The following is an 83,348-nucleotide window of genomic DNA, read 5'->3' on the forward strand; positions in this document are numbered from 1 at the left end:
AACGTGCCGTTGCCGTTGTTCAGCGACACCCACACCCCGGCATCACCGAACCCCACGATGTCCGCCCGCCCGTCTCCGGTCAGATCCGCCAGGAAACGGGGGTGCTTCTCGACCCGCCACCCGCCGGCCGAATAGGCGAAGTTGTCCACGACCTTGGTCGGCGCCCTGAACGTCCCGTCCCCGTTGTTCAGGGCCACCCAGGTGCCATCCCCATGGAATCCGATGATGTCCGCCGTGCCGTCGCCGGTCAGATCCGCCAGGAAGCGGGGGTGCCTTTCGACCCGCCATGTCCCACCGACGTAACCGAAACTGTTCAGTACGGTCTGCGGGGGGTGGAAGGTCCCGTCGCCCTTGTTGAGCGCCACACGGACGCCGGATTCACCGAACCCCACGATGTCCGCCCGCTTGTCGCCGGTCAGGTCCGCCAGGAAACGGGGGTGCCTTCCCACCCGCCATCCTCCTGCGCTGGCGGTGTACGCAAAGGACCCATCGAGTACCTTCTGCGTGGAGTGGAATGTGCCGGCCCCCTTGTTCAATGCTCCCCAGACGGCGGACTCACCGAAGCCGGCGATGTCCGCCCGCCCATCGCCGGTCAGATCGGTGGAATAGGTGATGTAAGCCCATGGAAAAGGTCTGGGCTCGAGCTTGGGATACATCGCGTGGACGGCGGCGATGTCTCCGTCGCTCAATCCTGACCGCTGGCCGAAGGGCTCGCCGTTGACAGCCGTTATCGTCACCTGACCGCTGATGCCGAAGGCAGTGGGGCCGTAGTGCATGATCGACTCGAAGTCGTAGGGGCCGATGTCGTCTCCGTCGGCGATGTGCTGGTTGAAGTTGTGCTCCTTGCCGGCCTCGATCCGTTCCCAGTGGATACGGATGAAGCGGGCCCGGTCTTCCCGGCTCTGCTCGTGCTACAACCCGACAGCATGCCCGATCTCGTGCACTGCAGCCCCGAACCCGCACCCTCCGGCCAGTGAGATGACTTGCTCGCCGCCACGCATGCCGACACCGGACCAACAGCCGTCCCGGACTTGGAACGACACCCAGTTCGGCCATGAACCGGCATTCTGCGCAGTCCGCTCGACGAAACGAATCCAGGTATGAGCCTCCCAGTGCTCGATCGCGGCACTGACCCGATCCCGTAGTTCGGGAACCGTGACATAGGGGACGACGCCGTTCGGCCAGCGAAACCTCTGACCTGTGATCCCAATTCCTTCGGCGAAGTCCAGTGGCTCCTCGGCGTGGCCGCTGATAGAAAGTGGTCCCGTCGTGATCCCTTCGAATTCGGCACGCAACGCCTCGAGCTCGTCGACTGTTCCGAGCCGGATGTCGCCCTCGAAGAAGCCGACTCCGTCGATCGCGGCGTACTGAACCGGTTTCACCTGGAAGGCCTGGATGCCGAATACGAAGGATGTGCGGACGTCCTCGGAAGACCTGAACATCAACTCCTCACATTCAGAGCGTGCCGCGCCCCCGCCCTCCGGGGCAGGTCCCGTGTTCTCGTTCATGGTGTCTCCCAGATAGAAGGATGCGCTTGCAGTGATGCAGCGCAGGCTAGCGAAATGGGCGTTACCAACCCATTACCGGATGTCGTCCTTTGTGGCGGCAGCCCAGCCGCACGGCCGTAGGAGTAGTCCAGGGGTCGTCTGGCGCGCTTGCTTCATGAGCGCGTCGTGGAAGCATTTCAACCGGGTTCAAGCCTCGCCGGCGGGTGGCTGGCGTCCATCGGGGCGGCGGTCGGGTACGGGCTCCGGAGGCAAGCCGGACTCCCGAACCTCGTACGACTACAGGAACGGCGACAGCTCCGTCATCGGATAGCGTCCCGCGCCGCAACGCTGCACGCCGGTACGTGGGAGTGATGGTGACGCACCAGTACCCTCTGTGGAGGAAGCGGCCGTGGTGAGGGCGTCACCTTTTCGTTCCTCGATAACATAAAGTGCCTGTTGATTGACATGCCCCGGCAAGCTGAGGATGCTTGCTTTTGCATGAGGCATCGGCTAGATGAACTGAAACCAGGTTCCCATGGGCTACGACGACTATGGTGAATTGAAACTCGAACTGCTCCGGGCGTGGCAGCTTTACCGGCACGGCGTTGTCGTACACGTTGCAACACGTCAGCAGCGCCTCATTGCAGCGCTTGCGGTCAAGGGTCCTTGCCTCAGAAGCTATCTTGTCGGCCTGCTGTGGCCGGAGTACCCCGATCCCCGGGCACTGGAGAGTTTGCGGGTCAGCGTGCACCTGATTTCACGTCAGGTACCCGGGCTGCTCGTCAATCACGGCGCGTTGTTGGCCTTGAACGACCGCGTCGAGGTGGATCTGTACCGCGTTCGGACCCAGACGCAGAGACTGAGCACGGTTGCTTCTGAGGAGGACTGGGCTCCTGTGCTGTACGAATTGCGTGACGCGGACCTGCTACCCGGCTGGTACGAGGACTGGGTTGTCTTCGAACAGAGCCGGCTGCAGCAGGACCGGCTCCGCGCTTTCACCATCCTTGCAGGGCATTCACTGGACCAGGGCTACTGTGACAGGGCAGAGGCGGCCGCCGAGGCGGCACTGGAGTTGGAGCCGCTGTATGAGGCTGCGGTCCGGATCCTCGTTGCTGCCGAGTTGCAGCACGGCAATCCGGCCGCTGCGCTTCGCGACTACGAACGGTATCGGGAAAGACTCGAGGAGGACATGGGGCTGAAGCCTTCCGAAGCTCTCCGCAGGCTCATTACTGATGCCATCGAGGGTCGAGTCCGAGCGAGTGAAAAGCACCTAGTTGTTCCTGCCGGTGACCCCTTGTTGAGCGGCTATCCACTTCTCCACCACCTGTAGGACCTCCGCATGATCAGCGACACATGCAGTGCGCTGTTCGTTTCCCGGTGATCGTCCGTACGTTATCCGTGCACGAAAACTCTGGGTGTGACCCGCCTCGAACCATGTGCGAATGATCATGGTTTCCATTGCTGGGGCCTCCGGACCTGCTCCGGAACCACCAGTAGATCGTGGCCAATGGCGGCCTGTCACCATGGTGTCCACCTACTCCCGGTCGTCGCCGCTGTCGTAGTCGCCGCCGACGCCGACGACGACGAGACGAAGGCCTCCTAGCGGATGATGGCGCTCAGCCCTAGTGCAACAAAGCCCCCGTTACGGCGGCGTTACGGGCGGCCGGGTCGGGCGGCCACGATGGCTCACTTCGCCGGCGAGAGACGCCTGCCTGGATCTCCGGTCCACGGGAGATGGGTGCCGAGCTGGGAATGAGCCTGGTCCAGAACCACTGACCGAGACGGCGTCATCCGAGCCCGGTGGCTGTAACGCAGTAGTAACGGGGTGGGAGGTCTACTCCACTCGCAGCACCAAGGGGCCCGACCCTTCCCGGTGCTCCACGATCTCGGTTCTGGGCAATGAAGAGAAGTATGTGATGACACAGGACGAAACCCACGCGTTCCCCGATATCCGTTCAGGAGCGGAGTCCTCATGACTCAGTTCCTGCCGATCATCTATGTCCGGGGGTTCGCCGGTGGCACTCGGGGAATCGACAAAGCGGTGGACGATCCCTTCTACGGCTTCAATGAAGGTTCCACTCACGTACGTGTCGGCGCCCATGGGAATGCACTGTTCTACCAGTTCGAATCGCCCCTGCTTCGACTGATGATGGACTACGGCTACGAGCTGAAGGTGCGCGGTGATCAGCAACGCCTGCTGAACGAGGCCGGAAGTGACTCGATGCCACCTCGGACGATCTGGGTGTACCGTTTCTACGACCCGAGCGCCTCCACCTTCAATCACCCGCCATTGCCCTACCGGATAGAAGACGCCGCCAGAGGACTGGCGGACTACATCCACAAGGTCCTGGACAAGACGAAGGACGCGGACCAGGTGTATCTTGTGGCGCATTCCATGGGGGGCCTTGTGTGCCGGTCGGCCATCCAGCGCTTCATGTACACGCCGAACCAGGCGTTGGGCCCCGAGGAAGTCGCCGCGGGGGAAGGTTTCGCCCCGGATCCTGCTCATCAGGAGCACGTGAACCTGTCCGGGAAGGTGACACCGCCGTTCCCTGTCTCAAAAGTCGTCACGTATGGAACCCCCCACGGAGGGATCGACATCGATCTCGGCGGATCGATCGGAGACTGGTTCGTAGAGACGTTCGGGCCCAACGGCTCAGATATCTTCAAGGAACCCCGCATGAGGGACTATCTGTCCCCCGAGGGGCAGGAGGACTTTCATCCTCCCGGAGGCTGGGACCCCCGTGTTCCATACTTCAGCGCGCTTCCGGCTGAGCGGTACCTGTCACTGGTGGGCACCAACCCGGGAGACTACGACGTCGCCCTGGGGTGGTCCTCGCGCGCGGTGGGCGTCAAGAGCGACGGACTCGTGCAGATCCGCAATGCCTACGTGAAGGGCTCCAACCGGGCCTACATCCACCGCTCCCATTCCGGGCGCTACGGGTTGGTCAATTCGGAGGAGGGCTATCAGAACCTTCAGCGTTTCCTTTTCGGCAACCTCAAGATTGCGATCAGCCTGTCGGATCTGGACCTGGATCTGACGGATGGAGCAGTCTGGCAGGCAGACGTGGGACTCGCGATCCGTGGAGTCCCAGTGCTGATGCACTACCAGTCCGCGACCGCCCACTGTCCGGTTGTTCTCAGCGAGGAGAACCGGGATACGCCGCTGAACCCGGTGCCGCTGGTGACAGCCTTCCTGCTGCCGAAGGAGGACCCCGCAGAGCCGCGTCGATATGCCCTGGATCTGCGTGTGTACTGCCTTCGGGAGGACAGGGGCTTCCTGTCCTTCGGTTCCCACCTCGAGCAAGTAGCCGACTGGCAGGACGCCCTGCTGGTCGACGTCTCCACCCAGGCCGACGGAACGATCGGGAGTGCGCGCTACCAGTGGAACTCCACCCTCGCGGGAGCGATAGCGAAGGCCGGCACGTTGGACAAAGAGCTCATGTGGCGTCGGGCCCCGGACGACACCGCCGCTTCGCCGAGTTTTGTCGCACGAGTCGACATACCTCCTGTGGCCGAAAGCGTCCTGGGACCGAACGCGCACCTCAGCGTCGGCATCGGACACTGGGAATAGGGATACATCTAGCTGCCCAGAGCCGTTTCGGCGAGGCGTTCCGCGCCCTCGGCGAGTGCGACGGACAATTCCCCTTCGCCCAGGCGGGAGGCGTAGGACGCAAAGACGACTGCACCCACGACGCGTGCGGTGTCCATCTGCCATGGTTCCGGCCGGGGTCCTTCCTCCTGACGCGGGCCGGGCCAGGGCCATGGCCACTTGCGCGGCCATGGAGTGGCGCACCAGTCATCGACGAGTTCGCTGAGAATTCGCGCTGGAGATTCCCCCCGGACATCGGCCTCGACCGCCAGCCGAGTGGCCTCCGTGGCCATGAGGCCAGCATCGATGAGGAATCCATCCGGCTGCAGCCTGGGCGGTAACGGCTGGGGGTTCAGGGCTACCGCGGAATAGCGTCCCCGGACAAGTGGCCCCTGCAGATCGATCAGGTCCCAGACGGCAGGATGGATGCGGGCAATCAGGGACAGCAATGCGTAGTGATTCATGGTTGCTCCTTGGTCTCATCTTCTTGGCCGGCTCGGTGCCGGCATCACGTCTTCGGAGCCCGCCGCCAACGGAACAAGAAGGTGGCTCGACACCCACTCGATTGTTTCCCTGATCACGCACGGTGACGCCGACCTGCTGCTGAGGACGTACCCAGCAGCCGGCGATGACGCGTTCGTCCCCCAGGAACACGCGCCTTTTCAGCGTGCTTTCCTGCCATGGCTTCTCCCTGACGAAGAAGACCCTTTCTTGACCGATCAGCAGCGGCGGTGCTTCGGTTGCCCCACCATTCTGCGAGCGGGGCGTTACTGGAGTGTTATCAACACTGAATTCCCGACGCCGAGCACGACATGACGGTGGAGGTAAGGCCGGATCGAGCGCTGACCAGCAGTTCCTGGCGGCGCAGCTGGCGCGCAAACGTGGGCTTCAGTCTCTGATACGACTGCATCAATCCCGACTGGCGCGACCGGGCGTGCCGGAAGTGAGGCTTCCCGGGACTTCGCGGGGGGGGGGGGCTAGCGCCGGGTGTCCGCGAGGTCCGACGTCGACGGTCCTTCGAGCAGCTTCCCGTCGGCCGTGAAGCGGGACCCGTGCAGCGGGCAGTCCCAGGACCGTTCCGCGTCGTTCCAGTTGAGGATCCCGCGCAGGTGCGGGCACACGGCCGAGACGCGGTGCTGCACGCCGTCGACCGTGCAGATGCCGATGGGGCGCGCACCCTCCCGGACGACGCGGCCCTCGCCCTCGCCAGGAGCCGTCTCCCCGGTCTTCGCGAGACCGGACAGCCAGCCCGTCACCATGTCCATGCCGACCACGGCATTCGCCTGCACGGTCTGGAGCGCGTCGGACGGGCTGACCTTCGTCCGGTACAGGGTCTCGGCCCAGGGCATGTTGCCGCCCAGGATCTCACCGGACAGGGCCATGGATGCCGCGACGGCGTTGGTCATGCCCCACTTGTTGTAGCCCGTCGCCGCGTAGATGTGCCCGCCGCCGGCGGGCACCTTGCCGACGTACGGGACGGCGGCGGCAGGGGTGTAGTCCTGGGCGGACCAGGCGTAGGCGGGCCGTGCCGTCGGGAAGTACTCCTGAGCCCAGCGCGTGAGGTCGTCCACCTTGGCCTGCGTGTTCGAGCTGTGGCCCACCTTGTGGCCGTTGCCGCCGACGATCAGGTACTTCGTGCCGTCCACGGTGGCGGTCCGCAGGGAGCGGGTGGGCGAATCGGCGCTGAGGAACATGTCCTCCGGGACGTCGTCGTCCACGGTCAGCGCCACGCAGTAGGAACGCATCGGCTGCAGCACGGCGAAGTAGCCGCCGCGGTCGAGGATGGGGATGCCGGTGGCGAGGACCACGTTCGACGCCGTCACGGCGCCCGCGCTGGTCTTCAGTTCGACACCATCGGCGCCCGTCTTCGCGACTCCTTCGACACGGACGCCCTCGATCAGCGCACCACCGTGCCGCCGGAACTCCGACGCCAGCCCCGCCAGGACCTCCAGTGGGTGGAACTGCGCCTGGTCCTTCAGCCGCAGCGTCCTCCGCACGGGGAAGGGGAGGGTGGCCGCGGTGCCCAGCTCGGTAGCGAGCCCTGACTCGGTGCACGCCTCGTGCTCGGAGACCAGCTTCCGTGCCCCGGTATCGGTGGTCGCGTAGTTCACGGCGTCCCGCGTCTCGTAGCCGATGCCGTGATCATCGCAGAACCGCAGCAGCCAGCTCTGGCCCTCACGGTTCCCGACGACATAGGCGCGTGCCAGCTCGGCGTCGTGGTGCTTCAGGATCGTCGACATACTGGTGCCCTGCAGGAGCGAGAGCTTCGCCGTGGTGTTCCCCGTGGTCACTGCCCCTGCCGTCCTGGACTCGAGGATCGCCACCCGGTGACCCGCACGCGCCAGGAGGAGCGCCGTCGTCATGCCCGTCAATCCGGCTCCCACCACCACCGAGTCGAAGGAGGCGCCGTTCGGCAGGGTGTCGGAGGGGATGTGCGGCGCGGTGTCGAGCCAGAGTGATCTCATGGTGGTCCCTTCGAATCGATGTCCCCCACGCAACCACTAAGCATGCTTACAGTCAAGCATCGCAAGGCCTGTCGGCGGCACGCGCTAGGGTTGCGCCCGTCGACCGTCTCCTCCCAGGAAGGCACTCTCCGTGCACGTCCGGCTCGTCCTGCCCCACCAGCTGTTCGAGGAGCACCTCGAGGCGTCCCCGGACACGCATTTCGTGTTCCTCGAGGACGACCTCCTCTTCCGCAGCCTCCGGTTCCACCAGCAGAAACTCGTCCTGCACCGTGCTGCCATGACGCTCCTCGCCCGCCGGGTCGAGGGCGTGGGCTATGCGGTGCACTACGTGGAGACGTCCGCGGACGCCACCAGTCAGGAGCGGCTGTACGCGCTGCTCCTCGAATGCGGTGCCACGGTGGTGAGCTACTACGACGTCGTCGACGACTGGCTCGAGGGGCGGCTCAGTCGCACGCTGGCCGATGCCGGCGTCGAGGGGCGCGTGCTCGGGACTCCGCAGTTCCTCACCCCGCGCGACACGATCGCCGGCTATTTCTCCTCCGCGAACTGGCGCATGCAGACCTTCTACGAATGGCAGCGCAAGCGGCTGGGCATCCTGGTGGAGCGCGACGGCTCGCCGACGGGCGGGAAGTGGAGCTTCGACGCCGAGAACCGCAAGAAGCTCCCCAGGAGGATCACCGTGCCGGACCTCCCGCAGTTCGAACGGCTGCCGGAGGTGGAGGACGCCATCGCCTGGGTGCGGACCGCCTTCCCGGACAACCCCGGCAACGCCGAGTCCTTCAACTGGCCCGTCACCCACCGGCAGGCGTTCGACGCCCTCGAAGCCTTCCTCACGGAGCGCTTCGAGCTCTTCGGACCGTACGAGGACGCGATCGCCGAGGGCCGGACGTACCTCTTCCACTCGGCCCTGAGCTCGAGCATGAACACCGGCCTGCTCAGCCCTGCCGAGGTGGTGGAGCTCGCCCTCGACTTCGCGGAACGGCACGGGACGCCCATCGCCAGCGTCGAGGGCTTCCTCCGCCAGATCATCGGGTGGCGCGAATACATCCGGGCGTCGTACGTCCTGCGCGGCCGCGAGATGCGGACCGGCAACACCCTGCGGCTCACCGCGGACCTCGGCGAGGGCTGGTGGACCGGGGATACGGGACTGGCGCCGGTGGACTCCGTCATCACGCGCATCCTCGACACGGCCTACGCACACCACATCGAGCGCCTCATGGTGCTCGGCAACGCGGCCCTGCTGATGCGCGCCAGGCCGGACGCCGTCTACGAGTGGTTCATGGAGATGTTCATCGACGCCTACGACTGGGTGATGGTGCCCAACGTCTACGCCATGAGCCAGTACGCGGCCGGCAGCATGATCACCACCAAGCCCTACGTGAGCGGCAGCAACTACATCAGGAAGATGAGCGACTTCAGGGACGGCCCCTGGCGGTTCAGCTGGGACGCGCTGTACTGGGAGTTCATCAGGGACTACCGGGACCTGTTCGCCCGCAACCCGCGGTCGAACATGGTGGTGGCACTCCTCGACCGCATGGACAGCGAGCGGCAGAGGGACCTGCGGCACGAGGCTGCCCGCTGGATCCCCGGCAAGGGGTCGACGGCGGTGGACGAGGACCGCCCCGCCCGCACGGCGGAGCGCACGCGGACGCAGGCGCGCGCTCCGCTGGAGGAACGCCGGACACCGGAGGAGCACCCGACGCCGGTAGTTCCGGCGGCGGCGCCGACGCTCCCCGGCCTATAGTCGGAACCATGGAACAACGAACCCTTGGAAGAACCGGCCGTCCCGTCTCCGTCGTCGGCCTCGGCACCTGGCAGCTCGGCGCCGACTGGGGCGAGGTGGAGGACAAGGACGCCGTGGCCGTCCTCGATGCGGCCGTCGAAGCCGGCGTCACCTTCTTCGACACCGCCGACGTGTACGGCGACGGGCGGAGCGAGACGACGATCGGCTCCTACCTCGCCGACAACCCGGACCTCGACATCCTCGTGGGCACCAAGATGGGCCGCCGCGTCGACCAGACCCCCGAGAACTACTCCCTGTCCAACTTCCGCCAGTGGATCGACCGCTCGCGCACCAACCTCGGCGTCGACGCCCTCGATCTGGTGCAGCTGCACTGCCCGCCCACCGCCGTGTACAGCTCCGACGAGGTCTACGACGCCCTCGACACCCTCGTCGACGACGGCGTCATCAGGAACTACGGCGTCAGCGTGGAGCGCACCGACGAGGCGCTCGCGGCGATCGCACGCGGCACCACCGCCAGCGTGCAGATCATCCTGAACGCCTTCCGCCTCAAGCCGCTCGACGAGGTGCTGCCCGCGGCGAAGTCCGCCGGCGTCGGCATCATCGCACGCGTGCCCCTGGCCTCGGGCCTGCTGTCCGGGAAGTACACGAAGGACACCGCGTTCGCCGAGAACGACCACCGGAACTACAACCGCAACGGCGCCGCCTTCGACGTCGGCGAGACCTTCTCCGGCGTCGACTACGAGACCGGGCTGCAGGCCGCCCGTGAATTCGCGGAGCTCGTCCCCGAGGGCGTCACGACCGCCCAGGCCGCACTGGCGTGGATCATCGCGCAGGACGGCGTCAGCACGGTCATCCCCGGAGCCCGCACCCCGGACCAGGCCAGGGCGAATGCGGCGGCCGCCGGCCACGCGGACCTCGGTCGGGAGATCGGCGCCGCCGTCGCCGCCATCTACGACCGCCACTTCCGGGCCACCGTGCACCCGAAGTGGTGACCGCCGACCGGGACCCGTCCGCCGCGGACGGGTTCCGGTAGCCGCGGGCCTCGGCTAAGGTGGCCAGTACCTAAGTCAGACGGGTTAGAGGACGTCTGTCATTGTTGAATCACCCACGAAGGAATCGACATGACTGAGAACACCTCGACCGCCGGCGAATCCCACACCATCCGCGACTGGACCGACCTCGCGGAGGAGATGTGGTCCTACCTGACCGGCAGGGGCGCGGCGATCAACTACACGCTGCAGGACATGACCATCGAGGTCCCGCGCGACATCGGCCCGGATGCTCCCCGCGCCACCTGGAAGTTCAACGGCACCCTGCGCATCACCACGAGTGACAACGCCGCCGGCGGATCAGATCCCTACGCGGGCTGACGCGTCACCAGCGACATGGCCACACTCAGGCTCGACATCGACATCGATTTCTCGCTCGGGGAACCGGCTGCGGACGGCAAGCCGGAAACAGGGCTGAGCGGCACCGTGAAGGCCGCAGGGACCGCGGTGGAGATCTTCCTCGACGATCCGGCGTCCTTCCGGGGCACCAACCTCCCCAGCGTCGGGCAGGTCCGTGCTGCCGCGAAGCAGCTGGCGGCCCGCGGCCTCTCGGTGTCCGTCAGCAGCCCGAAGGGCCTCCTGGTCAGCATCGGCGCGGTGCGGACCTCCATGGCCCAGCGGCTCGTGACGCGCTCGCCGCACATCCGGCTCGGTTCCCCGGGGACCCTTGCGCCCCTGCTCGGCGTCGGCCGCCGCGCACTCGACAAGAGCGATGCGCCGTCGCTCCTTCCGCCGTCCACTCCGTTCCCGCTCGTCCCGACCGTGAACCGCCGCATCCGCCGGACCATCACGACGACGCACTACGAGCACGGCGGCGGCCGGCCACGACTGATCTTCGTGCAGAACTCCGACGCGTGGAACGGACAGGTGCCGCGGGAGTTCGCCCTCGTCGAGGAGCGCACCACCATCGGCAGCGGAGCCGGGGCGATGCTCAACCTGAGCGGCCTCGACGACCTGCATGCCGAGATCCGCCACACGGACGACGACGAGTACGTGCTGGTGCCGCACGGCGCCATCACGGGGAGCGTCAACGGGAGGGAGGAGTCCGTCCTCCGGACGGGTGCCCGCATCCGGCTCGGCGACTGGGCGCTGGCGTTCTTCCGGGAGGAGTACGCGGACCACGGCCGGCCCTTCGGCGGACGGAACGGCGGGGAGCTCGCCTACCAGCGGCCGCAGCGCAACCCGCGCACGGGCGCCACCGAAGTGGACGGCTCCGAGGGCGTCGGCGACTTCCGGCGACCGCCGCGCTGACCGCGGTGCCCTTCCGGGATCCGCAGCCGGTCCCGGCAGGGGGGAGCGACCGCCATGGCCGATAGCGTCGAACTCCTGCTGGACCCGGCGTCGGACCTCTTCCTGCTCGAGGACTGGGCGGCACTGGAGGCAGGGGACCTGCCCAACCAGTCCCGCCACCCGTCGTCGAGCAACAGCCCGCACATCACGCTCGCGGCCGCCTCGCGGATCGACGGCCGGTACGACGACGACCTCGCCGCCGTCGCGGATGGGGACGCGCTCGGACTCACGACGGCGGGACTGCTGGTCTTCCCCACCCGGCGGAAGTACGTGCTCGCCCGGCACGTCGTCGCGGACGACGCCCTGGCCGCCCTGCACCGGCGCGTGTGGTCCGTGCTCGACGGCGTCGCCGATGCCGTGCCCACGACGGTACCGGGCGCATGGACGCCGCACATCACGCTGGCGCACGGGCTCACCGCCGAGCAACTGGCCGCTGCCCTCGGCGTCCTGCGGAACCGTCCGCCGGCACGTCTCTCCACCGGGCCCGTACGTCGCTGGGATGCCCAGGAGAAGCGGCTCCTCCTGCTCGGCGGAGGGGGAGTCGAGTGGCGCCCGGCCTCAGGAGACCTCGGCGCGCAGTGAGGCCGGGTGGACCAGGACGCCCTGCGGCTCGCGGATCCACCACAGACCCGTCGCACGCTTCTCGGCCCGCGTGGAGAAGCGGTAGAGAAAGATCCGTGCCCGCACGTAGCGGGGGCGCGCGCCGTCGAACGGGTCCTTGCGCAGCAGCTTCAGGATCAGCGGATCCGCCTGCAGGAGCTTGACGAGGAACGGGGTGAACCAGCCGCGCTCCGAGCCGAGCGCGAGGAACCACATCATCCAGTCCAGGCGCAGGTGGTAGGGCGCGAACTGCCGTGGCATGCGTGACGGGTCCCCGGGCTTGCCCTTGAACTCGTACTCGAGCCACTGTGCCTCCGGTCCCACCTCGTCGACCGTCCCCTCCACGATCACCTCGTAGCGCACCTTCGTGACGCTCCCGAACGCCCCGTACGTGTTGCCGAGGTGCCACCTGTTGAAGCTGGCGTTCATGAGCTGGTTCCGGGCGAACAGGTTCGCGAGGGCCTGCCGGCTCAGATAGGCGAGCAGGAGCATGGCGAGTACGACGACGATCGTGAACCAGAGCGGAGTCGGCTGGTAGGAGCCGGCGGGATCGACGGCGGGGATCACCGCCGCGTAGAAGGAATCGGGCACGGCCGCGAACGCCAGGATGATGGTCAGGGTGTTGAGCCAGGCGAAGTTGCCCGAGACCACGAGCCAGCCCTGCGTGAGGATCATGACGAGTGCGGCGAATCCCGCGACGGGCTGCGGGGCGAAGAGGAGGAACGGTACCGCGAGCTGGGTGACGTGGTTCCCCGCCACCTCGATGCGGTGCAGCGGCTTCGGCAGGAGGTGGAAGAACCGGCTGGCCGGGTTCGGCATGGGCTGGGTCTCGTGGTGGTAGTACAGCGCCGTGAGGTCGCGCCACGAACGGTCGCCGCGCATCTTGATCATGCCCGCGCCGAACTCGAGGCGGAACACGAGGTAGCGGATCATCAGCAGCACGAGGAAGGGCGGAGCCACCTCGTCCGATCCGAGGAACGCGACGAGGAAACCTGCCTCGAGCAGGAGGCTCTCCCACCCGAAGCCGTAGAACGTCTGGCCCACGTTCACGATCGAGGTGTAGAGCCACCAGATCACGAGGAACGCCACCAGGGGCACCCACGGCGGACCGGCCTGCGGGAGTCCGACCACGAGCAGGGCCGAGACGGCGGCGCCGGCCCAGGCGACGGCGAGCAGCAGGCGGTCGGAGTAGCGCCGGTGGAAGAGCGAGGGGCCGGCGCGTTCGAGGAACGCCGGCACGGGCAGGAGGCCCTTCTCGCCGAGGAGCGCGGGGAACTGCGCCACCGCGGACAGGAACGCCACGAGGTATACCGCCGCGACCCCGCGCTGCACGATCTGCCGGCCCACCTCGTAGTCCTCGGCGGTCAGGACGTCGGTCCACCACTCCATCCCATCAGCGTCCTGTTCCCGGGGAGGAGGCGTCAAGGACACGACGGGCCGCCGTGGGAGGTGCCGGCGTGCTAGAGGATCGCGGCGGTGGAGGAGACGGTCGGCGTCCGGCGGCGGGGTATGTCCACGAGGGCCTGGACGGGCAGATGGTCGCTGGCGAACGTGCCGTCCAGCGTCGACGTGTTGACGGCGGCCTGGCGCACCAGCACGTCCGGCGTCGTCAGGATCCAGTCGACGCGGCGGCCGCCCTCCACCGGGTGCCCGTAGCGCGGGACCGTCCCGTACGCGGGGGTGAGGTGCTCGTCCGCCAGGACCCAGGCGTCGCCCAGGACACCGGACTGGAGGAAGCTCCGGTACGCGGGGGACGAGCCGGCGTCGGAATTGAAGTCCCCCAGCACGATGGTGGGCAGCCGTGGGCGGAAGAAGGTCACGAGGTCCAGCACGGCGGCGGCGCTGCGCACCCGCGCGGAGTCGGACTCGTGGTCGAAGTGCGTGTTGACCAGGAGGACCTCGCGGTCCGCCACGGCATCATGGAACCGCCCCCAGGTGACGATGCGCGTGACACCGTTTCCCCACGTGCACGAGCCGATCAGCCGCGGGGTGTCGGAGAGCCAGAACTGGTCCCACTCGATGAGCTGCAGCCGCGAGGCGTCGTAGAAGATCGCCGAGTACTCCCCGCGGCTACCGCCCTCGCGGCCCACGCCGATCCGGCGGTAGTGCGGAGGCAGGGCGGCCTCGATGACCACCAGCTGGTGGTGGAGGGCTTCCTGCACCCCGAGGACCGACGGGACCTCCCGGCGCAGCAGGTCCTGCAGCGGGGCGATCCTGTCCGGCCAGTAGTCCACCTCGCCCGGCTCGGACGCGGGGCGGTCGTACCGGATGTTGAAGCTCATGACATGGAGCAGTGTCCGGTCGGCCCGGATCAGTGGTGCTGGTGTGCTTGGCATGGAGCCTTCCCGGTGGGGCGCGTGGATCGGAACTGCTGCCCGGCTCCTGCGCCGGCGTCGGTCAGCCCAGATGGTCCACGAGGTCGGAGGCGATGCCGGTGTAGAGGGCGGGGGAGAGCTCCAGGAGCCGCTGCTCGGCGTCCTCGCTCAGTCCGAGGCCGCTGACGAATTCCCGCATGCGCCCGGCGTCCACCCGGTGCCCGCGGGTGAGCTCCTTGAGCCGCTCGTACGGATCGTCGAGCCCCTGGACACCCGCGATCGCCTCTGCCCGCATGACCATCTGCACGGCCTCGCCGAGGACTTCCCAGTTCCCGTCGAGGTCCGCCGCGAGGACGTCCTCGGCCACATCGAGGCGGGCGAGGCCCTTGGCGACGTTCGAGATGGCGAGCAGGGAGTGTCCGAGCGCCACGCCGATGTTGCGCTGGCTCGAGGAATCCGTGAGGTCCCGCTGCCACCGCGAGGTCACGAGGGTCGACGCCAGGACGTCGAGCAGGGCCGAGGAAATCTCCAGGTTGGCTTCGGCGTTCTCGAAGCGGATCGGGTTGACCTTGTGGGGCATGGTCGAGGAGCCCGTCGCTCCGGCCACCGGGACCTGGGCGAAGTAGCCGATGGAGATGTAGCTCCAGACGTCGGTGCAGAAGTTGTGCAGGATCCGGTTGAAGCGCGCGACGTCCGAGTAGAGCTCCGCCTGCCAGTCGTGGGACTCGATCTGCGTGGTCAGGGGGTTCCAGTCGAGTCCGAGTCCCTCCACGAAGGACCGGGAGACGTCCTGCCAGTCCGCCTGGGGGACGGAGGCGTAGTGCGCCGCGTAGGTGCCGGTGGCACCGTTGATCTTGCCGAGGAACTCCGTCGCGGCGATGCGGTCGAGCTGGCGGGTCAACCGGTGCGCGACGACGGCCATCTCCTTGCCCAGGGTGGTGGGCGTGGCGGGCTGGCCGTGCGTCCGGGAGAGCATCGGGGTGTCCCTCGAGGTCCGCGCCAGGTCCGCGACGGACGCGACGAGGCTCCGTGCGGCGGGAAGCCAGATGTCGAGGACCGCGCCCTTGATGCCGAGGGCGTACGAGAGGTTGTTGATGTCCTCGGAGGTGCAGCCGAAGTGGACGAGGGGCTTCAGGTGCCCGATGCCGATCCCTTCGAGCCGCCGCCCGATGAAGTACTCCACGGCCTTGACGTCGTGGACGGTGACGGCCTCGATCTCGCCGAGTTCGGCGACCGAGTCGGCGTCGAAGGACGTGACGATGGCCCGGAGCCGGGCCTCCTGCTCCTCGCCCAGCGGCTCGGTCCCGGGCAGCACGGACCGGCGGGTCAGGTGGATCAGCCATTCGACCTCGACGTGGACCCGGTCGCGGTTGAGTGCCGCCTCCGAGAGGAAGTCGATCAGGGGAGCGACCGCCTCGCGGTACCGGCCGTCGAGTGGGCCGAGGGTCAGGGACGTCCCCTCCCCTCGGGACAGTGCAGCGAATTCAACCCGGGAGAGCGCGGAGTCAGCCATTGCGCCATTCTTTCACGGAGCGGGCCGCGGTCCTCACCCCGCTGTCCACATACCGGAACGGCGCTCCGATGCCGCCACGGCGCGCTCCTAGCGTTGGGCGTACCGCAGGGGCACGGTGACGGGAGGGGACTCCGATGGACGGTCGGCCGGAGGCGGGCACGCGAGGCGGACCGGTGACAGCCGGCTCGGACATTCCCGCGATGGAGGGCGCCCTGCGGCGGCACGCGGCAGACCTGGGAGAGATCCGTCGGCATGCGCTGGCCGTCAGCCTGTTGTCCTGGGAATCCCCGGCGGGGAGGAATTTCAGGTCCTACCTGTCCGAGCGCTGCCTTGAGCTGTCCCGCACGATCGACCTGCTCGAGTCTGCAGCCGCTGACCTCCGTGAGTGCGGGCGGCTGGTCCGCGACGCAGAGATGCTCCGCCATCAGGCGGGGCAGTGACCGGCGCGCTCCGTCCCGTCGAGGGTAACGACGGCCCGCTGACCGTCCGGGGCGGTGTCGGCGGGATCCGGTTCCAGTGGGAGGAGCTCGAGGAGGCTGCGCGGATCCTGTCGCTGCTCGCCACGGATACAGGGGACGTGGCCATGGCTCTCGGCTACCTCCGGTGGGATGTCAGCGAGCTCCCCCGGTCGGTCCTGCACCTCCAGCCTCTCGGAAGCCTGGCGGGCCACCACTACGGGAACGCGCTCGCCTCCCTCGACGCAGCGTGGACCGCCGCGACGGACAACGGCCGCGCCCTGGCCTCGACCGAGGAACGGCTCCGGGCGAGCCTGACCGCCTATGCCGTCGCGGACCGAGCTGCCGTCGCGGCCCTCGAAGCCGTCCGGGTCGGGAGCGGGGCAGCGGCACGGGCTGCGGCACGCTCGGCCATCGACGCGGACCTGCTGGAGGTCGGCCCCATCTCGCTGCGCGCCGGGGCGGTCGGCGACACCGTCCCCTTCGACGGGACCGTGGAAGGAATCATCGACCGGATGGCAGCCGTCGAGGCCGAGCAACCCGGGACGTTCGAGGTGCTCCGTGCCGGCACGGAGGACCGGCCGGTGTACGTCGTCGTCCTGCCGGGAACACAGGTGGGAACGGCCGAAGGTGCCGCCGGCAGCAATCCCTTCGATGAAGGAGGCATCGCGGAAGCCCTGGCAGAGGACAGCCGCTTCACCGAGGCGGCCGTCCTGGAAGCGCTCGACCGGGCGGGCGCGGCGTCGGGCGATGCCCTGATCATCGCGGGCTACAGCCAGGGCGGGCTCCACGCCGTGAACCTGGCCGGGCCGGGGGCGGTGGACCGACGCTACGACGTCCAGCTCGTCCTGACGGCGGGCTCTCCCACGGGATGGCATGCATCCGGCGACAGCGAGTACCTCCACCTCGAGCACCGCGCGGATGCCGTGCCCGAGCTCGACATGACGGCGAACGAGGAGGGCCGCCACCGCACCACCGTGACGCTCGGCAATCCGGTGCCGGCCCTGACCCGTCGGGACGACGGCTCCTCCGAACCCTGGGGCCTCGGCCCGGCGCACAAACTGGAGAACTACGCGGCGGGGGCGCGGTTCGTGGATTCGAGTGACGCACCCTCCCTGGTCCCCGCCGCGGCCCTGCTCGCCACCGCCGGCGCCGCAGGGACGGCCGGCCGGTCGTCCTTCACGGCGGCCCGGCGTCCCGGACCGGCGAAGCCTCCCAGGTCCCGCGCGGGGCGCAGGCACCCGGTCTAGGCTGTCTCCATGACGTCGATCGATGACCTGCCGGCAACGCCCTCCGATGACCTGTCCGCTGCGGACCGCGCGCCGGCCGCCGTCCATCCCCGAAGCGTCCTCGGACAGCTTCCCCGCTACGCGGCCGGGAAACCCCCCGTCGTCGTCGAGGGGATGGAGAGCTTCAAGCTCTCGTCGAACGAGAACCCGCTGCCGCCCCTGCCCGCCGTGCTCGAGGCGATCGCCTCCGAGACCGCGATCAACCGCTACCCGGATCCGCTGACCACGGCCCTCCGGACCGAGCTGGCCGGCTATCTGGGCGTTCCCGCCACCGACATCGTGACCGGGGCGGGCAGCCTGGGCGCCCTCAACCAGATCCTCGCGACCTTCGCCGGCCAGAACGACTTCGACGCCCCCGACGAGGTGGTGTACGCCTGGCGTTCCTTCGAGGCCTATCCCATCAGCGTGGGGCTCGCCGGAGCAGCCGGCGTCCAGGTGCCGGTCCGGGCGGACGGCACGCACGACCTCGACGCGATGGCTGCCGCCGTCACGGACCGCACCCGCGTCATCCTGCTGTGCACGCCGAACAACCCCACCGGGCCCATCCTGACGCGCCAGGACGTGGTCGATTTCCTGGGGAAGGTCCCCGCGCACATCGTGGTCGTCATCGACGAGGCGTACCAGGAGTTCGTGCGGCGCCCGGACGCGGTCGACGGGATCGCCCTCTACCGGGACCACCCGAACGTCATCGTGCTCCGGACGTTCTCCAAGGCACACGGCCTGGCAGGCCTGCGGGTCGGCTACTCCGTCTCGCAGCAGGCGCTCACCGAGCACCTGAGGGTCAGCGCCGTCCCGTTCGCCGTCTCCCAGATCGCCGAGCACGCCGCCGTGACCTCGCTGCGCCACATCGACGAGGTCGAGGCGCGCGTGCAGTCCATCGTGGACGAACGCGACCGCGTGGTCGACGGGCTCCGCGGGCTGGGGTGGAGCATCCCCGAGGCCGAGGGCAATTTCGTGTGGCTGGCGCTCGGCGAGCACGCGCAGGATTTCGCCGCGAAGGCCGGCGAGCAGGCATTGTCGGTGCGTGCCTTCGGCTCGGAGGGAGTGCGGGTGTCCATCGGCGAGGAGGCCGCGAACACGCGGTTCCTGGAACTGTGCAGAGGCTACACGCATCGACCCGCTGCCGGTTGAGGTCGTCTTAAATAGGCCCGAGGGCACGTGCTGACTAGTCTTGGTCAGTATGTCGTCGGAAGATATGTTCTCCGATGTATGACTTGCTACATACATTCTCATTGAGGAATGTACAGCGTCGGGTAAGGAGCAGTATGAACGGCAACCGATTGCCGACAGCGGAGTTCGAGGTCGAGGAAGTCGTGCGGGCTGCGCATCCCGCGGAGGCGGACAGCCGGCGGGAGCCGGGCATCGACATGCTCCAGGTCCTCGCGGCCGACGGCACCATGGCGGCAGGACTGAGCGCAGAGGTCGCCGGCCGTCCGGTCGACTTCTCCCCCTACCTCTCGACGTTCGACCCCGACCACCTGCGGTCCCTGTACCGCGACATGTTCCTGATCCGGCGCTTCGACCAGGAGTCGACGGCGCTGCAGCGCCAGGGCCAGTTGGCCCTCTGGGTGCCGCTCACAGGCCAGGAAGCCGCACAGATCGGCTCCGGCCGTGCCCTCGAGCCGCAGGACTACGCCTTCCCCACCTACCGGGAGCACGGCGTCGCCCTCACCCGCGGCGTCGAACTCGCCGAGATCCTCCGCCTGTTCCGGGGGGTGACCAACGGCGGCTGGGACCCCCGGGAGCGGAACTTCCACCTCTACACGCTGGTGCTGGCGGCGCAGTCCCTGCACGCCGTCGGCTACGCGATGGGGATGCAGCGCGACCAGCTGGCCGACCCCTCCCTCCCGCCCGCGGCCTCGATCGCCTACTTCGGCGACGGCGCGAGCTCCGAGGGAGATATCCACGAATCCATGGTGTTCGCCGCGTCCTTCGACGCGCCCGTGGTGTTCTTCTGCCAGAACAACCAGTGGGCCATCTCCGTCCCCTCGACGGTCCAGACCCGGGTGCCCCTCGCGCAGCGGGCCGAGGGCTACGGGTTCCCGGGCATCCGGGTCGACGGCAACGACGTCGTCGCCGTCGAAGCGGTCACGCGGTGGGCGCTCGAGCACGCGCGGTCCGGCAGGGGGCCGGTGCTGATCGAGGCGTACACCTACCGCATGAGCGCGCACACCACGGCGGACGACCCCACGAAGTACCGGTTGTCGCACGACGAGCAGGAATGGCAGCCCCGGGACCCCCTGGTCCGTCTCGAGGCCTACCTCCGCTCGACCGGCATGGCCGACGACGCGTTCTTCGAGGACCTCGGCGCCGAGGCCCGCACCATGGCCACCGGACTGCGCGAGGCGGTGCTGTCCATGACGGCTCCGGATCTCGCCGACCGCTTCGCCGCGGTGTACGCGGAACCGCATCCGCTGATCCAGGAGGAGCTGCTCTTCTTCGAGCAGTACGAAGCCGGATTCGCCGATGAAGGGAAGCACGCCTGATGGCGACGATGACCATCGCGAAGGCGATCAACGAGGGCCTGCGCGCGTCGCTCGCGAACGACCCGAAGACCCTGCTCATGGGCGAGGACATCGGGGAGCTCGGCGGGGTGTACCGCGTCACCGACGGCCTCAAGAAGGACTTCGGGGCCCTGCGCGTCGTCGACTCGCCGCTGGCGGAATCGGGCATCATCGGGACCGCGATCGGGCTGGCGCTGCGCGGCTACCGCCCCATCTGCGAGATCCAGTTCGACGGATTCGTCTTCCCCGGCTTCAACCAGATCACCACGCAGCTCGCGAAGCTCCGCACCCGCAGCGACGGCATGCTCAGCGCGCCCGTGGTCATCCGGATCCCCTACGGCGGGGGCATCGGCAGCGTCGAGCACCACTCCGAGTCGCCCGAGGCGCTCTTCGCCCACACCGCCGGGCTGCGGATCATCACGCCGTCCAACGCACAGGACGCCTACTGGATGATCCAGCAGGCCGTCACCTGCGAGGACCCCGTGATCGTCTTCGAGCCGAAGCGGCGCTACTGGCTCAAGGGCGAGGTGGACACCGCGGCTCCCACCGCGGACCCGTTCTCCGCCCAGGTCCTGCGCCGCGGAACGGACGCGACCGTCGTCGCCTACGGGCCGCTGGTGCCCGTGGCCCTCGCGGCGGCCGCCGCTGCCGAGGAGGACGGCCGGAGCATCGAGGTCATCGACCTCCGCTCCATCTCGCCGATCGACTTCGACACCGTCACGGAGTCGGTGACGCGGACGGGCCGGCTGGTCGTCGCGCACGAGGCCCCCACGTTCGGCGGCATCGGCGGGGAGATCGCCGCACGGATCTCCGAGCGGGCGTTCCTCTCCCTCGAAGCACCCGTCATCCGCGTGGGCGGCTTCCACATGCCCTATCCCGTGGCCCGCGTGGAGGAGCAGTACCTGCCGGACATCGACCGCATCCTCGAGGCACTCGACCGTGCCTTCGCATACTGAAGGACCATCATGACGCTCAATACGTTCAACCTGCCCGACGTCGGTGAGGGCCTCACCGAGGCAGAGATCGTGCAGTGGAAGGTGGCCCCCGGCGCCACGGTGTCCGTCAACGACATCATCTGCGAGATCGAGACCGCGAAGTCCCTCGTCGAACTCTCCTCGCCCTACGCGGGAACGGTGTCCGAGCTGCTCGTGGCCGAGGGCGAGACCATCGAGGTGGGCACGCCGATCATCTCGGTCGAGGACGCGTCCTCCGGCCCGGGCGTCGGGAGCGACGGCGGAGAGCGCACCGGTGCGCCGCAGCGCGACGGTGCCGGCGCGGGTACGGACGCGGCAGGGCGCGACGGCGACCAGCAATCGGCAGCCGGGGACGACGTGCCGGTACCCGGCATGCCGGGGGAGCTCGGAGGGCTCGAACAGGGCCACCCGTCGCGCCCGGGCGCCGACGCGGACCGACCGGGAGCCGCGGCACCGGAGGCGGCACCGGGTCCCCTCGTGGGCACCGGCCCGAAGGCCGACGCTGTGAAGCGCAGGCCGCGGAAAGCACAGGCGCCCGCTGCGGGCCTTCCGGTGCCGACCAGCCCCGCGCAGGCCCCCGCACGACCGGGACCCGTCCCGCAGGCGCCGCCGGAGCCTCCGGCCGGCAGCCCGGATCGGCCGGAAGCCGAGCCGGCTGCTCGGACGAATCCGCTCAACCAGCTGATCAACCGCGTGCTGGCGAAGCCTCCGGTCCGCAAGGCCGCGCGCGACCTCGGCATCAACCTCGCCGACGTCCCGGCCACGGGTTCGGCGGGCGAGGTCACCAAGCAGGACCTCATGAGCTACCAGTCCCAGCGCGACGCCGAACAGGACGGCGCCCCGTCCTTCTGGGCCGACCGCAAGCTCCTGGGCGGAGGGCGCATCGAGCGCATCCCGGTGAAGGGCGTCCGCAAGGCCACGGCGAGGGCGATGGTGCAGAGCGCCTTCACGGCTCCGCACGTGAGTATCTTCGTGGACGTCGATGCGTCCCGCACCATGGAGTTCGTCAAGCGGCTGAAGGCGTCGCGTGACTTCGAGGGCATCAAGGTCTCGCCGCTGCTGATCCTCGCGAAGGCTGTCATCTGGGCCGCGGCACGCAATCCCTCCGTCAACGCGACCTGGACCGATGACGAGATCCTCGTCAAGCACTTCATGAACCTCGGGATCGCGGCCGCCACGCCCCGTGGCCTCATGGTGCCGAACATCAAGGACGCGCAGGACCTCTCGCTCAAGGAGCTGGCGCTGGCGCTGAACGACCTGGCGACGACGGCGCGCGCCGGCAGGACACAGCCGGCCCAGATGCAGGGCGGCACGCTGACGATCACCAACATCGGTGCCCTCGGCATCGACACGGGAACGCCGATCATCAACCCGGGGGAGGTGGCGATCGTCGCGTTCGGCACCATCAAGCAGAAGCCCTGGGTCCTCGACGGCGAGGTCATCCCCCGCTGGATCACCACGCTCGGAGGGTCCTTCGACCACCGCGTGGTCGACGGCGACCTGAGCGCACGGTTCATGGCCGACGTCGCCTCCATCCTCGAGGAGCCGGCACTGCTGCTCGACTAGGGTGGGCTCATGAACCAGCAGCTACCCGGTGAGGGGCCCGGCCGCCGGCCCCGCGCGCGCTATCCGCTGAGCCGGCTCCTGCTCGTCGTCGCACTCGGGTTCCTCGCGTCGACCGTCCTGCAGCTGGCCTTCCCGGGTCTCGGCACCGTGGCGCGGCTGTCCATCCTCGTGATCGGAGCCGCCCTCATCTCGATCGCGGTGACGCTGCGCCAGCAGAAGCGCCCGCCCCGCTGACGGTCCCGCATCGGGAGGGCCGGCCGCGTGCGTACCGGCGGCGGTCGAAGGACCGGACGCCGGCGCTACCGCATCAGCGTCGGTTGTCCTCGATCGCCTCGCGCAGGATCGGCGCGAGGCGCCGTACGCCCTCGACGATGTCCTCCGGCGCCACGGCGCTGAAGGCGAGGCGGAGCTTGTTGGAGGGATCGTCCGACGGCGTGAATGCGGCTCCGGGGATGAACACGACGCCGGCGTCGATCGCCTGGTACAGCAGGGGATAGGTGTCGATACCCTCCGGCAGGGTGACCCAGACGAAGAACCCGCCGTCGGGGTTGGTCCAGTGGACCCCCTCCGGGAGTTCCTCGGCGAGCGCGCCCAGCATGGCGTCGCACCGCTCGCGGTAGAGGCTGCGCATGGTGCGCAGGTGTCCCTGCCAGTCGTACTCGGTGAGGTAGGCGGTCACGAGCATCTGCGTGAGCGGGGACGGGCACAGCACCACGGCTTCGCAGGCGAGGTAGAACCGGCGGTAGAGGTGCTTCGGCACCAGTGCCCAGCCGAGCCGCACCCCGGGCGCGAAGATCTTCGAGAAGGAGCCGAGGTAGATCACGTCGTCGGGGTTGTCGGCGCGCATGGGCTTCAGGGGTTCGCCGTCGAACCGGAGCATGCCGTAGGGGTTGTCCTCGAGCACGAGGATGGTGTGGGCGCGGCAGATGTCGACGACGCGCTGGCGACGCTCGGCAGCCAGTGTGATGCCGCTCGGGTTGTTGAAGCTGGGGATGGTGTAGAGCAGTTTGATGGCGCGGCCCTGCGCCTCGAGCTCGGTGATGACGCGCTCGAGCTCGTCCGGGATCAGGCCGGCGTCGTCCATGGGGATGGTGACGACGTCGACCTCGTAGGCCTCGAACGTGTTCAGGGCGCCCACGTAGGTGGGGTCCTCGCACAGGATCACGTCGCCGGGATTGCAGAAGACCTTCGCGGCGACGTCCTGCGCCGACTGCGAGCCCGTGGTGATCACGACGTCGTCGGGGTGGGCGCCTTCGATGCCCTCTGCGGCCATGACGTCGCAGACCAGTTCGCGCAGCTCGGTCATCCCCTGCCCGCCGCCGTACTGCAGGGCTTCGAGGCCGTGCTCGGCGATGATCTTCTGGGCGGTGCGCCCGAGGTCCTCGAGCGGCAGGGACTTCAGGTAGGGACTCCCTCCCGCAAGGGAGACGAGGCCCGGGCGGATCGAGATGTCGAAGACATCGCGCACCGCGGACTGCTTGATGTTGGCCGCCCGCAGCGAGAAGAGCTGATCGTGGCGGTTGGCGGAATCGACTGCTCGTTCGAGGGCGGCTTCGGTCTCGGCGGGCAGGAGGTCGGCGGAGGCTTCGCTGGAGGACGTCACGCCCAGAGTCTAGGCCCGGGTTCACCGTCAGGCAACAGCTGTTGACCGATGGTGCGTTCCCCGCCGATGCTGCCGATGCCGGTGCCGATCAGACCCAGCCGGCCTCACGCGCCTTGAGCGCAGCCTGGAACCGGCTGTCGGCCCGGAGGGTCTCGAGCATCCACGCGATGTGTCGTCGGCAGGTCCTCACGTTGATGTCCAGGCGGCGGGCGATCGACTCGTCGGACAGGCCGTTGGCCAGGCCCTGGATGATCGAGCGCTGCATGCTGCTGAGCGGTGACTCGACCTGCTGGGGAGCGAGGAAGGACTCGCTGACCTCCCAGGCGATGTCGAACAGGTGCGTGAAGATGTTGATGAGGCTGTGGTCCCGGATGACCAGGGCGGCCTTGTCGTCGCGGGTCAGCTGGCGGCCCACGAGGGCGAGCTTGTCGTCGAAGATCAGCATGCGCAGGGGGATGAAGGGCAGGACGCCGAATTCGCCGCCGCCGGCCGCGATGGCCTCGACGGCCTTGCGGGTGGGCACGTGGTCACGCGTGCTCGTGTCGTAGAGCGTCCGCCGCCGCACCCCGTTCTCCAGCAGCTCCAGGTCCTTGCGCACGCTCTCCTCGTGGACGTCCGCCGTCGAACCCTGCCCTGGCTGGGCGATGTAGACCTTCTCCGTGACATCACGACCGTAGTCGATGAGGACCCGATGGATGAGGTGGGGGTCCTCGAGAGTCTCGACGGAGGTGCTGGCGAGGACACTCTTCCGTGCTTCGAGGAACGTGGGGAGGAGGCTCGAGAGTTCACGGCGCCGGCCGCTGATCCGGGCCCTCAGGTCCTGCAGGGCGCGCTCGTCGGCGTCGACGAGATCGGCCAGGGCGACGTCGGGCGACACGGCCACGAATCCCTCCCCGTTGCCCGCCTGCGGGCTGAGGAGCCGCCGCCCGGACAGTTCACCGATGGCCGTGTCGATGCGGCGCAGGGTCAGGCCCAGCGCTTCGGACGCATCGGCGCGCGTCCAGCCGGGATGCCCGACGGCGTACCGGTAGACCTCGAGCGACGTCGCATCCAGCATGAGCAGTCCTCGTCCCCGGCCACCGGGCGGCCGGCAGCATCACGATGTCGTGAAAAACATGACATGTCCAGTTAATGACAGTTCGGTGCGGCTGGCAATTCCGCCGTGCCGTAGGAGGACAATTCCATCGTCTTTCCGCGGAATCCCGGCGCGAAACCGCACCGGCCGACCGCCCGGTCCGGGCGCCCGAGTCCGCTTCGCGTCATGTCCACAAACGGCCACCCGTACTGCTGGACACCACCTGCCGCCGGCGGACATTCTGGTTGAGCCGGTTCACAGGGAAGCCCGACGGCTCCCCGAAGGAAACGGGTACTGCGGAGTCGCAGTGCCGGACAGCTCGACCTCCCGGACAGCGGGCAAGGAAGGATCGCCATGAAGAAGGTACTCGGCGCAACGGCAGGCCTGTTGATCCTGGTGGGGGCTGTTGTGCCGGCAGGCCAGTCCGTCGGCGCAGCCAGCTGGGATTGGCCGAAGAGCCAGCCGACGGCGAGCAGCTGGGACTGGCCCAAGTAACAGGGAGCCCCGGACTAGAGCCCGGCGGCCCCACCCGGAACCCGCCCCAGCGGGGGTGACCACAGACCCTGAAGGAGAGAGCCATGAGTCAGGTGACAGCCGTTCGAACCGCCTCACGAACGACAGTCAGCACTCAATGGTGGCATCTCTCCCTCTCGACGGGTGGCTTCGATGTAGCGGACGGCATCATCGAAGAGCTGGTCACCCCGCTGGTGGCGCAGGCACAGGCACTCGGCGCGAAGCGCTGGTACTTCATCCGGTGCGAGGATGCATCCACCGGCGTCGTCAGCCAGGTCAGGCTCAGCATCCATGCCCATCCCCGGGTCCTCGAGCGGCTCCGCGCCTTCCAGCGCGCGCTCCAGGTCCGCAGTGCACGGACCCTTCCGCTGCTGGCGGTCCGGCAGCAGTTCACGTCCCCTGCGGGCAACACCTACTATTCCGGCGGCCAGGAGATGGCGGATCCGCAACTGGAGGCGAATCTCGTCAAGTACGGCGGCGTGGAGGGCCTCGACCTGGCGGAGGAGGTCTTCGAGCTCAGCTCCGAACTCGCTGTCTGGGCCAACCAGCGCTTCCCGCGCATCCACGGCCGCTCGGCGCTCGGCGCGCTCGTCCTGTTCGATGCCGCCCAGAGCATGATGCGCGGTCCCCGTTCGGCGGGCTGGCCCGACCGGCGGCGGCTTTCGTGGGACTTCTACTGGGACAGCCACCTGCGCACCTGCACTGCCGACGTGGGCCCCCGTGCCGCCGGTGTTCGTGAGGCGATGACCGCCCAGGTCGCCTCCAAGGCATCGGGATTCCACGCCCTGATGGCCGCGACCGCCGCCGAATCAGCGGTGCTCAACTGGCGGCGACGCTGGTACCGGGCGCTCGATACCTACCTCTACCGCGCCGACAAGGTGCGGGTGAGCCGCAGTGCCCAGCACCTCACGGTCTACCAGGCGCACATGGCCCTCAATCGTCTCGGTTTCGTGGCCCGCGAAGAGGCCGCACTGGGACTGTACGCACGGACCTGGAAGCCGCAGGTCGTCATGATGAACGGGACGCGCAACCCCCAGTAGGGTCCGTCCCGCCACGACCCATCGAGCGAAGGACTGCACCATGAATGCAAGGAACACCATCGTGCTAGCCGTTGACGATGCCGATCTCTCGGAGGCCCTCGGGTGCTCCTCGGAGGCGGTCGAGTCGATGCAGAACGACGGCGTCCTCGAGTCGCAGGGCCAGCTCTGGGAGATCGGTCCGGCCCGGGACTACCTCCGTGATGCCGCGTGGGCGGACAACCTCTGGCACTGACGGGACGGATCAGCGGCAGGAATGACGAAAGACGCCGGCGCAGTGCGCCGGCGTCTTTCGCGTCGTACGGGAGTCAGGCTGCCACAGGTGTGGTGGCACCGGCCAGGGCGGCGAGGATCTCGCTCACCTGACCGGCTACTTCGCTGTCGTCCTTCGGGTGCAGCTCGGCGAAACGGGTGATCGAGCCGCCGATGGACAGCTTGGCGTCGTCGACCACGGAGGCTCCGGCCACCCCGAGGGCGCGGCGGGCCTCATCGTGGGCCCAGACTCCGCCGTACTGGCCGAAGGCGGATCCGATGACGGCGGCGGGCTTGCTCGAGATGGCACCGGCACCGTAGGGACGGGACAGCCAGTCGATCGCGTTCTTGAGCACGGCGGGCATGGTGCCGTTGTACTCGGGGGAGACGAGCAGCAGGGCGTCGGCGTCCGCGGCGGCGGCGCGGAGGTCGTCCGCGGCCTTCGGGCGGTCGACGTCGTTGTCGATGTCCTCGTTGTAGAAGGGGACCTCGCTCAGGGCGTCGAAGGTGACGACGTCGACGGAATCGGGAGCGTGCTCCACGGCGGCTTCGGCGAGCTGGCGGTTGATGGAGCCTTCGCGAAGGCTGCCGACCAGGGTCAGGATCGTGGTGGACATCGGTTCTCCCAGGGGTGTGAGGTCGAGACGAAAGAGGAGCGCGTACTGCGTCTGTCCTGTTCAAGCGGACCGTGGTCCGTTTTATTCCGCCGCTATAGTTGCGGGATGCAGGGCGAGGGATTGCTCCGGGTTCCGGGAGACGACGGAGAACGGACCGATGCCGCGCGCAACCGGAGGCTCCTCCTCGATGCCGCGGCCGAGATCGTGGCGTCCTGCGGTCCGGACAAGCTGACCACGGACGCCGTGGCGCGGCGGGCGGGCGTAGGCAAGGGGACGGTCTTCCGCCGGTTCGGGAACAGGGCGGGCCTGATGCACGCCCTCGCCGACCATGCGGGCCGTTCGTTCCAGCAGGCCTTCATGGCGGGGCCGCCACCGCTGGGCCCGGGGGCCCTCCCCCTCGATCGGCTGGTGGCCTTCGGGGAGGCGAGCATCGAGAGGATGCGCTTCGACGGACAGATCCTGCGGGCCGCCGAGCAGCAGGGCGGTGCGGACCTGGAGCATCCGACGCAGCAGCTCGTCCGGCTGCACCTGTCCATGCTGCTGCGCCAGATCGGAGCGCCGGATCCGGAGCTCGGCGCCTACCAGCTGGCCGCGTTCCTCAATGCGGGCCTCCTGCTCCATCTGCAGGAGTCCAGGGGCATGTCCACGGCCCGGCTCCAGGCCTCCTGGCGGGTGCTGGTCACGTCGCTGGCGTCAGGACCGCACGGGCAGCCCCCGGCCGGAGCCCACGTACACTGAACACCGCCGGCCACGAGTCCGGTGGCGAGAAGAGGACGGTGGTCGCGTGGTGCAGGGAGCTCGCGGAGCTATCAGCACCGTGCTGGTCGGGTTCGGCCACGGTGGCAGGGTCTTCCACGCCCCGCTGATCGCCCACGATCCCCGCTTCGAGCTCGCCGCCGTCGTGGTCCGCAGCGCGGACCGCAGGCGGGCCGCCCGCACCGCCTACCCCGACGCCGCCGTCATCGGCAGCCTCGACGAGGCACTCGCGGCGGTGCCGGACCTGGACCTGGCCGTGATCAGCACGCCCAACGCGACCCACGCCGCCCTGGCCGCCGCGGCCCTCGGCAGGGGGCTGCACGTGGTGCTCGACAAGCCCTTCGTGGTGCACGCGGACGACGGCGAGCGCCTGATCGAGGCGGCGCAGGCGGCCGGGCGCCTGCTCGTACCCTTCTCCAACCGTCGGTGGGACGGCGATTACCTCACCGTGCTGTCCACGGTGGAGTCGGGGGCGCTGGGCCGGATCCGGACCTTCGAGTCCGCGATGGAGTCCTGGAAGCCGTCCATCTCCAAGCCGTGGAAGCGGGATGCCGGGCCCGGTGCCGGCGGGGGAATCCTCTACGACCTCGGCCCGCATCTCATCGATCAGGCGCTCATCCTGTTCGGCCCCGCCGTCCCGGCGTTCGCGGACCTGCGGATCGACCGGGCGGGCGGAACGGCGGACGACACGGTCTTCCTCGTGCTCCAGCACCTCGGTGGTGTGACGAGTACCCTGCACGCCGGGACGCTCGCGCCGCAGGTCCGCTCCCGCTTCCGCGTGACCGGGGACGACGCGGGCCTCACCGTCCTCGGGACGGATCCGCAGGAGGGCCTGCTCGCGGCGGGGATGCCCCCTGGCACCGTGACCGGTGTGCAGGCCGGCGCGCACGGGCTGCTCGGACGCGACGGGCACCTCGAACCGGTCCCGATCGACCCCGGCGCCTATCCGTCCTTCTACGAGGGCGTCGCAGCGGCGATCGAGGGCGGGCCGGTACCGGTTGCGGCCGAGGACGCGCTCGCCGTCGTGCGGATCATCGAGCAGGTCCACGCGTCGTTCCCCGCCCGGCGCCGGTAGCTCCCGCCGGCTTCCGGGTGGTCCCGGACGAGCCGGGTGGACCGGCGCTGCGGAACCCTGTCGTGGAGACTAGACCAGCCGGCTCCAGTCCTCGGCCAGCTCCAGGCCGTGTGCCTGGGACACCGAGTGGTGGGCCACCCTGCCGGCGGCGACGTTCAGCCCGCGGGCGAGTGCGGCGTCGGCCTCGAAGGCCCCCCGGACCCCCCTGTCCGCGAGCGCGACGGCGTAGCGGAGGGTCACGTTGGTCAGGGCGTAGGTCGAGGTGTTCGGCACGGCGCCCGGCATGTTGCCGACGCAGTAGAAGAGCGAGCCGTGGACGGTGAACGTGGGGTCCTCGTGCGTGGTGACCCGGGAGTCCTCGAAGCACCCGCCCTGGTCCACGGCGATGTCGACGAGGACGCTGCCCGGCTTCATGCGGGCCACGAGCGCATTGGTCACGAGCTTCGGCGCCCGGGCTCCCGGGATGAGGACGGAGCCGATGACGAGGTCGGCCTCGAGGACCGACTTCTCGATCTCGAGGGAGTTCGATGCCACGGTCCGGACGCGTCCGGCGTACAGGGCGTCGAGCTCGCGCAGACGTGCGATGTCGATGTCGAGGATGGTGACATCCGCCCCTGTGCCCACGGCCATCGCCGTCGCGTTGGTCCCGGCGACTCCGGCTCCGAGGACCACCACCTTGGCAGCGCGGACGCCCGCGACGCCGCCGAGCAGCAGACCGGGACCGCCGGCGGGGGCGGTCATCACCTGGGCTCCCACCTGCACGGACAGGCGTCCGGCCACCTCGGACATCGGTGCGAGCAGGGGGAGGGCCCGACCGTCCTGGACGGTCTCGTAGGCGATGGCCGTCACGCCTGCGTCGAGGAGTGCCCGGGTCAGTTCCGGTTCCGCCGCGAGGTGGAGGTAGGTGAAGAGGATGAGCCCCTTCCGGAAGCGGTGGTACTCGGCGGCGACGGGTTCCTTGACCTTCATCACCATGTCGGCACGTGCCCAGACGTCGTCGGCCGCCTCCACGAGTTCCGCGCCGGCGGCCTCGTATTCCGCGTCGGTGATGCTCGAGCCGATCCCGGCGCCGCGTTCCACGAGCACGACGTGCCCGCGGGCCCGGAACTCGTGCACGCCGGATGCAGTGATGGCTACACGGAACTCGTTGTTCTTCACTTCTTTGGGGACGCCGATGATCATTTGGGTTCTCCACGGGTGCGATCGGGCGGACGGGGGTAGGTCCAGAATAGGGACCGCGCCGGGGCCCGTGGGCGGGTTCCGGGGTCCCCGGCCGACGGCTCGGAGCGGAGGGGCCAGGACGGAACCGGCGTCGAGCCCGGGATCCCGGGCAGTGACGCATTGTGAGCTGGGCCACTAGCAGACGGAGGCGAGAGAATGCCATCGACAGATGTCGAGTCCCGGGGCGGCAGATGTCGCTTCGGGTGACGCTTCCGCCTAGTGTTGGCCTGTGCAGAACCAGGCCATCGAGGATGTCGTCGAGTCCATCGCTCAGAAGCTCGGCCGCGGCCTCTCCCTCGAGGATCCCGACGGCGTGCTCCTCGCCTACAGCAGCCACCAGACCTCGGCGGACCGGGTCCGCGTGAACTTCCTGCTGAGCAAGAAGGTCCCCGCCGACGTCAGCGAGTGGCAGCTCCGCCACGGCATCGCGCAGGCCGTGCGTGCCGTCGCCGTCCCCGCCAACGACGATCTCGGCATGCTGGGACGCGTCTGCGTCCCGTTGCTCGTGCGGGGCTTCCGGGTGGGCTACCTCTGGGTGCAGCAGCAGTCCACCGACGATCCCGCCGCCGAGATCCTCGCCGTCCTCCCCTCGGTCCGGCCGACCATCGACCGGCTCGCGGAGTTGCTCCTCGAGACCGATACGGCATCCTCGGCGCGGCGTACGCAGCGGGAGGCGACCTTCCTCGCGGCGTGCCGGGGGGTCGCGGGCGCCGTCGACGAGCTGCGGGGGTGGCGCGAACTCGGCGGGCACGGTCCCTGGCGCCTCGCGGTGGTGCACGAGCTGTCCGACGGCGTCGGCGACGACCCCCACGAGGCAGCCCTCCTCCACCGCACGCTCGCACTCCAGGCGACCGTCGGCGTCGCGCCCGTCCTCTTCAGTGCAGGAGCGGCCGCCTTCTCCGTCCTGCTCTGCGCGCCGGAGGTCGGACGCAGCGTGCTGGAGCACGTCCTGGACGGCTACCGGGCAGAGGTGGCCAAGCGGGCGGGCCGGCCCGCGGGCCGGATGGTGCTCGGCCTGAGCGAACCGGCCGCCGATCCACGCAGCCTCGAAGAGGCTTTCCAGCAGGCGCAGCATGCCGTGCAGGCGGGCGCGGTGGATCCCAACCTCGCCAGGGTCTGCCCGTACTCCGACATCGGCGTCTACCAGTTCCTCGGCGCCGTGGGCTGGCAGGCCCCCGCCCTCGGCAGCGTGCATTTCGCCGAGTTGAGCGAGGCCGACCGCCTGGACGAGCTCCTGCCGGTGCTCGAGCTGCTCTATGACAAGAACGGCTCGGTGCAGGACGTGGCCGCCCAGCTGCACCTGCATCGCAGCAGCGTCTACAACCGGCTGAGCAGGATCCGTTCGGTCATCGGCGTCGACCCGCTCGCCGGGATGGTGCGGCTGGAGCTGCACCTGGCGCTGAAGGCGCGGAGGTGGAGGTCCCGCCCCCGGTTCGAGCAGTCCTGACCGGCCGGAGACGGATCCGGCCGGCGTCCCGTCAGGCGGGCAGGTCCTCGGGCTCGGCCACGGATTCTCGCGTGGCATCCCCTGCTGCCGGTGGAGCGGTCGACGCGGCGGAGGCTTCCCTGCGGCGCAACTGGCTGCGGAGCCAGTCCTCGACGTCGGACCTGCGGATGCGGCGGTGGGACCCGCGGTACTCCACCGCGAGGGTTCCCGCGTCGGTGAGTTTGCGGAGGTAGCTGTGCGAGATGCCGGCGAGTTCTGCGGCCTGCGAGGTGGTCAGCAGCTCGGCGACCGACGTCACCTGGACCGCGTCGCCGTCGGACAGGCGCGCGAGCAGGTCGACGACGGCTGCCTGGGCCTCGTCCGGCAACCGGTGGGCCGTACCGTCGACGAAGACGGTGACGTCCCCGCTTGCTGCGAGGGCGCGCCGCAGGGGGGCCGCCTTCTCGGGGGACAATGCCGCTGCGGAGCGCGGGGACCTGGCCGTCATAGGGCCATTGTGCCAGCCGGCGGGCATCCACGAGCTCCTCGCCAGCACGTATTCCGTGCTTCCGGAACGCGTAGCCGGCGTCTATATTTTAGCTATAAGTACCCTTACTACTTGCACCCAGCGCCGGTTGCAAGACCGAAACGGTGAATCCTATGACAACAATCGATCACGGGCGGAGCCTGCGCACGAGCAGTTCGCCCTTCTCACCCCTCGAGATGGGCGAAGCACCCTCCTGCCCCCGATGCCGCACCGACGACTACCTGATCTTCGAGGAGTTCGTCCCCGCGCGCCAGGCGGAACACTCCACCGATCTCATCCCCGCGAGCACCAGCTACACCTGCTCCGAGTGCGGCACGTTCAACGCCCATGCGGTGCCGGCGTCATGGCGCCCGCCGCAGTGGTTCTGGTACAGCTGATCCGCGCAGCGGGACAGGGATAGCAGGAGCCCGACCCCGGGAGGTGGGCCGGCCGTCCGCGCGTGGGCACACGAACTGTCCGGGCCGCCCTTGACCTTGACGCAGCGTCAACTCCTACCGTTGTTCCCACGGGCGCCCGATGGGCCCGGGGGAGGACGGGAACAGGTGGACTATCCGATCACGACCGTCGCGCGCCTGACGGGGACGACGAGCAGGACCCTGCGCCACTACGGCGACGTCGGGCTGCTCGAACCGTCCCGTGTGGGGGCCAACGGCTACCGGTACTACGACGCGGACACCCTCGTGCGGCTCCAGCGCATCCTGCTGCTGCGGTCCCTGGGGCTGCCGCTGCCGGTCATCCGCGACGTGCTCGACGACGGATCCGCGGACGCACCGGCAGTCGCCCTGCGCCGCCACCTCGACCACCTCCGCGGCGAGCAGCAACGGCTCGACCGGCAGATCACTGCGGTCCTCACCACGGTGGAGGCCCTCGAACAGGGAGAAGAACCGATGCCGGAGAAGATGTTCAACGGATTCGACCACACGCAGTACAGGGACGAGGTCGAGCAGCGATGGGGGCGCGACGCGTACGAGCAGGGTGACTCCTGGTGGCGCGGCAAGAGCGACGACGAGAAGGCCGCATTCGGTGACGTCGTCGCGGCGCTCAACGCGGGATGGACCGATGCCGCCGCGCGCGGTGTCTCCCCGGCGGGGGATGAGGCACAGGCCCTCGCCCGGCGCCACGTCGCCTGGCTCTCCAGCGTGCCCGGCCTGCCGACCGGGGACGACGGGTCCCTGTCGGCGGAGTACATCCGTGGGCTGGGGGAGATGTACGTGTCCGATCCGCGCTTCGCCGCCAACTACGGCGGCACTCGCGGGGCGGAACTCGTGCGGGCAGCGCTCGGTGAGTGGCTCTCCCGGCAGTCCTGAAGCGACTACCAGGGGCCCTCGGCGCGGTTCCGGCCGGCCCGCTTGGCACGGTAGAGGTGGCGGTCCGCCTCGCGCAGGAGGGCTGCCACCGGCCCCTGCTCGCACCCCGCGAAGCCGATGCTCGCCGTGAGGCGCAGTTCGGGATCGACGTGCGGCCAGCGCAGGGCGCGGACGGCGGACAGGACGTCCCGGGCCACCTGCTCCTGGTCGGCGTGCTGCTGCAGGACCAGCAGGAACTCCTCGCCGCCAATGCGCGCGACATCACGGACGCCCCGGCACTCCTGCAGACACCCCGCGACGGCGACCAGGACGTCGTCGCCCGCGTGGTGCCCGAAACGGTCGTTGACCTGCTTGAAGTGGTCCAGGTCCAGGATGGCCAGGGACCCCGTCCACGGGCCGCCGGTCTGCCAGGCGCGGACGACGTCGGGCAGGGAGTCCTCGACCCACCGCCGGTTCCGTACCTTGGTGAGCGGGTCGATGGCGACCGCGGCCTCTGCCTGCTCGGCCCGCTCCAGCGCCGCGATGACGTTCTGCTCCGCGAAGAGGTGGTCCACCTGCGAGCGCCGCGTCTCGATCCAGCGGGTCCGTGCGGCCTGGTGGAACGTGCGGTGGAGTTCGTAGGCGAGCTGGTGGTTCCCGCTGGACGCGGCAACGGAGGCGCGCTCCTCGAGGACCATGGACGCGACCTCCTCGAGTGCATGGTGCACGGTGATCCGGTCGGCCTCGTCCAGCGCGTCGATCGCTGCGGGAAGGTTCCCCAGCCCGTGGTGGGCCTGCGCGAGCAGGAGCATCCGGCCTGCCCGGGTCTCGGGCTGGGCATCGGCCGGACCGATGTCACCGGACCGCTCCAGGACGGCGAGGGCCTCCACCGGGCGGCCGGCGGCGAGGTGCCCGCGCGCGAGGACGTCGCTCAGTTCCGCCTCCAGGTCCGGCGATGCGGCGATGACTCCCTCGAGCCGCTGCAGCCAGAAGCGGGCCTCATCCGGCATGAGCTCGTCGAGCGCCGAATGGAAGGCATTGGAGGCGAGCCGGGAGAGCAGCTCCTGGTCGTCCAGCTGTTCGGCCAGGGCGAGGGCCCGCCGGGAGACGTCGAAACCCTGCTCCAGCAGTCCCGCGGCGAGGAGTCCGAGGGCCTGGCGGGTCAGCATCTTCGCCAGCAGGCGCGGCTGCTCGGTGCCGTCGAGGAGAGTGACCGCGATGGTGGCGTGTTCGGCCCCCGCACCCGAGTAGCCGGCGATCAGGTTCATCATCGCGAGGAGCGCATGGCACCGGCTGGCCAGGCGGGCATCGCCCTGCAGCGTCGCCCAGTCGAGGATGATCTTGCCCCGGCTCATCGCGTCGGGAGAACCCTTCGAGCGGGCCAGCGCGTCGAGTGCCGTGACTTCGGCCCAGAAGGCGACGTCGGACCTCCCCAGCGACTCCGCGACGGCCTTGACCTGGGTGGCTTCCGCGATCGCGCCGGCGAGGTCGATGCTGATCTCGACCTCCTCGAGGACGGTGATCAGGTCACGCTCCTGCGCGAGGCGCAGCGAGCCGCCCTCTGTCACGACGTCGTCGTTCAACATGCTTGCTCCAAGTCGTCGAGGCAGCGCTGTCGACTGACCGAGGAGTTGTTGAGAGACCATCGTGCGCGCTGTCGTGCCGGGTGGGACTGGCTTGTCCAGTGTGCCGCCTCGGGGGCCCCGCCTCAAGGGCGCCGCGCCCGTACATCCCGCCGGGTCACGGCCGAGGCACACCGGGTACCGCCGATCGCCCGCCCGGTCCGTTCTCCTATGCTTGGAGCAACCATCACGGCTGGCCTCCCGCAGGGCGGCATGACAGCGCGAGCACGGAAGGACGGAGCTGTGACGACGGACCGTCGCGCCGAGGGGCGGGGACGCACCGCCCGGGCGGCCGACGCGGTCGAGCAGGTGTCCGACACGCGTGCGCTCGACGTCGCGGCACGACTCGGCTTCGCGGCACTCGCCGTGGTGCACATCCTGATCGGCGTCATCGCACTGCGCCTCGCCTTCGGCGGCAACGGCGAGGCCGAGCCGACCGGCGCGCTCGAGGAGGTCGCCGAGGGACCACTCGGTACGCCGATCATGTGGATCTGCGCGGTCGGTTGTGCCGGCCTCGCGCTGTGGCAGCTCAGCGAGGCCACCCTGCGCGCGCGGCACCTGCCGACGGGCGAGCGGATCGGGAAGCACATCTCGTCGGGTGCTCTCGTGGTCATCTACGGGTCCATGGCGGGGACCTTCGCGCGGTTCGGACTCGGCGACGGCCCGGACTCCTCCGAGTCGACGGTCGACTTCACGCGGTCCCTCCTGTCCTCGGGCCCCGGTGTGGTGCTCGTGTTCGTGGCCGCAGCGGTCGTCCTGGGCATCGGCGCGCACTTCGTCGTCAAGGGGATCCGACGCGGCTTCCGGCCGGAGCTGCGCACTTTCGAGGACACCACCCGCGGACGGCTGATCGACCTCCTCGGCGTCGTGGGGCACGTGGCCAAGGGACTCGCTCTGCTCCTCGTCGGAGGGCTCTTCGTCATTGCGGGGCTGAACCGCGATCCGCAGGAATCGACCGGACTGGATGGCAGCCTGAAGGCGCTCCAGTACCACCCGTTCGGTGTCCACGTCCTGACGGTGATCGCGATCGGACTCGTCTGCTACGGCGTGTTCGCCATCATCCGTTCCGTCTTCGGCCGGATGTGAGGTTCCCGCCGCCGTCCGGCTACCCCGCCGGGGACAGCGCCGCGAGGTCCGCGGGCTCGTAGCGCACCGTGCGGGCCGCGGCGCGCGCCGCCTCCCTGATCCCGGCGAGTCCCGGGCCGGCGGCGACCAGACCGGCTGCCCGCGCCTGGACGAGGACATTGCCGAGCGCCGTCGCCTCCACGGGACCTGCGAGGACCGGCAGCCCGGTCCGGTCCGCGGTCAGTTGGCACAGCAGGGCGTTCTGCGACCCACCACCCACCACGTGGATGACGTCGATGGCATGTCCGGACAGCCGGACGGCGTCCCGGAGCGTGCGGGCGTAGGCCTCCGCGAGACTGTCCAGGATGCACCGCACCACGGCCGCCCGGGACGACGGCGCAGCATGGCCGGCGGCCTCCGCGGCCCGCCGGATGCGAGCCGGCATCCGGTCCGGCGCGAGGAAGTCGTTGCTGTCGGCGTCGATCACGGGCCCGCCCGCGGGCAGCTCCCCTGCGGCGGCGAGCAGTCCGAGGAGGTCCGGCTCCGGCCCCTCGACGCTCCACTCGCGCAGGCACTCCTGCAGGAGCCAGAGGCCGCCGGTGTTGCGCAGGTACCGGATGGTGCCGTCCACACCACGCTCGTTGGTGAAGTTCGCCGCACGGCTCCCGTCACCGAGGATGGGCGTGTCGAGCTCGACGCCGACGAGCGACCAGGTCCCGGAGGAGATGTAGGCGAAACGGGTCGACCCGGCCGGCACCGCGGCCACCGCCGACGCGGTGTCGTGGGACCCGACGGCGACGACGGCGGTGGTCTCCGGCAGCCCTGTTCCCGCAGCGATGGCGGGCAGCAGGTGCCCGACCACGCTCCCGGGCTCCACGAGCGGCGGGAAGAGGTCGGCCGGCAGTCCGAGCGCTTCGAGGAGGTCCTGGGCCCACGTGCCCGTCGCGGCGTCGAGCAGGCCGGTGGTGGAGGCGTTCGTGGCCTCGGTGCGGCGCTCGCCGGTGAGCCGGTAGGCCAGCAGGTCCGGGATCAGCAGGGCCTGGACCCCGGACAGGGACCGCTCCGCAGCCAGCTGGTAGAGGGTGTTGAACGGCAGGAACTGCAGTCCTGTGCGGGCGTAGAGCCGCTCCGGCGGCAGCGCCGCGTGCACGACGCCGATGGTCGCCTCGGTGCGTCCGTCGCGGTAGCTGAACGGCAGGTGCCGGAGCGCTCCGGTGTCGTCCACGAGCCCGTAGTCCACGGCCCAGGTGTCGATCCCGATGCTGGTCACCGTGGTCCCGGCCGCTGCCGCGGCAGCCGCCGCGGCAGTGAGGCCGGTCAGGACCTCGGCGAACAGTGCCTCGACGTCCCAGCGCAGCGCGCCCCCGAGGAACTGCACCCCGTTGGGGAAGCGGTGCACCGTGACGAGTTCGGGTCCCGCGTCCGTCATGGTGCCGAGGATCACGCGCCCGGAGGACGCCCCGATGTCGACGGCGGCGAACGCCTGCGCCGAGGTCCCGCTCCGACTCCCGGCCATGTCAGCGCAGGAACGCGGCGGCGACGCCCGCGTCCACGGGGATGTGCAGGCCCGTGGTGTGCGAGAGTTCGGCCGAGGTCAGGACGGCGACCGCGTTGGCGACGTTCTCCGGCAGCACCTCGCGCTTGAGCAGGGTGCGCTGGGCGTAGTACTCGCCCAGCTTGTCCTCCTCGACGCCGTAGACCGCGGCGCGCTTGGCACCCCAGCCGCCGGCGAAGATCCCGGAGCCGCGGACCACTCCGTCGGGGTTGATGCCGTTGACGCGGACGCCGTATTCGCCGAGTTCGGCGGCGAGGAGGCGAACCTGGTGCGCCTGGTCCGCCTTCGTGGCGCTGTAGGCGATGTTGTTGGGGCCGGCGAACACGGAGTTCTTGGAGGAGATGTAGATGATGTCCCCGCCCATGTCCTGCTCGATCAGCACCTTCGCGGCGGCCTGCGACATGAGGAAGGAGCCCTTCGCCATGACGTTGTGCTGCAGGTCCCAGTCCTTCTCGGTGGTCTCGAGCAGCGGCTTGGAGATGGACAGTCCGGCGTTGTTGACCACGAGGTCCAGTCCGCCGAAGGCCAGCACGGCGGCCTGCACGGCCTGGAGCACCTGGGCGGGGTCGGTGACGTCGGCCTGGACGCCGATGGCGACGTCGGGGCCGCCGAGTTCCTCGGCCACCGCGCCCGCGCTGTCGATGTTCAGGTCCGCGATCACAACGCACGCACCCTCGGCGGCCAGGCGCGTGGCGATGGCCTTGCCGATGCCCGACGCCGCTCCCGTCACCAGGGCGATGCGTCCCGCATGGGACTTGGGCTTGGGCATCCGCGCGAGCTTGGCCTCCTCGAGGGCCCAGTACTCGATGCGGAACTTCTCGCTCTCCTCGATGGGGGAGTAGGTGGAGATGGCTTCGGCGCCGCGCATCACGTTGATGGCGTTGAGGTAGAACTCCCCGGCGACGCGGGCGGTCTGCTTGTTGGCGCCGAACGAGAACATGCCCACGCCGGGCACCAGCACGATTGCGGGGTCCGCGCCGCGCATCGCGGGGGATTCCGGCGTCGCGTGCCGGTCGTAGTACGCGGCGTAGTCCGACCGGTACTCGGTGTGCAGTTCGCGCAGGCGCAGCAGGCAGCTCTCCACGTCGGCGCCGGCCGGGAGGTCGAGCACGAGCGGCTTGACCTTGGTGCGCAGGAAGTGGTCCGGGCAGCTCGTGCCGAGTGCGCCGAGGCGCGGGTGCCCGCTGGAGGCGAGGAATTCCAGCACACGGGGGTCGTCGGTGAAGTGTCCCACTTGGGCCTTGTCGGTGGAGGCGAGTCCGCGGATGGTCGGTGCGAGGGCGGCGGCCTTGGCCCGGCGCTCCTCGTCCGGCAGCGGGGCGTAGCCCTCGAGGGCGGGCCCGAAGGGCTCGGCCGCGCCGTGCTCGGCGATGTAGCGCTCGGCGGTCTCGATGATCCAGAGCGAGTTCGCCTCCGCCTCGGCCGAGGTCTCGCCCCAGGCCGTGATGCCGTGCCCGCCGAGGATCGTGCCGATGGCCTCGGGGTTGGCGTCCTTGATGGCGGCGATGTCGAGTCCGAGCTGGAAACCGGGCCGGCGCCAGGGCACCCAGACGACCTTCGGCCCGAAGATCGTGGTGGTCAGTGCCTCGCCGTCGGCCGCGGTGGCGATGGCGATGCCCGAGTCCGGGTGCAGATGGTCCACGTGCGCGGCGTCGACGAGGCCGTGCATCGCGGTGTCGATCGACGGTGCGGCACCGCCCTTGCCGTGCAGCGTGTAGTCGAAGGCCGCGACCATCTCGTCCTCACGCTCCACGCCGGGGTAGACGCTGCGCAGCGCCCGCATGCGGTCCAGGCGCAGGACGGCGAGACCGGATTCCTTCAGGGTGCCCAGGTCGCCGCCGGACCCCTTGACCCAGAGCAGTTCCACGTCCTCGCCGGTGGCGGGGTCGAAGCCCAGTCCCTTCGCGGAGGTGTTGCCGCCGGCGTAGTTCGTGGTGCGCTTGTCCGAGCCCAGGCGGTTGGAGCGCTCGATGAGGTCCTGCACGGTCTGATTGACCGTGGGGTTCGTGGTGGCGCCGGTCGCGGGCCCTGTCGTCGTCGTCACTGTCATGCTCCCCATCCGGCCTGCTGGCCGCCCTGTCGCTCGCTGTTGATCCGGTCCTGGTAGCCGCTGGCGCGGTAGGCGTCCATCGGGTCGGCCGGGAGGCCGTTCGATTCACGCCAGGAGGCCAGGCCCGGGCGGACGTCGGTGTAGAAGGCGTCCATCAGGATCGCGTTGGCGGCCAGCACGTCGCCGGATTCCTGCGCGGCGGTCAGCGCGGCACGGTCGACGAGCAGGGCCCGCGCCGTCATCTCCTGCACGTTGAGCACGGAGCGGATCTGGCCGGGGATCTTCTCCTCCAGGTTGTGGCACTGGTCGAGCATGAGGGCGATCCCGCTCTCGGGCGAGAGGCCGCCACCGCGGACCACCTCGGCCATGATGCGGAACAGCTGGAACGGATCCGCGGCTCCCACGATCAGGTCGTCGTCCGCGTAGAAGCGCGAGTTGAAGTCGAAGGACCCGAGCTTCCCGAGGCGGATCAACTGGGCGACGATGAATTCGATGTTGGTCCCGGGAGCGTGGTGGCCGGTGTCGAGGCAGACGAGGGCCTTCTCGCCGAGCTGCAGGCAGTGTGCGTAGGAGGTGCCCCAGTCGGGGACGTCCGTGTGGTAGAACGCCGGCTCGAAGAACTTGTACTCCAGCACCAGGCGCTGGTCCTCTCCGAGGCGGTCGTAGACCTTCCGCAGCGAGTCCTGCAGCCAGTCCTGGCGGGAGCGCATGTCGGCTTGGCCGGGGTAGTTGGAGCCGTCCGCGAGCCAGATCTTCAGGTCTCGGGAACCGGTGACGTCCATGACCTCGATGCACTCGTACATGTGGTCGATCGCCTTGTTCCGTACCGTCGCGTCGCTGTGCGTGAGGCTGCCGAACTTGTAGTCGTCGTCCTGGAACGTGTTGCTGTTGATGGTTCCCAGCTTCACGCCGTGCTCCGCAGCGTGCTCGGCGAGGATCCCGTAGTCATCCACCGTGTCCCACGGGATGTGCAGGGCCACGCTCGGGGCCAGGCCCGTCAGCTTGTTGACCATGCCCGCGTCCGCGATCTTCTCCTGCACCGTACGCGGCGTGCCCGGGGTGGCGAACACCTTGAACCGGGTTCCGGAATTGCCGTAGGCCCAGGAGGGCACCTCGATGGCGAGCTGCTCCAGCTCCGCCGAAATGTCGTCGATGACAGTCATGTACTCTCTCCAGCGTGATGGCGACCGGGTGCTCCATCACACCTCGGGCGGCGATTTCTTCGGGATCTTCCTCCACCCCGGACGGGTCGGGAGAGGTAACCAGAATTGCCGTGCCTTTGAATCGTTTCATTAGCACGTTTCAAAGTTATCCTTGCCCTAGACCGAGTGTCAACAGTCCTGCCGGCACCGCAGTCCGGACCGGACCCGAGCTTCGAGGATTCCATGGACAGTCGACCAGTCAGCATCAAGGACGTTGCCGACCGGGCGGGTGTGGCGATCGGCACGGTCTCCAACGTGCTGAACCACCCCGCACGAGTCTCCGCCGCCACGCGCGAGCGCGTCCAGGGGGCGATCGACGACCTCGGGTTCGTGCGCAACGACGCCGCCCGGCAGTTGAGGGCGGGCCAGAGCCGCACCATCGGCCTGATCGTGCTCGACGTCGGCAACCCCTTCTTCTCGTCCCTGGCGCGTGCCGCCGAGGATTGCGCCGCCGAGAACGGCAGCACGGTGGTGCTGGGGGACAGCGGCCAGGACGCCGGACGTGAGGCGAGGTACATCGACGTCTTCGAGCAGCAGCGCGTCCAGGGGATGCTCATCTCCCCGGTCGGCGACGTGGGTCCCCGCGTCGAGGCGCTGCGCAAGCGCGGCATGCCCGTGGTGCTCGTGGACCGCGTCGATCCGCAGCGCCGCTGCAGTTCGGTGTCGGTGGACGACGTCGCCGGCGGGTACATGGCGGTGCGGCACCTGCTGGCGGCAGGGCGGCGGCGGATCGTCTTCGTGGGCACCAGGGCGGACTACCGCCAGGTGGCCGACCGGTTGACGGGGGCACGCCAGGCCGTGGAGGAGCACGACGGGGCGGTGCTGGAGGTCGTCGAGGCGGATGCCATGACGGTCCTCGCGGGCCGCGACGTCGGGGAGGCGATCGCGCAGCGCCGGGCGGGGGAGCTGCCCGACGGGATCTTCTGCGCCAACGATCTCCTCGCCATCGGCGTCATGCAGGCGGTCCTGCTGATCCGCGGCCTCCGGATCCCCGAGGACCTGGCGCTCATCGGGTACGACGACATCGACTTCTCCGCCTCCGCCGTCGTCCCCCTCACGAGCGTCCGCAAGCCCACGGAACTCATGGGGCGCACGGCCGTCGAGCTCCTGCTCGAGGAGATCGAGCGGCCGGCCTCGCGGCGGCGGCAGGTGATCTTCGACCCCGAGCTCGTGGAACGCGGGAGCACCACCGCGCTCGCTCCGGCCGCAGGATCGCCGGCACCGGCCGTGAGGTGAAATCGCCGTTCGATCCGGGCTGTTGACGGTGATCTGGGTCACGCCTACTATTCGGTATGAACCGTTGCTCTGAAACGATTCATTTTTCCCGAGGAGATTGCAGTGACGCATCCTGATGGCCACGGCGGGGACACCCCTGACCCCGCCGCACCGGCACGCACGCCCGTGCTGACGCTCCGAGGGGCACTGAAGACGTTCGGTCCGGTCGTCGCCCTGGCGGACGGGACGATCGACCTCGCCGCCGGCGAGATCCACGCACTGGTGGGTGAGAACGGCGCCGGGAAGTCGACGCTCGTGAAGATCCTCGCCGGCGTCCACCAGCCCGATGCCGGGGAGTTCCTCGTCGGGGGACAGCCCGTGAGCTTCCGCAACGTCGCGGACAGCAAGGCGGCCGGCATCTCCGTCATCTACCAGGAGCCCACGCTCTTCCCCGACCTCACGGTCGCCGAGAACATCTTCATCGGCCGTCAGCCGAAGGGGCGCCTGGGCCTCATCCGCCGCACGGAGATGCGCCGCCGCGCGAAGGACCTCTTCGACCAGCTCGGCGTCCCGATCGATCCGGACCGCGTGGCGGAGGGACTCTCGATCGCGGACCAGCAGATCATCGAGATCGCGAAGGCCATCTCCCTCGATGCGCGCATCCTGGTCATGGACGAGCCGACCGCCGCATTGAGCGGGGTCGAGGTGGACCGCCTCTTCGCCGTCGCCCGCCGCCTGCGCGATGCAGGCAGCGGCATCCTCTTCATCTCGCACCGCTTCGAGGAGGTCTTCGGGCTGTGCGACCGCATCACCGTCATGCGGGACGGCACCTACATCGCCACCCACGCGACGGAGGCGACGTCGGTCCAGGCGATCGTCCGCGAGATGGTGGGCCGCGACATCGACGCGCTGTTCCCCAAGACCGAGACCGAGACCGGCGACGTCGTCCTGCGCGTGAGCGGGCTGACACGCCCCGGTGTCTTCCACGACATCGACTTCGAGGTGCGGGCCGGCGAGATCGTCGCCCTGTCCGGGCTGGTGGGGGCGGGGCGCACGGAGGTGGCACGGGCCGTGTTCGGCATCGACCGGTACGAGTCGGGCACCGTCGAGATGTCCGGTCGCCCGCTGCGCCGCAAGGACCCCCGGGCCGCGATCGACGCCGGGATCGGCTTCGTCCCCGAGGACCGCAGGAAGCAGGGCCTGGTCATGGAACTGTCCGTCGAGCGGAATGCGGCCCTCACGCTCCGCCACTCGCTCGCCAGGTTCGGCATCATCAGTGGACGGGCTGAGCGCGAGGCCGCCCAGACCTGGGGCAAGCGGCTCCAGGTCAAGGCCGGCTCGCCCGAGCACGCCGTCTCCACCCTGTCCGGCGGCAACCAGCAGAAGGTCGTGCTCGCCAAGTGGCTCGCCACGGATCCCAAGCTCCTCGTCATCGACGAGCCCACGCGGGGGATCGACGTCGGGACCAAGAGCGAGGTGCACCGCCTCATCTCCGAGCTCGCGGGCCGGGGGATCGCGATCCTCATGATCTCGTCGGAACTCCCCGAGGTGCTCGGCATGGCCGACCGCGTCCTGGTGATGCGGGAAGGCCGGATCACCGGCCGCCTCGACCGCGCCGAAGCCACCGCCGAGACCGTCATGCACGCCGCCACCGCATCCCTGGAGGCCTCACGATGAGCGTCGACGGCGCGGTAGGCGCGGCTCCCGCGCACTCCACCCCGGGGCGCGGGCGGCCCTCGGCGTTCGCATCCTTCCTCCGGCTCCGCGAGCTCCCGGTGATCCTCGCCCTCGTGGTGCTCGTCGCAGTGACCGCGGCCATCAATCCGCTCTTCCTCAGCGAGCAGGGCATCAAGGACCTGCTCCTGAACGCCACCATCCTGATGATCCTCGCCGTCGGACAGACACTCGTGATCATCACCCGGAACATCGACCTGTCCGTCGGGTCCATCCTCGGGCTCGTGGCGTTCGGGACGGGGAGCATCTTCGTTGCAGCACCGGACCTGCCGATCATCGCGGTGTTCGTCCTCGGCATGCTCTTCGGCGCGGTGCTCGGTGCGCTCAACGGCCTGCTGATCACCATCGCGAAGGTCCCGGCACTCGTCATCACGCTCGGGACGCTCTACATCTTCCGCGGGATCAACAACGCCTGGGCCGGCGGTACACAGTACTTCGCGGGCGACCGTCCCGAGGCCTTCGGCAACCTCTCGGTGGACACGGTCCTCGGGTTCCCCGTGATCACCCTGATCGCGGTGGTCGTCGTCGCGATCGTGGCCGTCTACATGCTCGGCACCAGGCCGGGCCGCGACCTCTACGCCATCGGGTCCGAGCCCGACGCCGCACGGCTCTTCGGCATCCCCGTGACGCGCCGGGTGTTGCTCGCCTTCGTCGTCAACGGCCTGCTCGCGGGCCTGGCCGGCGTGCTGTACGCGAGCCGCTTCAACTCGGTGGGTGCGACGACGGGGTCGGGCCTCGAGCTCGACGTCGTCGCCGCCGCGGTGGTGGGCGGTGTCGCGATCTTCGGTGGCAGCGGCACCGTCGTGGGGGCCGCCATCGGCGCCCTGCTGCTGACCACCATCACGAGCGCCCTGACCGCGCTGCGCGTGGACAAGTTCTGGCAGCAGGCCATCGTGGGCATCCTGATCCTCGCCGCCGTCGTCATCGACCGGATCGCCGGCGTGCGGTCGGCGCGCAAGCTCCGGATCGCGGAGGCCCGCAATGTCTGATCCCTCAGGTGCACCGACCGCCGTCCAGCCCGAAGCGCACGAGCCGGAGACCGGCTCTCCAACGAAAGGCAGGCGCATGGCCGCAACATCCGGAAGCACCAGGCCGCGGGCGGAGAAGCGCCAGAAGCCGGGGCGGGCCGCAGCCGACACCTCCACGGTGCTGGCGGTCCCCAAGGGGCGCACCGGTGCCGCCCGGATCCTGCTCGGACGGGACGCCGTCATGATCTACGTGCTGCTCGTCGTCGTGATCTACGCGAGCCTCGTGATCCCGCGGTTCGCCTCACCGGTCACCGTGGGCTTCCTGCTCCTCGACGTCATCCCGACCCTGCTCATCGCCCTGCCGATGACGCTCGTCATCATCTCGGGGGAGATCGACCTCTCGGTCGCGAGCATCGCCGGCCTCACCAGCGCCCTCATGGGAGTCCTCTGGCAGGGCGGCATGCCGATCGCGCTCGTCCTGGTGATCTGCGTGCTGGCAGGCCTCGTCGCGGGCGCCTTCAACGGGGTGCTCATCGCGTATCTCGGCCTACCGTCCCTCGCCGTCACCATCGGCACGCTCGCCCTGTTCCGGGGCCTGGCGCTCGTGGTGATCGGCGACAACGCCGTGGCGAACTTCCCTCCCGGCCTCACCGCCTTCTTCACCTCGAAGATCGGCGGGACGGGCATCCCCACCGTCATGGTCGGCGTCGTCCTGCTCATCATCGCCTTCGCCGTCGTCCTGCACTTCACGCCCTTCGGCCGCGGGCTCTTCGCCCTCGGCTACAGCAAGGAAGCGGCGACGTTCGTCGGGATCGACGTCGCACGCTCCAAGTTCCTGCTGTACCTGGCCACCGGCACCGTGTCGGCGCTCGCGGGCATCTACTGGACCCTGCGGTACTCCAGCGCCCGCAGCGACAACGCGAGCGGCCTCGAACTCGCCGTCATCGCGGCGGTACTGCTCGGCGGCGTGTCGATCTTCGGCGGCAAGGGCTCCATCCCGGGTGTGCTCGCCGGCGTGCTGCTGATCGGCACCATCAACTACGCCCTGAAGCTGGACCGCGTCTCCGAGGTGGTCCTCATCATCGTGACGGGCTCCTTGCTCATCATCTCGGTGGTGGCGCCGAACATCGCGTCCGCCATCAAGGGGGCCCGCCATGCCAGGCGTGTCCGCACTGCTCCACTTCCCTAGGCCGTCCCCCTGGGGTTGCACCCGGCGTCTGGTTCCCAGCGCCCATCGAAAGGAAGAAACAATGAGGTTCATCCATTCCGGATCCACCGGACGCCGGGCGGCTCTCGCGGCCCTGGCAACGAGCGCCGCGCTGGTCCTCAGCGCCTGCGGCGGCGGCGCTGCCTCCGAGGGCGGCGGCAGCGAGGGTGGCAGCGGGTCGGACGGCGAGCAGACGATCACGTTCATCCCCAAGCAGCTCAACAACCCCTACACCGACGTGGTCCTGGGCGGCGGCGAGGACGGCGCGACGGAGGCAGGGTTCGCCTCCTCCGAGGTGGTCGGTCCGTTGGACGCCAGTGCGTCGAGCCAGGTGTCCTTCATCAACGCCGAGACCCAGCGCGGCACCAATGTGATCGTGATCGCCGCGAACGATCCCGATGCCGTCGGACCGGCCCTCGAGGAAGCCCGCACCGCGGGTTCGAAGATCGTCGCGTTCGACTCCGACACCAATCCCGACTACCGGGACCTCTTCGTCAGCCAGGTCGACGCGAAGGACGTGGCCCTGATCCAGCTCGAACTGATCTCCGAGCAGATCGGCGGGGAAGGCGAGATCGCCATCCTGTCGGCCACGGCCAATGCCACCAACCAGAACGAGTGGATCAAGTTCATGGAGGAGGAGCTGGCGTCCAACCCCGACTACGCGAACATCGAACTGGTCGCCAAGGTCTACGGCGACGACGACGACACCAAGTCCTTCCAGGAGGCGCAGGGCCTCCTGCAGGCGTACCCGGACCTGAAGGGCATCATCTCGCCCACCACGGTCGGCATCGCGGCGACCGCCCGGTACCTCTCCACCTCGGAGTACAAGGGCAAGGTCGCGCTCACCGGCCTCGGCCTGCCGAACGAGATGCGCCCGTTCGTCAAGGACGGGACCGTCACCGAGTTCGCCCTCTGGGACCCGGCACAGCTCGGCTACGTGGCGGCCTTCGCGGGCAAGGCGCTGGCCGACGGCGACATCACCGGGAAGACCGGTGACACCTTCGAGGCCGGCGAGCTCGGCGAGCGTGAGATCGGCGAGGGCGGAGTGGTCCTCGTCGGACCGCCCACGCAGTTCAACGCGGAGAACATCGACGACTACGACTTCTAGTCGTCCGTCGGGCGGGGTGCCTTCGCGGGCGCCCCGCCCATTCCCGTCCCGTCCTCTCCACGTCCCGTCGTCGCACCCGCCGACCTTCCGGTTGTCCCACCCGTCGTCCCACCCGTCGTCCTACCCGTCGTCCCAGGAGCACCATGACCACCGATCCCGCGGTCGGGCCCACCCCCCCACTGGCCCTCTCGGGGCTGCTCGAGCCGGTCCGTCGTCGTCCGACCCGCCTCGGTCTCGTCTCGGGTGGCCTCGGCGCGTACTGGCCGCAGTTCCCCGACCTGCTGCCGCAGCTGCAGGAGTCGGCGCGCTACGTCACCGCCCGGTTCGGCGAGCTCGACGCCGAGGTGACCGACGTCGGCTTCGTCTCCGATGCACGCGAGGCGGCGCTCGCCGCGGAGCAGCTGCGACGCGCGGACTGCGATCTGATCGTCATCTTCCTGACCACGTACCTGACGTCCTCGATGGTGCTCCCGATCGCCCAACGGTCCGGGACGCCGGTCCTCGTGATCGACCTGCAGCCCACCGAGGCCATGGACCATGCGAACTTCGACACCGGGAAGTGGCTCGCCTACTGCGGCCAGTGCCCCGTGCCCGAGGTCGCCAACGTCTTCCGGCGGGCCGGCATCCCCTTCCGCTCCGTCTCCGGACACCTGAAGCAGGAATCGGCGTGGCAGCGCATCGACCAGTGGGTCCACGCGGCCGGGGTCCGTGGCCGGCTGCGGCACGCCCGCCACGGGCTCATGGGCCATGTCTACCCGGGGATGCTCGACGTCTCCACCGACCTCACCACGGTGTCGACGACGTTCGGCTCGCACGTCGAGGTCGTCGAGTTCGACGACCTCCGCGAGTTCGTCGGCGAGGTGACCGATGAGCAGGTGCGCGAGCGCGTAGCCCTGGCCCGGAGCCTGTTCACCGTGGACGGGTCCGTCCTCGACGAGGACTTCGCCTGGGGCGCGAAGGTCTCCGTGGGCCTCGACCGACTCGTCACCGAGTTCGACCTCGACTCCCTGGCGTACTACCACCGCGGCCTCGCCGGCGAGCAGCACGAGCGCCTCGGCGCGGGGATGATCCTCGGCGCCTCCATCCTCACCGCCCGCGGTGTCCCGATGGCGGGCGAGTACGAGCTGAGGACGTCGATCGCCATGCTCGCGGCGCAGGCCATGGGGGCCGGTGGGTCCTTCACCGAGATCCAGGCGCTGAACTTCTTCGACAATGTGGTGGAGATGGGCCACGACGGGCCGGCCCATCTCGCCGTCAGCGCCGCCGAGCCACTGCTGCGCGGGCTCGGGGTCTACCACGGCAAGCGCGGGTGGGGCGTCTCGGTGGAGTTCGACGTGCGGCACGGGCCGGTCACGACCTTCGGCATCGGACAGGATCCCGACGGCTCGTACGTCTTCATCACCTCGGAAGGTACCGTGGTGCCCGGCCCACTGCTGGCCATCGGCAACACGACGTCGCGCGTGGACTTCGGGGGAGACCCCGGGCTCTGGGTCGACGAGTGGAGCCAGACCGGCATCGGCCACCACTGGGCTTTGTGCGTGGGCCACCGGGCCGCCGACGTGAAGGCCGCGGCGTCCCTCCTCGGCGTCGAACACCGCCACGTCTCTCTCTGAACCACATCGACCACCAGCAAAGGAACAGATATCGATGGAACGCGTGTGCTTCCAGTTGCAGGTCCGGCCCGAGCGCATCCCCGAGTACCGGCAGCGCCACGCGGCGATCTGGCCCGACATGGCGCGGGCGCTCAAGGACACCGGATGGAACAACTACTCCCTGTTCCTGCGCCCGGACGGGCTCCTGATCGGGTACGTGGAGTGCGAGGACTTCGCGGCTTCCCAGGCGGCGATGGCCGACACCGAGGTCAATGCGCGGTGGCAGCAGGAGATGGGCCCATTCTTCGTGGCGCTCGAGGGGCGTCCCGACGAGGGATTCCTCCGACTCGAGGAGGTCTTCCACCTGGAGGACCAGCTCTGATCAGGAGGGCACCGTGCGGGCCGTCGCGTGCGCTCCTCGCGTAGGACGCCTCAGTCGTCGAAGACGGACCAGCAGATGCTGGTGCGGCGGACCTGGTCCTCGAGGACAAGGGCACGGAGGTGCTCGGGGATCTGCCGGCGCTGCCAGTCGCGCTCGGCCCGCGCAGCTTCGATCGCGTCCCGAGGCCGGCTGTCCCCGCGGTTCGATTCCTCGAACAGGGCCAGGACATGCTCAGCGCAGGTAGCCGCCCACAGTGCCAGGAGCTGGTGATCGATCTCGGTGAGGGTTCCTCCGCGCCGGACGGACACGAGGCGAACATCGCGAACAGCCGGAAGGATCATGGGACCGGTTCCTGTTCCTCGGGATCCTTCCGTCTGCCGCGGCGGGTCATGGACGGAGCGACCGGTGCCGGCCAGACGACGATCAGCGCCGTCGCGATCGGTCCCACCAGCAGTGAGATGAGGAACCACGCCCACCGGGAGCGATTCTTCTGCTCGGCGAGACCGGCGTTGATGAGGGCGAAGGTGAACCAGAAGAAGCCTGAACCTACGTAGTCATCCACCCGTCCACCCAATCACAGCCAGGAGCACCGAACTGCCTCATGGCAGGCCGTTCCCGGATCAGTGCGTCGACCGGCTCCCGTCAGCCCCGACAGTGTCCGTCCACCCGGCGTCCGGGGACAACGCGGCACTCGGGGCCTTCCTCACCGACCGCCGACCAGCAGCCCGATGCCACGCCGGCGCACAACGAGTACGCCCGCCGCTGGCGTGAGATGCCGAAAGTGGTGTTCTCCTCGACGATCAGCACGGTCAGCACGATCAGCACGGTCGACCGGAACACCGGCCTGGTCGCCGGCGACGCGGTCACCGAGATCACCCGGCTCGCTCGGGGACCGCTCGATCCGGCTCATCCTCGGGACGGCCGGCGTACCACTCGTGGAACTCGGAGCACCGTCCAGAGCTGTCGAACCGCAGGAACCAGATGTTGTCGTACGCCGTGACGACGCGATCACTCTCCGGCTCGTAGAACACCGTCCGGCCATGGGCTACGACCCGGTCACCCTCGATGGCGACCGGATGGTACCGGGCGTCGAAGGACTCGCCGATGAATGCCTCGCGCTCGCTCATCCACTCTGCGACGATCTCCCGACGTCCGGATGCCCGCAGCTGGAAGGGGTAGTGCCACACGGCAGCTTCGGACCAAAGATCCGCGATCGCCTGCTCGTCGTACGTCTTCCAGGCCGTCACGTACGCATCGAGCCACTCCTGCGCCGATGCCCTCGTGATCCGCTCCGACGGCACCGGGGTGTTGTGCCACTCAGGCTGGTCCAGGAAGCTCGTCATTCCCAGATCGTAGCCAGGACCGGACGGCGGTGGGAGCCCGGGTGGCATCGAGCCAGGTGCCGGGCGTCCAGGTGCCGGGGTGGATGCGCCGGGGCCGGGAGGCCTGCCCTGTCCCCGGATCCACGGAACGGGCCTCGGTGCGTCATGAGCGAGAATGGCGACATGACCCTGGGTGATGAGCTCGACCTGATCCTCGAGCGTCGAGACCGCGGCACCATGCAGCCGACCATCGATGCCCTGCTGCCCTACTACGCTGCCCATCCGGAGAACGCGCGGGTGCTCTACGAGGTCGGCGGGGCCTACGACACGGCGGGACAGGAAGACATCGCGCGAGGGTTCTACGAGAAGGCTCTTGCTGCAGGGCTCGAAGGTGATCTGCTGCGCCGGTGCTATGTCCAGTACGGGTCGACGCTCAGGAACCTCGGCGAGTACGAGGCGTCGCTCGAGGTCTTCAGGGCAGCTCGCGCTGTGTTTCCCGGCTCCCCGGCGCTAGGAGCCTTCGAGGCCATCACCCTCCATGCGGCGGGCCGATCGGATGAATCTGTCGCCTCGTTGCTCGATCTGGTGGTGACCTTCGTTCACGCTCCCGACATCGAGCGGTACAAGGAAGCCATCAGCGGCAACGCGGCCTACATCCGTGCGCTCGACGACGAGAACTCCTAGTGGACCGTACCGATCCTCGACCGGTCCGCCTGCGATGATCAGCGGTGAGGTTCCCGAGCGAAGGAGGCACACCAGTGACGGACTTCTCTCCGTCCGCTTTCGCGCGACAGGCAGGATGAGCCGCAGCCGTTAGGATCGCACCGTGAAGCTCCTTCTCACCTCGGCCGGGGTCACCAATCCGACGATCCTCGGCGCTCTCGAAGCGCTTCTCGGGAAGCCGATCACCGCGTCCACCGCGCTGTGCATCCCCACCGCCCAGTACGGTCACCCCTGGCTCGGCCCCGGCATCGAGGCGTGGAGATTCATCAGTGGCATATCCGAGAACCCCATGGTGGACCTGGGATGGAAATCCGTCGGGGTGCTGGAGCTGACCGCGCTGCCGAGCATCGATGAGGAGCGGTGGAAGCCGCTCGTGCGCGAGACCGACGTGTTGCTGGCGGCAGGCGGTGACGCCCTCTACCTCGACCATTGGATACGGCAGTCGGGACTGGCCGACCTGTTCCCGTCGCTGGCACGCACCGTGTGGGTCGGGATGAGCGCGGGCAGCATGGTGATGACTCCGCAGATCGGTCGGGAGTTCGTCGGCTGGAACTCGCCGACGGGCGATGACAGCGCACTGGGAATGGTCCACTTCTCGATCTGCCCGCACCTCGCGCCCGACGGTGCACCCGGTAACTCGCTGGCTGCAGCAGAGAGATGGGCCGCCGGTATACCTCACCCGTCCTACGCCATCGACGACCAGACGGCCATCAGCGTGACCGATGATGCGGTGGACGTCATCACGGAGGGCCTCTGGCGGTACTTCCCTGGACAGGCAGCCGCCGACGTCACGGCCGGGAAGCCCTGACAGCCCGGGCGACCTGAACGGATCCGTACGATCCACCCCGGCGACCAGGCGTTTGTGACCTCGAGGGGTAATCAGTAGTCTGTGGATGTGGTCCAGAAACAGGCCTCTTCTTCTCAGCAAGAAAACTGGAGTGCGGGCTCATGCTCACATCACCCACGGCCAGAATGGGCATTCTCACGGGCGACATGGCGAACCTTCCCACAAGGGCGCTGCACCGGATGATCGATCGCCTCTACGAGGACCTCGACACCGATGAACCCGTCGAGGGAGTCGCTTGCCGGTACGCGGAGCTCCGCGACGAACTCGACCACCGGGGCGCCGGCAGAAGGATCCCCCTCGCGGGCAGAACCGGTCCGTCGCGCCGCGGAGCGGTCCGCACTGCGCTCATCCGGAAGCGCCTGGTCTCACGCCCCTACGTCTAGCCCTGCCGGCGCGGCACGCGCGCGTGCTGCCCTGCACAGTATGGCGATCAGCCGAAGACCGACCCGGGCCACTCGGGACGCTCTTCTTCACCCCGCCGGCCCGACGGCTGTTCGCCGATCGATCGCTGACACCGGTTCCGATGATGATGGAAGAGCATGCTGCCTGCACTCGATGAAGCCGTCTTTGCAACCTTTGCCCAGGACCTCAGGTCCTACCCCGAAGCACTTCGATTCCTTGCGGACTTCGACGCGATGCTGACCCGCCGGATATCCAGGATCGGTGATGCCCTGGAATGCGGGGAGGGTGAGGAAACGACGACGGCCTTGCTCAGCCTTCATGCCAGCGCGGCCATGGCTGGTGCGTGCGCACTGCAGCACAGCACCGCCAAAGCTCTGACGACCATTCGTTGCTCGGGTGTATCTCGCGGTTTCGCGAACGAACTCGTCCTGCAGCTCACAGACCAGGCACAACACTTCACACGGTCGTACCGTGCGTTCCGTCGCGGAGCCCTGTAGGGTCCCGGGCCCCTCACCGGCGCCTGCGCGGCCGCGAGTACCGGCTGACAAGATCATTGAGCGCCAGAGTGGTGACGATGATGGAAACGGCCCCCGCTGCGAGACCGACGTAGAGGCCGCTGAGCATCGCCAGGGGGGAGTCGGCGTCGGTCAGGTAGGCGTGGGCGGTGGCAGCACCGACCACCCAGGAGGCGGCGACGACGACCAGCGCGAGGATGGACGGCAGGGCGCCGAGATGGTTCTTGATCCATCGGGCCGGCCGTGCTGTTTCGATCCCCAGGAGTGCCATGCTCCAAGTCTCCGGCGGTAAGGTCACGGTGCAGTCGACGGTACGTCTCGACATGGCCACAGTTCGCGCCAGGACGGCCTTCCGGGTATTTCCTCTCCTCGGTCAGCCGATAACGTCCGAGGTGGGGGATGAAGCAGTGCAGGTTCTTGCCAGGCGATCCCTCGTCGTCCAATCAACCTCTGCATCAGGAGCGCCACGCCATGGTCAAGCCGCCCTCTGTCCTCGCCCTCGTGGCCGCCGCTGCACTCCTCGCAGGTTGCGCAGGCTCGCCCGCCGACCAGCCCGCGGCCCAGCCCGCCTCGACCGCCTCGGCCACGGCCTCCCCGACGCCGTCTCCGGTTGCGTCTGTCACCGCATCGAGCGAGGCAGGGCCGGCGCCGACGCAGGAGGACGCCGCGCCAGTAGAGACACCGCCCGCGGTCATCGGGACGCCGGTCGAACCACCGGCCCCCGAGCCCGTCGTCGAAGCACCAGCCCCCGCGCCGATCGTCGTCGGGACTGCTACAACCTGGGAAGCCGCGCCCCGGATCACCGTCACCCAGGGCTCGACGTTCGTCCTCACGGGGACCGGTTACCAGCCCGGCCAGAACATCTCCATGTTCATGGGGATCTACCAGACCGACATGACAGAGATCGATGAGCAATCCATGATCGCCGACGCCTCGGGTAGCTTCAGCTTCACGATCACGCTCGCCCCGGACGTCACGCCGACGACCTACGGGGTCTCCACCCTGGTCCGGGACGGCATGCGGCCCGAGGACATCGAGGCAAGCAAGCAGCACGCACTCGTCGACGTCGTCCCCGCCTAGGCGAGAGGGCGCGGCTCCCGATCGGCGACACGATGATCCATCCCATCCTCTCGCGCCGGCTTCTTGCCAGTCCCTACCGCGACCCTGTTCACGACGGTGCTGCCGACCCGGTCCTCGTGTCCGATCCAGTGACAGGGGGCTGGTCCATGTTCTACACGCAGCGCCGTGCGGCGGAGATCGGGCTCGACGGCGTGGCCTGGGTGCACGAGTCCGAGATCGGTGTCGCCCGGTCGAACGACGGAGGGTCGACGTGGACGTACCAGGGCGTCGTCGAGGGACTCGACGCACCGGGCCTGGCGCAGCCCGTCACCCGGTGGGCGCCCGACGTCGTCCGGATCGGTGACCGATGGGTCATGTTCCTGACAGTGCTCGGAGGTAGGAGGACGGATTGGACCGGTCCGGCGAGGATCGCCCAGTACACCAGCGCCGATCTCCACGTGTGGGACTTCCAGGGCTATCTCGACCTCGGTTCCGAACGGGTCATCGACGCTGCCGTGGCCCGGTGCGGTGATGGCCTGTACCGCCTCTGGTACAAGGACGAGGCGCGGGGATCACGCACCTACGCCGCGGTGACAGCCACCCCACTCCTGGCGTCCACCTGGCGTGTCGAAGGTCTGGTGATCGGCGGCAGGCCGCACGAGGGTCCCAAGGTCTTCGCGCTCGGCCGGTGGTACTGGATGGTCACCGACGAGTGGCGGGGCCTGGCCGTCCACCGGTCGAGGGATGGTGCAGGCGGATGGGAACGGCAGAAGCGCGATGACGGGCTGATCCTCACCGCACCGGAGACCTTCGAGGGTCGCCCTGTCGCGGCCCGGCATGCCGACGTGGTCATCCAGGAGAACCGCGCTGCCATCGTGTACTTCACCCATCCGCAGTGGCCCGGTACGGACCTGGGAGACATGGAAGGCGAGGGTGCCGGCACGGCACATCGCAGGAGTCATGTCCGGGCCGCCTGGTTCGAGGTCGACCTCGCCGGCGACCTCGTACCCAGCAGCGCGGGTCGCTGATCACCGACCCTCCAGACGACGGAGTGTCACATCGTGGAGCCGGTCCCGTTGGCGGCTCGACCGCCGCGTGACGCCACCTGCAGCGCTACCGCGACCGCTCGTCCTTCGTCGATGCGCTCCTGGAGGCGGACCACCTTCTTCACCGGCAGCACGTAGCCGCCGCCGCGGGGGAGCAGTGAGGTCTCCCACCCGGTTCCTCCGATGCGCACCGATACCGGAATCACTCCCCAGCCGTAGGTCGCCCGCCCGGCCTCGATGCGAACGTACTCGCACACCTCCTCGGGCACCGTGAGCCAGTAGAACGGGGCCGGGCCACGCCACTCGAACAATTCCGCGGTGAAGGTCTGCTCCATACGGGCCAGAGTCCCGGGCCCGCGCCGAAGCGTCAACCCTCGTTCCTACCCGATTCTCCAGCCGACCCCTGGCCTTCCATGCGGAATGAGAACTTGCGGCGCGCCCACGGCGTATGTGGTTATGGTGGAAGTAATCGGTGAGGGGGAATCAGGCATGGCCTGCGATGGGTGCACGACTTCTTCGAAGCTCGACTTCGATTTCAGCATGGCCTTCCAGCCCATCTATGACGCGATCGACGACCGCGTCTGGGGCTACGAAGCGCTGGTCAGGGGACTGTCGGGCGAGGGCGCCCCTGAGGTCCTGTCGAAGATCTCGCCGGAGCAGATGTACCGGTTCGACCAGGACTGCCGCGTCAAAGCCATCGAGTTGGCCTCGCGCCTCTTTCCTGCCGGCGAGGACCTGAAGCTGTCGATCAACTTCATGCCCAACGCGGTCTACGAGCCGGCCGCATGCCTCCGGGCGACGCTCCGGGCTGCCCGGCAATTCGATTTCCCGACGTCGGCCATCATGTTCGAATTCACGGAGAACGAGGAAGTGTCGGACACGGCCCATCTCACGAACATCATCACCGAATATCGCAAGCACGACTTCACCACCGCCATCGATGACTTCGGTGCCGGTCATGCGGGTCTGGGGCTCCTCGTCGAGTTCCAGCCGGACCTCGTCAAGATCGATATGAAGCTCATCCGGGGAATCGACACCAGCCCGGCTCGCCGGGCCGTCGTCGCCGGCATCGTGAGCATCAGCGAGGCTCTCGGCATCACGCTCCTCGCGGAAGGCATCGAGACCGAGGCGGAGTTCCTGGTCCTGAAAGCGGCCGGCATCCGCCTGTTCCAGGGGTATTGGTTCGCGAGGCCAGCCTTCGAGGAACTCCCGCAGATCCATCGCTGGTCCGCTCCTGGCGTTCCCGCTGTCGCGTAACTCCATGGAACGGGTTCAAGGCATCGGAGGGCTTTTCTTCCGCTCTGAGGATCCAGGGGCGCTGTCCCGCTGGTACGCCGAGCATCTGGGCATCGATCCACCGCCGGCGTCCTATGACACCTCGTCATGGCGGCAGAACGGGGGAGCGACGGTCTTCTCCGGTCTGTCGGCGGACTCCGGGCACATCCCGGCCGGGAAATCGTGGGCTGTCACGTTCCGCGTTGCCGACCTCGCCGCCATGGTCCGGCAGCTCGAAGCAGCAGGAATCACCGTGGACCGTGACGATGAGGCCTACCCCAACGGACTGTTCGCTTCGCTCCTGGACCCCGAAGGGAACAGTATCCAGCTGTGGCAACCAGCAGGAGCAGACTCCTGAGCCCACCCGGCCCGCCGGAACCCGTCGGGCGTGCCGGCATCAAAGCAGGGTGATCGTGGCACGGACATCCTCAACCCGGCACTCATCGAGCACACACGAGGTTGCGGCACGCCTCCTCGTGTTCCCGGCAGGGCCCGTCGTCGTGTTCTCCGGGGTCGGGGCTCAGCCGGCCTTCGACGCAGGATAGACGACGACGTCCACCGAGTCCCCGCGGTGGTGGAACCGGATGATACTCCCGTCCGGGAGGCTTGCGCCGGTGTCGTCCCGCGACAGGTGCAGAGTGCCGATGTCCGCGAAGAGACCGACCCCGGGCGGGACGCAGTTGGCGCCGTCGACCATGGGACCCGAGCGGTCGATGATCATGAAGCACTGCAGACCTTGCCTGTCCACGGCGAACCACGGTTCGACTCCTCGATACGGTTCATAGCCGCGGATGCTCGAACGGTCGACGTCGGCTCCCAGGAAGTCCAGCATCGAGAACACCACCTCGTCTCCTCCGCCGGCGCTTTGATGCAGGACGGCATCGGGGCGGGGCCCGAGGAACCACCCCACGATGTACGCGAGGGCGAAGAGGACCGCCAGGGTGCCGGCTACGAACCAACTGCGGCGGGCCCGTGTGGCGGTGGCTCGATGCCAGCGGTGCTGCCATCGCGACCGTGGCGGGCATTCGGCGGGCTCCACCCCGGGCGACCTACCGGCGGCTTCGTCCGACTCCTCGGCTTCGGGGGCGGCCGGGGGCGGGTCGGCCACCGGCGCACCATCGGTGGTGGCGCCGGATGCGGGGGTCGGAGTGCGGGCCCTGCCGGACCGGCTCGCGGTGCGTGCCGCTTCGAGTTCCGTCAGCCGTGCCAGTGCAGCGGGATCGGCCTGGATATCGGGATGCGGACCGTAGGCCCTCCTGCGCAGCGCGTCCAGTTCGGCTGCAGGATCCGACACGGGCGAGGATCCGTCCATCAGCCGGCCTCCGGCATGAGGTGGACGTAGGCATCCACTGCGTCGCCGTGAAGAATGAACCGGATGATGCCGACGCCGGGCAGCCCTTCGAATCCTTCGAACCCGTCGCCGGACGACGAGACGTCCATGACGAGGTCTGCCGGAGACGGAGCGCAGCGCGCTTCCGACATGCTGCCACTGGCTTCGTGCATGGCCACGAGACAGGGCGAGTCGTACGCGTTCACGCCGGACCAGATCGTGAGACCGCGGAAGGAACCGTGCGCGCGGAGGGTCGTGGTGTCGATCGCGAACATGGGTCCCTCCATCGCCACCAGCGTGCGGACCCGGTCGCCGGCTGCGGCTCCGGTGGGGAGCAGGGTGGCATCGGGGCGCGGCGCTTGTCCGAGGAGTGTTGTCGCGACGGCTCCGCCCGCCACGACCAGCGCGCCGGCTGTCCACGCGAGGCGACTGCGCCGCGTTGTCATCATGCGGTGCACGAACGACCGCGGCAGGTCGTCCCTCCCTGCCGGCCGGGACGACGCGACCCCTTCCGGACCGTTCGACTGCCGAGCCACCTGTCGTCCAGCTGAGGCAGTGGAGGCGGGAGCAGCCGTCGGCTCACCAGCCGCGCCGGTCACGCTTCCCGTCGTGGTGGCGACACGTCGACGCTCGAGGTCAGCGCGGTGCGCAGCCTCGAGTTCATGCAACCTCGCGAGGGCCGGCGGGTCGATCCCGATGTCGGGGTCCGGCCCGTACGCCCTCGTACGCAGTTCATCGAACTCGCGGTCGGCGTCCGAAGGATGCGCGATGCCTTCCACAGCTGAAAGGTACACCTGGAGGTCGAGGCGAGTCCACGGGTGCTTCCACGTGGGTCGACGTCATGGCCGGTCCGCGTGCGGGGGGAGGTTCCGGGCGATGCGCAGGAGCGCGACGGTAAGGGCTCCCGCAACAGGGGTCCAGAGCAGCCGCTCGATCACGGACCGCGAGGCGAGATTCATCAGGGTGCCGACCCCCATCAGGCACGCAGCGCCCGTGAGGATCCGGCGCTTCGTCGTCGTGCCGGGTCCTCGGTCCGTCGTGACCAGGGCGAGCCCGAGGTAGGCCAGGGACGAGACCGCGCTGGCCACCCGGAACCTGGCAGGCAAGGTGCCCGGGGTGTAACCGCCGTAGGCGGCCGCGCCCCATGGCGCTCCGGCGGCCAGGGCGGCCTGGAATGCCGCGACGACGGCGAGGAGGGCGGTCGCGAGCCCGACGGGCCCGTGGTGCGCAGCCGACGGGGGAGGCGTTCGGAGGCTCATGCTCGGAGCCTAGCGCGGATTGAAGGGCTCCACCCGGGATGCGGTCGGGTACATCGCGGGCCGGCTGCGCCAGGGGGGAAGCGCCTGCCGGGATGATCACCACTGCTGGCCGGAAGATCCTGCTACTCCCTCTTGCTATGTACTGGTAGTCAGTGTTACTTTGTACCGGTATCAAGTAACACTGAGTAGCGAGAGGAGAGTCATGGGCAGGCAGGCGACAGAGATGCTCAAGGGCACCCTCGAGGGCATCGTCCTCGCACTGCTCGCCGGAAGGGCTGCGTACGGGTACGAGATCACGACGTGGCTGCGTGAGCAGGGCTTCTCGGACATCGCGGAGGGCACCATCTACGCGCTTCTCGTGCGGGTGGAGCAACGGGGGCTCGTGGACGTGGAGAAGGTCCCGTCCGAGAAGGGCCCCCCGCGCAAGGTGTACTCGCTCAACGCGCAGGGGCAGGAATACCTCAACGAGTTCTGGAGGACATGGAGCTTCCTCTCGGAACGGCTCGAACAGCTCCGACAAGGAGGGGTGTGACCATGTGGATCGAGAAGATCGTCGGGGATCTCGGCGACAAGAAGAGGTACAGGGAGTACAAGGAGCGCATCCGGCAGTTGCCGGAGGGCTACCGCCAGGCCGCTGCGGCGCTCGAGCGGTACCTCATGAACCTCGGCCCGAGTGACGACGGCAAGAGCCTCATCGCCATGCTCAACGATCTCGCCGACCTGCTCGAGCAGAGCGTCGCCGCAGGAACGCCCATCCGGGACGTCGTCGGTGCGGACCCTGCCGAGTTCGCCGAGGAGTTCATGCAGAACTATGGCGGTGGAAGCTGGATCCGCAAGGAGCGCAACCGCCTCGCCTCCGCGATCGACGACGCCGAAAGGGACGAGCGGCGATGAGCGCCGTGGCGTCCCCCATCCGGGTGTCGGGACTGGAGAAGTCCTACAAGGATCTCCACGTGCTCCGCGGCATCGACTTCGACGTCGCCGGCGGCAGCATCTTCGCGTTGCTGGGGTCCAACGGTGCCGGCAAGACGACTGTCGTGAAGATCCTCTCGACCCTGCTCTCCGCGGATGCCGGCACGGCGTCGGTCAGCGGGTTCGACGTCGCTGCGCAGCCGGCGCAGGTGCGTGGATCGATCAGCCTCACGGGTCAGTTCGCGGCTGTCGACGAGGTGCTCAGTGGACGCGAGAACCTTGTGCTCATCGCACGGCTGCGGCACCTCAGCGACCCGGGCGGCATCGCCGATGACCTGCTGCGCCGCTTCTCGCTGACGGACGCGGGAGGGCGGAAGGTCTCGACCTACTCGGGTGGGATGCGCCGTCGCCTCGACATCGCGATGAGCCTGATCGGGCACCCGCCCGTCATCTTCCTCGACGAGCCGACCACAGGGCTCGACCCCGAGGCGCGCATCGAGGTGTGGCAGGCGGTGAAGGAACTCGCTATGCAGGGCACCACGATCTTGCTCACCACCCAGTACCTCGAGGAGGCCGAGCACCTCGCCGACCGCATCGCCGTCCTCCATCAGGGCCATATCATCGCGAACGGCACCCTGGCGGAACTCAAGCAGCTCCTTCCACCCGCCCAGGTCGAGTACGTCGAGAAGCAACCGACCCTCGAGGACGTCTTCCTCGCGATCATCGGCGTCGACACCGCGACGGACACCCCGTCCGGACCCACCCGGAAGGACTCCCGGTGACCACCCACCTCCTCGGCGACACCGCCGTGCTGACAGGGCGATCCCTGCGCCACATCACGCGCAGTGTGGACACGATCGTCACGACGGCGGTCATGCCCGTCGCCATCATGCTTCTCTTCGTCTTCGTGCTCGGTGGTGCGATCGATACCGGCTCGTCCTCCTACGTGAACTACCTGCTGCCCGGCGTCCTGCTCATCACGGTCGCCTCGGGCGTCGCGTACACCTCCTACCGGCTCTTCCTCGACCTGCAGAGCGGTATCTTCGAGCGCTTCCAGTCCATGCCCGTCGCCCGGTCCAGCATGCTCTGGGCGCATGTCCTGACATCACTGGTCGCCAATCTGGTCTCCCTCGTGATCGTCGTCCTCGCCGCCGTCGCCATGGGTTTCCGCTCGGGCGCAGGGGTTGCGGCCTGGCTCGCCGTCGCCGGCATGCTGGTGCTGTTCACACTCGCCCTGACCTGGATAGCGGTGATCGCCGGACTCTCGGCGAAGTCGGTGGAGGGCGCCGCAGCGTTCTCCTATCCGCTGATCTTCCTGCCGTTCATCAGCTCCGCCTTCGCGCCCACCGAGTCCATGCCGGGTCCGGTGCGCTGGTTCGCGGAGCACCAGCCCGTCACCTCCATCGTCGAGACGATCCGGAACCTGTTCGCGCAGCAGCCGGTCGGCAGCGGCATCTGGACAGCCCTCGCCTGGTGCGTCGGGGGCCTGGTGGCTGCCTACGCCGTCGCCATCATGACCTATCGGCGCAGGACCGGCTAGGCAGGGCCGTGAGCGCGTGGTCCGGCAGGAGGGAAGCCCCCGCGGGTGGGGCCCCCGTCAGACCCACATCTCGATCTGTACCTGCCCGGCCAGCCGCCTGAGTACCTGCACGTCGTCATCGGTGAAGACCCGCGGCTGGTCATCCATCAGGCACAGGGTGCCGATACGCCAGCCGTCCACGGTGCAGACGGGGTGACCGGCGTAGAAGCGGACTCCGGGCGCGCCGGTGACGAGGGGGTGATCGCGCCACTCCGGATGCACGCGTGCATCCGCGATGACCAACGTGCGGTCCTGTTCGATGGTCGTCGCACAGAGCGAGAGGTCCCGCGGAAGATCCTGGCCCAACGGTCCGACGACGGATTTGATGATCTGCGAATCGCCGGTGATCAGGGCGATGGAGGCCGAGCTGACACCGAAATGGTCCCGCGCCTGCCGGGTGATCCGATCGAAGCGGTCCTCCGCACCACCCTCCAGCAAGCCGGACTCGTGCAAGGCCTGCAGGCGTCGGAACTCGGTCTCGTCGGCATCGGATCCACCTCCGATGCCACCTGCAGCAGCCACTGCATCGAACGAGGAACCGCTGCCGAAGGTAGCGCTGGTGCTGTGATCCCCGGCGGGTGGGGCGTTGAAGTCGTACCCGTCGGGGGAGAGGTCGAGGGGGCGGAGGTAGTCGCCGTAGCCGGAGAAGGAGGCGGCCTCCTCGTTGCTGTAGTGCGCACCATCGGCCGTGGATCCCTCGCTGTCCAGGCATTCGTTGACGGCCTGGGCGAGCAGGTCGCGCTGCTCCACCTCGAGCATCACCAGACCGGAGAGGTAGCCCCGGACCTCGAGCTGGTCGGAGTCCCCGGCCAGGTCGACATACGTCCGGAAGACGTCAGGGAGGTTCAGGCCGGCGGCCCGCACCGTCTGGATGGCGCTCCACTGCTGAAGGTACCCATCCAGCATGCCCGTCCTCCGTCCACTGATCCGTTCGACCATCGCAGGTCGACCCCGGACGGATCGACCTCGCCCACCAAGACTATGCTCATCGGCGTCGCCCGCGCCTGTACTCGACAGCCGATGGCAGAGTGCCGCCGACCAGGACTAGGGTGCAAGCCTGACATCCTCGCCCCGGAGGCTCGCGCGGAAGCCGTCGGTCTGGACGGTGACCCCCTCCAGCACGAGGCCGGCGGGCAGGCCGTCGATATCGTGCTCGATGGTCACGAACCGCCTGACGACGGCGGCGGTGGCATCGGAGAGGAAATCCGGGCCACCGATGTCGATCGAGCGCGGCTCCAGCACGAGCCTGCCGGCCTGGACGTCGACGGTGCCGGTCGCCGTGACGCGCACCTCGCGCCCCAGGGCGTTCACGGTGCGGACCACCGTGGCCTGGCCGCCTCCGGCAGCGCGGACCACGGAGTCGTCGCCGAGCTCGTCGGCCACGACTTCGAACGGCACGGTCGCGTCCACGACCAGCCGCGCGGCCACCGACCGGTCCGGCCCCACGACCACGTCCTGCCCGACCGCCCGGACATCGCGGAGCGTCGAGTCCGGGGTCACGACCGTCCCGGCCTCCAGCACGAGGTCGGCGAACCACGTCTCGTCCTCGAGCAGGGTGGCGGGGGGTGCTGCCGTCGTCGATGGGTCCTCAGCTCCCGCCGACGCCGTCTGCGCAGGTCCCGGCCCGCCTGCGTCCGCCGGTTCGCTCAGCCCCCACCAGAGGATCACGAGCGCGACCCCCAGGACGAGTGCCATTCCCGTAGCGCCGATCAGCCAATCCCTTGCACGCGTCCAGTCCATAGGGACAGTCTGATGGCTGGTGGGCCCGGAAGGGGGGGGGCGATCCTGTCACCCTGCATCCTGCGGCGGACCCAGCACTCGAGACGGGACGGGCAAATTCCGCGAGGAACACGAACGGTGGTGATTAGATGAACAGTGTCGAGGGGCCAGGATCCCGGGCGGGAGGAGGAACAGCCGTGGAACGAAGCGTCGTCGTCGCCAATCCGCGCGGCGTACATGCCATGCTCGCAGTCCGTATCGCCGCCATCGCCGACAGCTTCAGCGGGAGGGTGTTCCTCCGTCTCGCGTCCGACCCGGACTACTCGGTCGATGCATCGCAGGTCACGTCGGTCCTCAGCCTCGGTGCCGGTACCGAGGAAGTCGTGACCATCAGCTGCGAGGGGCCGGGTGCCGAGAAGACAGTGGCCGCCCTGGTCGCCGTACTCACGGATGTCGACTGACGGCATCGGGACGGAGTGCCCGCGAGGACCGGCCAGGGTGTGCAGGTGGGTGGTTCTCCGGTCGTCGTGAGTTCGAGCGCGACGTCGCGGGCGAGGTCGGTGCGGTGACGGTGCCGTGCAGGCACAATGGGGGATACAACCGGACACCCGGGGCGACGGCGGATCGAGAGATCGGATCCGACGGCGCGGCCGTGTCCACCGACCGAGGTTCAAGAAGGACTGTGTGCAGATGTCAGCAGAGGATCGTCATCAACTCGCCGTCGCAGCGGCGGACAAGGAAGCAGCCGCGTTCGAACTGGACCATGCTGAGCTGAACCTCAAGGAGGCCATCGTCGTCGCCCTCGAGCACGGCGAGGACCCGGAGGTCATCGCGGAGGTGGTGGACCTCGATCCGGAGGAGATTCTCGAGCTGAAGGAATCCGTCGACCAGCCGCCCCTGCTCAGCCTCGACGACATCACGCCGGCGGTTCCGCCGGCAAGCGTCCCGAGCGCCGGCTGACAGCTCCCGGTCCGGCGGGTCCTGCTGCGACGTCCCGGCAGGACGTGCTGGACCTGTCGCGCAGCGCCAGGAGGGGGGTCAGGGGTTCGGGGCGGTGTTCCCGGTGTGCGGGACCACCGGGGCCGGGTTCGACGCCCGTCCGAGGATGAGTTGGGCCAGGGTGTGGACCTTGACGTTCTGATTGTTCGAGGAGCTCCGCAGGATCCGGAATGCCTCCTCCTGGCTGCAGCGGTTCTGGGCCATGATGATTCCCACAGCGACATCGATGGCCGAACGGGTCTCCGTGGCTGCGACCATGTGCGCGGTCTGGTCCCTGGCGTCGTCGACCTTCACGATCAGGCTCAATGCGGCACCGGCCGAGGTCGCGAAGGCTTCGGCGGCCCGCTGCCGCTCGGGCGTGAACACCGCGCGTTCGGCGCCGTAGAAGTTGATGCTCGCCGCACCCTCACTCCTGCCGTCGTCCGTGCCGTCGTTCCTGGCACGCAGGGGAAGAGGCATCCCCATCATCGAGAGATAGCCGTGATCGGCGACCGCTCGCAGGTATCCGCGCCACCGCTGGTCGGCATCGGTGTCATCCACGACGGTGGTGGTTCCGGTGTTCAGGGCGGTGAGGCAGGGCCCGTCGCCGGCGTCGTACTGCAGTTCGTCCAGGACGCCGACCTCGGGGATGCTGCTCACCAGCGTCACCATGCGCCGGCGGTTCCGGTAGGTGATGCCCGAGACCACGTCGGCAGGAGCCATGATCGTGGCCGAGAGCCGGACCACGGCGTCGAGGAACTCCTGCACACTCTGGTGCGCGAGCATCAGGTCGTAGATGTCGCTGGTGTAGTCCTGAGGGTCGGTGGTCCCGGCCATGCGTGTCGAACTCCTGTGAGAACAGTGCCGGCCCTGCGGTAGGGCGCGGCATTACCGATGGGTCGATGTCCGCCGAGGCAGGCATCCTGACCGAGGAGGAGAATGCCACCTCCGCACGAGCATCCCTGTATCCACGGCATGGAGACGGACGTCTCCGGGTCTTCCTGCTGCGTTCCCCCAGTCTCATGGACCACCCTCGCCACAACCCGGAACGAATCCTCAGTTTTCGATCAAGTCGGGGTCCGCACGCTCGTCCGCGGTGAGGGCTCCAGGGCTACGAGCGCCCTGCAGTACGGGGCAGCAGTGCGGCATAGGAAGGATTGTCCCGCACGGACGCGCACGACCCGGCTGCCGGGAGGAGAAGGAGGGGAGCGGAGTCCGGGGCCGATCAGGGGGGTGTGCTGCGGGTGCCGGGCAGGACGGGGTTTCGGGTGGTCGAGATGATGTCCTCGGCGATCCGGCCCGCGGGGACCTGACGTGCGCACGCCGCGCTGAGCAGCAGGGCATGGGCCTGGTGCACGGTGCAGTGCTGGTTGCCCATGATGATGCCCGTCGCGATCTGCACGGGTCGGGGAAGGGGCAGAGCCTGCTCGGGGCACAGGGTGGCGTGGATCAGCCGGGCCCAGTCATCGACCAGATGCCTCGCGCGTGCTGCAGGTGCGTCGTCGGATCCGGAATCCGGAGCGGTGCGGTGGGGGATCTGGTGGTGCGGTTCTACGTCGTCGTTCATGCTGCACTGCCCCTATCGGGGATCGTGCTCTGCCATGGATGCGGTTGCTACGGCACCGTCAAGAAGAAACCAGGAGTACGGCCTATGTCTGGACCGCGTACCCCTCACACTACGCTCCGCCGTCAAGACGGCCGTGGCGCCGACGGGTCCGGAGGCGCTCAATAGCTGGACGGGGAGTCGTCCTCCAGGGCCGGAAGATAGGCGGTGGCGAGGGCTTCGGAGCCGCGGGCGAGGAGGGAGACGTCGGCGCCGACGAGGACGAAGGATGCCCCGGATTCCAGGTAGTGCCGGGCGGTGGTCGGGGTGAACGCGTTGACGCCGGCCGGTTTCCCGGCCAGCGCTGCAGCGTGCAGGCAGTTCCCGACGGCGGTGCGGACCTGCGCGTGTTCCTGCTGGCCGAGCAGTCCCATGGACGCGGCGAGATCGGAGGGCCCGAGGAAGATGGCGTCGACGCCGTCGACGGCGAGGATGTCCTCCACCGCCTCGACGGCGGCCGTGGATTCGATCTGGACCGTGACGCTGACGGTTCCGCCGGCCGTGGCCAGGTAGTCGGGGATCCTGTTCCAGCGGGCGGCGCGGGCCAGTGCGGAGCCGACGCCGCGGACGCCCTCGGGCGGGTAGCGGGTGGCGGCGACGGCGGCCCGCGCGTCTGCCACGGTGTTCACCATGGGGATCAGCAGATTCTGCACGCCGAGGTCGAGGTACTGCTTGATGAGCACGGTGTCGTTGACCGGAGGACGGACGAGTACCTGCACCGGGTACCCGGAGACGGCCTGCAGCTGGGCGAGGATCGACTCGAGGCCGTTCGGGCTGTGCTCGGCGTCGACGAGCAGCCAGTCGAGCCCGGACCCGGCACAGATCTCGGCGACCAAGGGGCTGCCCGAACACACCCACATCCCGGCCAGCGGGCGATCTGCAGCAACCAGTGCCTCGGCGAAGGTGGGTCCTAGACGAAGCGGCATGTCACGGCTCCCAGCGCTCCGTAGTCGGCGTGGACGGTGTCCCCCCGGTCCACCCACATGGGTCGGGTGAAGGATCCGGCCAGGATGATGTCGCCGGCCTTGAGCCCGTCGCCGTGGGCGGCGATCTTGTTGGCGAGCCAGTGCACGCCGGCGGCCGGATGGTCCAGGACCCCGGCGGCGACCCCGGTCTCCTCGACGACCTGGTTCTTGTAGAGGATGGCGGACACCCAGCGCAGGTCGACGGCGTCGGGCCGCACCGGCCGTCCGCCGACGACCATGGCGCCCATCGCCGCGTTGTCGGAGATGGTGTCCACGATGGTCCGGCCCTCCATCTCGATCCTCGAGTCGAGGATCTCCAGCGCAGGCACCACATGGTCGGTCGCATTCAGGACGTCGAAGATGGTGCAGCCCGGTCCGCTGAGGTCGTCCTTGAGCACGAAGGCCAGCTCGACCTCGACCCGGGGGTGTGTGTACCGGTCCCACTCCACGGAGCACCCCGTCTCGAGGACCATGTCGTCGAAGATCGCCCCGTAGTCGGGCTCGGTGATGCCCGTCGCGGCCTGCATGGCCCTGCTCGTGAGCCCGATCTTCCGGCCCACGAGCGTACGTCCGGCGTCCTCGTTGCGCTGCCGCCACAACCGCTGCACGGCGTAGGAGTCCTCCACCGTCATCCCCGGGTAGCGCGCCGTCAGCAGCGGGACGGGAACCCGGCTCCGGCCGGCCTCCAGCAGCTCATCGGCGATGGCCTCGATCGTCGCGTCGTCCAGCATGGCTACAGCTGGGCGCCGAGTTTGAAGCCCTCGGCCTCGGCGCCGTCCTTGCGGGTGTAGGAGAAGCCGTCGGCGCCGACGGTGACCGCCATCTCGCTGCGTTCGTCGCGCTCGGTGACGGGCTGCGGGTTTCCGTCGAGGTCCAGGACGAGGGACGCCTCCGAGTACCAGGACGGCACGACGGCGTTGCCCCACCAGTCGCGGCGCTGGTTGTCGTGCACGTCCCAGGTGATCGTCGGGTTGTCCGGGTCCCCGGTGTAGTAGTCCTGGCAGTAGATCTCGATGCGGTGATCGTCCGGGTCGAGGATGTAGAGGTAGAAGGCGTTGGAGACGCCGTGCCGTCCGGGGCCGCGCTCGATGCGGTCGCTGATCCGCAGGGCGCCCATCTTGTCGCAGATCTGGATGATGTTGTGCTTCTCGTGGGTGGCGAACGCGACGTGGTGCATGCGCGGTCCGTTGCCGCCGGTCAGCGCGGTGTCGTGCACCGTCTGCTTGCGGTGCATCCACACCGCGTAGGTCACGCCGTCGGAGTCCTGGATGTCTTCCGAGACGCGGAAGCCGAGGTCCTCGAGGTACGCCCGGCCGCGTGGCACGTCGGGGGTGACCTGGTTGAAGTGGTCCAAACGGACCAGTTCGCCCGCCGAGTAGAGGTCGTAGCGCTGGGTGAGGCGCTCGACGTGCTCGACGTCGTAGAAGAACTCGTAGGGGAAGCCCAGCGGGTCCTCGACCCGGACGGAGTCCCCGACGCCCTTGGTGAAGCCGTCCGCACGGCGTTCGGTGCGGCAGCCCAGTTCCCTGTAGTAGGCCTCGGCGGCGTCGACCTCGGCCGGTGACTTCACGCGGTAGGCGAACGCGGCGACGGCGGCGACCGGTCCCTTCCTCAGGACGAGGTTGTGGTGGATGAACTCCTCGAGGGACCGCAGGTAGATGGCCTCGTCGTCCTCCTCGGTGACGTGCAGGCCGAGGACGTCGACATAGAATGCGCGGGAGCGTGCGAGGTCGGTGACCACGATCTCCATGTAGGCGCAGCGCACGATGTCCGGAGCGGGAACCGAGGGCGTGGGTACGGGATTCGTCATGGGATTCTCTCTTCGTCGAGCGAACGGGGTGGGGGCTCAGCCTTCGGCGGCGGCGGCGGCGTCGATGCTGCCGAACCTGGGGGTGTGGACGGTGCCGAGGGTGATGTGGACGGCCTGCTGGTCGGTGTAGAAGTCGATGGAGCGGTAGCCGCCCTCGTGCCCGAGACCCGAGGCCTTGACGCCGCCGAACGGGGTGCGGAGGTCGCGGACGTTGTGGCTGTTGAGCCACACCATGCCCGCTTCGACGTTCGAGGAGAAGGTGTGGGCGCGGGTGAGGTCCCTCGTCCAGATGTAGGCGGCGAGCCCGTACCGGGTGTTGTTCGCGAGTGCCAGGGCCTCGTCGTCGGTGTCGAAGGGGGTGATGGCCACCACGGGACCGAAAATCTCCTCCTGGAAGATCCGCGCGTCGGGGGCCACGTCCGCGAACACGGTGGGGGCGATGTAGTTGCCCTCCGGGAGGTGCTCAGGGCGTCCGCCGCCGGCGAGCAGCCGGCCCTCGGTCTTCCCGATCTCCACGTAGGAGGCCACCTTGTCGAAGTGCACGGGATGCACGAGGGCCCCGACCTCGGTTTTCGGGTCGTGGGGATCCCCGACGACGATGGCCTTCGCGCGCGCCGCGTACTTCTCGCAGAACGCGTCGTAGACCGGGCGTTCGACGAGGATCCGGGAGCCTGCGGTGCACCGTTCGCCGTTGAGGGAGAAGACTCCGAACAGGGCCGAGTCGATGGCGGCGTCGAGGTCCGCGTCGGCGAAGACGACGCAGGGTGACTTCCCGCCGAGCTCCATGGAGAGGCCCTTGAGGTTCGCCGCGGCGTTCCGGAAGATCGTCCGGCCGGTGGTGGTCTCGCCGGTGAAGGAGATCAACGGGACGTCCGGGTGCTTGACGAGGGCGTCGCCGGCTTCCTCGCCGAGCCCGTTGACGAGGTTGAACACGCCGTCGGGCAGGCCGGCGTCCCGAAAGATCTGCGCCCACAGGGAGGCGGAGAGGGGCGTGAACTCGGCGGGCTTGAGGACCACCGTGTTTCCCGTGGCGAGGGCGGGAGCGAGTTTCCAGGATTCCAGCATGAAGGGTGTGTTCCACGGGGTGATGAGCCCGGCGACGCCGATGGGCTTGCGGTTCACGTAGTTGATCTGGGAGCCGGGGACCTTCATGGCGTCGTCGAACTGGGCCACGATCAGGTCCGCGAAGAAGCGGAAGTTCTCCGCGGCGCGCAGCGCCTGGCCCTTGGCCTGGGTGATGGGCAGGCCCGTGTCGAAGGTCTCGAGTTCGGCGAGCCGGGACTCCTGGGCCTCGACGGCGTCGGCGATCCGGTTGAGGACCCGGGCACGTTCGCGGGGCTTCATGCGGGGCCATGGCCCGTTGGTGAAGGCCTCCCGTGCGGCCGCCACCGCTAGGTCGATGTCCTCCTTCTGCCCCGCCGCGGCCGTGGCGTAGGTGGTGTTGGACACCGGGTCGAGGACCTCGAAGGTCGCACCGCCCACCGAATCGACGAAGCGTCCGTCGATGTAGTGCTGGATGGAGGTCGGCAGGTCCTCCGGCACGTAGTGTGTCGTGGCCGCGTCGATGGGGCTGGTCATGGCATTTCCTCACTGGTGTGTGCGCCGGTCTGCGCGAGATAGGCGTCGAGGGTGGCGCTGCGATGGAGTCTCGCCGCGCGTTCGATGGCGTCGGCCTCCGCTCCGCCCGCGATGAGCCGGAGGAGGGCGTCGTGTTCCTCGACCGACTCGTGGGCCCGGCCGGGGACGAACCGGAACGTGGAGGAGCGCAGCGACGCGAGGCGGTTCCAGCCGCGGTGGACGAGGTCCAGGATGTGCGGATTGGGACAGTTCTCGAACAGGACGGAGTGGAAGTCCTGGTTGAGCCGGGTGAAGCGCACGGGGTCGAAATGGTCGAGGCAGGCACGCATCTCCTCGTTGACGGCGCGGGCCCGTGCGATGTCCGCCGGCCCGATGAGCGGAGAGGAGAGCGCGGTCGCGGCTCCCTCGACGATGCTCAGGGTCTGCATCGTGTAGAGGTACTCGGTGGGATCGATGCCCGCGACGGTCGCACCGACATTGCGCTCGAAGGTCACCAGTCCCTCGGCCTCGAGCCGCCGGATGGCCTCGCGCACCGGGACCACGCTCACCCCGAGGTCGTCGGCGATCTTCGCGAGCACCAGGCGGAAACCGGGGGAGTAGGTGCCGTCGACGATGCGGGCCTTGACCGCGGAGTACGCCTGTTCGGATTTGCTGCCGGAGGCCGTGCCCGTCCTGCTCATGCCCGCTTCCCCGCGTCCTGTTCCTCGAAGCGCGCCCGCCACTGCGCGTTCATCGGATAGAGGCCGTCCACGCCGTGACCCTGCCGGACCATCTCCGCGATGAAAGCCTCCTCGCGCTCCTGCTGCAGGGAGTCGTCCGCCAGGTCCTCGGCGAGCGCGGGAGGGATCACGAGAATGCCGTCCGCATCGGCGACGATGATGTCGCCGGGCTGCACGGTCGTGCCGCCGCAGGCGATGGTGATGTCGGTGTCCCACGGGATGTGCCGGCGCCCGAGGACGGCGGGGTGCGGATTGGCGTAGTACGTCGGGATATCCATGCCGGCGACGGTGGAGAAGTCGCGGACACCGCCGTCGGTGATGATGGCTGCGGCTCCACGGACCTGTGCCCGCAGGGCGAGGATGTCGCCGATGGTTCCCGTGCCGGTCTCGCCGCGTGCCTCCATGACGAGGATCTCGCCCTCGTTGACGGAGTCGATGGCACGCTTCTGGGCGTTGAACCCACCGCCGTGCGCCGCGAAGAGATCCTCGCGGTTCGGGACGTAGCGCAGGGTGCGGGCGAGACCGACGACGCGGCGGTCCGGCCGGGTCGACTGCAGGCCGTCGATGCTCACGTTGTTCAGCCCGCGCTTGCGCAACTGCGAGGACAGGGTGGCGGTGGCCACGCTCCCGAGTTTGGCGCGGAGTCCGGCGCTCAGGACCGACGCCGGTTCCGGGAGGCCGGCGGCCTCCCGGGAGCCGTAGGCCTCCTCCCGCTGGACGTCGTCGGCCCTGGGGCCGGCGCCGAAGCCTGCGAGCGGCGTCGTGCCCTCCTCCACGCGGGTGGCCAGCCGGCCGGTCGAGAGGGTGCCGCCGGACGCCGAGACCTCGACCTCGAGCGTGTCGCCCGGCTGTGCGACCGAGGCGCCGGCCGGTGTGCCGGTGAGGATGATGTCCCCGGTCTCGAGGGTCAGGAGCTGCGACAGGTCGGCGACGAGGCGCGCGAAGGGGAAGAGGAGGTCCGCGGTGGTGTCGTCCTGCACGAGCTCCCCGTTGTGCCAGGTGCGGATGCGCAGGGCGGCAGGGTCGAGATCGCCGGCCGGGATCAGGCCCGGACCCACGGGTGTGAAGCCGTCACCGCCCTTGGACCGGAGGTTCGAGCCCTTGTCCGCGTAGCGGAGGTCGTAGACCCCGAGGTCGTTGCTCGCCGTCACCCAGGCCACATGGTCCCAGGCCTGCTCGAGGGATACGCGGCGGGCGGGACGGCCGATGACCAGGGCGATCTCGCCCTCGAAACCGAGGAGTTCGCACCCGGCGGGGCGTTCCACCGCTGCACCGGACAGCGAGAGCGAGGAGGGCGGCTTGAGGAAGTACGACGGCTGATCGGGTGTACGACCACGCTGCGCCGCCCTGCTGGGGTAGTTGATGTGCACGGCGATGACCTTGCGGGCTGCGGCCAGGACGCCGTCGTCTACCAGTTCCACCCGTGGCTCCTCATCGAGTACGAAATCGTATACGAAGGTTAGGCAGGACGTGGTGGAAGCGTCAAGGGGAGTTGTTGGGCCCGCCATCGGGGGCTAGCATCGCTTCACGAAAGAAGAACCGCCCGTTCGATTATCGAACCGACCCGCTTGGCAACCATCACGACGAAGTGAGGACAGCCCGTGCAATTCCACCACCACGGTTACGTGTCGGGTGATCCCCGCGTCCAGCCTGCCGCCGGCACCGGGCTCGACCGGCCGGAGGAACTCCCCGACGAGGTCGACGTCCTCATCATCGGCACCGGCCCGGCAGGCATGATCACCGCCGCCCAGCTCTCCCAGTTCCCCGGCATCTCCACGCGGATCGTGGAGCGCCGGCCGGAGCGGTTGGCGATCGGGCAGGCCGACGGCATCCAGGCCCGCAGCGTCGAGACGTTCCAGGCCTTCGGGTTCGCCCAGCGCATCACGGAGGAGGCCTACCGGATCGTGGAGATGGCCTTCTGGAAGCCGGACCCCGAGGACGCCTCGCGCATCGTCCGTACGGCACGCCCCGAGGACGATCCTGCCGGGATCAGCGAATTCCCCCACCTCATCGTCAACCAGGCCCGCGTCCTCGACTACTTCGCCGAGGTCATGAAGAACGCGCCCACGCGCATGGTGCCCGACTACGGCTACGAGTTCGCGGACCTCGAGGTCGACGACGACGCCGAGTACCCCGTCCGGGTCACGCTCGTACACACCGCGGGTGAGCAGGAGGGCGCTGCGCGCACCGTCCGGGCCAGGTACGTCGTGGGGGCCGACGGCGCCCGCAGCAGGGTCCGCCAGGCGATCGGCTGCACCCTCGCAGGGGACCAGGCCAACCATGCGTGGGGCGTCATGGACGCCCTTGCCGTCAGCGACTTCCCCGACATCCGCCGCAAGTGCGCCATCCAGTCCGGGGCTGGCGGCAGCATCCTCCTGATCCCGCGCGAGGGTGGACATCTGTTCCGGATGTACGTGGACCTCGGGGAGGTGGACCCGGCCGACAAGGGCGCGGTCCGCGCCACGACGGTGGAGCAGATCATCGCGAAGGCCAACCAGATCCTCAGCCCCTACACACTGGACGTGCGCGACGTCGCCTGGCACAGCGTCTACGAGGTGGGCCACCGCCTCACCGACCGGTTCGACGACGTCCTGCCGGAGGAGCTGGGAACACGCACACCGCGTGTCTTCATCACCGGGGATGCGTGCCACACGCACAGCGCGAAGGCGGGCCAGGGCATGAACGTCTCCATGCAGGACGGCTTCAACCTCGGGTGGAAGCTCGGCCACGTGCTCGAAGGCCGCAGCCCCGAGGACCTGCTGGCGACGTACTCCGCGGAGCGGCAGGTCGTCGCGCAGGAGCTCATCGCGTTCGACAGGCAGTGGTCCACCCTCATGGCGAGGAAGCCGGAGGAGTTCGCCGACCCCTCCGAGCTGGAGGACTTCTACGTGCGGACCGCGGAGTTCCCCGCCGGCTTCATGACCCAGTACGCGCCGTCCATCCTCGTCGCGGAGCCCGCACACCAGGACCTCGCTGCCGGCTTCCCGATCGGCAAGCGCTTCAAATCGGCCCCGGTCGTCCGGGTCTGCGACGGCGTCCCCATGCACCTGGGCCACCACGCCACGGCGGACGGCCGCTGGCGCATCTACGTCTTCGCCGACGGCGCGGAAGCGGGCACCGATTCCCTGGTGTCGGGATTCGCCGACTGGATCCGCACGGCTCCGGACTCGCCGCTCGCGGCCACCCCGCCGGGCGCGGATCCGGATGCGTGGTTCGACGTGAAGGTCGTCTACCAGCAGGACCACACCCGCGTGGACATCGGGCGCGTACCGTCGGGATTCAAGCCCGCCGTGGGACCCTTCGGACTCACCGACTACGAACGGGTGTACGCCGCCGACCCGCACGCGGACATCTTCGACCTGCGGGGGCTCGACCGCTCCGGCGTCGTCGTCGTGGTCCGACCCGACCAGTACGTCGCGCACGTGCTGCCGCTGGCCGGCACCGCCGGCCTCGCGGAGTTCTTCGCCCCGCTGCTGGTGGCCCGCTCGGACCGGCGCGCAGGACGGGCGTTCGCCTGACATGCGCACGGCGGACGCGGAGCACGGAACCACGACGGCGGCCCCGCCGGCATCCCAGACGCTGTCACGGGGGATCCGGGCACTCGAGCTCCTGGCGGACGCACCGGACGGACGGACGACGGCGGAAGTCGCCGGGGCACTCGGCGTCCACCGCTCCATCGCCTACCGGATCCTGAGGACGCTCGAGGAACACTCCCTGGTGGTCAGGGACGCGGGTGGACGGTTCAAGGCCGGCCCGGGACTCGCGAACCTGGCCCGGGGAGTCGCGCCCCGGCTGCAGACGGCCGCACTGCCGGAGCTCACGGCCGTCGCGGGCGAGCTGCAGATGACCGCGTTCATCGCCGTGTGGGACCGGCGCCACTGCGTCACCCTCGTGGCCGTGGAGCCGCCGCACGGCGAAGGCACCCTCGTCCAACGCCCCGGCTCACGCCACCCCTTCGACGCGGGGGCGCCCGGCATCGCCATCCAGTCGGCGCTCACCGAGGCCTCCTGGGAGCGCCTGGCGCCGGGCGAACCGTACCGGGCGGAGTCGAGGACCGCCGCCACCGTCGGGTACGCCACGAGCCGGGACGAGGTCATCCCGGGTGTCAGCAGCGTCGCGGCCCCCATCCGGGTCCGCGGCCAGCTCCCCGCGGCGCTCGCCGTCGTCTTCCTGGCCGGCGACCGACCCCTCGAGGACATCGGTTCCCGCGTCGCCGCGGCGGCGAACGCCGTCGAGTCCGTCCTCTGATGCCCGCCCCCCTGACCTGATCTGCGAAGGAGCAGCCATGACCACCCTCCCACTCCGCGCGAGCGCAGCGGATCCTGCCACCCTCGACGTCGAGGAGACGTGGTCGCGCGACCACCTGGAGACCGTCCAGCTTCAACGGCTGAAGTCCACCCTCGCCCACGCGTACGCGAACGTGCCCCTGTACCGGCGGAAGTTCGACGACGCCGGCGTGCACCCGGACGACCTCCGCGAGTTGGCGGACCTCGCGGCCTTCCCCTTCACCACCAAGGAGGACCTGCGCAGCACGTACCCGTTCGGCATGTTCGCCGTGCCGCAGGAGCGCATCGCGCGCGTCCACGCGTCGTCGGGCACGACCGGCCAGCCGACGGTCGTCGGGTACACCGCCGGGGACCTGGACCGCTGGGCCTCGCTGGTGGCCCGCTCGCTGCGCGCCTCCGGGGTGAAGGCAGGCTGGAAGGTCCACAACGCCTACGGCTACGGGCTGTTCACCGGCGGGCTGGGCGCCCACGCAGGAGCCGAGCGGCTCGGCTGCACCGTCATCCCCATCTCCGGCGGGCAGACCGAGCGGCAGGTGCAACTCATCCGGGACTTCGAACCGGACGCGATCCTCGCCACGCCCACCTACCTCCTGACGATCCTCGACACGATGGCCGCCGCGGGCATCGACCCGCGCACGACGTCGCTGAAGACCGCGGTGCTCGGGGCCGAGCCGTGGACGGAGGGCATGCGCCAGGAACTCGAGGGACGCATGGGTTTCGACGCCTGTGACATCTACGGCCTGTCCGAGGTCATGGGCCCCGGCGTGGCCGGTGAATGCGTGGAGTCCAAGGACGGCTCGCACGTGTGGGAGGACCACTTCCGCCCCGAGATCATCGATCCGTTCACGGAGAAGGTGCTCGACGACGGTTCGGCGGGCGAGCTCGTCTTCACCTCCCTGACGAAGGAGGCGCTGCCGATCATCCGCTACCGCACCCACGACCTCACCCGCCTGCTGCCCGGCACCGCACGACCGGGGATGCGCCGGATGGAGCGCATCACGGGTCGGAGCGACGACATGGTGATCGTGCGTGGCGTGAACCTCTTCCCCACGCAGGTCGAAGAACTGGCCCTGGCCATCCCGGCCCTGAGCCCGCACTTCCAGCTCGAGCTCACGCGTCCCGAGGGCCAGCGGATGGACCAGCTGACCGTCAAGGTGGAACCACGTGAGGGCGTCAGTGCTGCCGACGCCACCGCGGCGGCGGAGGAGCTGCGGCACCGGATCAAGACGCACATCGGCTCCACGTGCGCGGTCGCCGTCGTCGAGCAGGGGTCCCTCGTGCGGTCCAGCGGGAAGCTCAGGCGGATCTACGATCTCCGGCCCCGCTGATCCCACCGGTTCCATGCGGGACCCCGACCGATGGTTTCCGGGGCCCCGGTACGTCTACAGGTGACGACGCCGGTCCGGGGCGTCCCGGCCGATGGGAGTGGACACCATGACGACGTTCGTACTGATCCATGGAGGAGGCTCGACCGCCTGGGACTGGCACCTCGTGAGCGGGGTGCTGCAGGAGTCCGGTCACGACGTGGTGGCGGTGGACCTGCCGACCGAGGACGCCGGCGCGACCCTCGGGGACTACACCACCACTGTCGGCTCCGCTGTCGGCTCCGCTGCCGGCGGGAGCCGCGACGCCGTCGTCGTCGGGCATTCCCTGGGCGGATTCACCGCACCGTTGGTGTGTGACGCACTGGGCGCCGCCGGCCTCGTGTACCTCGCCGCGATGATCCCGCTGCCGGGTGAGTCGTTCGCCGACTGGTGGACGAAGACCGGGCACGATTCCGAGGAGATCGCCGACGACCCCGAGGTGCTGTACTACAACGGCGTGCCGGACGAGCTCGCCCGCGAGGCACGGGCCCGGGAGCGTGACCAGCAGGGCGCCTGGCTGTCGCTGCCGTGGCCGGGCCGGCACCCCGAGGTCCCCACGATGGCGATCCTGTGCCAGGACGACCATCTCTTCCCCGCCCCCTTCATGCGACGGCAGGTGCGCGAGCGCCTCGGGATCGAACCGGTGGAGATCCCCGGCGGGCACTACGCGGCCCTCGGCAATCCCCGGGCTGTCGCATCGGCGCTCGACGGCTTCGCCCGCCGGATCGCCCCGGCGCCCACCGGATGAGGTGCACCACCGGTCGGCCTCAGCGGCTTCCGGTGGCGACGGCGACGATCTCCTGCATGTACGGCGCCACGACCTGCTGCGAGATCTTGCAGTCGAGCAGGAGGACGCCGTCGTCGTCGGAGGCGAGCCAGTCCTCGACGGCGGTGAGGTCGCCGAGGGAGGCGATGGTGGCGGACCGGGCCCCGAAGGCGGCGGCGACGGCGGCGAAGTCGACCTCCTCGATCATCATCGGCCGGGAGTCGATGCCGCGGACGGCATACTGGTGGATCTCGGCTCCGTAGGCGGCGTCGTTGAAGACCACGATGACCGCGCGTCGAGCGGTGCGGATGAACGAGTCGAGGTCCGCGAGCGCCATGAGGGCACCGCCGTCGCCCGTGCACAGGACGATCGTGGAGTCCGGCAGGGCCCGGGCCGCCCCGACCGCGCTGGGGAAGCCGAGGCCGATGGTCTGGTACGCGGTGCCCACCATGATCAGGCGGTTCGGCGCGGGAACGTGCAGGTAGCCCGGCGCCCAGCCGATGAAGTGGCCGCCGTCCTGCACGATCGTGCGGTCGGCCGGCAGCATCCGGTCCAGCACGCGGCACAGGCTCCGGGGGTCGAGGCGGCCGTCGGGGGCCGTCGGTGCACCGTCGTCGCGCGCGTCGTGGGCGCGCAGTGCGGCATCGGCTGCGATGGTGCTCCAGCGGTGGGCTCCGTCCCGGGGTTCGACGGCGGCGAGGAGCGCCTCGGCGGTGAGCCTCGCGTCACCCCGGACGAAATCGGTGACGGCCGGTGAGGTGGGGCCCGCGGCGACATCCACCTGGACGACCCGGGCGGTCGGGCCGAAGGAATGCCCAAAGCGCGTCGTGAACTGGTTGAGGTGCGCGCCGAGCACCAGCACGACGTCGGCCTGTTCGATGAGGTGCGCGGTGCGCTCCGACGCCCAGCCACCGGCGATACCCAGCGCACCCGCGTCGTCGCCGAACAATCCGGCGCCGAGACCGGAGGTCGCGGTCAATGCACCGAGGCTCCAGGCGAGGGCACGTACCGCCTCTCCGGCTCCGCTCACCCACGCACCCCGGCCGGCCAGGACGAGGGGGCGCTCGGCCGACGCGAGGATCGCCGCGACGCGTTCGGCATCCTCCCCGGTCGGCGGGTCGAGGGGCGCGGCGGCAGGTGCGGGAGCGGCGTCCTCCTCCAGGGCCTCGGCGGCCGCGAGATCGTAGGGGATCGCGAGGACCACGGCCTCCCGGTGACGCAGGGCATGGTCGACGGCGGCCGCCGCGACGGCCCGGGGACGACCTGCCGAGACGGTGAACGTGGTGGCGCCGAGGCCCTTGGCCACCTGGGACTGGTCGACGTCCCACGGGCGCATCCCTGCCGTGGGCGCATCCCCGACCACGAGCACCAGCGGGATGCCGGCCTGGACCGCCTCGGCGAGAGGGGTCAGGGCGTTGGTGAATCCGGCACCGTAGGTGGTGGTCGCGACGGCGAGCCGCCCACTGGCACGGAAGTAGGCATCGGCTGCGGCGACGGCGCCGGCCTCGTGCCGGACGGCGGTGTAGTGCAGGGCCGGTGCGGCCAGGACGGCATCGAGGAAATGGGCGTTGCCATTGCCCATGACGCCGAAGACCTCGGAGGTGACGGGCAGGAGGGCGGAGACGATGCTCGCGGAGACGGTGGCCATCGGGAATCCTTCAGGGCGAAGTCCCCGAGCGGCGATGGTGCAGGCACACGGTCAACCCGGAGGACTTGGTGGGTGAGTTCCGTATGTGCCTCGGGCGACGGCGCCCTTATTGCCTCTTTTTCAGGCACGGCGCCCGTGGCGCCCGACGCTCGCCACTATAGCGGAAGGACGGGTGGCACCCACCCGTCCTTCCGCGCACCCGTGGATCGGCTACGGGGTGACGCGGGCGTCCGCATCCTCCGTCTCCGCCTCGAGCGGTGCACCCTTCGTCTCCCTCACCATGCTCGCCCCGATGAACGAGATCACGCAGAGCACCATGATGTAGATGCCGATCGACCCGGACCAGCCCGTGCTCCCGAGCAGTGCCTGGGCGATGAGTGGCGCGAAGGCCCCGCCGAGGATGGCGCCGAGTGCGTAGCCGATGCCGATGCCGGAGTAGCGGACGTTCGCGGGGAACATCTCGGCGTACATCGCGGACATGGGGCCGTAGGACAGCCCGAGCCCGATGGTCAGGATGAAGATGGCGATGCCGTAGGCCCAGATGTTGCGGGTGTCGATCATCATGAACATCGGGATCATCCAGACGAAGATGAGTGCATACCCGATCTGGAACGTGCGGACGCGTCCGATCCGGTCCGAGAGGATGCCGCCGTAGAGGGTGAAGATGAGCCAGCCGAAGGAGGCGAGCAGCGTCGCCAGGAGCACGGGCGCGGCCGGCATCCCGAGGCTCTTCTGGGCGTACGAGGAGAGGAAGGCGATGACGAGGTAGCCGGCGGCGTTGTTGCCGATGAAGATGACCGCGGCGAGGACGACCTGCTTCTTGTTGGTCCTCAGCAGGCTCCGCAGGGGAGTGGCGGTGTCACACTTGCGCTCGATCATCCGCTTGAACACGGGAGACTCGGCGACGGCGGCGCGGATGAAGTAGCCGACGACGATCAGGACGACGGAGAGCAGGAACGGGATGCGCCAGCCCCATTCGAGGAACGCCTCGGGGGACAGGGAGCTGCGCAGCAGGAACAGGACCAGGGTGGCCAGGATCATGCCGACCGGGACGCCGATCTGCGGGTAGGCCCCCCAGAAGCCGCGCTTGGCCACGGGTGCATGCTCGACGGCCATGAGGGCCGCGCCGCCCCACTCCCCGCCGGCGGAGAAGCCCTGCAGGATGCGCAGCAGCATGAGGAGGATCGGCGCCCAGACGCCGATCTGCGCGTAGGTGGGCAGCAGCCCGATCAGGGCCGTGGATGCGCCCATCATGATGAGCGTGAAGACGAGCATCGCCTTGCGGCCCATCCTGTCGCCCAGTCGGCCCGCGATGACCGCGCCCAGGGGTCGGAAGAAGAAACTGATACCGATCGTGGCCCACGCGACGAGCTGGGCGAGCCCGGGGCTCTCCGTCTCCAGGGGGCCGAAGTAGACGGTCGCGAAGACGAGTCCCGCCGCCTGGGCGAAGATGAAGAAGTCGTACCACTCGATGGTGGTGCCGACCATCGTCCCCGCGAGGACCTTGCGGTCGGCAGCGGTCATGCCCCGCCGTCCGGTGGGCTCTGCCCGTTCTGAAGCCAATGCCATGAAAAACCCCTTTGTCTTTCGGTGCGTGCTGCTGATCCTCCCGGGCGGTCGACGTCCGGAGGAGGCGCCGGGGCGCCATCGAGTACGAAATCGTATACGAATGGTAGGCTCCGTGCAGGGAGCGGTCAAGGGTCCTTCCCCACGCTCGCCGGGACGCCGGGAACCCGGACGCCGCTCCGGTGAGCCCTTTTGGTCGTAGTGTTCACGGACCGCACCCTGTCTCCGGTGGATAATGCCCCACAGTCCTCAGTACTGTTTGAGCATGGCCACCTCCCTCAGAAACAGCCGCGCAGCCGCGCTTCCCGCGAAGCTCTCCCGATCTTGGCTGCTGGCGTCCGCTGCTTCCGAGGACACGTTCATCCCGGCCCTCACGTCCGAGGCCGATTCCGTGGTGTTCGACATGGAGGACGCCGTTCCCGCGGCGGGCAAGGCCGAGGCCCGCGAGCGCGTGGTCGAGGCGCTGTCCACCGGCATGACGGCCTGGGTGCGCGTCAACGGCATCGAGACCGAGTACTGGGCCGAGGACCTCGCGGCCCTCTCGAAGGCACCGGGTCTCCGCGGCGTCATGCTGGCCATGACGGAGAAGCCCGAGCAGGTGACCCACACGGCCATGCGCCTCCAGGCGGGTACGCCCGTCCTCGCCCTGATCGAGTCCGCGCTCGGCATCGAGAACGCGACGGCGATCGCCAGCGCGCCCGGTACCTTCCGCCTGGCCTTCGGCGTCGGCGACTTCCGTCGCGACACCGGTGCGTCCGATGATCCGATGGCGCTCGCCTATGCGCGTTCCAAGCTCGTGGTCGCCTCGCGCGTCGGGCAGTTGCCCGGCCCGATCGACGGCCCGACGGTCGGCGCCCTGGGAGAGGAGCTGCTCGAGGCCTGCAAGGTCACGGCTTCCATGGGCATGACCGGCAAGCTGTGCCTGCTCACGGACGCGACCGACACCATCAACCGGGGACTGTCGCCCAGCGAATCAGAGATCAACTGGGCTGCTGAACTGCTGCGTGAGCACGCCGCGGGTGCCGTGGTGGGCGACGGCTCCTACCTCCCCCGCCTCGCACGGGCGCAGAAGATCTCCTCGCTCGCCGACTCCTACGGTCTCTGGAACGCCTGAGCCGGAAAGATTCCTCGTCCTCCTGCATCCAAACGGCTGCGCCTCCGGGTATTACCGGATGTCAGTGGAAACAGCCCCCGAAGGGGCCGGATCGAGGAGATGTCATGCACAGAAGCCTGTACGCCGTAGGAGCCGCCGCAGTCGTGGGAGCAGCGTCCATCGCTGCTCCGGCAACGGCCGCAGAAACACCAGCCGTCGCATCGCTGTCGGTGCTTCACGGCGTTCCTGATCTCACCGTCGATGTGTACGTCAACGGTGCCCTCACGCTGGACGACTTCGCTCCCGGCGAGCTGGCCGGTCCGCTGGAGTTGCCGGCGGGGGCCTACCAGCTGGCCGTCACGGCGGCGGATGCAGCCGACGCGAGCGCGCCGCTCATCGGTCCTGTCGACGTCGACCTGGCGGCGGGCGGGAACTACACCGCGACCGCCAATCTCGATGCCGAGGGGAACCCCACCGCGAATTTCTACACCAACGACCTCTCCACCGTCGAGGCCGGCAAGACGAGGGTCACGGTCCGCCATGTCGCAGCCGCCCCCGCCGTCGACGTCCTCGCAGGGGGAGCGCCGATCCTCCAGAACCTCAGCAATCCGGGTGAGGCATCCCTGACCACGGACGCCGGCACGGTGTCGGCAGCGGTGGCTGCCACGGGCACCACCGCTCCGGTGATCGGCCCTGCGGACCTCACCCTCCCCGAAGGCACATCGACGATCGTCTACGCCTGGGGAAGCCTCGAGGCGGGGAACCTCGCGCTGGCCACACAGGTCATCGAGGGCCTCCACTCCGCTCCCGGTGCCGTCCCCGGCGGTCAGTCCGGCCTCGCGGCAGAGGACGACAACGGAGCCGCCGTCGGCATCGGTGCCTTCCTGCTGGTGCTGCTCGGCGGTGCGGCAGCGGTCTCCCGCCGGCGGGCCGTCCGGGTCTCCAGCTAGCCGTGGGGGGGGGGGGGGGGGGGGGGGGGGCCCCCCCCCCCCCCCCCCCCCAACCAAGTGGATTGGCAGGACAAGAAAACGCG

General features: G+C 69.1%; 85 protein-coding genes and 2 pseudogenes. 51 read left to right on the top strand and 36 right to left on the bottom strand.

Translation table 11 applies throughout. The features are described from left to right. Positions 1 to 449: FG-GAP repeat domain-containing protein (locus tag AC0Z9V_RS16530; RefSeq protein WP_485142215.1), on the bottom strand; the 449-nt coding region annotated here is incomplete at its 3' end. Positions 450 to 662: 213 nt separating this feature from the next. Then, positions 663 to 1,508 (bottom strand): annotated as a pseudogene (locus AC0Z9V_RS16535) (M12 family metallopeptidase); the annotation flags it as partial. A 514-nt stretch (positions 1,509 to 2,022) separates the two neighbouring features. On the opposite strand from AC0Z9V_RS16535, the gene AC0Z9V_RS16540 reads away from it, so the two are divergent. After that, positions 2,023 to 2,817 carry an AfsR/SARP family transcriptional regulator gene (locus tag AC0Z9V_RS16540; protein ID WP_459269006.1) on the top strand — a complete coding sequence of 265 codons (795 nt, stop codon included), beginning with the start codon at positions 2,023 to 2,025 and terminating at the stop codon, positions 2,815 to 2,817. 642 nt (positions 2,818 to 3,459) lie between these two features. After that, positions 3,460 to 5,061, top strand: coding sequence for an esterase/lipase family protein (locus AC0Z9V_RS16545; RefSeq protein ID WP_485142164.1), 1,602 nt, complete (start codon positions 3,460 to 3,462; stop codon positions 5,059 to 5,061). Positions 5,062 to 5,069: 8 nt separating this feature from the next. On the opposite strand, the gene AC0Z9V_RS16550 is transcribed toward AC0Z9V_RS16545, so the two are convergent. Both AC0Z9V_RS16550 and AC0Z9V_RS16555 read right to left on the bottom strand, forming a co-directional pair. Beyond that, positions 5,070 to 5,543 carry a hypothetical protein gene (locus AC0Z9V_RS16550; RefSeq protein WP_133081547.1) on the bottom strand — a complete coding sequence of 158 codons (474 nt, stop codon included), beginning with the start codon at positions 5,541 to 5,543 and terminating at the stop codon, positions 5,070 to 5,072. Positions 5,544 to 6,056: 513 nt separating this feature from the next. Then, positions 6,057 to 7,544 carry an FAD-dependent oxidoreductase gene (locus AC0Z9V_RS16555; RefSeq protein WP_485142165.1) on the bottom strand — a complete coding sequence of 496 codons (1,488 nt, stop codon included), beginning with the start codon at positions 7,542 to 7,544 and terminating at the stop codon, positions 6,057 to 6,059. A 130-nt stretch (positions 7,545 to 7,674) separates the two neighbouring features. Here AC0Z9V_RS16555 and AC0Z9V_RS16560 point away from each other — a divergent pair, with 130 nt between their 5' ends. From AC0Z9V_RS16560 to AC0Z9V_RS16580, 5 genes are all read left to right on the top strand, one after another. Further along, positions 7,675 to 9,288, top strand: coding sequence for a cryptochrome/photolyase family protein (locus AC0Z9V_RS16560; RefSeq protein WP_485142166.1), 1,614 nt, complete (start codon positions 7,675 to 7,677; stop codon positions 9,286 to 9,288). Between the two features lie 8 nt (positions 9,289 to 9,296). Beyond that, on the top strand, positions 9,297 to 10,280 hold the full coding sequence (locus AC0Z9V_RS16565; protein WP_133081544.1) for an aldo/keto reductase: 984 nt from the start codon (positions 9,297 to 9,299) through the stop codon (positions 10,278 to 10,280). Between the two features lie 129 nt (positions 10,281 to 10,409). Continuing rightward, positions 10,410 to 10,658, top strand: coding sequence for a hypothetical protein (locus AC0Z9V_RS16570; RefSeq protein ID WP_133081543.1), 249 nt, complete (start codon positions 10,410 to 10,412; stop codon positions 10,656 to 10,658). 15 nt (positions 10,659 to 10,673) lie between these two features. Then, a complete protein-coding gene (locus AC0Z9V_RS16575) occupies positions 10,674 to 11,588 on the top strand; it encodes an FHA domain-containing protein (protein ID WP_459269011.1) in 915 nt (304 codons plus the stop codon). A 54-nt stretch (positions 11,589 to 11,642) separates the two neighbouring features. Continuing rightward, on the top strand, positions 11,643 to 12,209 hold the full coding sequence (locus AC0Z9V_RS16580; protein ID WP_485142167.1) for a 2'-5' RNA ligase family protein: 567 nt from the start codon (positions 11,643 to 11,645) through the stop codon (positions 12,207 to 12,209). On the opposite strand, the gene AC0Z9V_RS16585 is transcribed toward AC0Z9V_RS16580, so the two are convergent. From AC0Z9V_RS16585 to purB, 3 genes are all read right to left on the bottom strand, one after another. Then, positions 12,186 to 13,616, bottom strand: coding sequence for a lipase maturation factor family protein (locus AC0Z9V_RS16585; RefSeq protein WP_485142168.1), 1,431 nt, complete (start codon positions 13,614 to 13,616; stop codon positions 12,186 to 12,188). The genes AC0Z9V_RS16580 and AC0Z9V_RS16585 overlap by 24 nt on opposite strands. Before the next feature lie 71 nt (positions 13,617 to 13,687). Next, positions 13,688 to 14,563: an endonuclease/exonuclease/phosphatase family protein gene (locus AC0Z9V_RS16590; RefSeq protein WP_485142169.1), complete on the bottom strand. Its 876-nt coding sequence runs from the start codon at positions 14,561 to 14,563 to the stop codon at positions 13,688 to 13,690. A gap of 61 nt (positions 14,564 to 14,624) precedes the next feature. Then, on the bottom strand, positions 14,625 to 16,055 hold the full coding sequence (gene purB / locus AC0Z9V_RS16595; RefSeq protein WP_133081538.1) for an adenylosuccinate lyase: 1,431 nt from the start codon (positions 16,053 to 16,055) through the stop codon (positions 14,625 to 14,627). Between the two features lie 173 nt (positions 16,056 to 16,228). Between purB and AC0Z9V_RS16600 the strand changes: the two genes are divergently transcribed. From AC0Z9V_RS16600 to AC0Z9V_RS16630, 7 genes are all read left to right on the top strand, one after another. Beyond that, a complete protein-coding gene (locus tag AC0Z9V_RS16600; protein ID WP_133081537.1) occupies positions 16,229 to 16,495 on the top strand; it encodes a hypothetical protein in 267 nt (88 codons plus the stop codon). Continuing rightward, a complete protein-coding gene (locus tag AC0Z9V_RS16605; RefSeq protein ID WP_485142170.1) occupies positions 16,492 to 17,760 on the top strand; it encodes a hypothetical protein in 1,269 nt (422 codons plus the stop codon). Before AC0Z9V_RS16600 ends, AC0Z9V_RS16605 begins: the two co-directional genes overlap by 4 nt. A 9-nt stretch (positions 17,761 to 17,769) precedes the next feature. Continuing rightward, positions 17,770 to 18,930, top strand: a complete 1,161-nt coding sequence (locus AC0Z9V_RS16610; RefSeq protein ID WP_485142171.1) for a histidinol-phosphate transaminase — start codon at positions 17,770 to 17,772, stop codon at positions 18,928 to 18,930. 134 nt (positions 18,931 to 19,064) lie between these two features. Further along, positions 19,065 to 20,285 (top strand): pyruvate dehydrogenase (acetyl-transferring) E1 component subunit alpha, encoded by a 1,221-nt coding sequence (gene pdhA / locus AC0Z9V_RS16615; RefSeq protein WP_485142172.1) that lies wholly within the window; start codon positions 19,065 to 19,067, stop codon positions 20,283 to 20,285. Beyond that, positions 20,285 to 21,259, top strand: a complete 975-nt coding sequence (locus tag AC0Z9V_RS16620; protein WP_133081534.1) for an alpha-ketoacid dehydrogenase subunit beta — start codon at positions 20,285 to 20,287, stop codon at positions 21,257 to 21,259. Before pdhA ends, AC0Z9V_RS16620 begins: the two co-directional genes overlap by 1 nt. 9 nt (positions 21,260 to 21,268) lie before the next feature. Continuing rightward, positions 21,269 to 22,843 carry a dihydrolipoamide acetyltransferase family protein gene (locus tag AC0Z9V_RS16625; protein ID WP_485142173.1) on the top strand — a complete coding sequence of 525 codons (1,575 nt, stop codon included), beginning with the start codon at positions 21,269 to 21,271 and terminating at the stop codon, positions 22,841 to 22,843. Positions 22,844 to 22,852: 9 nt separating this feature from the next. Next, positions 22,853 to 23,077, top strand: coding sequence for a hypothetical protein (locus AC0Z9V_RS16630; protein WP_133081532.1), 225 nt, complete (start codon positions 22,853 to 22,855; stop codon positions 23,075 to 23,077). A gap of 73 nt (positions 23,078 to 23,150) precedes the next feature. Here AC0Z9V_RS16630 and AC0Z9V_RS16635 read toward each other — a convergent pair whose 3' ends face one another. Continuing rightward, the gene (locus AC0Z9V_RS16635; protein WP_485142174.1) at positions 23,151 to 24,446 is read right to left on the bottom strand and encodes an aminotransferase-like domain-containing protein; all 1,296 of its coding nucleotides are present in this window, start codon (positions 24,444 to 24,446) and stop codon (positions 23,151 to 23,153) included. Between the two features lie 88 nt (positions 24,447 to 24,534). Then, positions 24,535 to 25,503 (bottom strand): LuxR C-terminal-related transcriptional regulator, encoded by a 969-nt coding sequence (locus tag AC0Z9V_RS16640; protein WP_133081530.1) that lies wholly within the window; start codon positions 25,501 to 25,503, stop codon positions 24,535 to 24,537. A 372-nt stretch (positions 25,504 to 25,875) separates the two neighbouring features. Between AC0Z9V_RS16640 and AC0Z9V_RS16645 the strand changes: the two genes are divergently transcribed. The 3 genes from AC0Z9V_RS16645 (at position 25,876) to AC0Z9V_RS16655 (ending at position 27,306) form a co-directional block, all read left to right on the top strand. Further along, complete coding sequence (locus tag AC0Z9V_RS16645) at positions 25,876 to 26,016, top strand: hypothetical protein (RefSeq protein WP_485142175.1); 141 nt, start codon at positions 25,876 to 25,878, stop codon at positions 26,014 to 26,016. Between the two features lie 83 nt (positions 26,017 to 26,099). Then, on the top strand, positions 26,100 to 27,074 hold the full coding sequence (locus tag AC0Z9V_RS16650; RefSeq protein WP_485142176.1) for a lantibiotic dehydratase C-terminal domain-containing protein: 975 nt from the start codon (positions 26,100 to 26,102) through the stop codon (positions 27,072 to 27,074). Between the two features lie 61 nt (positions 27,075 to 27,135). Then, the gene (locus tag AC0Z9V_RS16655; RefSeq protein ID WP_485142177.1) at positions 27,136 to 27,306 is read left to right on the top strand and encodes a hypothetical protein; all 171 of its coding nucleotides are present in this window, start codon (positions 27,136 to 27,138) and stop codon (positions 27,304 to 27,306) included. A 73-nt stretch (positions 27,307 to 27,379) separates the two neighbouring features. On the opposite strand, the gene AC0Z9V_RS16660 is transcribed toward AC0Z9V_RS16655, so the two are convergent. Next, positions 27,380 to 27,940, bottom strand: a complete 561-nt coding sequence (locus AC0Z9V_RS16660) for an NAD(P)H-dependent oxidoreductase (protein ID WP_133081528.1) — start codon at positions 27,938 to 27,940, stop codon at positions 27,380 to 27,382. 105 nt (positions 27,941 to 28,045) lie between these two features. On the opposite strand from AC0Z9V_RS16660, the gene AC0Z9V_RS16665 reads away from it, so the two are divergent. Beyond that, complete coding sequence (locus AC0Z9V_RS16665) at positions 28,046 to 28,678, top strand: TetR/AcrR family transcriptional regulator (RefSeq protein WP_133081527.1); 633 nt, start codon at positions 28,046 to 28,048, stop codon at positions 28,676 to 28,678. 46 nt (positions 28,679 to 28,724) lie between these two features. Beyond that, on the top strand, positions 28,725 to 29,771 hold the full coding sequence (locus AC0Z9V_RS16670; protein WP_485142178.1) for a Gfo/Idh/MocA family protein: 1,047 nt from the start codon (positions 28,725 to 28,727) through the stop codon (positions 29,769 to 29,771). Positions 29,772 to 29,840: 69 nt separating this feature from the next. On the opposite strand, the gene ald is transcribed toward AC0Z9V_RS16670, so the two are convergent. Continuing rightward, on the bottom strand, positions 29,841 to 30,953 hold the full coding sequence (gene ald / locus AC0Z9V_RS16675) for an alanine dehydrogenase (RefSeq protein ID WP_133081525.1): 1,113 nt from the start codon (positions 30,951 to 30,953) through the stop codon (positions 29,841 to 29,843). A 268-nt stretch (positions 30,954 to 31,221) separates the two neighbouring features. Here ald and AC0Z9V_RS16680 point away from each other — a divergent pair, with 268 nt between their 5' ends. Further along, a complete protein-coding gene (locus tag AC0Z9V_RS16680) occupies positions 31,222 to 32,439 on the top strand; it encodes a PucR family transcriptional regulator (protein WP_133081524.1) in 1,218 nt (405 codons plus the stop codon). 31 nt (positions 32,440 to 32,470) lie between these two features. Here the strand turns inward: AC0Z9V_RS16680 and AC0Z9V_RS16685 are convergent, their stop codons facing one another. Next, on the bottom strand, positions 32,471 to 32,926 hold the full coding sequence (locus AC0Z9V_RS16685; RefSeq protein WP_485142179.1) for a helix-turn-helix domain-containing protein: 456 nt from the start codon (positions 32,924 to 32,926) through the stop codon (positions 32,471 to 32,473). A gap of 152 nt (positions 32,927 to 33,078) precedes the next feature. Here AC0Z9V_RS16685 and AC0Z9V_RS16690 point away from each other — a divergent pair, with 152 nt between their 5' ends. Then, complete coding sequence (locus tag AC0Z9V_RS16690; RefSeq protein ID WP_133081522.1) at positions 33,079 to 33,342, top strand: hypothetical protein; 264 nt, start codon at positions 33,079 to 33,081, stop codon at positions 33,340 to 33,342. Between the two features lie 165 nt (positions 33,343 to 33,507). Beyond that, positions 33,508 to 34,272 carry a MerR family transcriptional regulator gene (locus AC0Z9V_RS16695; RefSeq protein ID WP_459269026.1) on the top strand — a complete coding sequence of 255 codons (765 nt, stop codon included), beginning with the start codon at positions 33,508 to 33,510 and terminating at the stop codon, positions 34,270 to 34,272. Positions 34,273 to 34,277: 5 nt separating this feature from the next. Here the strand turns inward: AC0Z9V_RS16695 and AC0Z9V_RS16700 are convergent, their stop codons facing one another. Next, the gene (locus AC0Z9V_RS16700) at positions 34,278 to 35,837 is read right to left on the bottom strand and encodes a GGDEF domain-containing protein (protein ID WP_208739165.1); all 1,560 of its coding nucleotides are present in this window, start codon (positions 35,835 to 35,837) and stop codon (positions 34,278 to 34,280) included. A gap of 279 nt (positions 35,838 to 36,116) precedes the next feature. Here AC0Z9V_RS16700 and AC0Z9V_RS16705 point away from each other — a divergent pair, with 279 nt between their 5' ends. Beyond that, positions 36,117 to 36,959: a DUF1206 domain-containing protein gene (locus AC0Z9V_RS16705; protein ID WP_244185880.1), complete on the top strand. Its 843-nt coding sequence runs from the start codon at positions 36,117 to 36,119 to the stop codon at positions 36,957 to 36,959. A gap of 19 nt (positions 36,960 to 36,978) precedes the next feature. Here the strand turns inward: AC0Z9V_RS16705 and AC0Z9V_RS16710 are convergent, their stop codons facing one another. From AC0Z9V_RS16710 to rhaI, 3 genes are read right to left on the bottom strand one after another with little or no spacing between them, the layout of a single operon-like run. Continuing rightward, positions 36,979 to 38,454, bottom strand: coding sequence for a rhamnulokinase (locus AC0Z9V_RS16710; protein WP_485142180.1), 1,476 nt, complete (start codon positions 38,452 to 38,454; stop codon positions 36,979 to 36,981). Position 38,455: 1 nt separating this feature from the next. After that, a complete protein-coding gene (locus AC0Z9V_RS16715) occupies positions 38,456 to 40,537 on the bottom strand; it encodes a bifunctional aldolase/short-chain dehydrogenase (protein WP_485142181.1) in 2,082 nt (693 codons plus the stop codon). A 2-nt stretch (positions 40,538 to 40,539) separates the two neighbouring features. After that, positions 40,540 to 41,706 carry an L-rhamnose isomerase gene (gene rhaI, locus AC0Z9V_RS16720; protein ID WP_208739169.1) on the bottom strand — a complete coding sequence of 389 codons (1,167 nt, stop codon included), beginning with the start codon at positions 41,704 to 41,706 and terminating at the stop codon, positions 40,540 to 40,542. A 222-nt stretch (positions 41,707 to 41,928) separates the two neighbouring features. Between rhaI and AC0Z9V_RS16725 the strand changes: the two genes are divergently transcribed. The 7 genes from AC0Z9V_RS16725 (at position 41,929) to AC0Z9V_RS16755 (ending at position 49,951) form a co-directional block, all read left to right on the top strand. Further along, positions 41,929 to 42,981: a LacI family DNA-binding transcriptional regulator gene (locus tag AC0Z9V_RS16725; protein ID WP_485142182.1), complete on the top strand. Its 1,053-nt coding sequence runs from the start codon at positions 41,929 to 41,931 to the stop codon at positions 42,979 to 42,981. Positions 42,982 to 43,083: 102 nt separating this feature from the next. Further along, positions 43,084 to 44,637, top strand: coding sequence for a sugar ABC transporter ATP-binding protein (locus AC0Z9V_RS16730; RefSeq protein ID WP_485142183.1), 1,554 nt, complete (start codon positions 43,084 to 43,086; stop codon positions 44,635 to 44,637). Then, complete coding sequence (locus AC0Z9V_RS16735) at positions 44,634 to 45,683, top strand: ABC transporter permease (RefSeq protein ID WP_485142184.1); 1,050 nt, start codon at positions 44,634 to 44,636, stop codon at positions 45,681 to 45,683. The genes AC0Z9V_RS16730 and AC0Z9V_RS16735 overlap by 4 nt, the downstream gene beginning before the upstream one ends. A 76-nt stretch (positions 45,684 to 45,759) precedes the next feature. Then, positions 45,760 to 46,851 carry an ABC transporter permease gene (locus AC0Z9V_RS16740; RefSeq protein WP_485142185.1) on the top strand — a complete coding sequence of 364 codons (1,092 nt, stop codon included), beginning with the start codon at positions 45,760 to 45,762 and terminating at the stop codon, positions 46,849 to 46,851. 61 nt (positions 46,852 to 46,912) lie between these two features. Then, complete coding sequence (gene rhaS, locus AC0Z9V_RS16745) at positions 46,913 to 47,977, top strand: rhamnose ABC transporter substrate-binding protein (RefSeq protein ID WP_133081511.1); 1,065 nt, start codon at positions 46,913 to 46,915, stop codon at positions 47,975 to 47,977. A 143-nt stretch (positions 47,978 to 48,120) separates the two neighbouring features. After that, positions 48,121 to 49,590 carry an arabinose isomerase gene (locus AC0Z9V_RS16750; protein WP_485142186.1) on the top strand — a complete coding sequence of 490 codons (1,470 nt, stop codon included), beginning with the start codon at positions 48,121 to 48,123 and terminating at the stop codon, positions 49,588 to 49,590. 34 nt (positions 49,591 to 49,624) lie between these two features. Continuing rightward, on the top strand, positions 49,625 to 49,951 hold the full coding sequence (locus tag AC0Z9V_RS16755) for an L-rhamnose mutarotase (RefSeq protein ID WP_133081611.1): 327 nt from the start codon (positions 49,625 to 49,627) through the stop codon (positions 49,949 to 49,951). A gap of 50 nt (positions 49,952 to 50,001) precedes the next feature. Here the strand turns inward: AC0Z9V_RS16755 and AC0Z9V_RS16760 are convergent, their stop codons facing one another. Both AC0Z9V_RS16760 and AC0Z9V_RS16765 read right to left on the bottom strand, forming a co-directional pair. Continuing rightward, on the bottom strand, positions 50,002 to 50,292 hold the full coding sequence (locus tag AC0Z9V_RS16760; RefSeq protein WP_459269035.1) for a putative immunity protein: 291 nt from the start codon (positions 50,290 to 50,292) through the stop codon (positions 50,002 to 50,004). Beyond that, positions 50,289 to 50,513, bottom strand: coding sequence for a hypothetical protein (locus tag AC0Z9V_RS16765; protein ID WP_485142187.1), 225 nt, complete (start codon positions 50,511 to 50,513; stop codon positions 50,289 to 50,291). Before AC0Z9V_RS16765 ends, AC0Z9V_RS16760 begins: the two co-directional genes overlap by 4 nt. A 144-nt stretch (positions 50,514 to 50,657) precedes the next feature. Between AC0Z9V_RS16765 and AC0Z9V_RS16770 the strand changes: the two are divergent. Continuing rightward, positions 50,658 to 50,855 (top strand): annotated as a pseudogene (locus tag AC0Z9V_RS16770) (dihydrofolate reductase family protein); the annotation flags it as partial. Here AC0Z9V_RS16770 and AC0Z9V_RS16775 read toward each other — a convergent pair. Next, complete coding sequence (locus AC0Z9V_RS16775; protein ID WP_485142188.1) at positions 50,824 to 51,555, bottom strand: nuclear transport factor 2 family protein; 732 nt, start codon at positions 51,553 to 51,555, stop codon at positions 50,824 to 50,826. The pseudogene AC0Z9V_RS16770 and the gene AC0Z9V_RS16775 sit on opposite strands and share 32 nt — an antisense overlap. Here AC0Z9V_RS16775 and AC0Z9V_RS16780 point away from each other — a divergent pair. The 4 genes from AC0Z9V_RS16780 to AC0Z9V_RS16795 all read left to right on the top strand — a co-directional run bounded on the left by AC0Z9V_RS16780 (position 51,457) and on the right by AC0Z9V_RS16795 (position 53,742). Then, on the top strand, positions 51,457 to 51,957 hold the full coding sequence (locus tag AC0Z9V_RS16780) for a tetratricopeptide repeat protein (RefSeq protein WP_485142189.1): 501 nt from the start codon (positions 51,457 to 51,459) through the stop codon (positions 51,955 to 51,957). The genes AC0Z9V_RS16775 and AC0Z9V_RS16780 overlap by 99 nt on opposite strands. A gap of 142 nt (positions 51,958 to 52,099) precedes the next feature. Next, positions 52,100 to 52,804, top strand: a complete 705-nt coding sequence (locus AC0Z9V_RS16785) for a Type 1 glutamine amidotransferase-like domain-containing protein (RefSeq protein WP_485142190.1) — start codon at positions 52,100 to 52,102, stop codon at positions 52,802 to 52,804. Between the two features lie 164 nt (positions 52,805 to 52,968). Then, positions 52,969 to 53,226: a hypothetical protein gene (locus tag AC0Z9V_RS16790; protein ID WP_485142191.1), complete on the top strand. Its 258-nt coding sequence runs from the start codon at positions 52,969 to 52,971 to the stop codon at positions 53,224 to 53,226. A gap of 156 nt (positions 53,227 to 53,382) precedes the next feature. Beyond that, positions 53,383 to 53,742 carry a hypothetical protein gene (locus tag AC0Z9V_RS16795; RefSeq protein ID WP_485142192.1) on the top strand — a complete coding sequence of 120 codons (360 nt, stop codon included), beginning with the start codon at positions 53,383 to 53,385 and terminating at the stop codon, positions 53,740 to 53,742. 13 nt (positions 53,743 to 53,755) lie between these two features. On the opposite strand, the gene AC0Z9V_RS16800 is transcribed toward AC0Z9V_RS16795, so the two are convergent. Beyond that, entirely contained in the window at positions 53,756 to 54,031 is a 276-nt protein-coding gene (locus AC0Z9V_RS16800; protein WP_133081502.1) for a hypothetical protein, read from the bottom strand. Positions 54,032 to 54,231: 200 nt separating this feature from the next. Between AC0Z9V_RS16800 and AC0Z9V_RS16805 the strand changes: the two genes are divergently transcribed. Together AC0Z9V_RS16805 and AC0Z9V_RS16810 are read left to right on the top strand one after the other, a co-directional pair. Continuing rightward, positions 54,232 to 54,840 (top strand): hypothetical protein, encoded by a 609-nt coding sequence (locus AC0Z9V_RS16805; RefSeq protein ID WP_485142193.1) that lies wholly within the window; start codon positions 54,232 to 54,234, stop codon positions 54,838 to 54,840. A gap of 32 nt (positions 54,841 to 54,872) precedes the next feature. Then, the gene (locus tag AC0Z9V_RS16810; protein ID WP_485142194.1) at positions 54,873 to 55,847 is read left to right on the top strand and encodes a glycoside hydrolase family protein; all 975 of its coding nucleotides are present in this window, start codon (positions 54,873 to 54,875) and stop codon (positions 55,845 to 55,847) included. 26 nt (positions 55,848 to 55,873) lie between these two features. On the opposite strand, the gene AC0Z9V_RS16815 is transcribed toward AC0Z9V_RS16810, so the two are convergent. Continuing rightward, positions 55,874 to 56,200, bottom strand: coding sequence for a DUF1905 domain-containing protein (locus AC0Z9V_RS16815; RefSeq protein WP_485142195.1), 327 nt, complete (start codon positions 56,198 to 56,200; stop codon positions 55,874 to 55,876). 205 nt (positions 56,201 to 56,405) lie between these two features. Between AC0Z9V_RS16815 and AC0Z9V_RS16820 the strand changes: the two genes are divergently transcribed. Both AC0Z9V_RS16820 and AC0Z9V_RS16825 read left to right on the top strand, forming a co-directional pair. Further along, positions 56,406 to 57,122 (top strand): EAL domain-containing protein, encoded by a 717-nt coding sequence (locus tag AC0Z9V_RS16820; RefSeq protein WP_459269045.1) that lies wholly within the window; start codon positions 56,406 to 56,408, stop codon positions 57,120 to 57,122. Positions 57,123 to 57,126: 4 nt separating this feature from the next. Continuing rightward, positions 57,127 to 57,498 (top strand): VOC family protein, encoded by a 372-nt coding sequence (locus AC0Z9V_RS16825; RefSeq protein WP_485142196.1) that lies wholly within the window; start codon positions 57,127 to 57,129, stop codon positions 57,496 to 57,498. A 162-nt stretch (positions 57,499 to 57,660) separates the two neighbouring features. On the opposite strand, the gene AC0Z9V_RS16830 is transcribed toward AC0Z9V_RS16825, so the two are convergent. Genes AC0Z9V_RS16830 through AC0Z9V_RS16840 form a run of 3 tightly spaced genes read right to left on the bottom strand, consistent with a single transcriptional unit; the run spans position 57,661 to position 59,729 of the window. Next, on the bottom strand, positions 57,661 to 58,434 hold the full coding sequence (locus AC0Z9V_RS16830) for a hypothetical protein (protein WP_485142197.1): 774 nt from the start codon (positions 58,432 to 58,434) through the stop codon (positions 57,661 to 57,663). Positions 58,435 to 58,451: 17 nt separating this feature from the next. Further along, positions 58,452 to 59,249 (bottom strand): hypothetical protein, encoded by a 798-nt coding sequence (locus AC0Z9V_RS16835; RefSeq protein ID WP_485142198.1) that lies wholly within the window; start codon positions 59,247 to 59,249, stop codon positions 58,452 to 58,454. Positions 59,250 to 59,309: 60 nt separating this feature from the next. Continuing rightward, on the bottom strand, positions 59,310 to 59,729 hold the full coding sequence (locus tag AC0Z9V_RS16840) for a hypothetical protein (RefSeq protein WP_485142199.1): 420 nt from the start codon (positions 59,727 to 59,729) through the stop codon (positions 59,310 to 59,312). Positions 59,730 to 59,931: 202 nt separating this feature from the next. On the opposite strand from AC0Z9V_RS16840, the gene AC0Z9V_RS16845 reads away from it, so the two are divergent. Genes AC0Z9V_RS16845 through AC0Z9V_RS16860 form a run of 4 tightly spaced genes read left to right on the top strand, consistent with a single transcriptional unit; the run spans position 59,932 to position 62,181 of the window. Then, positions 59,932 to 60,261 (top strand): PadR family transcriptional regulator, encoded by a 330-nt coding sequence (locus tag AC0Z9V_RS16845; RefSeq protein WP_208739312.1) that lies wholly within the window; start codon positions 59,932 to 59,934, stop codon positions 60,259 to 60,261. 2 nt (positions 60,262 to 60,263) lie between these two features. Then, a complete protein-coding gene (locus tag AC0Z9V_RS16850; RefSeq protein ID WP_208741789.1) occupies positions 60,264 to 60,623 on the top strand; it encodes a DUF1048 domain-containing protein in 360 nt (119 codons plus the stop codon). Continuing rightward, positions 60,620 to 61,423: an ATP-binding cassette domain-containing protein gene (locus AC0Z9V_RS16855; protein WP_133081493.1), complete on the top strand. Its 804-nt coding sequence runs from the start codon at positions 60,620 to 60,622 to the stop codon at positions 61,421 to 61,423. Before AC0Z9V_RS16850 ends, AC0Z9V_RS16855 begins: the two co-directional genes overlap by 4 nt. After that, a complete protein-coding gene (locus tag AC0Z9V_RS16860) occupies positions 61,420 to 62,181 on the top strand; it encodes an ABC transporter permease (RefSeq protein ID WP_485142200.1) in 762 nt (253 codons plus the stop codon). Before AC0Z9V_RS16855 ends, AC0Z9V_RS16860 begins: the two co-directional genes overlap by 4 nt. A 57-nt stretch (positions 62,182 to 62,238) precedes the next feature. Here AC0Z9V_RS16860 and AC0Z9V_RS16865 read toward each other — a convergent pair whose 3' ends face one another. Both AC0Z9V_RS16865 and AC0Z9V_RS16870 read right to left on the bottom strand, forming a co-directional pair. Continuing rightward, positions 62,239 to 63,126, bottom strand: a complete 888-nt coding sequence (locus tag AC0Z9V_RS16865) for a GAF domain-containing protein (protein WP_485142201.1) — start codon at positions 63,124 to 63,126, stop codon at positions 62,239 to 62,241. A 138-nt stretch (positions 63,127 to 63,264) separates the two neighbouring features. Further along, positions 63,265 to 63,960 (bottom strand): LmeA family phospholipid-binding protein, encoded by a 696-nt coding sequence (locus tag AC0Z9V_RS16870; RefSeq protein WP_485142202.1) that lies wholly within the window; start codon positions 63,958 to 63,960, stop codon positions 63,265 to 63,267. A gap of 176 nt (positions 63,961 to 64,136) precedes the next feature. On the opposite strand from AC0Z9V_RS16870, the gene AC0Z9V_RS16875 reads away from it, so the two are divergent. Both AC0Z9V_RS16875 and AC0Z9V_RS16880 read left to right on the top strand, forming a co-directional pair. Further along, on the top strand, positions 64,137 to 64,400 hold the full coding sequence (locus AC0Z9V_RS16875) for an HPr family phosphocarrier protein (protein ID WP_485142203.1): 264 nt from the start codon (positions 64,137 to 64,139) through the stop codon (positions 64,398 to 64,400). A 229-nt stretch (positions 64,401 to 64,629) separates the two neighbouring features. Next, positions 64,630 to 64,899, top strand: coding sequence for a hypothetical protein (locus AC0Z9V_RS16880; protein WP_208739306.1), 270 nt, complete (start codon positions 64,630 to 64,632; stop codon positions 64,897 to 64,899). Between the two features lie 78 nt (positions 64,900 to 64,977). Here AC0Z9V_RS16880 and AC0Z9V_RS16885 read toward each other — a convergent pair whose 3' ends face one another. From AC0Z9V_RS16885 to AC0Z9V_RS16920, 8 genes are all read right to left on the bottom strand, one after another. Beyond that, positions 64,978 to 65,754: a GAF and ANTAR domain-containing protein gene (locus tag AC0Z9V_RS16885; protein ID WP_485142204.1), complete on the bottom strand. Its 777-nt coding sequence runs from the start codon at positions 65,752 to 65,754 to the stop codon at positions 64,978 to 64,980. Between the two features lie 388 nt (positions 65,755 to 66,142). Next, complete coding sequence (locus AC0Z9V_RS16890; protein ID WP_133081486.1) at positions 66,143 to 66,484, bottom strand: ANTAR domain-containing protein; 342 nt, start codon at positions 66,482 to 66,484, stop codon at positions 66,143 to 66,145. Positions 66,485 to 66,642: 158 nt separating this feature from the next. Continuing rightward, positions 66,643 to 67,446 (bottom strand): HpcH/HpaI aldolase family protein, encoded by an 804-nt coding sequence (locus tag AC0Z9V_RS16895; RefSeq protein ID WP_485142205.1) that lies wholly within the window; start codon positions 67,444 to 67,446, stop codon positions 66,643 to 66,645. After that, positions 67,431 to 68,216, bottom strand: a complete 786-nt coding sequence (gene hpaH / locus AC0Z9V_RS16900; protein WP_133081485.1) for a 2-oxo-hept-4-ene-1,7-dioate hydratase — start codon at positions 68,214 to 68,216, stop codon at positions 67,431 to 67,433. Before hpaH ends, AC0Z9V_RS16895 begins: the two co-directional genes overlap by 16 nt. A gap of 2 nt (positions 68,217 to 68,218) precedes the next feature. Next, a complete protein-coding gene (hpaD, locus tag AC0Z9V_RS16905) occupies positions 68,219 to 69,295 on the bottom strand; it encodes a 3,4-dihydroxyphenylacetate 2,3-dioxygenase (RefSeq protein WP_208739302.1) in 1,077 nt (358 codons plus the stop codon). 36 nt (positions 69,296 to 69,331) lie between these two features. Further along, positions 69,332 to 70,873 (bottom strand): 5-carboxymethyl-2-hydroxymuconate semialdehyde dehydrogenase, encoded by a 1,542-nt coding sequence (hpaE, locus tag AC0Z9V_RS16910; protein WP_485142206.1) that lies wholly within the window; start codon positions 70,871 to 70,873, stop codon positions 69,332 to 69,334. Next, positions 70,870 to 71,553 carry a GntR family transcriptional regulator gene (locus AC0Z9V_RS16915; RefSeq protein ID WP_485142207.1) on the bottom strand — a complete coding sequence of 228 codons (684 nt, stop codon included), beginning with the start codon at positions 71,551 to 71,553 and terminating at the stop codon, positions 70,870 to 70,872. The genes hpaE and AC0Z9V_RS16915 overlap by 4 nt, the downstream gene beginning before the upstream one ends. Next, positions 71,550 to 73,013: a fumarylacetoacetate hydrolase family protein gene (locus AC0Z9V_RS16920; RefSeq protein WP_485142208.1), complete on the bottom strand. Its 1,464-nt coding sequence runs from the start codon at positions 73,011 to 73,013 to the stop codon at positions 71,550 to 71,552. Before AC0Z9V_RS16920 ends, AC0Z9V_RS16915 begins: the two co-directional genes overlap by 4 nt. 180 nt (positions 73,014 to 73,193) lie before the next feature. Between AC0Z9V_RS16920 and AC0Z9V_RS16925 the strand changes: the two genes are divergently transcribed. The 4 genes from AC0Z9V_RS16925 (at position 73,194) to AC0Z9V_RS16940 (ending at position 77,990) form a co-directional block, all read left to right on the top strand. After that, a complete protein-coding gene (locus AC0Z9V_RS16925; RefSeq protein ID WP_485142209.1) occupies positions 73,194 to 75,110 on the top strand; it encodes an FAD-binding monooxygenase in 1,917 nt (638 codons plus the stop codon). A 1-nt stretch (position 75,111) separates the two neighbouring features. Beyond that, positions 75,112 to 75,840, top strand: coding sequence for an IclR family transcriptional regulator (locus AC0Z9V_RS16930; protein WP_459287764.1), 729 nt, complete (start codon positions 75,112 to 75,114; stop codon positions 75,838 to 75,840). Between the two features lie 37 nt (positions 75,841 to 75,877). After that, complete coding sequence (gene paaK, locus AC0Z9V_RS16935; protein ID WP_485142210.1) at positions 75,878 to 77,206, top strand: phenylacetate--CoA ligase PaaK; 1,329 nt, start codon at positions 75,878 to 75,880, stop codon at positions 77,204 to 77,206. Between the two features lie 106 nt (positions 77,207 to 77,312). Then, complete coding sequence (locus AC0Z9V_RS16940; protein WP_485142211.1) at positions 77,313 to 77,990, top strand: alpha/beta fold hydrolase; 678 nt, start codon at positions 77,313 to 77,315, stop codon at positions 77,988 to 77,990. 19 nt (positions 77,991 to 78,009) lie between these two features. On the opposite strand, the gene AC0Z9V_RS16945 is transcribed toward AC0Z9V_RS16940, so the two are convergent. Continuing rightward, positions 78,010 to 79,656 (bottom strand): thiamine pyrophosphate-binding protein, encoded by a 1,647-nt coding sequence (locus AC0Z9V_RS16945; protein ID WP_485142212.1) that lies wholly within the window; start codon positions 79,654 to 79,656, stop codon positions 78,010 to 78,012. A 210-nt stretch (positions 79,657 to 79,866) separates the two neighbouring features. After that, positions 79,867 to 81,225 carry an MFS transporter gene (locus AC0Z9V_RS16950; RefSeq protein ID WP_485142213.1) on the bottom strand — a complete coding sequence of 453 codons (1,359 nt, stop codon included), beginning with the start codon at positions 81,223 to 81,225 and terminating at the stop codon, positions 79,867 to 79,869. 262 nt (positions 81,226 to 81,487) lie between these two features. On the opposite strand from AC0Z9V_RS16950, the gene AC0Z9V_RS16955 reads away from it, so the two are divergent. Both AC0Z9V_RS16955 and AC0Z9V_RS16960 read left to right on the top strand, forming a co-directional pair. Beyond that, positions 81,488 to 82,336 (top strand): HpcH/HpaI aldolase/citrate lyase family protein, encoded by an 849-nt coding sequence (locus AC0Z9V_RS16955; RefSeq protein WP_133081475.1) that lies wholly within the window; start codon positions 81,488 to 81,490, stop codon positions 82,334 to 82,336. 104 nt (positions 82,337 to 82,440) lie between these two features. Further along, on the top strand, positions 82,441 to 83,265 hold the full coding sequence (locus AC0Z9V_RS16960; protein ID WP_485142214.1) for a DUF4397 domain-containing protein: 825 nt from the start codon (positions 82,441 to 82,443) through the stop codon (positions 83,263 to 83,265). Positions 83,266 to 83,348: the final 83 nt, after the last annotated feature.

The organism is Arthrobacter sp. UYP4 (assembly GCF_057291175.1).

Bases quoted from the DNA above. Each gene is read 5' to 3' on its own strand.
- AC0Z9V_RS16895 (WP_485142205.1), bottom strand. From the start codon at position 67,446: ATGCCGCTTCGTCTAGGACCCACCTTCGCCGAGGCACTGGTTGCTGCA.
- AC0Z9V_RS16580 (WP_485142167.1), top strand. From the start codon at position 11,643: ATGGCCGATAGCGTCGAACTCCTGCTGGACCCGGCGTCGGACCTCTTC.
- AC0Z9V_RS16555 (WP_485142165.1), bottom strand. From the start codon at position 7,544: ATGAGATCACTCTGGCTCGACACCGCGCCGCACATCCCCTCCGACACC.
- AC0Z9V_RS16885 (WP_485142204.1), bottom strand. From the start codon at position 65,754: ATGGCCGGGACCACCGACCCTCAGGACTACACCAGCGACATCTACGAC.
- AC0Z9V_RS16880 (WP_208739306.1), top strand. From the start codon at position 64,630: ATGTCAGCAGAGGATCGTCATCAACTCGCCGTCGCAGCGGCGGACAAG.
- AC0Z9V_RS16915 (WP_485142207.1), bottom strand. From the start codon at position 71,553: ATGAGCAGGACGGGCACGGCCTCCGGCAGCAAATCCGAACAGGCGTAC.
- AC0Z9V_RS16690 (WP_133081522.1), top strand. From the start codon at position 33,079: ATGACAACAATCGATCACGGGCGGAGCCTGCGCACGAGCAGTTCGCCC.
- AC0Z9V_RS16700 (WP_208739165.1), bottom strand. From the start codon at position 35,837: ATGTTGAACGACGACGTCGTGACAGAGGGCGGCTCGCTGCGCCTCGCG.
- AC0Z9V_RS16815 (WP_485142195.1), bottom strand. From the start codon at position 56,200: ATGGAGCAGACCTTCACCGCGGAATTGTTCGAGTGGCGTGGCCCGGCC.
- AC0Z9V_RS16585 (WP_485142168.1), bottom strand. From the start codon at position 13,616: ATGGAGTGGTGGACCGACGTCCTGACCGCCGAGGACTACGAGGTGGGC.
- AC0Z9V_RS16660 (WP_133081528.1), bottom strand. From the start codon at position 27,940: ATGTCCACCACGATCCTGACCCTGGTCGGCAGCCTTCGCGAAGGCTCC.
- AC0Z9V_RS16540 (WP_459269006.1), top strand. From the start codon at position 2,023: ATGGGCTACGACGACTATGGTGAATTGAAACTCGAACTGCTCCGGGCG.
- AC0Z9V_RS16545 (WP_485142164.1), top strand. From the start codon at position 3,460: ATGACTCAGTTCCTGCCGATCATCTATGTCCGGGGGTTCGCCGGTGGC.
- AC0Z9V_RS16940 (WP_485142211.1), top strand. From the start codon at position 77,313: ATGACGACGTTCGTACTGATCCATGGAGGAGGCTCGACCGCCTGGGAC.
- AC0Z9V_RS16630 (WP_133081532.1), top strand. From the start codon at position 22,853: ATGAACCAGCAGCTACCCGGTGAGGGGCCCGGCCGCCGGCCCCGCGCG.
- AC0Z9V_RS16850 (WP_208741789.1), top strand. From the start codon at position 60,264: ATGTGGATCGAGAAGATCGTCGGGGATCTCGGCGACAAGAAGAGGTAC.
- AC0Z9V_RS16665 (WP_133081527.1), top strand. From the start codon at position 28,046: ATGCAGGGCGAGGGATTGCTCCGGGTTCCGGGAGACGACGGAGAACGG.
- AC0Z9V_RS16775 (WP_485142188.1), bottom strand. From the start codon at position 51,555: ATGGGCAGCGTAGTAGGGCAGCAGGGCATCGATGGTCGGCTGCATGGT.
- AC0Z9V_RS16755 (WP_133081611.1), top strand. From the start codon at position 49,625: ATGGAACGCGTGTGCTTCCAGTTGCAGGTCCGGCCCGAGCGCATCCCC.
- AC0Z9V_RS16865 (WP_485142201.1), bottom strand. From the start codon at position 63,126: ATGCTGGATGGGTACCTTCAGCAGTGGAGCGCCATCCAGACGGTGCGG.
- AC0Z9V_RS16740 (WP_485142185.1), top strand. From the start codon at position 45,760: ATGGCCGCAACATCCGGAAGCACCAGGCCGCGGGCGGAGAAGCGCCAG.
- rhaI (WP_208739169.1), bottom strand. From the start codon at position 41,706: ATGACTGTCATCGACGACATTTCGGCGGAGCTGGAGCAGCTCGCCATC.
- purB (WP_133081538.1), bottom strand. From the start codon at position 16,055: ATGGCTGACTCCGCGCTCTCCCGGGTTGAATTCGCTGCACTGTCCCGA.
- AC0Z9V_RS16795 (WP_485142192.1), top strand. From the start codon at position 53,383: ATGCTGCCTGCACTCGATGAAGCCGTCTTTGCAACCTTTGCCCAGGAC.
- AC0Z9V_RS16955 (WP_133081475.1), top strand. From the start codon at position 81,488: ATGGCCACCTCCCTCAGAAACAGCCGCGCAGCCGCGCTTCCCGCGAAG.
- pdhA (WP_485142172.1), top strand. From the start codon at position 19,065: ATGAACGGCAACCGATTGCCGACAGCGGAGTTCGAGGTCGAGGAAGTC.
- AC0Z9V_RS16760 (WP_459269035.1), bottom strand. From the start codon at position 50,292: ATGATCCTTCCGGCTGTTCGCGATGTTCGCCTCGTGTCCGTCCGGCGC.
- AC0Z9V_RS16960 (WP_485142214.1), top strand. From the start codon at position 82,441: ATGCACAGAAGCCTGTACGCCGTAGGAGCCGCCGCAGTCGTGGGAGCA.
- AC0Z9V_RS16625 (WP_485142173.1), top strand. From the start codon at position 21,269: ATGACGCTCAATACGTTCAACCTGCCCGACGTCGGTGAGGGCCTCACC.
- AC0Z9V_RS16570 (WP_133081543.1), top strand. From the start codon at position 10,410: ATGACTGAGAACACCTCGACCGCCGGCGAATCCCACACCATCCGCGAC.
- AC0Z9V_RS16590 (WP_485142169.1), bottom strand. From the start codon at position 14,563: ATGCCAAGCACACCAGCACCACTGATCCGGGCCGACCGGACACTGCTC.
- ald (WP_133081525.1), bottom strand. From the start codon at position 30,953: ATGATCATCGGCGTCCCCAAAGAAGTGAAGAACAACGAGTTCCGTGTA.
- AC0Z9V_RS16640 (WP_133081530.1), bottom strand. From the start codon at position 25,503: ATGCTGGATGCGACGTCGCTCGAGGTCTACCGGTACGCCGTCGGGCAT.
- AC0Z9V_RS16825 (WP_485142196.1), top strand. From the start codon at position 57,127: ATGGAACGGGTTCAAGGCATCGGAGGGCTTTTCTTCCGCTCTGAGGAT.
- AC0Z9V_RS16945 (WP_485142212.1), bottom strand. From the start codon at position 79,656: ATGGCCACCGTCTCCGCGAGCATCGTCTCCGCCCTCCTGCCCGTCACC.
- AC0Z9V_RS16610 (WP_485142171.1), top strand. From the start codon at position 17,770: ATGACGTCGATCGATGACCTGCCGGCAACGCCCTCCGATGACCTGTCC.
- AC0Z9V_RS16800 (WP_133081502.1), bottom strand. From the start codon at position 54,031: ATGGCACTCCTGGGGATCGAAACAGCACGGCCGGCCCGATGGATCAAG.
- AC0Z9V_RS16565 (WP_133081544.1), top strand. From the start codon at position 9,297: ATGGAACAACGAACCCTTGGAAGAACCGGCCGTCCCGTCTCCGTCGTC.
- AC0Z9V_RS16550 (WP_133081547.1), bottom strand. From the start codon at position 5,543: ATGAATCACTACGCATTGCTGTCCCTGATTGCCCGCATCCATCCTGCC.
- AC0Z9V_RS16805 (WP_485142193.1), top strand. From the start codon at position 54,232: ATGGTCAAGCCGCCCTCTGTCCTCGCCCTCGTGGCCGCCGCTGCACTC.
- AC0Z9V_RS16650 (WP_485142176.1), top strand. From the start codon at position 26,100: ATGAGTCAGGTGACAGCCGTTCGAACCGCCTCACGAACGACAGTCAGC.
- AC0Z9V_RS16735 (WP_485142184.1), top strand. From the start codon at position 44,634: ATGAGCGTCGACGGCGCGGTAGGCGCGGCTCCCGCGCACTCCACCCCG.
- AC0Z9V_RS16575 (WP_459269011.1), top strand. From the start codon at position 10,674: ATGGCCACACTCAGGCTCGACATCGACATCGATTTCTCGCTCGGGGAA.
- AC0Z9V_RS16855 (WP_133081493.1), top strand. From the start codon at position 60,620: ATGAGCGCCGTGGCGTCCCCCATCCGGGTGTCGGGACTGGAGAAGTCC.
- AC0Z9V_RS16725 (WP_485142182.1), top strand. From the start codon at position 41,929: ATGGACAGTCGACCAGTCAGCATCAAGGACGTTGCCGACCGGGCGGGT.
- AC0Z9V_RS16870 (WP_485142202.1), bottom strand. From the start codon at position 63,960: ATGGACTGGACGCGTGCAAGGGATTGGCTGATCGGCGCTACGGGAATG.
- AC0Z9V_RS16845 (WP_208739312.1), top strand. From the start codon at position 59,932: ATGGGCAGGCAGGCGACAGAGATGCTCAAGGGCACCCTCGAGGGCATC.
- rhaS (WP_133081511.1), top strand. From the start codon at position 46,913: ATGAGGTTCATCCATTCCGGATCCACCGGACGCCGGGCGGCTCTCGCG.
- AC0Z9V_RS16685 (WP_485142179.1), bottom strand. From the start codon at position 32,926: ATGACGGCCAGGTCCCCGCGCTCCGCAGCGGCATTGTCCCCCGAGAAG.
- AC0Z9V_RS16810 (WP_485142194.1), top strand. From the start codon at position 54,873: ATGATCCATCCCATCCTCTCGCGCCGGCTTCTTGCCAGTCCCTACCGC.
- AC0Z9V_RS16930 (WP_459287764.1), top strand. From the start codon at position 75,112: ATGCGCACGGCGGACGCGGAGCACGGAACCACGACGGCGGCCCCGCCG.
- AC0Z9V_RS16790 (WP_485142191.1), top strand. From the start codon at position 52,969: ATGGGCATTCTCACGGGCGACATGGCGAACCTTCCCACAAGGGCGCTG.
- AC0Z9V_RS16950 (WP_485142213.1), bottom strand. From the start codon at position 81,225: ATGGCATTGGCTTCAGAACGGGCAGAGCCCACCGGACGGCGGGGCATG.
- AC0Z9V_RS16645 (WP_485142175.1), top strand. From the start codon at position 25,876: ATGAAGAAGGTACTCGGCGCAACGGCAGGCCTGTTGATCCTGGTGGGG.
- hpaD (WP_208739302.1), bottom strand. From the start codon at position 69,295: ATGACGAATCCCGTACCCACGCCCTCGGTTCCCGCTCCGGACATCGTG.
- AC0Z9V_RS16840 (WP_485142199.1), bottom strand. From the start codon at position 59,729: ATGAGCCTCCGAACGCCTCCCCCGTCGGCTGCGCACCACGGGCCCGTC.
- AC0Z9V_RS16620 (WP_133081534.1), top strand. From the start codon at position 20,285: ATGGCGACGATGACCATCGCGAAGGCGATCAACGAGGGCCTGCGCGCG.
- AC0Z9V_RS16820 (WP_459269045.1), top strand. From the start codon at position 56,406: ATGGCCTTCCAGCCCATCTATGACGCGATCGACGACCGCGTCTGGGGC.
- paaK (WP_485142210.1), top strand. From the start codon at position 75,878: ATGACCACCCTCCCACTCCGCGCGAGCGCAGCGGATCCTGCCACCCTC.
- hpaE (WP_485142206.1), bottom strand. From the start codon at position 70,873: ATGACCAGCCCCATCGACGCGGCCACGACACACTACGTGCCGGAGGAC.
- AC0Z9V_RS16780 (WP_485142189.1), top strand. From the start codon at position 51,457: ATGACCCTGGGTGATGAGCTCGACCTGATCCTCGAGCGTCGAGACCGC.
- AC0Z9V_RS16750 (WP_485142186.1), top strand. From the start codon at position 48,121: ATGACCACCGATCCCGCGGTCGGGCCCACCCCCCCACTGGCCCTCTCG.
- hpaH (WP_133081485.1), bottom strand. From the start codon at position 68,216: ATGCTGGACGACGCGACGATCGAGGCCATCGCCGATGAGCTGCTGGAG.
- AC0Z9V_RS16710 (WP_485142180.1), bottom strand. From the start codon at position 38,454: ATGGCCGGGAGTCGGAGCGGGACCTCGGCGCAGGCGTTCGCCGCCGTC.
- AC0Z9V_RS16890 (WP_133081486.1), bottom strand. From the start codon at position 66,484: ATGAACGACGACGTAGAACCGCACCACCAGATCCCCCACCGCACCGCT.